Source organism: Georgenia alba (assembly GCF_042665525.1).
Taxonomy (GTDB): domain Bacteria; phylum Actinomycetota; class Actinomycetes; order Actinomycetales; family Actinomycetaceae; genus Allobogoriella; species Allobogoriella alba.
On record NZ_JBHTCQ010000001.1, the window covers coordinates 1,180,128 to 1,295,470 of the forward strand.

Genomic DNA, 115,343 nt, shown 5'->3' on the forward strand with positions numbered 1-115,343 from the left:
CTTTCCCTCGGGGAGACCGGCGTGGAGCGGGTCGTCGTGCCGCTCGCCGGCTCGTTCGCCGTCACCGCCACCGTCGACGGAACCACCACGACGACGCGGCTGGCCGGCAGGCCGTCGGTCTTCGCCGGGCCGACCGACGTGCTCTACCTGCCCACCGGTGCCACCGGCGTCGTCACCGGGCAGGGCCGGGTCGCGGTGGCGACGTCGCCGACCGGCGACGTGCGCCCGGTCCGGCACGTCGCTGCCGAGGAGACGCCGGTCGAGCTGCGGGGCGCCGGCGCCTGCAGCCGTCAGGTGCACAACTTCGGCACCCCGCAGGCGCTCGACGCCGCACGGCTCATCGTGTGCGAGGTCATCACACCGGCCGGGAACTGGTCCTCCTACCCCGAGCACAAGCACGACGAGCACGTGCCCGGCCACGAGACCCGGCTCGAGGAGATCTACTACTTCGAGGCCGCGCCGGAGGCCGGCTCCGGTGCCGCCGGCGGTGACCCGGACGGCGCCTTCGGCCTGTTCAGCACCTACTCCTCGCCCGCGGGCGAGATCGACATCAACGCGATCGTGCGCACCGGAGACGTCGCGCTGGTCCCGTACGGCTACCACGGCCCGGCGGTCGCCGCCCCGGGCTATGACCTCTACTACCTCAACGTCATGGCCGGGCCCGACCCGGAACGGGCCTGGCTGATCAGCGACGACCCGGCCCACACCTGGGTCCGGACCACCTGGGAGACCCAGCAGGTCGATGCCCGGCTTCCCTACGGCAAGGAGCGGCAGCAGTGACGACCACACGACGCATGACGGTCAGCCAGGCACTCATCGAGTTCCTGGCCCACCAGTGGACCGTCGACGGCGAGATCCGCGAACGCACCATCCCTGGCGTGCTCGGCATCTTCGGCCACGGCAACGTCGCCGGGGTCGGGCAGGCGCTGCAGCAGCTCAACGTCGAACGGCCGGACCTGATGCCGTACCACCAGGCCCGCAACGAGCAGGCGATGGTGCACCAGGCCGTCGGCTACGCCCGCATGCGGCGCCGTCGGGCGACGTTCGCCGCCGCGGCGTCGGTCGGCCCCGGCGCGACGAACATGCTCACCGGCGCGGCGCTCGCGACGACCAACCGGCTGCCCGCCCTGCTGCTGCCCAGCGACACCTTCGCCACCCGGGTCGCCGACCCGGTGCTCCAGCAGCTCGAGCAGCCGTGGGACATCGGCCTGACGGTCAACGACGCGTTCCGGCCGCTGTCGAGGTTCTTCGACCGGGTGCAGCGCCCGGAGCAGCTGTACTCGATCGCGCTCGCCGCGATGCGCGTCCTCACCGACCCCGCCGAGACCGGCGCGGTCACCATCGCCCTGCCGGAGGACGTCCAGACCCAGCTCCTCGACGTGCCGGCCGAGTTCCTCGCCGACCGCGAGTGGCACCTGCGCCGGCCGGTGCCCGAGCATGGCCCGCTGAAGCGGGCGGTCGCCGCGATCCGCGGCGCGCGCCGGCCCGTCGTCGTCGCGGGCGGCGGCGTGCTGTACTCCGGCGCCGAGGACGCCCTGCGAGAGTTCGTCGAGGCCACCGGGGTCCCCGTGGGCACGACGCAGGCCGGTGGCGGGGTGCTCGCGTGGGACCACCCGCAGAACCTCGGGGGCGTCGGCGCCACGGGCTCGCTCGCCGCGAACCGGATCGCCGCGGAGGCGGACGTCGTCATCGGTATCGGCACCCGCTACAGCGACTTCACGACGGCGTCGCGGACCGCGTTCCAGAACCCCGACGTCACCTTCGTCAACGTCAACGTGGCCCCCTTCGACGCCTACAAGCACGGCACCCAGCTGCCCGTCGTCGCCGACGCCCGGGAGGCGATCCGCGCCCTGACCGCCGAGCTGGCCGGCCATCGCGTCGACGCCGCCTACGGTGCCCAGGTCGCCCGGGAGCGGGCGGCCTGGGACGGGATGGTGGACAAGGCGTTCGCGCCGTCCGGCCGGGAGCTGCCGGGACAGCCCGAGATCATCGGCGCGGTCCAGCGGGCGAGCGACCCGCGCGACGTCCTCGTCCAGGCGGCCGGCTCGCTGCCGGGGGACCTGCAGAAGCTGTGGCGGGTGCGCGACCCGCTCGGCTACCACGTCGAGTACGCCTACTCCTGCATGGGCTACGAGATCGCGGGTGGGCTCGGTGTCCGGCGCGCCGTCGTCGCCGCGGGCGAGGACCGCGACGTCATCGTCATGGTCGGCGACGGGTCCTACCTCATGCTGCACAGCGAGCTGGTCACCGCGGTCGCGGAGGGCATCAAGATCATCGTCGTGCTCATCCAGAACCACGGGTTCGCCTCCATCGGGCACCTCTCGGAGAGCGTCGGGACGCAGCGGTTCGGCACCAAGTACCGCCGCTACGACCACACGACGCGCAACTTCCAGGGTGAGGAGATCCTCCCGGTCGACCTCGCCGCGAACGCGCGCAGCTACGGCATCGACGTCATCGAGGTCGAGCCCACGACGGACGCCATCCGTGACCTGGGCGAGGCGATCGCCACCGCGAAGGCCTCCACGACCTCGACCCTCATCCACATCAACTCCGACCCACTCCTCTACGCGCCCGACGGGGCCGGCTGGTGGGACGTCCCGGTCGCGGAGACCTCGAGCGCCGAGACGACCCGCACCGCCCGCGAGGAGTACCTCGGGCAGCAGGCGCGCCAGCGCCCGCTGCTCGGCTGAGACCCCTGAGAAGGAGATGGCATGACTGACGCGACCGCCCCCGCCGCCCGCGTCGCGGGAGAGAACCCCGGCCTGCGGATCGGCACGGCCCCCGACTCGTGGGGAGTGTGGTTCCCCGACGACCCGAACCAGGTTCCGTGGCAGCGGTTCCTCGACGAGGTCGTCCAGGCGGGCTACACCTGGATCGAGCTCGGACCGTACGGCTACCTGCCCACCGACCCCCACCAGCTCGAGGACGAGCTCGGCAGCCGCGGACTGAAGCTTGCCGGCGGCACCGTGTTCACCGGCTTCCACAAGAGCGACGACGAGTGGCAGCGGGCGTGGGACCAGGCGGTGAAGGTCGCCGGGCTCGCCTCCCGGCTCGGCGCGGAGCACATCGTGGTCATCCCCGACCTGTGGCGCAGCGACGCCACCAGCGAGGTGCTGGAGTCGCGCACCCTCACCGACGAGCAGTGGGCCAAGCTTGCCGCCGGTCACGACCGGCTGGGCAAGGCGCTCCTGGAGGAGTACGGCGTTCGGCAGCAGTTCCACTCGCACGCCGACAGCCACGTCGGGACAACCCGTGAGGTGCTGCGCTTCCTCGACGAGACCGACCCGCAGTACACGAACCTGTGCCTCGACACCGGCCACTTCGCCTACTACGGCGGCGACAACCTGCGCCTCATCGAGCAGCGACCCGAGCGCATCGGCTACCTCCACCTCAAGCAGGTCGACACCTCGCTGCTGTTCGACGTCCTCAAGAACGACGTGCCGTTCGCCGACGCCGTGAGTCAGGGGATCATGGTCGAGCCGCCCCACGGTGTGCCGGACCTCGCGCCCGTCATCGAGGCCGTCGCGCGGATCGACCCGGACATCTTCGCCATCGTGGAGCAGGACATGTACGGCTGCGACGTCGACCGTCCGTTCCCGATCGCGCGGCGTACCCGTGAGCACATCTTCGGGTGCACCCACCTGGCCCGCATCACATGACCGGCGAGGCCTACCGAACTAGGTCAGGATGTCGCGACAAACGGTTGACGGCCCTGAACCGGCTACGCCAGACTGACGACGCAGTGCGTCTGTTCCCCGGGGCCGGCCCCCGACTCGTCGACGCCGACGGGATGGACCAAGGAGGCGGCGGATGACCGTGACCACCGACCGGATCGGCGCCCCGCCGCCGGACGCGCCGGGGCGCGGTGCGCAGGGCCGCAGCCGCGGGCTGTTCGCCGCCCTGACGGTGGTCCGGCTCGGACCGGTGCTCCTGCTCCTGCTCATCGTCGCGGTCATGGCGCTGATCAGCCCGGTCTTCCTCAGTCCGTTCAACCTCGGCAACGTCGGCCTGGAGGCGTCGGTCGTCGCGATCCTCGCGCTCGGCCAGCTGCTGGTCATCATCACCGCCGGCATCGACCTCTCGGTCGGCTCCGTCATCGCGATGTCGAGCATCATCGCCGCGCTGTGGATCCGGGACCTCGACCTGGTCAGCGGATGGCTGGTGATCCCGTCGATGGTCTTGGTGGGCGGCCTCGCCGGCGCGATCAACGGCACGCTGTACGTCAAGGGCAAGCTGCCGCACCCGTTCCTGCCCACGCTCGCCATGCTCATGGTGGCGCGCGGCGTCGCCCTGCTGGTCAGCGGCGGCCAGCCGATCACCGGGATGCCTGAGTCGGTCAACGCCATCGGCTCGGCACGCATCGGGCAGATGCCGCTCGCCGTGCTCCTCGTCGCCGGCCTGGCCGTCGTCGTCGGCGTGGTGCTGAGACGGATCACCTGGGGGCAGTGGATCTACGCGATCGGTGGCAACCGGGAGGGCGCGCGGCGTGTGGGGGTCCCGGTCAACCGGGTGACCATCTCCGTGTACGTCTTCAGCGGCATGTGCGCCGGCACCGCCGCCATCGTCGTCTCCGGCCAGACGAACTCCGCCTACCCGACCGCCGGGAACCTCATGGAGCTGTCCGCCATCGCGGCCGTCATCATCGGCGGCGCGAGCTTCTTCGGCGGCCGGGGCACGGTCATCGGCACGCTCGTCGGGGCACTGATCCTCGGCGTCATCCAGAACGGGCTGAACCTCATGAACGTCCCGAGCAGCTGGCAGTACGTGGCGCTCGGCACCGCCGTCGTCATCGCCGTCGAGCTCGACGTGCTCCGCTCCCGGCTGGAGACACGGCTCCGCACGGTCCGGACCGAGGAGTCGGAGTCGTGACGGCGCCGATCGAGCCGGCCGGCGCCGCCGGCGGGGCGCCCGTGCTGGAGATCCGGGGCGCGGTCAAGCGCTTCGGCGCGGTCACGGCGCTGGCCGGCGTGGACCTCACCGTGGGACACCGGCAGGTGGTCGGGCTGCTGGGGGACAACGGTGCCGGCAAGTCGACCCTCATCAAGGCCATCACCGGGGTGCACCAGCTGGACGAGGGGAAGATCCTGCTGGACGGGCGAGAGGTCACGGTCGACGCGCCGACCACGGCGCGGGCCCACGGCATCGAGGCCGTCTACCAGGACCTCGCGCTCTTCGACAACCTCGACGTCGTCACCAACCTCTACCTCGGGCACGAGCTCACCCGCCCGCGCGGGCTGCGCGGACTGGGCTGGCTCGACCGGCGCGCGATGCAGCGGGACGCGCAGGAGCGCCTCGAGAAGCTGCAGGTCCACCTCCCGGACCTGCGCGGGCACGTCGGCCTCATGTCCGGCGGGCAGCGCCAGGCCATCGCGGTGGCGCGCGCGTGCGCCTTCGCGAGCCGCATCCTCATCCTCGACGAGCCCACCGCGGCGCTCGGCGTCCGGGAGACCCGCAACGTGCTCGACACCGTCCGCCGCCTCCCGGAGGACCACGACATCTCGGTGATCCTCATCTCCCACAACATGGATCACGTGGTCCAGGTGTGCGACGACGCCGTCGTCATGCGCCAGGGCCGCGTGGTGGGGACCGCCGTGCCGTCACCGGAGACGGTCGAGGACATCGTCGGGATGATCGTCGGTGCCAAGGAAGGCGCTGGACAGAAGGGAAGGTCAGCATGAGACCGTCACGCGCACGTGCCGCTCTCGGGGCCGCGCTCGGCGCCTCGCTCGCGCTCGCCGCCTGCAGCAGCGGCCAGGGGGAGGACGGCGGAGGGGGCGACGGCCAGCACGACGTCGCCGTCATCCTCAAGACCGTCTCCTCGCCGTTCTGGCTCCAGGTGGCCGGCGGCGTCGAACGGGCCGGGCAGGAGACCGGCGCGAACGTCACCATCCAGGGCGCGACCGCCGAGACCGAGGTGCAGGAGCAGATCGACCTCGTCCGCTCGGCGATCACCCAGCAGGTCGACGCCCTCGTCGTCGCGCCGACCCAGGCGGACCAGCTCCAGCCCATCCTCGACCAGGCCGTCGGTCAGGACATCCCCGTCCTGCTCGTCGACACCGACATCGAAGGATGGGACGGCAAGGTGTCGTTCGTCGGGACGGACAACCACGGGGTCGGCGTCACGGCGGGAGAGTTCATCCTCGAGCAGGCCGACCCCGGTCAGGTCGCCGTCATCCGGGGCGTGCCCGGCAACCCGTCGACGGACGACCGGGTCGACGGCGTGCTGGAGACGCTCGAGGGGAGCGACTTCGAGGTGGTCGCCGACCTCGCGGCCAACTCCGACCGTGCCGAGGGCCGGGCCGTGATGGCCGACATCCTCACCGCCAACCCCGACGTCTCGGTGGTCTTCGCCGCCAACGACGACATGGCGCTGGGGGCACTCGAGGCGATCAAGTCCGCCGGCCTCGCCATGGAGGACATCATGGTGATCGGCGTGGACGGCACCAGCGACGCCGTCAGCTCGATGACGGCCGGTGAGCTCGACGCCAGCATCGCGCAGAACTCCTTCGACATGGGCCGCACGGTCGTGGAGATGACCGTCCAGCACCTCGACGGCGAGCAGATCGAGGCACAGGTCGACACCGGGGTGACGGTGGTGACCCCGGAGAACGCGGAGGAGTACGGCTCGCAGCTCGAGGACCAGGAGGCCGACCTCTCGTGACCCGGGTCGCGACACCGGTCGCCGTGACCGGGGCAGGAGCCCGATGAGGATCGGCGTCGTCGGCCTCGGTGCCATGGGGACGAGCCACATCGAGACCCTGCGGCAGCACCTCCCCGAGGTGGTGGTGAGCGCGGTGCACGACGCCGACCGGCGCCGCAGCGCCGCGGTCGCCGCCGAGCTGGGGGCGGCGCAGGCCACGGACCCGCAGGACCTGGTCGGCGCCGTCGACGCGGTCGTGGTGTGCTCCCCGGACGAGACGCACACCGAGATCGTCCTGGCGTGCCTCGCGGCGGGGCGGCCCGTGCTGTGCGAGAAGCCGCTGGGTGTCACCGCCGAGGAGTCACGCGCCGTCGTCGCGGCCGAGGTCGCCGCCGGCGGCCGACTCGTCACCGTCGGGTTCATGCGCCGCTTCGACCCCGGTTACGCCGAGCTGCGGCGGGCGGTCGCGGACGGGACGGTCGGCAGACCCGTCCTGGTCCACAACGTCCACCGCAACCTCGCCCCGCACCCGTCCGCGACCAGCGAGGGCCTCGTGGTGAACTCGATGGTCCACGAGCTCGACCTGCTGCCGTGGCTCGTCGGTGGTGCGGTGACGAGCCTGGCGGTGCGCAGCCCGCGCACCGACGGACTCCGGGACCCGCAGGTCGCGCTGGTCGAGATCGACGGCGGACGGGTGCTCGCGACCGTCGAGGTCTTCCTCGCGGCCCGCTACGGCTACGACATCCGGTGCGAGGTGGTGGGCACCGACGGGACGGTCGAGCTGCGGCCGCCCGGCCACCTGCGGCACCGTGTCGGCGGCACGGCGGGCACCGCGGTCCCCACGGACTTCCGGGAGCGGTTCGCCGAGGCGTACCGGCGTGAGCTGATCGCCTGGGTCCACGCCGCCGAGCACGGGGGAGCCACCGGCGCCTCGGCGTGGGACGGACACGTGGCCAACCTCGTCTCGGCGGCCGGGGTGCGGTCGCTGCGCACCGGGGAGCCGGTGGACGTGACCGCCGAGGCCGTCCCGGACCTGTACGCCTGACCATCCGGGTGCCTTGTTCGAGAGAGGAGAGTCACGTGCGTGACCGGCTCCGTATCGGCGTCGTCGGCCTCGGCCGCATCGGCGCCGAGCACGCCGTCGTGGTGGCGGGCCACCCACGGGTCGGCGAGGTCGTGCTCGCCGACGCCGCACCGGGGCGGGCCGCGGAGGTCGCCGCCCGGCTCGGCGGGCACGGGACCGAGGCCCGTGCCGCCGAGGTCGACGCGCTCGCGGACGCGGGCCTCGACGGCCTCGTCGTCGCCTCCTCGACACCGACCCACGCCGAGCTCGTCCGGCGTTTCGTCCCGCTCGGCGTCGCCGTGCTCTGCGAGAAGCCGCTCGCGCTGGATCTCGAGACCACCGCCGCCGTCGTCGCGGAGGCCGAGAACCACGGCGCCCTGCTCGCCGTCGGGTTCCAGCGCCGGTTCGACGCGGGCTACCGAAGCGCACGGGAGGCGCTGCGGACGGGCAAGCTGGGCGAGCTGCGCCGGGCACACGTGGTCACCTGCGACGCCGCACCTCCCCCGGAGGAGTTCATCAGCGCCTCCGGCGGGATCTTCAAGGACTGCCTGGTGCACGACTTCGACGTGCTCCGCTGGCTCACCGGACGGGAGGTCGTCACCGTGCACGCCACGGGCGTCAACCGCGGCGCGGCCTACTTCGGTGCCGCCGGCGACGTCGACGAGGCCGCCGCCGTCCTCACGCTCGACGACGGCACGCTCGTCACCGCGCAGGCGTCCCGGTACAACGGCGCCGGGTACGACGTCCGGGCCGAGCTGGCCGGCACGCGCGGCACCGTCGTCGTCGGGCTCGAGGACCGTGCACCGGTGACCTCTGCCGAGCCCGGTGTCGACTACCCGCCGCCGGGGCCGCGGTGGCCCAACTTCTGGGAACGGTTCCTGCCCGCGTACCGGGCCGAGGTCTCCGCCTTCGTCGACCTCGTGGACGGACGCCCCGCCGATCTGGCCGGCCCGCAGGACGCGCTCGCCGCCACCCGAGTGGCTGAGGCGGCCGGGCGGTCCCTGGCCGAGGGGCGCCCGGTGGACCTCCTGGAGGTCCGGGGATGAGGAGCCCCTCGACCGGTCCGGCTTCTCCCGGGCGGAAGGGGCACTGACGCGCCGATCGGCGTGCCCCTAGCGTGACCGCCCGGCGGCAGCGACGCCGCCGCACCGGGACGGAGGAGTACGAAGGCCGTGACCGAGAAGCTGTGGGACCCCGAGCTCGACACCGCGCCCTGGGAGGAGGTCCTGGCCTGGCAGCGTTCGCTCATGCCGGACTTCCTCATCGGCCTGCGGGACCGGTCCCCGTTCTACGTCGACCACCTGCGGGCGGCGCCGGTCGAGGAGGCCGATCGCGACGACGCCTGGCGCGAGATCCCGTTCGTCACCAAGGACGACGTGCGCCGCAACCAGCGCGAGCGCCCGCCCGAGCTGCTGCTCGGCACGATGCAGTCGGTGCCGTCGGACCGCATCGTCCAGGTCCTCGGATCCTCCGGCACCACCGGCAACCCCACCTTCTACGGGCTCACCGCCGATGACCTGGAACGGTGGACGGAGTCCCTCGCGAACTGGATGACGACCGCCGGCGTCGGGCCGGGGAACGTCGTCGCGCTCACCACCGGCATGCCGATCGTGGCAGGCGGCATGCCGTACGCCGACGCGGTCCGACGCGCCGGGGCGACGCTGGCGTGGATCGGCGGCCAGACCACCGAGCGGATGGTCCGGCTGCTGGAGCTGTTGCGGGTGGACGTGCTCATGGGCACGGCCTCCTTCGTCTCCTTCTTCGCCGAGCGCTGCGAGGAGGTCCTCGGCTACCCCGCCCGCGAGCTGCCGATCCGGACGATCCTCGCGGGCGGCGAGCCGGGCATGGGGCACCGCGAGGTCCGCCGCCGGGTCACGGAGGCGTGGGGCGTCGAGCGGATCAGCGAGGTCATGGGCCTGTGCGACGTCCTCGCCGGCATCTGGTCGCAGTGCGGCTCCGGCGAGGGCATGCACCTCACCGCCGCACGCAACGTGCACGTCGAGCTCGTCGACCCCGAGACCGGCGAGCCGATCGAGTGGACGGGCGGCGCCACCGGCGAGGCCGTCTACACGACCTTCACCCGGATCGCGACACCCATGGTGCGGTACCGCTCCCGCGACCACATGCGGGTGGTCGGCACCACCTGCGCGTGCGGGCGCACCGCCCCCCGGGTGGAGTGCATCGGACGCACCGACGACATGCTCATCTACAAGGCGATGAACGTCTTCCCCGCCGACATCCGCGACCTCGTCGTGGAGATGTTCCCGGAGCGGGTCGCCGGGCCCATGCGACTGCGCAAGGACACCGCGGACCAGGTGCGGTTCGACGACCCCATCCCGCTGGAGATCGAGCTCACCGGCGGTGGCGACACCGCCGCGCTGGCTCGCGAGATCGAGGAGTCGGTGCGCGTCGCGCTCCGGGTCCGGGTCGCCGTCGAGCCGCTCGAACCCGGCACGATCCCCCTCGGCGTGCACAAGAACGCGCTCACCTACGTCCGGGAGACCGCGGACTGACCGCACGCGAGGTCGCACGCCCGGTCCGGGTGGTGCGGTGCGCCACGCCCTGTCGCCGAACGCGCGACCGCGGGGCTCACCTAGACTGGAGGGCGTGCCTGCAGCCATCACCTCCGCCCGCGTGACCACCGGCCCCGGCAAGGAGACCGTCCTCGCCGGCGCCGTGGACCTGGCGCGGCGGGCCGCCCAGGAGACCGCGCGGGAGGGCCAGGTCGGCGAGCACCTCGGCTTCGTCGTCGAGGGGGAGCGGCTCCTGACGCACCTCTTCGACTCACTGGTGCCGGGCTACAAGGGCTGGCGCTGGGCGGTGAGCGTCGCCCGGCCCCCGCGCGGCCGCACCGCGACCGTCTGCGAGGTCAACCTCGTCCCCGGCGACGCCGCGATCCTCGCGCCCGACTGGGTGCCGTGGGCCGAGCGGCTCAGCCCAGGCGACGTCGGACCCGGGGACGTCCTGCCCTACGTCGAGGAGGACGAGCGCCTCGAGCCCGGGTACGAGGCCACGGGCGAGGACGCCGACGAGCTGGCGATCTTCGAGCTCGGCCTCGGCCGCGAGCGCGTGCTCTCCCCGGCGGGCCGGGACCAGGCCATGACGCGCTGGTACGAGGGTGACCACGGCCCCTTCGCGGCGGCCGCGAAGGCGGCTCGGGCACAGTGCTCCACCTGCGGCTTCTTCCTCAAGCTCGCCGGTGCTCCGCGTGCGGTGTTCGGCGTCTGCGCGAACGAGTGGTCGCCGTCGGACGGCCAGGTGGTCTCGATGGACCACGGCTGCGGCGCGCACTCCGAGACCCGCGGCCCGGAGCCGGCCTCGATGTGGCAGACCTCCGACCCGGTCGTGAACGAGCGCGACCTCGAGGTGCTCTCGACCGAGCCGATGCGCCGCGAGGCACCCGACGAGCCGACTCCCGACCAGGCTGCCGCCGACCAGGCCACCGCCGACCAGAACTGACCCCGCCGGCACGCCCCTGGACGACCACGTCCGAATCGGGCGACCGACGCCCGGACGGAACGGGCCCGCGCCTCTAGCCTTCCTGCATGAGCAACGGCACGGTCGAACGTCCTTTGGCGGACGAGCGACCGTCCAGCGAGGTCAGCATCTTCGTGCGGCACCTCCCGTTCGCCGCAGTCATGCTCGCGCTGATCTTCCGCACCGCCGCCGTGGACCCGGAGACCCTCGGGCACCAGTACTTCTTCGTGGCGATGGTCCTCGGCATCGTCGCGACCGCGGCGTCGCTGATCGTCCCGTGGCGCCGGCTGCCGGCCTGGAGCGCCGCGCTCGTCGCCCTCGCGGACATGGCGGTCGTGGCATTCGTCGAGGCGTCCGGCGTCCAGTGCTCGATCCTGCTCGTCCTGCCCGTGCTGTGGCTGGCGTCTGCCTACGGCACCGCCGGCGTCGTGGTGTCGGTCATCGCCGGCCTCGGGGCGGTCTGGCTGCCCGAGGCGATCGCCTGGCCCGAGCCCCCGGACATCACCGCGGAGCGCCACACCCTGGTACCGATGGTCCTGGCCGCGACGGCGATCTACGTCGCCCTCGCGGAACGTCGCTCCGCGGCCCGGCGTGCCCTGCTGTCCCGGCAGAGCGCCCTGGTCGAGGAGGCCCTGGATGCGGCCAACGCGCACGACGTGCTGCTGCGCGGCATCCTCAACACGATCGACGTCGGCGTCGTCGCCCTGGACGCCGACGGCCGGATCACCCACATCAACCGCCGTGCCGCCGGCCTGCTGAGAGACATCTACAAGGTCGGCGACTACGCCGTCCGTTCGTCGCGGGCGCTCGCCGCCGACGGCGTCACCCCGCTCGGCGTCGACGGCTCACCCACGGTGCGGGCCGCCCGCGGGGAGACCATCGACCGGGAGCTCATCTATCTGGTGCGCGGCGGAACCCGGATGGCCATGCGCGTGTCCGCGGAGTCCCTGCAGGACGACGGCGGAGCTCGCACCGGTGCCGTCGTCGTCTACCAGGACGTCACCGCGGAGACCGAGGCGCTCGCCCAGCGGGAGGAGTTCGTCTCGGCCGTCTCGCACGAGCTGCGCACCCCGCTGACCTCGATCCTGGGTTACCTCGAGCTGGCCGACGACGCACGGGACGTCCCGGAGGAGGTGCGGGCACATCTGCGGGTGGTCGCCCGCAACACCGAGCGGCTGCTGCGGCTCATCTCCGACCTGCTCACCGCCGCCCAGACCCGCGACGGCCAGATCGCCCTCTTCGCCACGCCCGTGGACCTGCGCGAGGTGATCTCCGACGCGGTCCTCACCCACCGACCGCGTGCGCAGGATCGCGGTGTGCAGGTGGTCAATCGCGCCACGCGGCCGTGTGTGGTCAACGGCGACCGGACGCGACTCGGACAGGTCGTGGACAACATCGTCTCGAACGCGATCAAGTACTCCGACGAGGGCAGCACGGTGGTCCTCGACCTCGCCGTGGAGGGCAAGACCGCTCACCTGTCGGTACGCGACCAGGGCATCGGCATCGCCCAGGAGGAGCAGCAGCGCGTGTTCTCCCGCTTCTACCGGGGCCGTGACGTGCGGTCCGGTCCACTGCCCGGCACCGGGCTCGGGCTGCACATCACCCGTCAGCTCGTCGAGGCGCACGGCGGGGAGATCGGCCTCGTCTCCGCGCCCGGCGAGGGCACGACGGTGGACATCTACCTACCGGTCGAGGAGCGGCGATGACACTCGATGTGACCACCCTGCTGGTGTTCTCGGCGCTCGTGACCGTGGCCACCTCCAGCCTGTTCCTGGCCGAGACATGGTCGCGTGAGGCCGACACCGTGGACCGGCTCTGGTCCCTCGGCTTCGCCAGCGCCCTGCTGACGTCGCTGTGCTACGTGACCAGCGAGGTCGTCCCGGAGCTGTGGTTCGCGCTCGCACTCGGTAACGGACTGCTGGCGTTGACCCCGCTGGCGCTCTGGAACGGCATCCGGGTGTACGCCGGGCGGCGCCGTTCGCTGATCGAGGTGTCCGTGGCGGTGGCGCTCCTCGCGGTCCTGGCCACCCTCATCCGGTTCCCGGAGGGTGGCTCGTGGTCCGGCGCGGAGGTGTACCTGCTGGGCAACGCCGCGGGCAGCCTGCTGTCCGCCGGGGAGATCCTGCGGTCGCCGGCGAAGGGCGAGCGCGCGGCGCGGTACCTCGTGGTCATCATGTCCGTCGCCGGGGTCTTCTTCGTGCTCCGCTGGGTCCTGTTCCTCGTCCTGGGTGCGGAGTCCGACCTCTTCCACGCCTATGCCGGCACCGCCGTCGCGTCCCTCGTCGTCCCGCTGTGCATCATGGGCGCGGCGTTCTCGATGACCGTGCTGCGGCACAACCAGGCGCACACCCGGCGCGAGGCGTCCCGCAACTTCGACCCGATGACCGGCGCGCGGACCCAGTCATCGTTCAACCCGCGCGCCGTCGAGCTGCTGCGTGCGGCCGAGGAGGACGGTGCGCCGGTCTGCGTGGTCGCCATCCACCCGGAGAACTACGAGGAGATCGCCCTCGCCTTCGACGGCGACGTCGCCGACCAGGCCCTCGTGCGGGTCGGCGAGGTCACCATCAACATGCTGCCGGCCAGGGCCATCATGGGGCGGGACGCGGTGGACGTCCACTCGTTCCAGGTGGTCCTCCCCGGCACCACCGAGGAGGCGGTGCAGTGGGCGCAGGGGGTGCGGACGGAGCTCATCGCGACCCCCTTCGATGCCGACGGCACCCGCATGCGCCTGTCCGTGCGGCTCGGCATCGCGAGCAGCATCCGGCACGGCTACGAGCTGTGCTCGCTCTGCAACATCTCCCGCGAGGCCGCCGGTGAGGGCACCGACGCCGTCGCGGTCGCCCGTTGACGAGAGCTGGCGAGGGAGATCTTGCGGATCTCTTTGGGATGCCCTGAGGGTGCCCGAAGACCGGGTTGAGGTGCCTCGACGACAGTTCTGACTGCCAGCTGCAGGGGACCGGCGGCGGGGCCGACCTTCGGCCTCGGTGACGAGGGGAGACGTCGATGCTCAGTGAGCTCCTGCAGGAACGTACGACCGTGGCACGCATCGTGCACGAGGTGGAGACCTCGGCCGGGCGGGCCCAGGTGTCCGAGGTGCTGCTGGACCCGGCCCCGCTCCGGGCGCTCGTGGACGACCTGGGGCTGGAGGTCGCACAGGTCTTCGTCCAGCGGTTCGTCCACCAGCTGCCGTTCCGGGTCGACCAGCTTCGGCTGGCGGTGCGGGCCGGTGACGCCGAGCGCGAGTACGACGCCGCGCACAGCCTCGCGTCGGCGTCCTCGATGGTCGGTGCCCGCGCCCTGAGCTGGATCGCCCTGGACTGGGCGACCGCGGCCGTCACGGGACGGCGCACGCCCGGGCTGGCCGGTCTCGTCCGTCTCCGGAGGGTCGCCAGCGAGACCCTTGCCATCCTCGGAGGCGACCCGTCCTAAGCAGGACCTCAGCGGCGCAGCCGGTAACCGACGCCGCGCACGGTCTCGATGAAGCGCGGTGATATCGGCCCGTCGCCGAGCTTCCGGCGCAGGTTGGCGATGTGCACCTCGATCGTGCGGCGGTCGGAGTCGGAGATGACGGCACCGTTCTCGTAGGTGTCCGCCCACGCCCGCACCACGAGCTCGTCCTTGCGCAGCACGCGGGTGGGCGCCTCGAGCACGGCGACGAGCAGGTCGAACTCGGTCCGGGTGAGGCTCAGCGGACGGCCGTCCAGCTCGGCGGTCCGGGCGTCGACGTCGACGACCAGGCCCTGGTGCCGCAGCACCCGGTTCGACGCCGGGGGCGGCGATGACGGCACCGCTGGCGTAGCCGGCTCCGCGGGCGGCTGGACCTGGGTCCCGATGCGGCGGGGGCGACGCAGCATCGCCTCGATGCGGGCCCGCAGCTCGCGCGGTCGGAACGGCTTGGTCACGTAGTCGTCGGCGCCCGAGTCCAGGCCGAGGAGGGTGTCGATCTCCTCGGCACGGCCGGTGAGCATGACCAGATAGGTCGACGAGAACTGCCGGATGCGCCGAGCGACCTCGAAGCCGTCGATGTCGGGCAGGGCGATGTCGAGCGTGGTGACGACCGGGTCGTGCTGGAGCACGAGCTGCACGCCGTCGAGGCCGTTCGCGGCGACGTGCACCGCGAATCCGGCCTGCGAGAGCGTCGTCTCGAGCAGGAAGCGGATGTCCGAGTCGTCCTCGATCACGACGGCGGACCGCAACTCCTGGTGATTCACCCCACGAACGTTAGTGTCAACCGGCGACGTTCGCGGCTCGTCCGCGGCCGCTCGACCAACGAGATCTCGATGATCCGTGCAGGTCGCAGCCCTGCACGTGGGGTCTCAGTGCGACTCCCGGCCCACGACGGCGCCGCTGCGGCCCACCAGGAAGTCCAGGTCCGCACCTCGGTCGGCCTGGAGCACGTGGTCCACGTAGAGCCTCTCCCAGCCCCTCGCGGGGTCCGCGTAGCCCTCGAGAGTCGTCGCGGACACCTGTCGGGCGGCGAGCTCCGCGTCGTCCACGAGCAGCTCCAGCCGCCGCGCGGGGACGTCCAGGAGGATCTCGTCCCCGTCCTGCACCAGGGCCAGCAGCCCGCCCGCCGCGGCCTCCGGCGCCACGTGCAGGACCACGGTGCCGTACGCCGTCCCGCTCATCCGCCCGTCGCAGATGCGGACCATGTCCCGGACCCCGGCCTCGAGCAGCTTCTGCGGCAGCGGCATGTTCGCCACCTCGGGCATTCCCGGGTAGCCCTTCGGGCCGCAGCCGCGCAGCACCAGCACCGAGGAGGCGTCGACGTCGAGGTCGGGGTCGTCGATGCGGGCGCGGAAGTCCTCGATGGAGTCGAACACGACCGCCCGTCCCCGGTGGACGAGGAGCTCGGGGCTGGCCGCGGCGGGCTTGATGATGGCGCCGTCGGGCGCGAGGTTGCCGCGCAGCGTGGCGATGCCGGCGTCGGCGATGAGCGGGCTCTCCCGGGAGGAGATGACCTCGGGGTCCCAGACCTCGTGAACGTCGAGCTCGTCCACCAGCGGACGGCCGGTGACCGTGACGGCCTGCGGGTCCAGCAGGTCACGGACCTGGGCAAGGACGGCGAGCGGCCCGCCCGCCCGGAACAGGTCCTCCATGAGGTAGGTGCCTGCGGGCTGCAGGTTGACCAGCAGAGGGACGTCCTTCCCGATGCGGTCGAAGTCCTCCAGGCCGAGCTCCAGGCCGAGCCGGCCCGCGACCGCAAGCAGGTGGACGACGGCGTTGGTGGAGCCGCCGCATGCGGCGAGCGCCACGATCGCGTTGTGGAACGACCCGGCCGTCAGCACCCGGCTGACCGTGCGGTCCTCCTGAACCAGCTCGACGGCGAGGCGTCCGGCGGTATGGGCGCCCTCCAGCAGCCGGGCGTCGGCCGCCGGGGTGCCGGCGATCCCGGGGATGGTCATGCCGAGCGCCTCGGCCATGATCGCCATGGTGGACGCGGTGCCCATGGTGTTGCAGTGGCCCCGGGAGCGGATCATGGAGGACTCGGAGCGGAGGAAGGTGTCCCGCGGCAGACGGCCGGCGCGCACCTCCTCGCTGAGCTTCCACACGTCCGTGCCGCAGCCGAGCGTCGCGCCGCGGAAGGTGCCGTTGAGCATCGGCCCGCCTGGCACGACCACGGCCGGCAGGTCCACGGACGCGGCCGCCATGAGCAGCGCGGGGATGGTCTTGTCGCACCCGCCGAGGAGGACCAGCCCGTCGATCGGGTTGGCGCGGAACATCTCCTCCATCGCCATCGCGGCCATGTTCCGCCAGAGCATCGCGGTGGGCCTGACGTTCGTCTCGCCGAGGGACACCACGGGAAGGTTGTGCGGGATGCCGCCGGCCTCGTACACGCCCTGCTTGACCGACTGCGCCACCTCGTTCAGGTGCGCGTTGCACGGTGTGAGGTCGGAGGCGGTGTTCGCGATCGCGATCTGCGGCCGGCCCTCGAACGCGGAGGACGGCAGCCCGCGCCGCATCCAGGCGCGGTGGATGTAGGAGTTGCGGTCATCCCCGCCGTACCACTCGTCGCTGCGCAGGTTCACGGTGCTCCATCGGTGCGGTGACCGGGCCAGCGTAGCCACGCTCTGAGGTTCCGCCGTCGAGCCGTCCACGACCCGGCGCTGACCTCCGCACCACCTTCTCCGCAGATCGCCACCGGATCCGGTGGCGATCTGCGGAGAAGGTGGTGCCTCGCCGAGACGCGAGCGCGTCGTGCCGGCCCGCGGGCGATGATGGGGGCTGTGCCACCTGCGACACCTGCTCAGCGACCCGGTGACGAGGCGTACCGCGCCCCGATGTTCCCGTTCCGGTCGGTGGTGCTGGGCGCGTTCGTCCCGACCTTCGTCTTCGAGGTCGGGCTCGGGGCGATGCTGCCGATCATCGCGCCGTCGGCGGTCTCCCGCGGGGCGGACCTGGCGCTGGCGGGCGTGCTCGCGGCGCTGGTCCCGGTCGGGCAGATCCTCGCGGACCTCCCCGCCGGGGCCCTGGCCGCACGGGTGGGGGACCGGCGGGCGATGCTCGCGGCGGGCGGCGTCGCGGCGGTCGCCTTCGGCTGCGCCGCCCTCGCGCCCGGCCTGGTGACGCTCGCCCTGGCGGTGCTGGCCGTCGGGGCCGCTGCCGCCGTCTTCAACCTGGCCCGGCACTCCTACCTCACCGAGATCACGCCGCCGCTGCGGCGCGCTCGGGTGATGTCCACGCTCGGCGGCGTCCACCGGATCGGGCAGTTCGTGGGCCCGTTCGTCGGTGCGCTGGTCATCCACGGCGGCGCCGTCGACCATGCCTACCTGCTCGGGGTCGGCACGGCGCTGGCGGCGACCGTCACGCTGTTCCTGGTCCGCGACGACGCTCGCACCACCGGCGCCCGGGGCCGAACCACCGCGCGGGGACCCGGACTACGGGAGTCGTTGCGCCGGCACCGCCCCGTGCTGACGTCGCTCGGAGTCGCGGTGCTCCTGGTGGGGGCGGTGCGTGGCGCCCGGCAGCAGGTGGTCCCGCTGTGGGGCGAGCACCTCGGCCTCGACCCGGCCGTCACGTCGCTGATCTTCGGGATCGCCGGGGGCGTCGACATGCTGCTCTTCTACCCGGCCGGCAAGGTCATGGACCGCATGGGGCGGCTGTGGGTCGGGATCCCGGCCATGGCGGTCATGGGGGCCGCCATGGTCGTGCTGCCGCTCAGCAGCGGTGCGGTGGGCCTGGCGGTGGCCGCGGGCCTGCTGGGGCTGGGGAACGGCATGAGCTCGGGCATCCTCATGACGCTGGGCTCCGACGTCGCGCCGACCGAGGGCCGCGCCCAGTTCCTCGGGATGTGGCGGGTGCTGCAGGATGGGGGTGTCGCGCTCGGGCCCCTCATCGTCTCGGCCGGCGCCGCCCTCGGCTCGCTCGCCGGCGGCATCTGGGCGGCGGGAGCGCTCGGCCCGGCAGCCGCGGCGGCCCTGGCACGCTGGGTGCCACGGTGGACGGTGCATGCCAACCGCACCACGCGCCGTCGCGCCGGTCTCTTCGACGAGCCGCGGGCCTGATGCGCGCGCCAGACGTGTCCGGACACCTCACCGGGGGCGCCGGGACGCCGGTCCGGCGGTCAGGCCCAGCCGTTCCCACTGCGGCTCGGTGGCGGCGAGCACGAAGGCGCGCGCTGCCGGGCTGAGGCCGTCTGGATGGTGGAGCACCGCGACCTCCAGGCGCACGTCGCACTCCAGGTCGTGGACGATCAGCCCGGACTCGCGCGCCACGGATCGCCACGCCTCGCTGATGACCGCCGTCCCCAGGCCCGAGAGCACCATGGGCAGGATCGCCTCCCGGTGCTCGCTCTCCACGACGGCGACCGCGGACCGGGTCCGCGCCAGCACCTCATCGGCCACCTGGCGCATCCCTGTGCCGGGCTGGCCCACGATGAGGCGCTGACCCTCCAGCTGCTCGTAGGTCAGCGGGCCCCGGGTCGGCAGCTGGGCCTCGTGCGACGAGACGACGATGAAACGTTGCTCGGCGACGGGATGGACCGCCAGGCCGTCGGCGTCGATCGCGTCGGTGGCGGCCGCGATCCCGACCTCCACACCGCCCGAGCGCACCAGGTTGACGACCTCCGGCGGCGTCCCCGCCGCACGGATGGACACCTGAACCATCGGGTGCCGGTCGATGAACCGGTTGATCATCGCCGGCAGCGGGTCGACCGCCTGCGACGGCATCGTCGCGATCACCAGGCGTCCCGCGCGCAGCCCCTGCACCGCATCGACATGGGCGCGCGCCAGTCCGAGCCAGCGCAGCACCTGGCGGGCGGGCACGATCAGTGACTCGCCCGCCACTGTCAGGCTCAGGCGACGACCGGTGCGGTGGAAGAGGTCGGCACGCAGCTCACGCTCCAGCCGCCGGATGGACTGCGAGACCGACGGCTGGGCGACGTACAGCCGCTCGGCCGCCGCGCTGACGCTGCCCTCGTCGACGACGGCGAGGAAGTACTGCAACTGGCGAACATCCATGTCCGAGCGGGGTCCTTCCGGTCCTCGGTGATCCGGATCGAGAGACCGTGCCTATCAGACCGGCACGACCCGCGTGCGCCGTCTCGATCGAACAGTTGCGGCACAACGCTGCGGATCTGCCTGCGGCGGCGCGCCCCAGAGCCATCGATAGGCAGAGGCTATCGATGGCAGTGCGGATAGGTCTTGGACGGGGCGGACGCCCGCCCGGTTCACTCGTGGACGAGCCGCGGTCCAAGGACGGACCGCCGGCGATCGAACTGCCCGACGGAGGACAGCATGAGCATCCGCCGAACTGCCGGAATCGTTGCGTCACTGGCTGCCGCCACCGGTTTGCTGGCCGCGTGTGGCGACGACGTCGAGAGCTACCCGGACGGCCGTGTCGACTACGTCCTGCCGTTCGACGCCGGCGGCGAGTCCGACATCACCGCGCGTCTTCAGCAGCAGCCGCTCCAAGAGGTCCTCGGCGCCGAGGTCTCCATCAGCTACCAGCCCGGTGGCGGCGGGGCGCTGGGGTGGTCTGAGCTCACCCGGACGAACCCGGACGGCTACACGATCATGGGCCACAACCTGCCGCACATCATCCTCCAGCCGATGCTGCGCGACGACGCCGGATACCAGACCGAGGACCTCAAGCAGGTCTACATCTTCCAGTCCACCCCGAACATGCTGGCGGTCCCTGCGGACAGCGACATCGAGAACCTCGACGACTTCGTCCAGGCCGCCGAGGCGGGCGACGTGAGCATCGGAGGCAGCGGCGACTACACCGCCAACCACCTCGGCACGCTCATGCTCGCCGACATGGCGGGCGTCGACCTGACCTACACCCCCTTCACCGGTACCGGTGACGCGGTGCCGGCGCTCCTCGGCGGGCACGTGGATGCCCTCATGACGTACACGCCCATGGCGCACCAGCTCGGCGAGGACATCCGTCCGCTCGCGGTCGCCACCGAGGAACGCATGCCCGGCCTGGAGGACGTGCCGACCTTCGCCGAGCAGGGGTACGACATCGTCGACGGCGCCTACCGCGGCGTCGCGGTGCCGCAGGAGACGCCGGACGAGATCGTCCAGACCCTCGCGGACGCCTTCGCGGAGGTGAACGAGGATCCGGAGCTCGTCTCGCAGTTCGAGGAGCAAGGTTTCGTCCTGGAGAACTACGGGCCGCGGGAGGCCACCGAGTTCACGGCGCAGCGCAGCCAGGAGTACGAGGACCTCCTGAGCCGTCTGGGCATGCTCTGACGTGGGACAGGTCCGAGGGGAGTCCTGATGCTCGAGTCACTCGGTGCCGGCATCCTGCAGAACCTTGCCCCCCCAATGCTCCTGCTCGTGCTGGGCGGGACGGTCGTCGGCATGCTCTTCGGAGCCATGCCCGGGCTGAGCGCGACCATGGGTCTGGCGCTGCTCGTGCCGTTCACGTTCGCGATGGAGCCGACGTCCGGCCTGGTGCTGCTGGGTGCCTTCTACATGGGCTGCATCTACGGCGGCTCGTTCACCGCCATCCTCGTCAACGCCCCCGGTACGCCGTCCTCCATCGCGACGGCGATCGAGGGGTACGCGATGACGAAGAAGGGGCGCAGCGAAGAGGCGGTGGTGGGCGCGACGATCGGTTCGTTCGTCGGGGGTGTGTTCGGCGTCGTCGTCTTCGTGCTCCTGGCGCCGCCCCTCGCCCAGTTCTCGCTGCGGTTCGGTCCCCAGGAGTACTTCTGGGTGGCGATCTTCGGCCTCACCATCGTCGTCAGCCTCGCCAGCGGGTCCGTGCTGAAGGGACTGATCGGTGCCGCCTTCGGCCTGCTCCTCGCCACCATGGGCATCGCACCGGTCGGCGGCGACGTGCGCTTCACCTTCGGCGAGCCCATGCTCCAGGGCGGCATCCCGCTGGTGCCCGCGCTCGTCGGTCTGTTCACCATCCCCGAGGTCATCCGGCTGATCGCCCGGCGCGGCCGACCGGCCGAGATGGCCGACGGCGGCGCACGGCGCTCGCAGCTGCGGGAGGCGGTCACGAAGGTCGTCACAGGTCCCGTCAACCTGGTGCGCTCCGCGGTCCTCGGCGCCGTGGTCGGCATCCTGCCGGGGGCAGGTGGGAACGTCTCGAACCTGGTGGCGTACAACGAGGCGCGCCGGGCGTCGAAGCACCCGGAGAACTATGGCAAGGGCGAGCTCGAGGGAGTCGTCGCCGCCGAGACCGCGAACAACTCGACCGTGAGCGCGAGCATGATCCCGACGCTCACGATCGGTGTCCCCGGCACCCCGCCGGACGCGATCATCATCGGCGTCCTGCTGCTGCACGGGCTGCGGCCCGGTGCCGAGCTGTTCACCTCCTCGGGGAACCTCGTCTACACCTTCGTCGTCGCCCTGGCGGTCGCGGCGGTCCTGATGGTTCCGGTGGGCCTGATCGGCGGCCGCACCCTGCAGCGTGGCGTGATGGCGCTGCCGGCCCGATACCTCGCTCCCGGCATCATGATCCTGGCGATCGTCGGTGCCTACGCGGTGCGGAGCTCGGTCGTCGACGTCGTGATCATGCTCGTGCTGGGCGTGCTGGCCTACGTGCTGGGCACGGCCGGGATCACCGCCGCACCGATCGTCCTCGGGCTCGTGCTCGGAACCATCGCCGAGACCGGGCTCGTCCAGGGACTGCTGACCTCGACCGGGTCCGACGCGCCGTGGACGACGTTCTTCACCCGCCCGTTGTCGATCGTGCTGATCGTGATGTCCGTGGTGTCCCTCGCCTGGCCGTTGGTGCGGGCGCGGCTCAGACGACGCAACGACGAACGCTCCCAGGTGCCGGCCGTCGAGGAGGGGAGCTGACATGGCCACCGAGCGCCCCCGCCGCCCCCGCCGCGCCGGACGGGTCGACGTCGCCGTCGGCGCCGCGGCAGTCGTGCTCGCTGCGGTCTTCTGGACGCAGCGGAGCTACACGAGTCCGAACGGCGGGACGTGGCCGGACGCCATCATCGTGGTCCTGGCGGTGCTCGGTCTCGCCCTGGTCGGCCTCGCCGTCGCGGGCAGGAGCACGGGGAGTGCGCAGGAGCCCGAGCGACTCCCGCTGCCGGCGCTCGTGCGAGCGGTGCTGCTCCTTGCCGCCTGGGTACTGACGCTGCCCCTCCTGGGCTATGCGGTCGGCGGTGTCGTCTTCTTCTTGCTCACGGCCTTGATCATGCGCAAGGGTCGTCCAGGCTGGCGGGGGTTGCTGCTGGACGCCGTCGTCGCCCTCGGTGTAGCGCTGGCCTTCTACCTCCTCTTCACCGAGGTGCTCTACGTCCGCCTGCCCGAGCTGATGTTCTGACCCTTCGACACTCCGCACCCGACCCCACGGCCGCCCGGCCACCGACCCACCCCCGATGGAGGTCCTGCCATGCCGTCCCACCGCATCGCCGTCATCCCCGGAGACGGCATCGGTACCGAAGTGGTCCCGCCCGCCCAGCGTCTGTTGGACGCGGCGGGTGAGCGCTACGGCTTCTCCTTCGAGTGGACCGAGCTCGACTGGTCGTGCGAGTACTACGCCCGCACCGGCCGGATGATGCCGGCCGACGGACTGGAGACGCTTCGGGAGTTCGACCAGATCTTCCTCGGCGCCGTCGGCTACCCGGGCGTTCCGGACCACGTGTCCCTGTGGGGCCTGCTGATCCCGATCCGACGCACCTTCCGCCAGTACGTCAACCTTCGGCCCGTCACCCTGCTGCCCGGTATCGACAGCCCGCTGCGTGATGTCCCCGCCGGCGGCATCGACTTCCTCGTGGTGCGGGAGAACAACGAGGGCGAGTACAGCGAGGTCGGCGGCCGGCTGTACCGAGGGACGGACCAGGAGCTCGCCGTCCAGGAGACGCTCTTCACCCGGGCCGGGGTGGAGCGCGTCATGCGCTACTCGTTCGGCCTCGCGGCCTCGCGCGGTGGACGCCTGGCCTCGGCGACCAAGTCCAACGGGATCATCCACACCATGCCGTTCTGGGACGAGATCTTCCGGGAGCTGGCTCCGGAGTACGCCGAGGTCGAGACGAGCGAGTACCACATCGATGCCCTGGCCGGGCTCTTCGTGCTCGACCCCGGCCGGTTCGACGTCGTCGTGGCCTCGAACCTCTTCGGGGACATCCTCACCGACCTCGGCGCGGCCATCATCGGCAGCATCGGCATCGCACCGTCGGCGAACCTCAACCCGGAGAGAGACCACCCGTCGATGTTCGAGCCCGTCCACGGCTCTGCACCGGACATCGCCGGGACAGGCCGGGCGAACCCGCTCGGCCAGGTGTGGGCGGGCGCCATGATGCTCGAGCACCTCGGCCACACCGACGCCGCACGGGCCGTGCTGACGACCATGGGGAAGGTCCTGGGCGAGACCGGCGTGCGCACGCCTGACCTCGGCGGGACCGCGTCCACCGCCGAGGTGGAGCAGGAGCTGCTGCGCGTCTTCGCGACGCTCGAGGACCAGGAGGAGCGCGCGTGAGGATCGTCGACGTACGGGAGAAGACGTACCCGATCAGCTCCTCCATCCGGAACGCCTACATCGACTTCAGTCGGATGACGTTGAGCCTCGTCGCCGTCGTCACCGACGTCGTACGGGACGGCCGGCCGGTGGTCGGCTACGGCTTCAACTCCAACGGCCGGTACGGCCAGGGCGCCATGCTGCGGGAGCGCTTCGTGCCGCGACTGCTCGAGGCGGACCCGGACGGACTCCTCGACGACGCAGGCACCTTGGACCCGCACCGCGTCTGGGACGCGATGATGGTCAACGAGAAGCCCGGCGGGCACGGTGAGCGTTCCGTGGCGGTCGGCACCGTCGACATGGCGGTCTGGGACGCCGTGGCGAAGATCGAGGAGAAGCCGCTCTACCGGCTGCTCGCGGAGCGCTATGGCGACGGCGAGGGCGACCCGCGCGTCTTCGTCTACGCGGCCGGCGGGTACTACCACCCCGGACAGGACCTCAGGGCCCTCCAGGAGGAGATGCGCGGCTACACCGCCCGCGGGTACTCGGTGGTGAAGAAGAAGATCGGTGGGGCGAGCCTGGAGGAGGACCGCCGACGCATCGAGGCCGTGCTCGAGGCGCTGGAGCCGGGGCAACGGCTCGCCGTCGACGCGAACGGACGGTTCGGCCGCGAGACCGCGCTCGCGTACGCCGAGGCCCTGGAGGAGTACGACCCGTTCTGGTACGAGGAGCCCGGGGATCCGCTCGACTTCGAGCTCCAGGCCGAGATCGGCCGCCGCTACTCCGGGGCGCTGGCGACGGGCGAGAACCTGTTCTCCGTCCAGGACGCCCGCAACCTTGTCCGCTACGGCGGTATGAGACCCGAGAAGGACTGGCTCCAGTTCGACTGCGCGCTCAGCTATGGCCTGGTCGAGTACCTGCGCATCCTGGACATGCTGCGCGACCACGGCTGGTCCCCACGGCGGTGCATCCCGCACGGCGGTCACCAGATGTCGCTCGCGATCGCCGCGGGCCTGGGCCTGGGGGGCAACGAGTCCTATCCCGACCTGTTCCAGCCCTTCGGTGGCTTCCCGGACGGCACGGCCGTCGAGGACGGGTACGTCACGATCCCGGACCTGCCGGGAATCGGCTTCGAAGGCAAGGCCGACCTCTACGCCGTGATGCGCGAGCTGGGGGAGAGGTAGCCGGCTGGGCCGTGCACGGCGGTGCGGCCGGCGTCCGCGACGACGGCGTGCGCACCCGCCTCCGCCAGCCGTGCCCGGTTGTGCTCGTCGGTGTTGACGCACAGCAGGGCACCGCCGCGCTCCTCGAGGCGCGCCGCGGCGCCGTCGATCGCCGCTGCGGCCCCGGGACCCGCCAGCCGGGCGGCGTCCAGATCGAGGACGACGACGGACGCGACCGTCGACAGCGGATCCAGGACGTGGTGCAGCCGCTCCGCGTCCCGACGGCGCAGCACCCCGGTGGGTCGGATCACTGCCGTGAGCCACGGGGCGTCCTCGTCCAGCTCGTGCACCGGGTCGAGCACGACCTCACCGGGCGCGTCGGTCGTCTGCGTCATGCCAGCCTCCTCAGGTCCGCCGACGGGATGTCGACGGGCACCACACTGACGTCCGGTACTGACAGTTGGGTGAACATCCGCCAAGGACAGGCTGGGGAGCCGGACCACGGCTCGTCGTGAACGCCACCGGAGCGGTGCGTAACACCCATGACATGCTGCGGGCCTACGGTCGGACCACGCAGGCTCCGAATTCTGAGGTGAGGCCCCATGTCAGACACCAGCGTGCAGAGCACCGAGGCCGAGACCTCGCCGGTCCGGATGTTCGGCGGCCTCGCCGGCGCGGCCGTGCCACCGCTGATCTTCATCGGCGTACTGTGCTGGCTCTCGATCGCGGAGCGCGCCTCGACCACCAGCTTCTGGGTGGGAGCCGCCGCGGCTCTCATCGTCGGACTGCTGCTCGCCCGGACCAAGCGGGCCTACGCCGAGTCGGTGATCGCCGGGCTCGCCGACCGCACCGGTGCGGTCATCATCGTCGCGTTCATCTTCGCCGGGATCTTCGGCGCCTTCATGAAGGAGGGCGGTCTCGTCGAGGGCCTCCTCTGGCTCGGGCTGGAGACCGGCATCCAGGGTGCGGCCTTCACGGCCTTCGCGTTCCTCCTGGCGGCCGTCTTCGGCACCGGCGTCGGCACGAGCGTCGGCACGGTGACCGCCCTCGTCCCGATCCTCTTCCCGGCCGGCGTCCTGCTCGGCTCGGACCCGACCATGGTGGCAGTCGCGGTCCTCGCCGGCGGCGCCCTCGGCGACAACCTCTCGCCCATCTCCGACACGACGATCGCCTCGTCCTACACGCAGGACGCGACCATGGGCGCGGTCGTGCGGCGACGGCTTCCCCTCGCCCTGACCGCCGGCGCGGTCAGCCTCGTGACCTTCTACGCCGCCGGTGGTGGCGGCGAGGTGGCGGCGGGTGGCAGCGTGACGGCCGAGTCCTCGCCGGTGGGCCTGATCATGCTCCTGCCGTTCGCGCTCGTCATCGTGCTCGCCCTGATGGGCCGGCACATCTTCGAGTCCTTGACCTGGGGGACGCTGTCGGCGCTCGTGCTCGCGCTGCTCACCGGCGCGCTGAGCGGGCCGGACATCTTCCACGTCCCGGCAGAGCGTGACGAGTCCACCGGTCTCGTCGAGGACGCGATCCTGGACGTGACCGGCCCGGTGCTCCTCGTGCTCTTCGTCCTCGGGCTCACCAGGGTGCTCGCGGACTCCGGCGTCATGAGCTGGCTCCTGGCCAAGCTGCAGCGGGCCGCTGCGCGAGGCGTCCGCTCCGCCGAGCTCGTCATCGTCGGGGTGAGCATCCTCTTCACCATCCCGCTGGGCGCCAACGCGCCGGCCATCCTCATGCTCGGCCCGACCATCGCCCGGCCCCTCGGGCAGAAGTACGACCTCGCCCCGGAACGGCGGGCGAACCTGCTCGACTGCGCCGTCTGCACCGTCTTCTACATGCTGCCGTGGCACAACGCCGTCATCGTCTGGTTCGGCGTGGTCGTGGCGGCCGCCGCCGAGTACGACCTGGACGTTCCCTCGATCTGGTCGGCCGGTCTCAACCCCTACGCCTGGGCGCTGCTCGTCGTCGTGGTCGTCTCCGCCCTGACCGGGTGGAACCGTACGTACGAGCGGACGGCGTAGCCGACCCCGCGACCTCGCCACTGCAGCACGACCGAGAGGATCGAGACACCCGATGGATCTGGCCCGCTTTCCCCGTCGCCGGTACACCGAGGCCCCGACGCCGATCGAGCACCTCCCGCGCCTGAGTGCGGCGCTCGGCGGCCCGGACGTCTACGTCAAACGTGACGACCTGCTCGGTCTGGCCTCGGGCGGGAACAAGACCCGCAAGCTGGAGTTCCTCGTCGCGGACGCGCTCGCCCAGGGTGCCGACGCCCTCATCACGACCGGTGCCGTGCAGTCCAACCACTGCCGCCTGACGCTGGCCGCCGCCGTCAAGGAAGGGGTGGCGTGCCACCTGGTGCTCGAGGAGCGCGTGCCCGGTTCCTACAGCGAGGACGCCTCCGGCAACAACCTGCTGTACCGGCTGCTGGGTGCCGACTCCATGACGGTGGTCCCTGCGGGCACCGACCTCGCGGGAGCCATGGAAGAGGTGGCCGAGCGGGTCCGGTCCGCGGGCGGGACGCCGTACGTCATTCCCGGGGGAGGATCGAACGCCCGCGGGGCACTGGGCTATGCCGCCTGTGCCGCGGAGATCCTCGGCCAGACCTTCGACTCCGGCCTGGCACTGGACCACGTGGTGTGCGCCAGCGGCTCGGGCGGGACGCACGCGGGCCTCGTGGCCGGGTTCCACGCCGGCTCCGCCCAGATCCCCTTGACGGGCATCAGCGTCCGCGCCGAGAGGACCGCACAGGAGGAGAAGCTGCACGCGCTCGCCGGCGGCGTCCTCGAGCTGGCCGGCCTGCCGGGCGACCTACCGCGGGAAAAGGTCGTCGTCCGCGACGAGTACGTCGGGCCCGGCTACTCGCTGCCCACTGACGAGATGACCGAGGCGATCCAGCTGTTCGCCCGGACCGAGGGCATCCTCCTGGACCCCGTGTACACGGGGAAGGCGGCGGCGGGGCTCGTCGGCATGATCCGGCAGGGTGAGCTGGCCGCGGGGGAGAAGGTCCTCTTCGTGCACACCGGTGGGGCACCGGCGCTCTACGCCTACCCCGACGCCGCCCTCAAGGTCGTGTCGTGACGGAGGCACCGCTCGTCGGCATCCTCGGTGGGATGGGGCCCGCCGCCACGGCCGCCTTCTACGTCCGGCTCGTCGAGGTCACACCGGCCTCGCGGGATCAGGACCATCCCAAGGTCGTCATGTGGGCCGACCCGTCCGTCCCGGACCGTACTGCCGCCTTGCTCCACGGTGGTGAGAGCATCGTGCCGTGGCTCGAGCGGGGGCTCCTCAGGCTCAGTGATGCCGGTGCGACCTTCGTGGTCTCGCCGTGCAACACCGCGCACGTCTGGCTTCCCGACGTGGCACGGGACGTCGGGGTCGAGCTGCTCAGCATCGTCGACACCGCCGTGGACGCGGCGCTCGAGGAGGTGGGGAGCGGCGGCACCGTCGGTGTGCTGGGTACGCACGCCACGATCGCCAGCGCGATCTACCAGGACGGTCTCGCCGCTCGCGGCCTCACTCCTGTGGTGCCGGACGCGGACCACCAGGCCGGGCTCGTGCGTGCGATCTACGCGGTCAAGGCGGGTGGCGACCAGCTGGGTGAGGCGGGCGCCATCGTGCGCGAGGTGTGCCGGTCGCTGGTCGCCCGCGGCGTCGGCCTCGTGCTCAACGCCTGCACGGAGATCTCGCTCGTGCTCGACGGCGTCGAGCAGATCGTCCCCGTCGTGGACTCCTCCGACGCGCTCGCCCGGGCCACCGTGGACCGGGTCCAGGGCCGCGCATGAGCCTGGTCGGCTCGATCGGAGGCCGCCCGGTGACGCACGCGCACGAGTTAGTCGGGCACCGGCGCGCCGGGTAGCCTTCCGGACGGACCGGACCGAGGAGCTGGAGGCATGCCGACGATGACGACGCAGTGGCTGGGACAGCCTGCTCACACCCGCTGGCTCGAGCAGGAGACCGACGCGCTGCTGCGCTTCGGCCGCGCGTCCCGCACGGCGCAGGGGTTCGGCTATCTCGACGCCGAGGGTGTGGTCGACCCGGCGGCGACGACGGAGCTGTGGATCACCTGCCGGATGACGCACTGCTTCTCCCTCGCGACGCTGCTCGGGCGGCCCGGGTTCGCCCCGCTCGTCGACCACGGCCTCAAGGCCCTGGCCGAGGTGTTCGAGGACACCGAGCACGGCGGGTGGTTCTCCGCCGTCGGACCGGAGGGGCCGGTCGAGACGCGCAAGGAGGCGTACCCGCACGCCTTCGTGCTGCTGGCGACCTCCTCGGCGACGGCGGCCGGCCGGCCTGGCGCGGCCGAGCTGTTCGCGCGTGCCCAGGCCGTGCAGACGCAGCGGTTCTGGCGCGATGCGGAGGGCATGGTCGTCGAGAGCTGGGACCGGACCTTCACGGAGCTGGAGGAGTACCGCGGCGTCAACGCGAACATGCACACGGTCGAGGCATACCTGGCCGCCGCAGACGTCACCGGCGACGAGTCCTGGCTCGACCGGGCGCTGAGCATCGCCCGTCGTGTGGTCGACGACTTCGCCCGAGGCTCCGACTGGCGGATCCCGGAGCACTTCGACCCGGCGTGGACACCGCTGCCGGAGTACAACCGCGACGACCCGGGCCACAAGTTCCGGCCGTTCGGCGCCACCATCGGGCACTGGTTCGAGTGGTCCCGCCTGGTGCTCCAGGCCCGCGACTCGGTGGTCGCCCGGGGCCGGGACCCGGAGCCCTGGATGCTCGAGGGCGCCACCGCCCTGTTCTCGCGCGGGGTGGAGGCCTGGGCGGCCGACGGCGTGAACGGGTTCGTCTACACCGTGGACTTCGACGGCGTGCCGGTCGTGCGTGAGCGGATGCACTGGGTGATCACCGAGGCGATCGGTGCGGCCGCAGTCCTCCATCGTGTGACCGGCGAGGAGAAGTACGACGACTGGTACCGCACCTGCTGGGACCACGCCGCCGAGTACTTCGTCGAGCGGCCCGGCGCCTGGGTCCACGAGCTCGGCCCCGACCTGGCGCCAAGCGCCAAGACGTGGTCCGGCAAGCCGGACATCTACCACTCGCTCCAGGCGACGCTCCTCCCGCGTCTCCCGGTGAGTCCCGCCATCGCGCCGTCGCTCGCCGCCGGGCTGCTCGACAGCTGACGCCGAGGCGGCCGGCGCACCGCTGCGATCAGCCGTTTCACCCTCCTCCCGCCCCCCGGGTGAGGGGCTCGTTCACCCGGCGTTCACCCACCGAACGGCTAGTGACGCCGCCTGCCGGAGAGTTCCCTGGGCATCGCACTGCACACATGTCCGGAGGAACCGAATGTCGAGACGCCTGGGTGTCCGCCCCGCTGGGGCCGCCGCCGTCGCCTCGGAGCCCTTCGGACCCATGGACCGCGTCCTGGCGGCGGTGGGACTGTCGAGCCTATCCCCCCTGCAGCACGACAGAACCGCCGCCAGGACGCAACCCTCGCCCGGGGCGGTCACGCGCGGCTCACGCCGGTCACGTCACGTGTGGCTCTGGATGTGGCCCGCGCTGGCTCCGGACCTCGGTCCGCGCTGGGATCGTCGCTACCGCGCTGCCCTGATCGTGACCGACCTGGTCGTCCTCGCGCTCGCGGTCGTGATCGCGGACCTCGTCCGCTTCGGCACCGAGCCGGGCACGCTGACCCTGCGGACCGGGGCGACGCTGGACTACGAGGTGGTCGGCGCCCTCGTGGTTCTCGTCTGGTTCTGTGCCCTGACCGCGTGGGACACCCGCGTCCGCAGGGTCATCGGTGCCGGCATGGAGGAGTACCGCCGGGTGCTCAGCGCCACCTTCGGCGCGTTCGGAGGCATTGCCCTCCTGTCCTACCTGGGCCCGGTCGAGCTGTCACGCTCCTACGTCATCGTCGCGCTGCCCGTAGGGGTCTTGCTCCTGCTCGGCGGCCGTCTGGCGTGGCGGCTTGGCCTCGCCCGGGTCCGCAACGACGGGCGTGCCCTCACGGGCACGGTCGTGGTCGGCGACGCGGATCACGTCGAGACCGCGGTCGCCGAGATGAGGCGCCACCCCGAGACCGGGTACACCCCGGTTGCCGTCGCCCTCACATCCTCGGAGGACTCAGGCAGCAGCGGGCAGCCTCCGGTGCCCGAGCTGCCGCGGATCTCCCTCGAGGAGCTGAAGGTTGCGGCGCAGGACCCGCGTCTCGGGGCGGTCCTCGTCGCCGGTGGGATGCCGGCGAAGCAGATCAAGCAGATCGCGTGGGACCTGGAGGCCGGGGAGTCGGAGCTGATGATGGTCTCCCAGCTCACCGATGTCGCAGGGCCGCGGATCCACCAGAGCCCGGTGGACAACCTGCCGGTGGTCCACGTGGACCTGCCACGGTTCTCGGGCGGCGCGCACCTGCTCAAGCGCACCATGGACGTCGCCTTCTCGGCGGGGGTCCTCGTGCTGCTGGCGCCCTTCTATGCGGCGGTCGCGCTCGCGATCAAGCTCGACGACGGAGGACCGGTCTTCTTCCGGCAGGAGCGTGTGGGGCAGGACGGCACCACCTTCCACATGCACAAGTTCCGGTCGATGAGTGTCGACGCCGAGCAGCGTCTCGCGTCGCTGAAGGCGGATGAGCACCAGGAGGGCCCGCTCTTCAAGCGTCGCGACGATCCGCGGGTGACGCGGGTCGGGCGGTTCCTACGGCGCCATTCGATCGACGAGTTCCCGCAGTTCTGGGACGTGCTGCGCGGGAAGATGAGCGTGGTCGGCCCGCGGCCCCCGCTGCCCGTCGAGGTGGCCGAGTACGAGCCGCACGTGCACCGCCGGCTGCTCACCAAGCCCGGTGTCACCGGGCTGTGGCAGGTCTCGGGACGGTCCGACCTGCCGTGGGACGAGGCTGTCCGGCTGGACCTGAGCTACGTGGAGAACTGGTCGGTCAGCGGTGACGTGGTGCTGGTGCTGAAGACGCTGCGTGCCGTCGTCACCGGGTCGGGCGCGTACTGACGGCACTCCGCACGCTCCTCGGTCCGCCGCAGCGTTCGGGCCCGCAGAATGGTGTGATGCCGTCCTACCGCGTGCACGTCCCGGTGGGGCTGTTGCGTCCCGGCGTGGTGCCGGAGGACGTGCTGCCACGAGCGGCGACCGCGGCGGCCGAGATGACCACCGTGGAAGCGAAGGACGTCGGCGTCGTGCGTGGCCGCGCACGGATCACCGTGCGGTTCACTTCGGATGACGATGCGTTCGCGCAGTCGGTCGCGGCTCGCGTGCATGCAGCGGTGGCCGAGCTGGCTGACGTAGGAGGGTCCGAGGTCACGCGAAGGTCGCGCGGACGCTGGGAACCGGTGTGAGGCAGGGCCCACCCGGCAGCGGTGTGAACCGCTATCGGGTGGGACCTGGCCTGCGGGCGCCCGCCCCGCTCCCCCTGCACAGAGGTCGGGCCGCCCGCAGGGACGTGGGTCACGCGGTGACCCGGCTCCTGGTGCGGAGCGCCAGCCCACCAAGGACCAGGAGCGCCGTGAGCCACGCGAGCTCGGTGACGTCCGCACCGGTCGCCGCGAGCTCACCGTCGCCCTGGGCAGCCTCGGAGGGGAGAGTGCCGTTTCCGACACCCATCTCGGGCATACCGGAACCAATGCCGATGCCGGTACCCGGCCGGACAATCGGCCCGGTGGGCGGGCTGAACCCGCCACCGATGCCTCCGATGGTCCCGTCGGACCCGTCGGAGCCGTCTGATCCGTCGGTCCCGTCGGAGCCGTCGTTCCCGTCGTTCCCGTCGGTCCCGTCGTTGCCGTCGTTGCCGTCGTTCCCGTCGGAGCCGTCGTTGCCGTCGGTCCCGTCGTTGCCGTCGTTCCCGTCGGTCCCGTCGGAGCCGTCGGTCCCGTCGGAGCCGTCGTTCCCGTCGGAGCCGTCGTTGCCGTCGGTCCCGTCGTTGCCGTCGGTCCCGTCGGACCCGTCGGAGCCGTCTGATCCGTCGGAGCCGTCTGATCCGTCGGACCCGTCGGACCCGTCGGACCCGTCGGAGCCGTCCGAGCCGTCCGAGCCGTTGGACCCGTCGGACCCGTTGGACCCGTCGTCCGGCGCGGCGACAGCCCGCGACTCGATGACGGTGTCAACGAGGCCGTCGGGACCGATGACGTCGTCCGCGACGCCTTCGACGTTGCCGTTCACGGCGTTCGCGACGAGGTTGTCCTCCCCGACCACGCCGTCAACGACAGCGGCCGCAAGACCGTCGGTGACGCCGTCCTCCGGTGCGTCCGGACCGAGCACGTCATCCAGCGCGCCGTCCTCGGCGGTGACGCTCTCACCGATCTCCGAGACGGCGGAGTCGTCGGGCAGGACGGCGTCAACCGCACCGTCTCCACCCACGACACCCTCGACACCACCGGTGACTGCGTCAGGGACGTTGCCGTCCGTGACACCTTCGGTGATGCCGTCGTCGCCAATTGCAGCCTCGATCAGCTCGCCGAGAGCGCCCGTTGCACTGTCGGCGTCACCGATGACACTGCCAATCGCTTCATCGATGCCTCCCACCGGGTTGCCCTCGTTGAGGCCGTCGGTGATGTTGTCGAGCGCCTCGGAGACAGACCCCTCAGCTCCGACTGTCTCATCGACGAGACCGGGCAGGTTGCCAACCATGCTGTCGCCAGTGTCGCTCACGGCGCCACCAATGATGGACGGGACGTCGACCAGGTCGTCGAGACCTCCATCGGGAGTGCCGGGCTGGGTGTCGCCGTCACCCGGCTGACCGGGCTGCTCGTTGCCGCCTCCGGGGTTGCTCGGCTGGAATCCGAGAAGCCGGAAGAGAGAGCGAGAGGCGTTTCCAATGGTGCCGGTGGTGTCGTCAACGATCCCGCCGATGGTGCTGTCGAGGTCGGGCAGGCCCGGGAGACCGGGCAGCTCGCCGTCGCCGTCACCGGGCAGGCCGGGGAGTCCGGGCAGGCCCGGGTTCTCTCCGTCCCCGTCACCGGGCAGGCCGGGGACGGGGAGGGTGCCGACGACGCCGCCGATGGTGCCGGTGGTGTCGTCGACGATCCCGCCGATGGTGCCGTCGAGGTCGGGCAGGCCCGGGAGACCGGGCAGCTCGCCGTCGCCGTCACCGGGCAGGCCGGGGAGTCCGGGCAGGCCCGGGTTCTCTCCGTCCCCGTCACCCGGGAGGCCGGGGACGGGGAGGGTGCCGACGACGCCGCCGATGGTGCCGGTGGTGTCGTCGACGATCCCGCCGATGGTGCCGTCGAGGTCGGGCAGCCCCGGGAGACCGGGCAGCTCGCCGTCACCGTCACCGGGCAGGCCCGGCAGGCCGGGGAGTCCGGGCAGGCCCGGGCTCTCTCCGTCCCCGTCACCGGGCAGGCCGGGGACGGGGAGGGTGTCGACGATCCCGCCGATGGTGCCGTCGAGGTCGGGCAGGCCCGGGAGACCGGGCAGCTCGCCGTCGCCGTCACCGGGGAGGCCCGGCAGGCCGGGGAGTCCGGGCAGGCCCGGGTTCTCTCCGTCCCCGTCACCCGGGAGGCCGGGGACGGGGAGGGTGTCGATGACGCCGCCGATGGTGCCGGTGGTGTCGTCGACGATCCCGCCGATGGTGCCGTCGAGGTCGGGCAGCCCCGGGAGACCGGGCAGCTCGCCGTCACCGTCACCGGGCAGGCCCGGCAGGCCGGGGAGTCCGGGCAGGCCCGGGGTCTCTCCGTCCCCGTCACCGGGCAGGCCGGGGACGGGGAGGGTGTCGATGACGCCGCCGATGGTGCCGGTGGTGTCGTCAACTGCCCACTCGATGGTTCCGGTCGTGTCGTCAACGACCCCGCTGATGCTGCCAGTGGCGCCGTCCACGACTACTTCGATCGTGCCGGTGGTGTCCTCGACAACCCAGCCGATCGTGCCGGTGCTGTCGCCAACGAGGCCGTTCAGCGTGCGCACCGTGAAACTGGTGATGCCGTTGACGGTTCCGGTGGTGTAGCCGACGACTCCGTTCATCGTGCCGGTGGTTTCGTCGATCACGCCGCCGAGGTCGGGCAGGCCCGGGAGACCGGGCAGCTCGCCGTCGCCGTTACCGGGCAGGCCCGGCAGGCCGGGGAGTCCGGGCAGGCCCGGGTTCTCTCCGTCCCCGTCACCGGGCAGGCCGGGGACGGGGAGGGTGCCGACGACGCCGCCGATGGTGCCGGTGGTGTCGTCGACGATCCCGCCGATGGTGCCGTCGAGGTCGGGCAGGCCCGGGAGACCGGGCAGCTCGCCGTCGCCGTTACCGGGGAGGCCCGGCAGGCCGGGGAGTCCGGGCAGGCCCGGGTTCTCTCCGTCTCCGTCACCGGGCAGGCCGGGGACGGGGAGGGTGTCGACGACGCCGCCGATGGTGCCGGTGGTGTCGTCGACGATCCCGCCGATGGTGCCGTCGAGGTCGGGCAGGCCCGGGAGACCGGGCAGCTCGCCGTCGCCGTCACCGGGGAGGCCCGGGGTCTCTCCGTCCCCGTCACCGGGCAGGCCCGGCAGCCCGGGGAGACCCGGGAGGTCGGGCAGCCCGGGCAGTCCGGGTTCCGGCCATCCGGGCAGGTCGCCCTCGAAGTTGCCGTCACCAGCGCCATCGTTGACGACGGTGTCGTCGTCAGTGACGTGGTTGCTGGTGTCCGTGGGCGAGTTGTTGTCGGAGTTGTTCTCCGTGTTGCCGATAACGGATCCGGCGGTGCCGTCGCCGGTGATCGGCAGGGTGATCGGCGCGGTGGCACCCGCGTCGTCGCCGTTTCCGTTCCCGACTCCGTAGTTGTGCTCACCGTTACCGGAGATCACGCCGTTGACCAGTCCGTCACCCGAACCGTTGCCACCACCGGCGTTGACGGTGGTGTCGTCGTCGGAGACGGCGTTGTCGCTCGTCGTGGGCGAGGTGTTCTCGGAGTTGTTCTCGGTGTTGCCCAGGCCGGTTGCGGTGGTGCCGTCGACGGTCCACGGCAGGGTGATCGGCGCGGTGGCACCCGCGTCGTCGCCGTTGCCGTTCCCGACTCCGTAGTTGTGCTCACCGTTACCGGACACCGGGCCGTTGGCGATGCCTTCACCGGTCCCGTTCCCGCCGAGGTCCTCACCGTCGGTTTCGGCGCCGGCCCCGTTGACGGTGGTGTCGTCGTCGGAGACCGAGTTGCCGGTCTGCGTCGGTGCGGTGTTGGCGGAGTTGTTCTCGGTGTCACCGACAACGGACCCGGTCGAGCCGGAGACGTTCCACGGCAGGGTGATCGGCGCGGTGACACCCGCGTCATCGCCGTTGCCGTTCCCGACTCCGTAGTTGTGCTCGCCGTTACCCGAGACGGCCCCGTTGAGGATGCCTTCACCGGTCCCGTTCCCGGGGCCCCCGTCGACGTCGGCGTCGGTGCCGCCGGCTGAGCCGTTGGCGATGACGTCGTCGTCGGAGACCTGGTTGGTCGCGACGGTCCCGGCGGTGTTGGCCGAGTTGTTCTCGGTGCTGCCGATGACCGATCCGGTGGTTCCGGAGATGCTCCACGGAGCGGTGATCGGGAGCGTGGCGTCAGTGTCATCACCGTTGCCACCGCCGACTCCGAAGTTGTCCTCACCGTTCCCCGATGCGGCGCCGTTGAGGATGCCTTCACCGGTCCCGTTCCCGGAACCGTCGGCAGGCTGCCCGTCGGCGACACCGCCGTTGGTGGTGGTGTCGTCGTCGGAGACCGCGTTGTCGGTCTCCGTGGGACCCCTGTTGACCGAGTGGTTCTCGGCGCTGCCGAGCCCGGTCGCCGTGGTTCCGGAGACGTTCACCGGAAGCGTGACAGGCGCGACGCCGTCGACGTCGTCCCCGTTCCCGCTGCCGACTCCGTAGTTGTGCTCGCCGTTCCCGGAGGCCGCACCGTTGGCGATGCCCTCACCGGTCCCGTTTCCGAGTCCACCGTCGACATCGACACCGTTGCCCGCGGCGGAGCCGTTGGTGGTGGTGTCGTCGTCCTCGACCTGATTGGTCGCGGTGGTCGGAGCACGGCTCACCGACCGATTCTCGGCAGTGCCGACAACCGACCCGGTGGTGCCGGAGAGGTTCACCGGAGCGGTGACCGGGAGCGTGGCGTCGGTGTCATCACCGTTGCCGAGCCCGACTCCGTAGTTGTGCTCGCCGTCGCCGGAGGCAGCCCCGTTGAGGATGCCCTCGCCGATGCCGTTCCCGGTGCTCCCGTCGACGTCGGCTTCAGCGCCCTCGGCGGAGCCGTTGGCGATGCCGTCATCGTCAGAGACCGTGTTCGACGTGGTGGTTCCGCTGGTGTTCACCGAGGTGTTCTCGGTGTTGCCGACTCCGGAGATGGCGCTGCCGGTGGCGTTGATCGGCAGGGTGATCGGCGTGGTGGCACCCACGTCGTCCCCGTTGCCGCCCCCGACTCCGTAGTTGTGCTCGCCGTTCCCGGAGGCCGCGCCGTTGGCGAGGCCCTCCCCGATGCCGTTACCGCCTCCGAGACCAGCGATGCTCGCGGCGTCGCCACCACCGTTGGCGGTGGTGTCGTCGTCCGAGACGTCGTTGGTCGCCGTGGTGGGCGCGGTGTTCACCGAGCGGTTCTCGCTGTTCCCGACAACCGACCCGGCGTTCCCGGAGACGTTGACCGGCAGGGTGATCGGCGCGGTGGCACCCGCGTCGTCCCCGTTGCCGCCGCCGACTCCGTAGTTGTGCTCGCCGTTGCCGGATGCCGATCCGTTGAGGAGACCGTCGCCGATCCCGTTCCCCGAAGCGCCGTCGACACCGGTGCCGTCGGCGGAGCCGTTGGCGGTGGTGTCGTCGTCCGAGAACTCATTGGTGGCGGTCGTCGGTGCGGTGTTCACGGAGGTGTTCTCCGAGTTCCCGACCCCGGAGATGGCGTTGCCCGAGACGTTCACCGGAAGGGTGACCGGTGCCGTCGCGTCCACGTCCTCGGCGTTGCCGCTGCCGACCCCGTAGTTGTGCTCACCGTCGCCGGAGGCAGGGCCGTTGGCGATGCCCTCGCCGCTCCCGTTGCCGAGGCTGCCGTCGACGGCGACATCGGTGCCGTCGGCGGAGCCGTTGGCGGTGGTGTCGTCGTCCTGGACCTCGTTGGTTGCGGTCGTCGCGGCGTTCGTCTCCGAGTCGGCCTCCGAGTCGCCGATCAGGCTGATCGCGTTCCCGGAGACGTTCACCGGGATGGTGATCGGCGCGGTGGCACCGGCGTCGTCGGCGTTGCCGCTGCCGACTCCGTAGTTGTGCTCACCGTTGCCCGAGGCGACGCCGTTGGCGATGCCCTCGCCGGTCCCGTTCCCGGACTCGTCGGCTCCGGCACCGCGCTCGGTGGTGTCGTCGTCGAGGACCGTGTTGGACGTGGCGGTCGAGGCGTCGGTCTGTGCGTCCGACTCCGAGCCGCCGACCAGCCCCACGGAGTTGCCGGAGGTGTTCACCGACACGGCGACTGGTAGGTCGACGCTGGCGTCGTCGGCGTTACCCCCGCCCACTCCGTAGTTGTGCTCGCCGTCGCCGGAGGCAGGGCCGTTGGCGATACCTTCGCCGGCGCCATTCCCAGAGCTCCCGTCGGCACCGTCGTCGACATCCGAACCGCCGGCGGACCCGTTCGCGGTGGTGTCGTCGTCGGAGACGGAGTTCTCCGCCGTCCTCGACGCATCGGTCTGCGACGACGAGGAAGAGTCTCCGACGACACCGACGGAGTTGCCCGAGACGTTGATCGGGACGTTGATCGGTGCGGTGACGTCGGCGTCGTCGGCGTTGCCGCTGCCGACTCCGTAGTTGTGCTCACCGTTGCCCGAGGCGGCGCCGTTGGCGACACCGTCCCCGGAACCGTTGTCGCCGCCGTTCCCCTGGCTGGGAGCGTCGTCGGAGCTGGTCAGCCCGACCGCGTCCGTCGTGGTGTCGATGGCACCGGTGACGGTGGACGCGGCGCGTGCGACCGTTGATGGTTCGTTCTGCTGCTGAGCAGCTGGTGGGTCGTTACCAGCGGGCTCGTTGGCCTCGTCAGAGTCAGCGTCTTGGCCGGTGGGCGCCTGAACGGTTTCCACGACGGCCGAGGTGGTGCTGGCACTGATCTGGTCAACCACGCTGTCGTCGGTTGCGGCGTGCGCCGCCGCTGCTCCGACAACCATGAGCCCACCGGTGAGCAGTGACGTCTGTACTGCCCTCCGAAGGAAGAGATGCATGGCTTGACTCCTGACTGGATGGATGGACCGGCACACCGAACGGGTGCCGAGAGACATGCCGGCAGAATCCGGCCGTCCATCCGTCAGTCGGGAGCGACTGCGACCTCGAGGATGACCTCGAGGAGTGCCGACGGCGAGGCCGCGGCCGCGAGGGTGATCATGGCGTCCGCGGTCGCCAGAAGTCCGCGAACGAGGTCTGTGTCGGCGCTACCGAGCGGGTGCCCGGTGGAGCTCACGCTGGCGCTCGGGCCAGAGGTCGAGGTCATGGCCGGCGTCGGCACACCCTGAGGTGTGCCTGCCGTCCCGCTGACGCTCTCCACGGGCGTGCCCGCAGGGGGTGCGTCGGGGGTGGCCTCGGCCGCCGCGCCCGCTGTCCAGAGAGCGGGGGTGGTGAGGTCGCCGACGTGATACGAGAGGTCGGGATAGGTGAGCTGGTCGAGCTCGAGAGACTCCGGCTGCGAGCTCTCGTCCGCGCCGCGCTCCGCGCTCTCGGCCGGCTGCCGCACCTGCTCGGCGTCGTCGGCGGCGGGTGGCACGGGTGAGGTGGGCGTTGCCGGGTCGGTGGGACCCTCAGGTGAGGGGCGCGTGCCGGGCCCGGGAATCGGGTCGGGACCATCCACGCCAGGGTTGGCAGGCGTGGCGTCGCCGATCGGATCGAGTGGGGAGACCGCGTCGAGGATGGGGTCCGTCACAGGCGGCACCGTCTCGACAACGGGTGTGACCACGGGCGGGACGGCTTCGACGATGGGGGTGGTGACCGAGTCGACGACGTCGACGACAGGTGTGGTCACCGGCGCGACCGGGTCGAGGATCGGTGTCACGACCCGGTCGACGACCGGTTCGAGGACAGCGTCCGTGACCGGGGCCACGACACCGTCGCCGAGGTGCTCGGTCACCCGGCCGACCGATGGGTCCACCACGTCCTCGAGGACTGGGGTCACCGTGCTCTCGAGCACCGGGGCGGTGACCTCGCCGACCGGTCCGACGGCGTCACCAACGCCGGTCGTCACATCGCCGATGCTGTCGGCGACGTTCGTGACCGGCGGCTCGACGACGTCCTCGACGATCGGTTCGACGGCGCGGTCGCTGGCCTGCCGGATGGTCTCTGTGACCGGTGCTGCGTGCTCGGCGACCCGGTCCGTCACGGTCCGGAGCGTCTCGTCGACCGTCGGCGTCACGACGTCCTCGACCGTGGGCTCGACCGTTTCACGGACTCGGTCCGTGGTGTCCCGGACGGTCGGAGCGACGTGTTCGCGGACCGTCTCCTCGACCGGACCGCTCAGCCTCTCCAGGGCGGATGGGCCTGACGTCGGCTCGGAAGATTCGGAAGACTCGGAAGACCTGGAAGGTTCGGCAGGCTCGGCCGGTTCGGCAGGCTCGCGGGTCGGCGCTGCCTCGGCGGGCTGCTGGTCAGTGGTCACGGGATCGTGGCTCGTGGACGCCGTCTCGTGGCTCGTCGGTGCCGGCTGTGGCGCCGACTGTGACTGCGAAGACTGTGACCGGGAGGGCTGCGACGCCGCTCGGCTGGATGCCGAGGCGGCGGAGCTCTCGTCCCGGGTGTCGCTGTTCGGCCCCGACGAGGCCGCACCGACCGCCTGGGTGACGTTGCGCGTGGTCTCGTTCGTCGTGTCCGCGACCGCGCTCGTGGCCTCCTCGGCCACGTCATCGACCGTCTCGGTCGCACCGCCCACGACATCGCTGAGGACGGAGCCGTCGGAGGCGGAGGCGGAGGGCCCGAGCAGGGCGGAGCCGAGTACGACGGCGCCGCCACCGGCTGCCGTCAGGAGGCCGCGCACGACCCAACGCGAGATGCGGGTGATTCCGCCCTCGCCGTTGTCGGCGGGGTCACTCATAGAAGCCGCCCCCCTGCGGATTAGCACTTCGTCCTTCTCAACCGTGGAGATCGGGTGCCACCGGATCCCCGAGTTGAAGGCGGGTGCCACCACCTTCGGTTCTGCATCCGTCGGAGGGCTGACGGGCGGAACGAGATCAATGTAGCGCGTATCACATCGATCGCGCTAGGGCCTTAATCGAATGTTCACCGAGGTCAGCCGCGTGTCGGCCGCATCGCTCGATGCGTTTGCAGGTTTGTTCCGGTCCGCGCGGGCTGTCCGTCTGCGTGCAACGGGCGCCTTGTGCACGCCGCGGCGATGCCGTAGGAGAGGGGCATGACCTCCACCGCGCCCCGCCACCTCGACCACGTCGTCGTCACGACGCCAGACCTTCCCGGCGCCCTGCGCGCGATCGAGGATGCCACCGGCGTCGCGCTAGAGCCGGGTGGTGTCCACCCCACCTTCGGCACTCGGAACTACCTCGCCACGTTCGGTGGCGATGCGTACCTGGAGCTTCTCGGCGCGGACCCGGACAACACCTCCTTCACGGGCGCGCGCCCGTTCCGCGTCGACGACGCCACGACCACATCGGCCGCCACCTGGGCCGCGCACCCGCCGTCGGTGGCGCGGGCGCTCGCCGCCGCCCGCGACGCCGGCCTCGACCTCGGCGAGCCCTACGACGGGGCACGTCGTACGGATGACGGCACGCTTCTGCAGTGGCGCCTCACACCGAACTTCGTGGAGCCTTCCGGCGTCGTGCCGTTCCTCATCGACTGGGGCGAGACGGTCACACCTGCGCGCACGATCGGGCCGCGGCTGACGCTCGCGAGCCTGTCGGCGACCCATCCGGACCCAGAACGGATCGGCGCCGTGCTCGCCGCGATCGGGGTAGACCTCGAGGTGCGCGAGGGCCCCGGACGCCTCTCGCTCACGATCGAGGGGCCGGCCGGACAGATGTCGCTCTGAGCGGCGGTCTGTTCCGCGCTGCGGGACCGCAACTGGCTCGATCGCGGACGTTGCTCTAACGTCTGGCGGGCAATGTGGCCCAAGCAGGGGGGCCTTTCGCACACACCGAAAGGAATGCATTCGCATGGACCTCACACAGAGTCTCCAGGACACCCTGGGCTCACTCGTCGCGTTCGTGCCGAGGCTTCTGGCGGCGCTGGTCATCCTCTTCATCGGATGGATCGTCGCCAAGGTCATCGAGAAGGCTGTCGTCACCGTCATGCGCAAGGTGCGGTTCGGCAACCTGTTGCAGCGCGCCGGTATCGCGGCGCCGATGGAGCGGATGGGTTTCGGTGACGGATCCCGCCTGCTCGCGAAGATCCTCTACTTCGCGATCGTCCTCATCGCGCTGCAGCTGGCGATCGCAAGCCTCGGCATCGTCGCACTCGAGGAGCTGCTCAACAGCCTCGTCGCGCTGCTGCCGCAGATCTTCGTCGCACTGGTCATCGTCGTCATCACCGGCGCCGTGGCCAACGCCATCAAGTCGCTGTTCGGTCCGGCCATCGTCCGGATGCCCGCGGGGAATCTCCTCCTGAGCATCATCGTCGGCGCCATCTGGGTCATCGGGGTCTTCGCCGCCATCGACCAGGTCGGCATCGCGGCGGGCATCGTCGACACGCTGTTCAACGTCATCGTCGGCTCGCTGGGCCTGATCCTCGTGATCAAGTTCGGTGTCGGTGGTGTCTGGGCGGCCAAGGATCGGTTCTGGCCGGCCGTCTACGACCGCGTCACCTCGGCCTCGCAGCCGAACGGTCGCCGTGTGGCGGACACCCCGCCCTCGGCGCCGGAGGCGCCGCCGGCCACGCCGCAGGCGTGACCGTGACGACGGCGGGCTGAGGCCGGCCGTCGCCGCACCCGAGACGTGGGCCGCCACCGCGAGGTGGCGGCCCACGTGCGTGCGCCTCAGAACACCACCGGGAACCAGGTCAGCAGGACCACCGTGACGACGACGGCGCTGACCAGGTTCAGCGCGAAGCCGACCCGGACCATCTCGCCGATGGTGATCTTCCCGGTGCCGTAGATGATCGCGTTGGGCGGGGTGGCCACCGGGAGCATGAACGCGAAGTTCGCGCCCAGCGCCGCGGCCATCATCAACGTGACCGGGTCGATCCCGATCGAGTTCCCGACGACCCCGAAGACGGGAACGATCAGCGTGGCGGTCGCCGTGTTCGAAGTGATCTCGGTGAGGAGCAGCACGAGGCTGGCGCCGGCGAAGACCACCACGGCGGTCGGCACGCCCTCGAGGACGCCGAGCTGCTCGCCGACCCACTCCGAGAGCCCCGACACCTCGAAGCCGCTCGCGATCGCGAGACCGCCGCCGAAGAGGATCAGGACGTCCCACGGAACCTTGCGCGTGTCCTGCCAGGTCAGGATGCGTGATCGCGTGGCCGCGCGGCTCTCGTCGTCGTCCCGGGCCGCCGGCAGGAGGAACAGGGCCACCAGGCCGGCGATGGAGATCATCCCGTCGGAGATCTCGGGCAGCAGCTCGACGAGGAAGAACGAGCGGGTGATCCACAGCAGCGCCACGCACGTGATGACGGCCAGGACGAGCCGCTCGTCGCGCGCCATCGGCCCGAGCCCGGCGAGCTCTCGGCGCACCACCTCCTTGGCGCCCGGGATCTCGCGCCGGTCGAGGCGGAAGGCGACACGGGTGAGAAAGAGCCAGATGATCAGCGCGAACAGGAAGGCGACCGGGGTGCCGAACAGCATGAACTGCCCGAAGCCGATCTCGGTGTCGAACATCTCGCGAGACTGCGCGGCGAAGATCGGGTTCGGGGTGCCGGAGATGAGCGTGCCCATCCCGCCCGCCGTCGCGCCGTACGCCGTGGCGAACAGGAGCGCACGTTCGAGGTTGCGCCGCTTGCGGTCGTCCACGGCGTCGAAGGTGAACTGACTCAGGATCGACATCGCGATCGGCACCATCATCATCGCGGTCGCCGTGTTGGAGATCCACAGCGAGACGAAGGTCGTCGAGAGGATGAAACCGAGGACCAGCCGGCTCGGGTTGGTGCCCAGCACGTTGATGATCGACAGCGCGATGCGCCGGTGGAGGTTGACCTTCTCGAGCGCGGCCGCGATCACGAACCCGCCGAGGAACAGCAGGATGATGTCGTCCGCGTACCTGGTGACGACGTCGTCGTAGCTCGTCACGCCCAGCAGCGGCAGCAGGATGACCGGCAGCAGCGCGGTCGCGGCCAGCGGGATCGCCTCGGTCACCCACCAGGTGGCGATCCAGAGCGTTGCGGCGAGGACGTGCTGGGCATCGCCACCCATCGAGCCCAGCTCCGGTCCCAGCTCCACGACGAGGAAGAGGACCGGGCCCAGGACGAGGCCGATCCGGCGGCCGGAGATGCCGCGGCGGCGGCCGCCGGTGGTGGTCGTCCTCCCGGGGGCGGTTGTCCGTTCTGACGTCATCGTCGGTGTCCTTCCTCCCGGTCGCAGGGCAGCGCCGGGTCGCGGCTCTTGAGGGGGGTGGTGGCGAGGTGCGCCGGGCGGTCGCGGTGCAGATCGCCGGCGCGGGGTCAGTCGATGAGTCCGATGTGCTCCGCGAACGGCCCGTCGAGCCGACGCAGCTCGTCGAGCTCGGCCGGGTCGTGCCCGGTGATGACCCGGACACCGTCCTCGCGGTAGTCACGCGCCAGGTCCAGGCCCTTGTACAGCCCCGGCAGGTCGGTGACCGCCGCGAACGGCATGTCCTCGTCCATCTCACGGCGGAAGTGCACGGCGTCCGAGGCCAGCAGCACTCGACCGGCCGGCGTCTCGACCAGCACCACGCTCTGCCCGGGTGTGTGCCCGCCGACCTCGAGCAGGTCGATCCCCGGTGCCACCTCGGCGTGCCCGACGAACGCCCGCATACGCCCCTCGTCCTCGGCCCGGCGCAGAGCGGCGAGCTCATCCTCCTCGGCGAAGTAGCCGATGAGCAGCTTCTGGGCCATGGGGGAGAACCAGAAGTCCCGCTCCGTCCGGGAGATGACGATCTGCGCCGACGGCAGCAGGTCGACGTTGCCGATGTGGTCGTAGTGGCAGTGCGTGACGATCAGCTGGTGCGGCGCCGCCAGATCCACACCGAGCGCCTCGTACGCCGCGGCGGGCGGGACGAGGACCTGCTTGCCCCGCCGTGCCGCGGCGGCCGCCGAGAAGCCGGTGTCGACCAGCACGGTCCGGGCCTCGTTGCGGATGACCCACAGGTAGTAGTCGGTCGGGTTCGGCCCGTCGTCCTCGCCGTAGAGGTGGTGGTTGAGGTAGACCTCCCGCCGGGTGGTCGGTGCCGTGCCGTGCCGGACGACGGCGATCTCGTACGTCCCGTCAGCCATGTGACCGCACCAGCCGCTCGAGGATCTCGCCCGCCGGTCCGGGCCGGGCGTCGCGGTAGCGCTCGCCGGCCCACATGGACATCGCCTCCGGGTCGCCGGCGCGCCTAGCGGCCGCCCGGACCGGGCCTGTGAGCTGGTTGAGGAACGGGTACCCCGCCGGGGCGTCGGCGTGCGTGGTCATGAACTCGTTGAGCAGCCCACGCGCCCAGCGTCCGCTGAAGGCGCGGGTCAGCGTTGTCTCCCGCTGTCCGGCGAGCAGCTCGCGGCGGTGGGTGGGGTCGGTGCCGGCCTCGTCCGCGACCAGCAACGCCGTCCCCACCTGCACGACGGCGGCCCCCGCCTCGCGTGCCGCGGCCACCGCGGCGGGGGTGGTCAGGCCGCCCGCGGCCACGATCGGTGCGGCGCCGCGCAGGGACCTCAGCAGGTCCTCGAGCGGCTCGGCCGGCGGCTCCACCGTCTGGTCGAACGTGCCGCGGTGCCCGCCGGCGGCCGGCCCCTGGACGCACAGCACGTCCGCGCCGCGCTCCAGCGCGGACCGGGCCTCCGCCGCCGTCGTCACGGTGGCGATCACCGTGGCTCCGGCCCGGTGCAGCGTGTGGACGGCGTCCGCCGGCGGGAAGCCGAAGGTGAAGGACACCAGCGGTACGCCTGCCTCGCGGACCACCTCGAGCTTCTCCTGCCACCCGTCATCGTCCGGGTGCGGGTCCGGCACGGCCAGGGCCGGGTGCGCGGCAGCGAGCCGGTCGCGGTACGCGCGCACCTCCGGTCGGATCTCGTCGGCCTCGGGCACGAAGAGGTTCGCACCGAAGATCTCCGCGTCGCGGCCCACCTCGGTCACCTGCTCGGCAAGCCGCTCGGCGCTGAGGTAGCCGGCCGCGAGGAACCCCGATCCGCCCGCCTCGACGGCGGCGCGCACCAGCGCTGGCGTGGAGGGTCCGCCGGCCATCGGGGCGGCGAGGACGGGGCGGCGCAGGGCCTCGAGCGGGGACGTCATCAGCGCGCTGTGTCCCGGTCGGGTGCGCTCTGGTGCGGCGGGTCCTGGAACGTGACGGCCTGCTTGGGACGCCGGTCGACCCGCAGCTCGAACACATCCGGCCGGGCATAGTGCCCGACCACGTCGAAGTCGAGGTGCCAGCGGGCCCGCATCCGGGGGTCGAGGTCGGCGTACAGGATCGTCTCCTCCTCGTAGACCGGCCCCGCGAGGACGGTCCCGGACGGGTCCACGATGAGGCTGCCGCCGCGCATGAGCACCGAGCCGGGCTCGGCCCCGAAGGCGGTCTCGTAGTCCGCGGGGTAGTCGTCGCGGGTGACGTACTGGCACGCGGAGAGCACGAAGCAGCGGCCCTCCAGGGCGATGTGCCGCATGGAGGCGGGCCAGGTGTCCCGGTCGTCCGCCGTCGGGGCGCAGTAGACGTCGAGATGCTGGCCGTACATCGCCTGCCGCAGCGCCGGCATGTAGTTCTCCCAGCAGATCACCGCGCCGAGGCGTCCGGCGGGGGAGTCGACCACCGGCAGCGTGGAACCGTCGCCGAAACCCCAGACCAGCCGCTCGGCGCCGGTCGGCATGAGCTTGCGGTGGTGGCCGACCCGGCCGCGTGCCGGATCGATCATCACGGCGGTGCAGTACAGCGTGCTGCCGTACCGCTCGATGATCCCGAGGACCACGAACACCCCGTGCTCGGCGGACGCCTCCGCGATCGTGGTCAGCTCGGGCCCGTCGAGCGTGACGGCGCCTGCGGCGTACCGGGCGTACTCCTCGCGGCCCTGCTCGGTGCGCCGGCCCACCGGGCTGCCGAACGTCAGGCCCTTCGGGTAGGTGCCGAGGAACGCCTCCGGGAAGAGCGCCGTCGTCGCGCCGTTCCGCCCTGCCTCGGCGATCAGCCCGACGGCCTTCTCGGTCGTCGCCGCCGGGTCGAACGGCACCGACCCGGCCTGCACCACCGCGACCTTCACCATGCGTGCGTCCTCTCGTCCGACGGGCTCACGTCTGCCGACCTCACGTCTCGGGCCCTCACCTGGTCGCGGCCGCGCTCGGTCGGCGGCTCGGCGTCACGCCGTAGAGGCCCTTCGCCAGCGAGTCGTGGTACTCGTGCTGCACCGGCCGCACCTGCGAGGGTGTGGCCAGAGAGACGATCACGAACACCGGCAGGCCCACGAGCAGACCCGTCATCGCCGGGCCGTACGGCAGCGGCGAGAGACCGAGGACGACGGCGAGCACCACGAGCTCTCCGACGATCACCGAGGCGAGGGCCCCGGACCGGGTGGCGCGGCGCCACACCAACGGGCCGAGGGCGGCCGGGACCAGCTGGCTGCCGATCGCGAAGCCCCGGTCGGCGAGCGGCACCAGGAAGTCCTGGGCCGCGGGCGTGAACCCGAGGATGCACACCAGCGCCGTGAGGCTCAGGACGCATGCGCGGCCCACGACCGTGCGCAGTCGCGGCGTCGCGTCCCGCTTGGCGAACCGCACGTACAGGTCGGAGGTGAGCAGGCTGCCCGAGGAGAGCAGCTGGCTGTTCACGGTCGAGATCCCCGCGGCCACGATCGCCACGACCACCACGGCCCCGAACACCGGCGCGTGCTGGGCGAAGTACAGCGGGATGATCTGGTCGCTGTTCTCCGCCGAGAGCCCGTCGATGAGGCCGGGCGTCCAGGCGAGCATCCCGATGACGCAGGCGCCCATCGCCATGATCCAGGTGTTCCACAGCGGCGTGATGGCGGCAGCCTTCGCGAGGTTCATCGCCGAGCGGGCCGAGTAGTACTTCTGCCACATGTGGGGCATGACCCAGAAACCGAGCGCCAGGCCGATGGTCGTGTCCACGATGGTCCACGGCTCGCCCTTGTTGGTGAGAATCTCGGGGGCGACCTCCTGCAGGTTCCGGAACCCGTCGAACCAGCCGGCGGAGCTGAGGAACGTCATCATGATGATGGTCAGCACGACGCCGAAGAAGAAGCCCATGAAGGTGTCCGTCCACGCGGCGCCTCGGCCGCCCGCGAGGGTGACGAGGACGCCGACGAGCAGGCCGAGGACGACGATGCCCACCCAGTAGGGGATGGCCCCGCCGGTGAGGGTGGACATGGCCCCGGCACCGCCGATGATCTGGATCATCATGTACGGCACCAGCCCGACGATCCCGCAGACGGCGAAGAGGACCCGCAGCGTCGGGCTGCCGTAGTAGTGCTCGACCATGTCGCCCGGCGTGACGAAGCCGAACTTCCGGCCGAGCTGCCAGATCCGGGAGCCGAAGACCCAGATGAACATGGCGTGCACGACGGTCCAGGCGGGGAACGCCCAGAACCAGACGCCGTCCCGGTAGAAGGATCCGACGGCGCCGAGCAGCGTCCACGTGGAGAAGAAGCTCGCGCCCGTGGTCATCATGAGCACGACCGTGCCCAGGCCGCGGTCGGCGAGGAAGAAGTCGTCGGGTGTCTGCTTGTTGAGGCGGGATGCGCCCAGGCTGATGCCGACGAGGATGAGGAGGAAGGTGATCAGGGTGATGACCGTCGCGACGGTGATGCTCATCAGAACCCGTCCTCCTTCGTCCCCTCGCGCTCCTCGGCCTCCTGCTCGTGGTAGTGCCGCATGCGCCGGGCGTAGGGCCGGAAGAACGCGAAGTACACGACCACCACGAGGGCCGTGTTGACGACGTTGATCGCCAGGCCGAACGCCATGGGCTGCGGGAACGGGCCGATGAACGACGGGGCGTTGACCACCCCGAAGTACGGCAGCCACGTGGCCAGGTAGAGCACGAAGAAGGTCGTCAGGACGATGTAGTTCGCCGTGCGTCTCTTCATGGGAAACCTCGACTTCCTTGTCGGCGACGCCCCCGCGGCGTCAGCGGGTGGGTCAGGCCTCCGAGCCGGAGCCGCCCTCGTGGACGGTGACGGTCGGCTCGATGCCGTCGGCTCCGGTGACCTCGCGCCAGGCCTCGACGCCGGCCTGGAAGGCGACGATGCCGGCCTCGGGCAGAGAGATCTCGATGGCCTCGAGGATCTCCCGCGGGCTCAGGCCCAGGTCGAGCGCGACGCGGATGTGGCTCTGGATGTGTCCCTTGGAGGCACGCATCACGGTGAGGGTCACGATGAAGATGAGCTCCTTGGTCTTCCGGTCCAAGGTCCGCTGTTCGAGGTACGCGGCCTTCACGACGCCGTTGGCGGCCTGCAGGACGTCGAAGTCGTGCTTGGCCATGACCTTGTGGTAGTCGAGGACGTAGCCCCGCGAGGTGGCCATGTCGTCGATGTACTGCTGGGCGGCGTCGCTCATGCGTCCTCCGTGTCGGTGTCGGTTCGGCGCTCGCTGCGCGAGCGCAGGTCGGTCCCGGCGCGTGCGGCGACGTACCGGGCCAGCTCGGTGTGGTCCTCCGGGTGATGCGCCGCCGCCTCGCGTGCCGTGTGGGCCGCGGCGCCGGTGACCTCGAGGGGGACCTCGTGGGTCTGGGCCAGGGCGGTGGCGATGCCGATGTCCTTGACCATGAGGTCGAAGGCGAACCCGGAGTCGTAGGTGCCGGTGAGGATGTGGCGGGGGTACTTGACCTCGCTGGCCTGTGACCGGCCGGTGGAGGCGTTGACGACGTCGATCATGACGGCCGGGTCGATGCCGAACCGGCCGGCGACGGCGAGCACCTCGGCGGCCGCGGCGATGTTGGTGGCGGACAGCAGGTTGTTCAGCGCCTTCGCCGCGTGGCCTGCACCGGAGGGACCGACCCGGGTGATGGCGCCCGCCATGGGCTGCAGATGCGTCATGGCCCGGTCGACGTCGGCGCCGGCACCGCCGACCATGATCGACAGCTCGCCGCTGACGGCCTTGGCGACGCCGCCGGAGACGGGGGCGTCGACGTACCCGACGCCGCGCTCGGCCGCCGCGGCCGCGAGTCGTTGCGTGCTGTCCGGCTCGGAGGAGCTCATGTCGATGACCAGGCCGCCGGGTTCCAGCCGACCGAGCAGCCCCGTCCCGCCGGGTGAGCCCGCGCCCTCGAGGATCGCCTCGACCACGCGGGACGAGGGAACCATGAGGATGACGACGTCGATCTGCGCCAGGTCCGTCAGATCCTTGAGCGCGGTCGCTCCCAGCTCGACCGCGGCCCGCCGGAGTGCGGCGGCGTCGGCGTCGTGCAGGGTGACGTCGTGGACGGCCGCGTAGCGGCGCGCCATGGGCAGGCCCATGCGCCCCAGCCCGACGAACAGGGTGGTCATGCCGTGGCCTCCGGTGGGGTCGTCGTGTGCGGGGCGGCGCCGGCGGCCGGCGGCGCCTCGGCGAAGTGGGTCAGCGCGATGGCCTGGGCGGCGCGGACGTGCTCGCGGGTGCGCGACTCGGCCAGGTCCGGATGGCGCGCCTCGATCGCGTCGATGACTGCCGAGAGCTCCGCGTGACTCTGCGTGGCCCGCCCCGGAACCTCGAGGGTGTAGGCCCGCAGCAGCGAGATTCGCGCCTGCACGTTGCCGAGCATCTCTTCGATGACCGGGTTGCCGGCCGCGGCCACCAGGGCCGCGTAGAACTCGTCCTTGGTGGTCACCAGCCGCTCCGGCTCGCCACTCTCGCCCGCAACCCGGAACCTCTCGATGAGCGCCCGGAGGGACGAGACGTCCTCCGCGGTGGCGTGCTCGGCCGCGAGTCGCGCTGCCGTCCCTTCCAGCGCCGCCCGCACCTGATACAGGTGCGTGGCGTTCTCCGCGGTCAGCACGGTGACGATCGGCCCGACGTTCGGCTTCAGCGTGATGAGCTGCTGGCTCTCCAGCTGCCGCAGCGCCTCCCGGATGACGGTCCGGGAGACTCCGAGGTCCTGCTCGAGTCGCTTCTCGACCAGCCGTTCGCCCGGCCGGTAGGCGCCGGAGACGATCTGCTGGCGCAGCACCGCGACGGCCTGGGCGCGCAGCGGCGCGGCCTCGCGGCGCAACGGGATCGTCACGGTGGTCCTCCTTCGAGCAGGTCCTGGCGGAGGATCGTGACACGGTATTACGGTCATACGCAACGCCGCCGACTCGCACAGGGAGATCTGATGCCCACCAGCGCATGGCAGCCGTGGCTCGAGACGTGGCTCCACGCCGTGGGCTCCGATGCGGAGAACGCGCACGTCGGACGGTTCTCACGCTTCGTCGTCGACGCGTGGACCACGGAGGGCGAGCGGTACGTCCTCGGCTACGACGGCGGAGTCGTGCGTCTCGAGCACGACGACGGACCTCCCGGCTCGGCGACGCACCACAGGGAAGGGGTGTCCGACGTCGGGTCGCAGGAGGACCGTCTGGTCCTTCGGGCACCCCGCGACGTGTGGCGCGAGCTTGCCGACCCCTCTGCCGCGCCGCGTCGGCACGACCTGCTGTCGTTGACGAAGGCCGACGACGGGATCGAGATCGTTACGGGCCGCGAGGTGATGATCCGCCACCTGCGGGTGCTGACCCGCCTCGTCGAGCTCGCCAAGGGCGTCGGCAGCGAACCATCGGTGCGGGACGCCCGGGCGAAGGCAGGCCAGGGCGCGGCGCCTCGGTTCGAGGACGTCGTCGGCCGGTACCTGCGGCTCCGCTCCGGCGGTGCCGAACACCGCATCTACGTCGAGATGGCCGGGCCGGACGATCCGGACGTCCCGGTGCTGCTCGCCCTGCACACCGCCGGCGCGGACTCCCGCCAGTACCGCCACCTGCTCGCCGACCCCGCGGTGACCGACCGCTGGCGCGTGATCGCCTTCGATCTCCCGGCGCACGGGCGCTCGCTCCCGCCGCCGGGCTGGTGGCGCCGGGAGTACCTGCTCACCACAGAGACCTACGCGACCCTCGTCGAGGACGTCGCCAGCGCGCTCGGCCTGGACCGGCCCGTGGTGCTCGGCTGCTCCATGGGCGGATCCCTGGTGCTCGAGCTGGCCCGGCGGGACCCGGACCGCTGGGGCGGCGTCATCGGGCTCTCCGGTGCCCTGAGCCTGACGGGCCGCTTCCAGGACTGGCCGCTGCATCCGGACGTGAACGCGCAGCACGTGGTGCCCTCCTGGACCGCCAGCCTCATGGCGCCGAACGCCCCGGAGGAATCCCGCCGCGAGGTCTGGTGGATCTACAGCCAGGGAGGACCGGGGATCTACCGCGGCGACACGTATTTCTACTCGGAGGACCTCGACCTGCGCGAGACGGCGGCCACCATCGACACCGCCCGCTGCCCGGTGTACCTGCTCACCGGCGAGTACGACCACGCCTGCACGCCTGCGGACACCGATGCCGCGCGGGCCGCGATCCCCGGGGCGCGCGGTGGCACCATGCGCGGCATCGGGCACTTCCCGATGGCGGAGAACTATCCGCTGTTCCGGACCTATCTACTGCCCGTCCTGGCGGAGCTGGCCGCGACCGTGACCCACCGAGACGCGCAGGCACGGAGCGCGCAAGAAGAGTAGAAACGAACCAGGGACTCCAGCCGCGACGAAAGGTGCACCCGTGACCACCGTGACCGACCCGACCGCCGTCCTGTCCACCGTCCCGACCGGCCTGCTGATCGGCGGCCAGTGGCGCGACGCCTCCGGTGGCGGGACCTTCGAGGTGCTCGACCCGGCCACCGGCGAGGTGCTGACGTCCGTCGCCGACGCCACGCCGGAGGACGGCATGGCCGCCCTCGACGCCGCCGCGGCCGCGCAGGCCGAGTGGGCCGCGACCGCACCCCGGACCCGCGCCGAGCTGCTCCGCGCCGCGTGGGAGCTGACCATCGAGCGCGCGGACGACCTCGCCACGCTCATGACCCTCGAGATGGGCAAGCCGCTGGCGGACGCCCGCGGCGAGGTCACCTACGGTGCGGAGTTCCTGCGCTGGTTCTCCGAGGAGGCGCCCCGCATCAACGGGCGTTACCAGACCGCCCCGGAGGGAACGCTCCGGATCCTGACCACCAAGCGGCCGGTGGGTCCCTGCCTGTTCATCACGCCGTGGAACTTCCCGCTCGCCATGGCCACCCGGAAGATCGCGCCCGCGCTCGCGGCCGGGTGCACCACCATCCTCAAGCCCGCCAACGCGACGCCGCTGACCGCACTCGCCTTCGGGCAGATCCTCCGCGAGGTCGGCGTCCCGGACGGCGTCGTCAACATCATCCCGACCAACACCGCCCAGCCGGTCACCGGCCCGATCATCCAGGACCGGCGGCTGCGCAAGCTGTCCTTCACCGGCTCCACCGCGGTCGGGTCCGCGCTGCTGAAGGAGGCCGCGGACAACGTGCTGCGCACCTCGATGGAGCTCGGCGGCTGCGCACCGTTCCTCGTCTTCGAGGACGCCGACCTCGACGCCGCGGTCGCCGGGGCCCGGCTGGCCAAGCTGCGGAACATGGGCGAGGCGTGCACGGCCGCCAACCGGCTCTACGTGCACCGCTCCATCGCCGATGACTTCGCGAACGCGCTCACCGAGAACTTCCGCGGCCTGCGCGTCGGTCCCGGGATCGAGGAGGGCACCGACGTCGGCCCGCTCATCTCCGAGGACCAGCGCAGCAAGGTCGTCGAGCTGGTCAGCGCGGCGCGCGACGGGGGAGCCCGCGTCCTGCTGGGCGGGGACCCGGTGGACGGCCCGGGCTACTTCTACCCGCCCACCGTCCTGACCGACGTGCCCACGGACTCGCCCGTCATGACGGAGGAGATCTTCGGCCCCGTCGCCCCGATCGCGACGTTCGAGTCCGAGGAGGAGGTCATCGCGCTCGCGAACGGCCTCGACGTCGGACTGGCCGGCTACATCTTCACCAACGACATGCAGCGGGTGCTGCGACTGAGCGAACGGCTCGAGGTGGGCCTGGTGGGCGTGAACACGGGTCTGATCTCCAACGCGGCCGCGCCGTTCGGTGGCGTCAAGCACTCCGGTCTCGGTCGCGAGGGCGGCGTCGAGGGGATCGAGGAGTTCCTCGAGACGATCTACGTGGGCATTCCGGCCACGTAGGGCGAGACCACGAACGGCTCACCTTGCCGGATCACCCGGCGATCACCCTGGACGGGCGGCCGTTCGGCCGTGATCTTGGGTCGCGGCCGCCAGGCTCCGTCACGTGTTCGAGTGGGAGAGTGCGGTGGAGCCCGCACGACGGCGAAGGACCGGCCTGGCCCTGGGCATCGCCCTGGCCGCGTTCGTGCTCATGCTCGCCGGCGCCCTGGCCGGCGTGCCGGTCCTGCGCGACTCGCCGTCGCCGACCTTCGAGCGCCTCGGTGACCCGTTCGGGACACTGACCGACCGTCCGGGGTCCCACGAGCCGGCGGACGCGAGCGATCCCGTCAACCTGCTGCTCCTGGGCTCCGACTCCCGCAGCACGGCAGACGATCCGGGGGACTGGGTCTACGGAGGCCAGCGGGCCGACGCCATCATGCTCGTCCAGGTGGCCGGAGACCGCCGGAGCGTCACGGCCATGTCCGTCCCGCGCGACTCGTGGGTGGAGATCCCTGGGCACGGGCCGGGCAAGATCAACGCGGCGTTCTCCTTCGGGGGACCGGCACTCATGGTCGAGACGCTGGAGGCACTGACGGGCATCCGGATCGACCACGTGGCGGTCGCCGACTTCTCCTCCTTCGTGGGGCTCACGGACGACCTCGGCGGGGTCGAGCTCACCCTCTCCCAGCCGCTCACCACGGGCGGGACCACCCTCGAGGCCGGGAGCCGCGTGCTCGACGGCGCACAGGCACTGGCGTACACGCGGGAGCGGTACGACGTGCCAGGAGGCGACCTCGGCAGGGTGCAGCGCCAGCAGGCTTGGCTGCGGGCGGTGATGGAGGCCGCCGAGGAACGTGGCGTGCTCGACGACCCGTCCCAGGCCCTCCGCATCGCCTGGACCCTCATGCGGTCGGTCGCCGTGGACGAAGGGCTCGGCGTCCCCCGTCTGCTCGGGCTCGCCATCGGCCTGCGGGACCTGGACCGTGCCGGCATCCGCTTCCTCACCGCCCCCACGGTCGGGACGGGCTGGAGCCCGGACGGCACGCAGTCGATCGTGCTGCTCGACGAGCTGCTGCTGGAGGAGGTGTCCGCGGCGTTCCGGGACGACCGGATCGCCGAGCTCCTCGACGCGGACACCGGCAGGGTGACCCAGCTGGGCGCGCAGGCGCCGTAACGGGCCGACGGTCGCTCGGACGGACGCCGGTGAACCCGGCGGTCAGGCCACCCGCAGCATCGACCACGACCCCGGAGGCAGCTCGACCGCCTCACCGTCGAGCGGCGTCCGTCCCGCGACGACCGGCGCGATCTCCGGCCTGCCCGGACCGTTGGTGGCATCGAGGTCGGGACCGGTCAGGCACGTGTGCTCGACCGTGCGACCGTCCGCGGCGACGCCGCGCAGGTCGAGGTGAGCGGTCACCGGCCGGTCGGTGGACCTGTTCACCACGAACAGCACGTGCTCGCCGTCCTCCCGGCGAACCGCGGCGACGTCCAGGAGGGGCACGTCGTCGTGCGCGCTGGTCGAGGTGCGCTCGCACGTCACCTGGGCCTGCAGGGCCGTCCCGCGCCCGTACCGCGCCGTGAGCGCGAACGGGAAGAAGGTGGTCTGGCGCCACACCTCCCCGGCACCCGGCTCCGTCCTGATCGGCGCGATGACGTTGACGAGCTGCGCCAGGCAGGCCATCCGGACGCGGTCGCTGCCGCGGAGGAGCGAGTTGAGGAAGCTGCCGACCACCAGCGCGTGGGCGAGGGAGTACGTGTCCTCGATGAGGCGCGGCGCGTGCGGCCAGTGGCCCACGTCTCGCGACCGGGAGTTGTACCAGACGTTCCACTCGTCGAAGGACAGCGACAGGTGGCGGCTGTGACGACCTGCGGCGCGCGCGTAGTCGACGCTGGCGACCACGGAGCGGATGTACTCGTCGACGTCGAGCCCGGCGGCGAGGAAGTCCGCGGTGTCCTGGTACTTCTCCGGATCGGCGTACATGTGCATCGAGACATGGTCGACGTGCCGGTAGGTGTGCTCCAGGACGGTGGCCTCCCACCGCGCGAAGGTCGGCATGGACGGCTTGGACGACCCGCACGCGACCAGCTCGATCGAAGGGTCCACCACCTTCATCGCCGCAGCGGTCTGCGCGGCGAGCTTGCCGTAGTCCTCCGCCGTCTTGTGGCCGAGCTGCCACGGCCCGTCCATCTCGTTGCCCAGGCACCACACCTTGACGCCGTAGGGCTCGGCGGTGCCGTGGCGCCGCCGCAGGTCGGAGGCGGGCGTCCCACCCGGGACGTTGCAGTATTCCAGCAGCGCGAGCGCCTCACGCATCCCACGCGTGCCGAGGTTCACCGCCAGCATCGGGTCCGCCTGCACCGTCCGGCAGTAGCGGAGGAACTCGTCCGTGCCCACCTGGTTCGACTCGACGCTGCGCCAGGCGAGGTCGAGCCGCTCGGGGCGTTCCGACTTCGGTCCGACGCCGTCCTCCCAGTCGTACCCGGAGACGAAGTTGCCGCCTGGATAGCGCAGGATCGTCGGCCCGAGCTCGCGCACCACGGCGGCCACGTCACCGCGGAAGCCGTCCTCGTCGGCCGTCTCGTGCTCGGGTGCGTAGATGCCGTCGTAGACGCCCCGGCCCATGTGCTCCACGAAGGACCCGTAGATGCGGGGGTCGATCTCGGCGATCTCGTAGGCGTCGTCGACGACGATCCGTGCTGTGCTCATTCCGCTCCTCGAGGTTGGGGTGTGCGTCTCGGTGTGCCGGTCACTGGCCGCCCAGGCCCGTCGTCGCCACGCTCTGCACGATCTGCCGCTGGAAGAGCATGAAGACGACGATGAGGGGCAGCCCCGCGAGCGTGGCGGCCGCCATCTCCTGGGAGTAGATCTGGCCGTAGGCGCTCAGCACGTTGGGCAGCCCCACGGGCAGCGTCATCAGCTCGGGCTCGCTGGTGACGATGAAGGGCCACAGGAAGTTGTTCCAGGCGTTGATGAACACGAAGATCGCCACCGCCGCCAGGATGGGGCGGGAGAGCGGGAGGACCACCGACCAGAAGACGCGCAGGCGGGATGCGCCGTCGATCCGGGCGGCCTCTTCGAGCTCGAGCGGGATCCCGTCGAAGAACTTCTTCAGGATGAAGACCATCACGGGCGCGATCACCTGGGGCAGGGCGATGCCCCAGTAGGTGTCGACGAGGCGCCAGCTCACCATCTGCTGGAAGAGCGGGACCACGAGGATCTGTGGCGGCACCATGATCGCGCCGATGGTGAGTGCGAAGAGCAGGTTCTTGCCGCGGAAGGTGGTGCGCGAGAACCCGTACGCGGCGAGCGAGGACACCACCATCGTCAGGACGGTGACGATCACGGCCACGACGACGCTGTTGACGAACCAGGTCTGGATGTTCCCGGCGGCGAGGACCTCCCGGTAGGAGCCGAGGGTGAAGCCGCTCTCCGGGATCCAGGAGAGCGGCAGGGCGCTCGCGTCCGCCTCGGTCTTGAACGAGGTGTCGACGGCCCAGGCGAGGGGGACCAGCCACAGCACGGTCATGACCAGGAGACCGCCCCAGGTCAGCAGGCGTGGACCCCACGACGTGCCCAGCAGCAACCGTTCCTGCTGGGTCTGGAAGGTGAACGACCGGGACGGCCTGGGTCGGCGACGGGTGCCGAGCGAGGCTGCTGACGTGCTGGTCATGCGGTGGTCTCCCTCCGGCGGGCGAGCAGCACCTGGACGATCGAGACGATCACGACGAGGGCGAGGAAGAGGTACGACAGGGCGGCCGCGTAACCCAGGCGGTAGCCCGTGAACCCGGCGTCGTAGACGTAGAGCAGGAAGGACTGGGTGGCCCCGTTCGGACCGCCCTTGGTCATCAGGTAGATCTGGTCGAAGACCTTCAGGGAGGACAGGATCTGCAGGATCAGCACGACGCCGGTGATGCGTCCCAGCTGCGGCAGCGTGATGCTCCAGAGCCGGCGGAACGGTCCGGCGCCGTCGATCGACGCCGCCTCGTAGAGGTGGTTGGGGATCGCCTGCATGGCGGAGAGGTAGAGCAGGAAGTTGAACCCGACCGTCCACCAGACCGTCGCGATCGTCACCGACCACATAGCCGCGTTCTCGTCCGAGAGCCAGCCCACGCCGCCGAGCCCCAGCGAGACGAGGGTCTGGTTCACCAGTCCGAGGTTCTCCTCCAGCAGCCAGCTCCAGACCATGGCGACCGTCGCCACCGGCAGCAGGTACGGCGCGAAGAACGCCAGCCGCCAGAGCCACTGACCGCGTACGCCCGTGTAGACGAGGGTCGCCATGACCAGGGCGACCAGCACCAGCGGCACGGTGCTGATGAGGGTGAAGTACGCCGTGTGCCCGAGCGCCCGCCAGGCCTCGGGGTCGGCCAGCGCCTCGGTGTAGTTGGCCAGCCCGACGAACTCCGGCTCGCCTCCCACGAGCGACTGGTCCGTGAGGCTGAGCCAGACGCCGTAGATGATCGGCCAGATCATGAACAGCACGAAGAAGACGAGGAAGGGGACCACGAACCAGCCGGCGGACCAGGACCGGCCCTCGCGGCGTCGGGTCCGCCCGGCCGTCGCGGCCGGCGCGCTCGGTGCCCGGGCGCTCATCGCGCACCCCCTCGGGTCGGGTTCGGCTGAGCCGCTCTGGACTCGCAGTACGCGACGAGGTCGGCGGCGGCCTGGGCCGGGTCGCCGCCCAGCATCGCGCTCTGCGTCGGGAAGCCCGCCTCGCGCTGGAACTCCGATCCGGAGCCGGTGAACCACGCCTGCGGGTCGAGCGCTGCGCTGTCTGCCGCCTGGACGTAGCTGCTCTGCGGCTCGAGCTCTGCGTACTCGGGAGACGCGGTGATCGGGCTGTAGGCGGGGATGTGGCCGGCCTCCGCCCAGGTGATGCTCGCCTTGAGGAACTCCGCGACGAACTGGTGCGCCTGGCGGCGCTTCGCCGGGTCCGCGGCGAGCTGCGCCGGCAGGACGAAGGAGTGCGAGTCGGCCGCGCCGGCGGGCTCGCCCAGCACGGCGGGGAAGGGTGACGCCGCCAGGTCGGGCACACCGGCGTCGCGGAACGTCGTCAGCTCCCACTCCCCGTTGAAGTGCATCGCGGACCGGCCGTTGCTGAACGAGGCCTCGGCGGCCGCCGGCTGGAGGTTGCCCAGCGCGCGTTCGCCGTCGAAGAGCTGACCGAGGAACGTCATGACGCTCTCCACGCCGTCGACGTCGATGTCGGCGACGCCCTCGCCGAGCTCGAATCGGGTGCCCTGCTGGTTCATCAGGGACCAGAAGAGCCGCCAGGCCATCGCGTCGTCGTTGATGTGCCCGAAGCTCAGCGGGGTCTCGCCGGTGCTACCGCGCAGCTCGTCGAGCGAGGCGAGGAAGTCCTCCGGGCCGTCGAAGGGACGCAGCACGCCGTCCGTCGTCAGCATGCCGACCGCGTCTAGCGGCTCGCGCCGGTAGAAGCAGATGAAGGGGTGGGTGTCCATCGGGATCGCGCGCTGCTCCCCGTCGAAGACGCCCCGGGACCACAGCTCCTGGTCGAAGTCCTCCGGGTGGACACCGAACTCGGCGAGCAGGTCCAGGTCGAAGGGCTCCAGGAGCCCGCCGGGCGCGTACCCGGGCACGCGGGAGAGGTGCAGGATCGCCAGGTCCGGGCCGCGTCCGCCCGTGGAGGCCATCGCCAGCTTGGTGTAGTAGGGCGGGCCCCATTCCAGGACGGTCGAGTGCACGGCGCCCACGGTCGGGCCGATCGTGTCGAGGATGTCCACCAGGAGGACGCCGTCTCCTCCCGAGAAGAGGCTCCAGAACCGGAGGCTCTCGGCGGAGGAGTAGTTGCCGGTGAAGCGGGCGCAGGAGCCCAGGGCGGGCACCGTCAGACCGAGGAGGCCCGCAGCGAGGACTCCTCGCCTGCTGGGCGTCGCGGGTGTCGGTGCGTCCGACCGTGACATCGTGGCTCCCTCGGCGTCGTCGTCGCGGACCAGGTCATCCCGTGTGAACCGTCGCGGGGAACGTAGCCCGATCGTCACACCACAGTCAACGTAGGTATCGCAGTGTCACATGGGCTCGTGCATTCGCGTGAGGTGCGCCGGCTCTGGAGGTGCCTGGCGGCCCGGAAATGCTGTGACATCAACGCCTGTGCTCATCCGTGATGATTGGTTACAGTGCGCGTGACAGTTCGGCGGCGAGGCGAGGGGGCGCGACGTCGTGGACCAGCGGATGATTCCCGAGCAGCGGCGCGAGTGGATCGTCTCGCTGCTGGCGTCCGAGACCGTGGTCTCGGTCCGTGACCTGACCAGGCGCCTGGGCGTATCCCACATGACGGTGCGCCGTGACATCGCGGCTCTCGAGGACGAGGGGCGCGCCAGGTCGGTGAAAGGTGGCGTGCGGGTCGCGCAGCACCTGCGGTCGGAACCGAGCTACGAGGCGAAGGCGGTCACCCATCTCGACCTGAAGAAGAAGATCGCCACCGAGGCCGCTCGTCGGGTGAGCTCCGGCGCGGCCGTCTACCTCGACGCCGGGACGACCGTCGCGGCGCTCGTGCCGTCCCTGCGTGAGCTCTCCGGCCTGACGGTCGTCACGAACGACTTCAGCACCCTCGGGATGCTGATGGACACCGACATCGAGCTGGTCCACATCGGCGGGCACGTCGAGAACCGGAACCGTTCGAGCACCGGTCGCCTGGCCGCCACGACCATGCGGCAGATCAACGTCGACGTCGCGTTCCTCAGCGCCAGCTCCTGGGACGGCGCGCGCGGCCTGACCACGCCCGCGGAGGCCAAGGTCGACGTGAAGCAGGCGGCGCTCGAGGTCGCCTCCACGGCGATCCTGCTCGCCGACTCGACGAAGTACGGCACGTTCGCGATGCACCGGGTCGCCGACCTCGTCGAGTTCGACGAGGTGATCACCGACGACCAGCTGGCCAGCTCGTCCGCGCAGCGCCTTCGCACCATGGGCGTGACCCTGACCCTCGCGACGGGCTGACGGCCGGGCTGTGGCGAGAGCGACTCATTTGTGAGGTAGATCAATCGATCGTCGACAGATATCGGTCGGCTATTGCATCCCGTCCCCGGTGCCAGCATGATCCTCCGTCATGGATACGGACGTGGCAGTGGTCGGGCTGGGCAGCGTCGGGGCGATGGTGAGCTGGCACCTGGCACGCCGGGGGGTGCGCGTCGTCGGTCTCGAGCAGTTCGGGCTGGGGCACGACCATGGTGCGTTCACCGGTGAGTCCCGGCTCTTCCGCACCGGCTACCACGAGAGCCCCGCCTACGTCCCGATGCTGCTCGCCGCACGTGAGCAGTGGCTCGACCTCGAGCAGAGGTCGTCACGCACCCTGTTCCACCCGACGGGCGTCCTGTCGATCGGCCTGCCCGGCACCCCGCAGATGCGCAACGTCCTGGAGTCGCTCGAGCAGAACGACCTGCCGCACGAGGTCCTCGACGCCCCGGCCCTGCGGGAGCGCTATCCCCAGCACGGGTGCCTCACGGAGGAGGTCGGGGTGCTGGACCGGCTCGGCGGTGTGCTGCGGCCGGAGAGCGCCGTGACCGAGACGCTGCGACAGGCCGGGGACGCCGGCGCCGTCCTGCTCGACCGGGAGGAGGTGGTCGAGATCGAGCCGACCGAGCGGGGCGTGCGCCTGAGGACCACCCGGACGACGGTCAGTGCCCGTCACGCCGTGGTCGCCTCGGGTGTGTGGTCCGGCCGTCTCGTTCCCCGGCTCGGCACGGCGCTCACGATCAAGCCGCTCGTGCTCACCTGGTTCGCCCCGGCGGCGCCCCGAGACTTCGCGCCGGAACGGTTCCCCGGGTTCATCCGCGACCTCGACGGCGTCCACCTCTTCGGCGTCCCCTCCCTGGACGGTGCGCTCGTGAAGTCCGGGTGGGCGGACAACTGGGGGAGCGTCGACGCCCCGGAGCAGCTCGGCCGGTTCCTCTCGCCGCAGGAGCTCGAGGCGGTCGGCTCCGACGTCCACCGGCTGCTGCCCGACCTGCCGCCGCAACCGAGCCGCCACTCCGTGCACATGGACGTCTTCACGCCGGACCGGCGCGGCGTCGTCGGACGGGTGGGGCCCGGCGTGACGGTCGCGACCGGATTCTCCGGCCACGGTTTCAAGCTTGCGCCCGTGTTCGGGGAGATCGCGGCCGACCTCGCCACCGGGCAGAGGCCCCGGTACGACGTCGAGATGTTCGACCCGCGACGGTTCGATGCCTGATCTGGAGCTGCGGCTGCTGAGGAACTTCACCGCGGTCTACGAGGCGCGCAGCTTCACCGCGGCGGCCCGACGGCTCCGCACCAGCCAGCCGCCGGTGAGCCAGGCGATCGCCGCGCTCGAGCGGGAGCTGGGGGTGCGCCTCTTCGAGCGGACCACCCGCGCGGTCACCCCCACGAGCGCGGCGGAGACGCTCTACCCGGAGGCCCAGTTCCTGCTGCGCCGGGCTGCGGAGACCGTGACCCTCATCGAGCGAGGTGCACAAGGCCGGCCGGTCCGGCTGGCCGCCGTGACCTCGACGTTCCCGGCACTCCTGCCCGCCATACTGCCGCTCCTGGCGGAGTACGAGCCGGTCGTGACCGAGATGGGCAGCGAGGAGCAGAAGCACGCGCTGGCCGCCGGCCACCTGGACCTGGCCATCCTGCGGGACTGGGGAGATGCGACCGACGACCAGATCGTGCTGGCGGACGAGCGGTTCGTGCTCGCGGTCCCGGCCGACCATCCGCTCGCCGGCACGGGCAGCGCCGCCCTCACCGCCGTCGCCGAGGAGCGGATCGTGCTCTTCGAACGGTCCCGCGCACCGGTGGCGTTCGACGCGATCGCCGGGGCCTGCACCGCCGCGGGATTCAGCCCGAGCCCGATCTGCCACGTGCAGAGCGAGCAGGCGATGCTCGGCCTGGTCTCCGCCGGCGCCGGCGTCGCGATCGTCTCGGAGCTCCTCACGCTGACCCCGTGGCCCGGCGTGAGCTACGTGGCGGTCGACGACGCCACGCACCGCACCCCGCTGCGCGCCAGAGTGGCGCGCGGCGATCCTCTCGGACTCCTGGAGGTCATCGAACGAGCGTTCCGTTCCGCACAGAGCCGACTGGGCTTCGCGACCGCCGAGGCACCGCACGACGGCTCCCAACCCTAAGGAGCTCACATGGAGTTCTCACCGTGGTCCCTGCTTGTCGACGCGGGCCTGATCGGCGTCCTGCTCGTGGTCGGGACGCTCGTCCGCGCCACCGTGCGGCCGATCCAGGCCCTCATGATCCCCGCGAGCGTGATCGCCGGCGTGCTCGGCCTCGCGCTCGGGCCGAACGGGCTGGGCTGGTTGCCCTTCTCCGACCAGGTCGGCACGTACTCCTCGGTGCTGATCGTGGTGGTCTTCGCCTGCCTGGCGTTGACCGACGACTTCGACCTGCGCAAGATCGGCCGGTCGATCGCCGGCTTCGCCGGGTACGGGGTGCTCATGTACGCCGCGCAGGTGGCCGTGGGAACACTGCTGGGGCTTCTGCTGCTCGGTCCTCTGTTCGGCACGCCCGACGGGTTCGGGCTGCTGCTCTTCGCGGGATGGGCCGGCGGCTTCGGCTCCGCCGCCGCCATGGGCACGGTCTTCGCCGACGCCGGATGGGCCGAGGCGCAGTCCCTCGCCTTCACCTCGGCGACGGTCGGTCTGCTGATCGGCATCGTCGGCGGCATCGTCCAGTCGAAGATCGGTGCCGCGCGTGGGTTCGCGCAGGAGTTCGCCGGCGTCACCTCGATCCCGCGGGACATGCGCACCGGCGTGCTCGCCGCCGACTCCGGTCGCCCGGCCATCGGCACGCACACGTTCTCGGCAGGGAGCATCGAGTCGCTGAGCTTCCAGGGTGCGGTGGTCCTCGCGATCTCCGCCGGCGCCTACGGCGTCAACGAGCTGCTCGTCCAGGTCCTCCCGGACGTCGCGTTCCCGCTGTTCTCGATCGCGTTCCTCATCGGTCTGGCCCTGCGGGCGCTGCTGTCCGTCACGAACACGCGACGCCTGGTGGACGGGGAGTCGCTGCGCTCGATCTCCGGCACCGCCACCGACGTCCTCGTGGTGTGCGGCATCGCCTCGATCGTGCCGAGCCTGGTGGCCGGGCACTGGCTCGCCCTGGTGATCCTGTTCGCCGTCGGGCTGGCGCTGTGCCTCGCGCTGGGCATCGGCCTCGCGCCTCGCATGGTGGGCGAGAACTGGTTCGAGAAGCAGATCTTCACGTGGGGCTGGGCAACCGGCTCCGTCTCGACCGGCATCGCGTTGCTCCGGATCGTCGACCCCCGGATGCGTTCGCGCACGCTCGAGGACTTCGCCATCGCCTACCTGCCCGTGCTCCCGGTGGAGGTCACGGCGGTCACGTTCACGCCGGTGCTGGTCATCGCGGGCGGCGCGTGGGCCGTGGCGGGCATCTGGGGAGCGATCGCGGTGGTCGCGCTGGCCGTGCCGCTGCTGCTGCTCCGCGGCTCCCGGACGCGGACGTTCGCGGGCTAGCGGTTCCGGGCGAGAACAGACGACCGCCCCTGCGGATCACTCCGCAGGGGCGGTCGTACCTGTCAGGCCTGGCTGACGGTCAGGGGATCAGAACCAACCGGAGAACCAGTGGCCGCCCCAGCCCGAGAACCAGAAGCTGGCGAGGCTCCACCACTTGTGCCACCAGCCCGGGCCGCCGTCACCGTGGTCCGGCGGACCGTGGTGGTCGCCGTCGTCGCCGCCGTGACCGTCACCGATCACGGTGAAGCTGGCGGCGCCGATGAAGCTGCCGTCCTCGCTCGAGGTGGCCTCGACCGAGTAGCGGCTCGGCTCGTCGATGGTCACGTCGAAGGTTGCGACGCCGTCCTCGACGGGAGCCGTCGCGGACGCCGCGCCCGCGATCTCGATGGACTCATCGGGGATCGTGGGGTTGTGCGACGCGATCTCGATGGTGACCTCGTCGGCGACGGAGGTCTCGACGTAGACCTGGAAGGTCTCGCCGGCCCGCGGGTGGAACTCCGAGAGCGACACCTGGCCCGGGTCGGCGTAGCCGCCGTCGCCGTCGTCGTCGTCGCAGTCGTCCCCGTGGCCGTGGCCCGGGCCATGCCCGTGCCCGTACCCACGTGCATCGAAGTCGTGGCAGTGCCCGTCTCCGTGACCAGGGCCGTGACCGTGCCCCCCGTCGGCGACAGCGCTTGATGGAAGCAGCACCAGCACCGCGGCGGCCGCGGCGGATACTGCATGTCGGCCCGTTCTGCTCATTCTCTTCCCCCAGGAAGTGGTCGGGAACAGGAACTTGCCCGGTCAACGTACCGACCCGTCCGATATTAGGCAAAGGCTTACGGACGGAGTTCGCCCAAACTTCACGATCCGGACCCTTGCGCGAAACACGATGACGTGGCGGTGGCATCACCGCAGGTCCCGGCGGTGTGGCCAGGAAAACGGATGGCGCCTCGGAGGCTTGTGGCCAGCCGGGCGCAGGAGTCAGGGAAGTGGCTCAGTGCGCCTGCCAGGCGTCCTTGTCCGCGCTGAGCTGCGTGACCGGGGCCGGGAGCTCGGCGGCTGCGAGGTGGGCCAGCGTCGTGGATTCGAGGACCCCACGCAGGGCGCCGCGCGCCGCGATCCACACCGTCTGCAGCACCCGGGCGTCGGGGAGGTAGGTGACGGACTCGGGACGTACGCCGTGGACGCTGACGAGCGGCCCGTCGACCGCCCGCATGACGTCCGCGACGGAGATGGCGTCACGATCCCTCGCGAGCAGCCATCCGCCGCCTTGTCCCCGCTGGCTCCGTACGATGCCAGCCCGCCGCAGGTCGGCGAGGATGGACTGCAGGTACTGGTGCGGGATGTCCTGCTCGTTGCCGATGGCCTCCGCGCTCAGGGGCGAAGCGCCCTCGTCCTGGGCGATCTCGATGAGGGCGCGCAACGCGTAGTCCGACTTGGCCGAGACATGCATGCGCCCATGGTGGCAGAGGGCGTACCACCGCGAGGCCAGCTTCCTCGCCGGACCAGGGCTTCCAGCAGCGCGATCACCCGGACGGACGTGGTCCCCGCGTGGCCACGCCGACGAGAACCCGGCCGAGGACCGGGTTCCGGTGTGAGATGTGTCGACGGCCGGTTCAGCCCCCGCCCGGGCCCAGGTAGACCTGCGAGCACAGGAGCTCTTCGCCGTCCCGCACGCAGGCGACGCCGAGTGATTCGGCCTCCGTGGTGAGAAGGTTCATACGGTGTCCGGACGAGTTCGACCACGCCGTGACGACTTCGGCCGGCTCTGCTGCGCTACGAACGAGGTTCTCGCCGCTCCAGGATGCGTCGCAGGCATCCAGCACGTCGTTCATGGGTGCGTGCTCCAGTGCGTCCCCGCCGGTCAACGCCTCCGCCCTGTCCCGGGCATGCCGTATCGCACAGTCCGACCGCTCCAGGGGTGGGCGGTCCTCCGTCTCCCGGAAGGCGTTCGTCTCCGCGAACAGCTCGTCCGCGTAGGCGTCGAGGTCCACGGTCGTCACGTCGATCGTCGGAGGCGAGTCGGAGGTCGTCGCACCACCGGTGGGCGATCCGTCACTGTCGCAGGACCCGAGCGTGGCGGTGGCGAGAGCGACCGCCGCTGCCAGGCCTGCGCGCGCTCGCCTTGCATGCATGTCCAAACTCCTGGTCGAACAGACAGGACGGCCCCCGCATGGTGCGGGGGCCGTCCTCAGTCAGTCAGCTAGGCCGAAGCTCAGGCCTGGGTCTGACGGGTGCGGGCGAAGACCATCGCGCCGGCACCGGCAGCGAGCAGAAGCGCTGCGCCGACCACGAGCGGGGTGCTGTTCGGAGCACCGGTCTCGGGCAGACCGCCGCCGAGACCGCCGTCGTCGTCACCCTCGCCCTCGGAGTAGACCTCGACGACCGCGGAGGCGATGAACTCGCCGTCCGAGTCGGTGGCGACGATCTCGTAGGTGCCCTCCTCGCTGATGGCGACGTCGAAGGCGGCGCTGCCACCCTCGAGGACGCCACTCTGCGACGCGGTGCCCGCGATCTCGATGGCGGAGTCCGGAACGCTCTCGTCCTCGGAGGTGACGGTCAGGGTGACCTCTTCACCGTCCTCGTACTCGTCGGCGCCGAACACGGTCGCCGTGAACGTGAAGGCCTCGCCGCCCTGCTCGTTGGAGATCTCGAGGTAGGCCTCTTCGCCGGCGTAGCCGCCGTCGTCGGTGTCCGCCAGGGCAGCGGTCGGCGCGAGGACGAGGCCCGCGGTGGCAGCGGCCGTAGCCAGTGCGCGTCGGTTCATGCTTTTCCCCCAGGGTTCTGGAAACGCGTGCGGTTAGAACACGGGCACGTTAGCAGTCATCCGCCGCACGGGGAAGTCTGGGTCGAGAACTGTCCAACTGCCGGACCAGGCGTGATCCGCGGCAGCGGTTCGCCGGAGAGGTCCGCCGGAACGTCCATCGTGAAGGTGAACGTCTGCGACTGGCCGGGCGAGAGCACTACTCGTGCGGCGGCCGCGTACAGGTCGTCGTGCATGGACGGTGACACGCCCGTCGAGCCGTCGCTGGACTGGAAATCGGTGATGCGGCCGCCGGTCGGGGCGTAGGCAAAGAGCCGGGTGCGTATATCGCCGACGTCCACCAATCGTCCGTCTCCGACGAGATATGGCGGCAGGTTTTCGAAGTCGGCGGGGACCTCGTTACTGATCGTCACGGCCACCTCGAGCTCACGCGATCCGTCCGGGCGGCACTCGACCTGCCGTATGTCGGCGCTGACGTGCTCGTAGTAGCCGATCTTTGCCGCGGTCAGGTCGTGCACGAAGATCCCGACGACGGGTCGGTCGCCCACGTGCCCGCGCAGCTCTCCCGCAAGGTTGGTCCCGCTGATGAGCGACTGCTCCTGCTCGTGGGCGCTCCAGAGCATGAGGCGCCCCTGCGAGGACACCTCGTCGAGGACCGGGACGACGCCGGCCGCGTTGCCGGCCCCGCCGATCACCTGTTCGAAGATCGCCGCGGCGGCCGCCTCGAAGAACTGGTCCTGGGCCTGCGGGCTCTCGATGTCGAGGTAGATCTGGTTCATGAGGAGCTGCGGCGTGTTCCGCGGTGTGAGCGACTGACCCGACGGCAGCTCCACCGAGCCGGTGGGTCGCAGCAGGGCACCGAGCGCGACCGGGTCGATGGACGCCACGCCGTCGATCTCCTCGCCCATGTCCCGCTGCCACATCTCGGTCGTGAGCTGTGCGGTGCGCGGGAAGTGGGGCGTGAAGGTGACGTTCTGCATGTACCGGCCGAGGTGCTCGCCGTACAGGGAGAGCTCGCCCGTGTCGAGCTCGAGCACCGGCTCGGAGTACGGGCCGAAGAGCCCTGCTTGCTGCTGCTCGACGATCTCGAGCGCGCCGTCGTCGGTGCGCAGGTGGATGATGGCGCCCGGGATGCCCCCGGTCGCGCGGGGCTCGGCGTTGTTCTGGACCAGGACCAGGTAGTCGCGCGGCCCGTCGATCCCCATCATCGGCGGGATCAGCTGCACGGCCCGAGAGGCTGTGCCGGTCAAGGCCCCGATCTCGTTGACCTGCCCCCGGACCTCCCCGACCGCCAGGGAGACCGGGAGCAGCAGCTCGTCGGTGTCGATCTCGGCGAGCGCGTCGACCGCCTCCTGGACGGTGTCGTTCGCGGACACCACCTGCGGGGCCACCTCGGCGATGGGCTCGATGTTGATCCGCCCGTCCTGGATGGCGAGGTTGGAGGGGTCGACGACCGACACGGCGTCGACCAGGTCCTCAAGCGCGCCGGTGGCGAGGTCGTCCGTCGCGAAGCTGACCGTCTGGACCGCACGGACGTTGGGCCCGACCCATGGCACCCATCCCATGATCGTCCAGTGCGGACCGGTGAGGGACTCGCGAGCCGCGCCGGTGTGCTCGCGGAGCTCGGTCGCCAGCTGCTCGACCCGCTCGCGGTCGCCGGTGAGTGCCTGCTCGCGCAGTGCGCTGACCCGCTGCTGCGCGTCGCGGAGCTCGGCGTACGCCGTGCGCGCATCCAGGGCGCAGAACACGCCTGAGACGATCACCACGAGCAGGAGCAGCCCGAGGGCGCCGAAGCCGAGCTTGAGCCAGCGTGGGGCTCCCTGCCGGCGGCGCCGACTTCTTCCGTGGGCGGCGCGGCGGGTACTCAACGGGGGGTGCCCCCGTCCATGTCGCCGCGCAGGCCGGACAGGGGCTCCTCACGTGATGAGCACTGCATGCGGCCGAGTCTAAGCACGCGGCCTGCGAGCCCTGGTTACCGTAGAGCGCCGCAGGGAAAGGAGCGCACGCAGGCATGAGCTATCGATCGGGTGAGAAGTTCACGATCCTCACGGTGTGCACCGGCAACATCTGCCGGTCGCCGGCCGCCGAACGCCTCTTCCGGTCCGCCTTCGGAGACGAGGTCTCCGTCACCAGCGCCGGGACGGGCGCCCTCGTCGGGGAACCGATCCACGGGCCCATGGCCGATCTCCTGCGTGACATCGACGTCGACGTCGAGGACTTCGCGGCGAAGATCCTCACCGAGGAGATCATCGGGCAGGCCGACCTCGTGCTGCCGATGACCCGGGAGCACCGTGGCGCGGTCGTGGAGCTGGTGCCGGGTGCGGTCAAGCGGACCTTCACCCTGCGGGAGTTCGCCCGGTTGGTGAGCAAGGTGGATCGAGCCGAGCTGGAGCAGGCCACCGGCCCCGAGCCGACGCCGGCCTCGCGGCTCGCCGCCCTGGTGACGCTCGCCGGTCGGCACCGGACCCCGGTCGAACCCGAGCTGGACGACGTCGTGGACCCGTTCCGGCGGGAGCTGTCCGTCTACCAGGAGTCGTTCGACCAGATCCTCCCGGCGGCGCGGACCATCGCGCGGGCCTCCCTGAACCTCTGAGGGGCGGGCGGCCGGGCCGGCGAAGACGCCGTGGCCGGCCTCAGACGCCGAGCGCGGCCTGGATCGGTCCGAGGCTGAAGTAGACGACGAACAGCGCCGCGACGACCCACATGAGCCAGTGGACCTGGCGCGCCCCGCCCTTGCGGACGGCCGACAGCAGCACGTACGTGATGAAGCCCACGCCGATGCCGGCGGCGATCGAGTACGTGAAGGGCATGAAGATGATCGTCAGGAATGCGGGGATCGCGATGGCGGCGTCCTTCCATGGGATGTCCGTCACCTGCGTCATCATGAGGAAGCCGACGACCACCAGCGCCGGGGTCGCCGCCTCGTACGGGACGAACGCCGTCAACGGCGCGAGGAACGTCGCGACCAGGAACGCGCAGCCCGTCACGATCGACGCGAGCCCGGTGCGTGCGCCGTCGCCGACGCCGGCGGCCGACTCGATGTAGCTCGTGTTCGACGAGACCCCGGCCGCACCGCCCGCCGCGGCCGCGACCGAGTCGACGAGGAGGATGCGGCGGGTGCGCGGGGGGTTGCCCTGCTCGTCGAGGAGGTCCGCCTCAGCACCGATCGCGACCATCGTGCCCATCGTGTCGAAGAAGTCGGCCAGCATCAGCGAGAACACCAGGAGCAGTGCCGCCACCACGCCGGCCTTCGCCTCCGAGAAGGCGCCGAACAGCGAGAACTGCCCGAGCGTCGAGAAGTCGGGCACCTGGAACGGTGAGCCATCCAGCGCGGGGACCGTCAGTGACCATCCGGTGGCGTTCTCCTCGCTGCGCGCACCGATGTCGAAGGCCGCCTCCAGCACGGCGGCCAGCAGGCCGGCGACGACGATCCCGATGAGGATCGCGCCGCGGATCCTGCGGACCATGAGTACGACGATGAGGAAGAGCCCGACGACGAAGACCAGCGCGGGCCAGCCCATCAGCGAGCCCTCGATGCCCAGCTGCAGCGGCGTGCCGCCGGGACGCACGATCCCCGCGTCGACCAGGCCGATGAGCGCGATGAACAGGCCGATCCCGACCGTGATGGCGACCTTGAGCGCGTGCGGGACGGCGCGGAAGACCGCCTCCCGCAGGCCGGTGAGGACCAGGACGAAGATGACGATGCCCTCCAGGACCACAAGGCCCATGGCGTCGGCCCACGTCATGCCGTCGAGCTGGGCGATCCCGTACGCGACGAGTGCGTTGATGCCGAGCCCGGCCGCGAGCGCCAGCGGGTAGTTCGCCACCGCGCCCATGAGGATCGTCATCAGGCCGGCGATGAGGGCGGTGGCAGCGGCGATCGCGGGTCGGTTCGGCTCCGTGCCGCCGCCGAGGAAGCCCCCCTGGGAGTCCGGCCCGGAGAGGATCAGGGGGTTGAGCACGAGGATGTAGGCCATCGCGAAGAAGGTCACAAGACCGCCACGGACCTCACGCGCGACGCTCGAACCCCGCTCCGTGATCCGGAAGGTGCGATCCAGCCAGCTGGTGGAGAGGGTGTTCGGCGCGCTCATGCCGCGCATTGTCCCAGAAACCCCTTGCCTCGACGTCGCGGTCGATAGGCTCGGAGCGTGCCCGACGTCGAGCTCTTCGAGCGCAGTCCCGACCCCCCTCCCGCGAAGGTGAACGCCGTGACGCTCACGGTCACGGGGACGATGGTGTGGATCGTCGCCACCGTCGTCGTCGGCGCGCTCGACCTCCTCGGCCACGTGCCGGAGCGGTGGCTCGACGTCTGCTTCGCAGGGCTGGGGCTCGGTGTGGTCGCGGTCGCGTGGGGCTACGTGCACGAGTACCGGCAGCGTCGTCGATCTTCCGCGTGAGAATCGGGAAAAGTCGTGGTCCGTCTCACGGAACACCGGCGTGTCGACGCCCGTTGGACATGGTGAGCCCCCGAAGACCCGGCCCCACTTTCCCCCAGGTTCCCGGGCCGGGCCTTCGAGGGTCCGACTCCGTCCCATCCTGAGCGCCTCGTCGACGCGGCGTGCCGACCCGCCGACGGGCCGCCATCCGACTGGACGTGCATCCACATCACCGGCAGTATGGAGTGATAGTCAAGCAAGTTGGTCGGATTTCCCGTGTATGGTGCGTGGTCGGCCGCGAACGAGTGAGGTCGGGGGACGGTGTGGCGGAGCTGCGGGGCTACTTCTGGGATGCGGCGGCGCCGGGGACGTTCGGCCTGCGCCACCGACGCATCCGGCCCAGGATCGGGAACGCTGGGGACCTCTTCAACCGGGACCTCGTCGCCTTCCTGTACGGCGCGACGATGCGCAACACCACCGACGAGGGACGGCGTCTGCTGCTGGTGGGGTCCCTGGCCCGCCTGGTGCGTGACGGGGACGTCGTGTGCGGCATCGGGACACGCGGCACCCCGATCCCTCCACCCAGTGCCGGGGTTCGTCTGACCATCCGCGGAGTCCGCGGCCCGCTCAGCCTGGAGGCGTTCGCCCACGCAGGTCACGACGTGCGCGACGTCCGTTTCCAGCTCGATCCCGGGCTCCTTGCCGACACCGTCTTCGCCGACCTGGTGGACTCGGTCCGGGCCGAGCCCGGACGCACCCTCTTCGTCCCGCACTACCGCGAGCGTCGCAAGTTCCGATCGACCCGGTCCGTGCAGGTGTTCGACGTCGACAGCCTGCCTGTCGATCTCGCACGCGAGATCCTGCGCGCAGAGCACGTGTACGCCTCCTCGCTCCATGGCGTCGTCTTCGCCCATGCGCTCGGCCGGCCCTGCACGCTCGTGGCGCCCACGACCCAGGAGCCCGAGATCAAGTACCGGGACTACTACGCGTCGCTGGGACTCCCGTGGCCGGAGCCGGTGGACCTGCACGCCTCGCTGACACGCCGGAAGCCGCCGAGTCCCGCGGACGTCCGGAAGACGCTCGAGGACTTCGACTTCCCGACGGCGGAGGAGCTGCACCAACGGGGAATCCTCGACGGCGCCCCCGCCCTGGTGCGGGACGGGCAGTGCTGAGCATCGCCGAGCAGGTGTGGCGCGCACGGCCGGGCGCGAGCGGGCCGCGGCGCTTGCGAGTGCTCCAGACCGCCGGGGATCGCACGGGCTCGAACACCCGGTACGTCGACCAGATCGACGAGGGCGCCCCGGCGGATCTCGAGGTCCTGACGTTCTCGTGGTGGCGGGCGCTGTTCGGCTCCTACGACGTCCTCCATGTCCACTGGCCCGAGTCCCTGCTGCGGCACGGTCTGCCCGTGGCCCAGCGGATCAAGAGGCTGCTGACTCGTCTTGTGCTCGCCCGTCTCGCCCTGCACCGGGTTCCCCTCGTGCGGACGGTTCACAACGAGGGCCCGCACGAGCCGGGTGACCGCGCCGAGCACGCGCTCCTGGAGGACATCGACCGACGGACAGGTCTGTGGATCGTCCTCAACGGCTCCACCCGCACGCCGCGCGGTGCCTGGCGCGTCGAGATCCCGCACGGGCACTTCCGAGGCAGGTTCGATGTCGACCCGACATGGCAGGCGGTGCGCGGCCGCCTCCTGCAGTTCGGGCGCATCCGGCCGTACAAGGGCATCGACCGCCTCCTGGAGGTGTTCCGTGCGATCCCCGACGGCGAGGTGAGCCTTCGTGTCGTCGGGAAGCCGCTGGACCAGGGCATCGCGGACACGGTCCGTTCCGCCGCGGCGCGGGACGCCCGAATCACGCACCGGCTCGAGTTCGTCGACGACGACGACCTCGTCCGCGAGGTGAGCGAGTCGGAGCTGGTGGTGCTGGCGTACACCGTCTTCCACAATTCGGGAGCCGCGCTCCTGGCCCTGTCCCTCGACCGGCCGGTCCTCCTTCCACGCAGCGGCTCCTCCGAGGCGCTGGCCGCCGAGGCGGGACCGGGGTGGGTCCACCTCTTCGACCCTCCGCTGACGGTGAACGACGTCCGGCGCGCCCTCGAGAGCTCCCGAGCCCCAGGCCGTTCGGAACGTCCGGACCTGCGCTCGCGCGACTGGGATCATGTCGGTCGTCTGCACCGGGACGCCTACCGCGCGGTCCTGCGACGCTATCCGTGAGCGTGCGCCGTCACATGAGCGCACGCCCCGACGGGCAGGGGAGCGGCATGAGCGTCGACGGCGTCGATGCACGGACGCCTGGCCTCGGGCGCACAGCGGCGCGGGGCGGCGCCGCAACGCTCGTCGCGCAGGTCGCCCGGATCGCCATCCAGATGGCCTCGATCGTCGTGCTCGCGCGACTCTTGGGTCCCACCGAGTACGGGCTGGTCGCCATGGTCACGGCGATCGTCGGGTTCGCGAGCATCCTGCAGGACTTCGGGCTCTCCCGCGCAGCCATCCAGGCGAGGGTGATCACCCGTGGCCAGCGCGACAACCTCTTCTGGCTCAACCTCGCCTGCGGCGTCCTCGCCGGCGGAGCCGTGTTCCTCGCCGCCCCGGCCGTGGCGCGCCTCTACGACGAGCCGCTGCTCGTCGACATCACCCGCTGGCTGGCGCTGTCGTTCGTGATGGGCGGGCTCGCAGCTCAGGCGCGGGCGAGCCTGCTGCGGAACCTCCGGTTCGCCGTCTCGGCCTCCACCGAGGTGATCGGGCCGTTGCTGGGCCTCGTGGTCGCCGTCGTCGTCGCGTCGAGCGGCGGGTCCTACTGGGCGTTGGTGGGCCAGCAGCTGGTCTCCGCCGGCGTCGTCGCCGGCGTCTCGATGATCGCGGCCGGGTGGCTCCCGGGCCTGCCGAAACGGCACGAGAGCGTCCGCTCGTTCGTCTCGTACGGGGTGCATCTCCTGGGCGCACAGGTGTTGACGTATGCCTCGTCCAACGCCGACTCCGTCGTCGTCGGCGCACGATTCGGCGCCGCCCCGGCGGGTCTGTACGACCGGGCGTTCCAGATGATGATGATGCCGATCCGTCAGCTGACCTGGCCGACCTCGCGCGTGGCGATGCCCGTGCTCGCTCGGCTGCAGGACGACGCGGACAGGTTCTCGCGCTTCCTGGTACGCGGTCAGACGATCGTCCTGAATGCCACCATGCCCGTCCTCGGCCTCGCCGCCGCGCTGGGGGCGCCGGTGGTGGAGATCCTGCTCGGCCGGTCGTGGCTAGAGCTCGCACCACTCTTCACGGTTCTGGCGGTGGGCGGCGCCTTCCAGATCGCCGGCTTCGCCGCGACGTGGGTCCTCGTATCGACCGGCAACACCAAGGCCCAGTTCCGCTTCGCGCTCGTCTCCCGCCCGCTCGTCGTCGTGGCGGTGGTGGTCGGGAGCTTCTGGGGCGTCACCGGGGTTGCCGCCGCGTACGCGCTCGCCGTCGGGCTGTCCTGGCCGGCGTCCGTCTGGTGGGCCGGGCGGGCCGCGGGAATGGCCGCCCGGGAGTGGTTCCTCAACGGAGCACGCGCGATCGTCGCGCACGGGACTGCGGCGGTCTGCGCCGGTCTGCTCAGCGACGTCCTCGCGCTGCCTGGTCCGTGGGCGCAGGTCGGGACCGGAGCCGGCGCGATGCTGCTGGTGCTCGGGGTCGAGGCGCTGGTCTGGCCGGCCTTCCGGAGGGACCTCGCGCAGTTCTGGCGGACGAAAGAGCTGTTGTCCGCTCGCCCTCGGGCCGGTGATCAGGCGGGCGCGTCGTCGAGGCCGGAGGCGTGAGCGGCCCGGGAGGACGGCGCCACCGGATGAACGAGCACCGGTCGCGGGTGGGCCGGTTCGCCTCCGGCCGGTGTCCGGTCCGGTGCGGCGAGGCCCGCCACGTTCCGCCGGGAGAGGCCTGTGACGGTCGGTAGTCGGCGGCGGACGGCCTCCTTCGCCGACTCGACGTCGTCGAGGATCGCGTCCAGCCGCTCGATGACCTGGGTGCTCATCCCGGGACGTGGCTCGACGAGATTCTGCTCGAGCGAGAACAGGGCGAGCAGGCCGGAGACCTTGCCCTGGGTCGACATCACGATCGGCGGCACACCCTGCGAGAGCGCGATGATGCTGGGGTGCATGCGACCCGTGACCAGGAGGTCGCTCCTGCGGATGAGCGCTCGGACCTGCGCCGGTGACCATAGCTCGTCGATGACGGCGACGGTCTGCGGCGTCGCGTTCCCGATCTCGTCGACGACGGCGCGGGCGGCCTCCGAGTCGTCGAAGGTTCGACGCTTGCCGGAGGGGACGAACACGACGTTCCGGCCCCGGCGGAGAAGATGCTCGGTGAGCGCGACGTAGTCGGGAACCTGGTCGAACCATGATCCGACGAGGGCCGAGGCGTTGAGCACGGCGAGCGGGGCCCGTCTCATCGGGGACAGCAACGCATCCGCTGCGGAGTCGTCGAGGGTGTCGTCCGCGAAGACCAGGTCTGCCGTCTGCACCACGTCCACCATGCCGTCGGAGCGGAGCCGCTCGGCGGAGTGCGGGTCCCGCGCGAACAGCTGGACCCCCGCGGCGGCCGCGCGTGCGACGGCCCGTCTCGCGCGCGGTTCCGACTTGCCGTTCCAGCTGAACCCCAGGATGCGGGCATCCACCCCGTGCCGTGCCGTGTGCTCGACGAGCGCCGCGCGGCGGATCGCGGCGCGTAACGCGTACCGGCCGTCCATCATGTCCGCCCCGAGGATCGAGACCGAACGCGCGCTGCGCGTCAGGCGGGCGAACGTCCAGACCTCCACGAGATGGCGGACACCGAAGCCGTACAGCAGCTCGGATAGGTGCACGATCCGGACCCGCTCGGGCGGCAGGGGGTGGATCGCCGGTACGCGGTCGATCACCACGACCGGCCCCTCGACCTGATGGACGAAGCTCTCGACCATCGCCTGGTCGCCGACGTTGCCCTCACGGGGTGGCGTGACGATCACATGGTGCGTCCGGCTGCGGCGCGGGGACGTCAGCCACGCGAGCTCGAACACGGCGCGGTCGAGCGCACGTGAGAGCGGGTATCGCGCACCGTCGAGTGCAGTTCTCAGGATCGACTCGTGCGTCACGCAGAACCTCTCGTCTCGGTTGGGGCGTGGCTCCGGGCAGGATAGCGCACTAAGTCGATCAGGCAGGTCCAGATTTGACCCAGGTGGGTGATGGCGTCCCGGGCCGTCCGGCGGCGCTGGACGGCTCGGCATATTCTTGGCATAGTCGAGCAAGTAACACGACTTCTTGAGGTGCCATGTGACGACGAACCTGTCGGTGATCATCCCCGCCTACAACGCCGGCGACACCCTCCTGGAGACCATCGAGAGCGCGAGGACCTCGGGCGCGAACGAGGTCATCGTGATCGACGACGGCTCGAGCGACGACACCGCACTCGTCGCCCGCCGCGCCGGCGCGGACACCGTCCGCCAGACGAACCAAGGAGCGCACGCCGCGCGGCAGGTCGGCCTGGCGCGTGCGCGCGGTGACTACGTCGTCTTCCTCGACGCCGACGACCTGCTGATCCCCGCCGGGGTCGCGGAGTCCGTCCGCGTCCTGGAGTCGGTGCCCGAGGCCGTCGCGGCGGGCGGTGAGACGCTGGGTCTGTGGCCCGACGGGTCGGAGCGGATCTGGCCACGGAAGTACGAGCGCATCACCGTCGAGAACATGCTCCGAACGGGCTTCGGGCCGTGGCCCCCGGGTGCGGCCGTCATCCGCCGGTCCGCCCTGGCCGACGAGGACCCGGAGCTTCCGGCACGCCTCGGCACGCGGTTCGCCGAGGACTACGAGCTCTTCCTCCGACTCGCGATCCGGGGCGTCGTGGCGCGGCACGACGTCGCCTCCGTGCGCTACCGGCTCTACATGGGCAAGTCGACCCGGTTCCCCCTCGCGGTGCTGGAGAGCAAGGAGCGCATCCGGCGCTACTACGCCGCCTGGCTCGGGGTCAGCCTGCGCACGCACTCACCACGCGCCCTGCGCAGCCAGGCACTGATGCACGGCGCCCGGTACGAGAGCGTCACGGGACGTCGCGCGGCGTCGGTCCGGCGGCTGCTCGAGGCCGCCGTCGAGCACCCGGTGCGGTTCGGAGAGTGCGTCTGGCAGTTCGTCGGCCCGCGCGTGCGCGCACGCCGCCACGCGGCGCCCGAGCGCACCACCACCGTCGGTGCGCCGGTGCCCGCCGGCGAGCCAACCGCCGAGCTGGCCGGGAGCCGAGTTGGCGTCTGAGACCGCCGAGGCAGCCCCCACGATCCTCGACGTCGTCGCCCGGCGCATGTGCGTTGGCTGCGGCGCGTGCGCGGTCCGGACGGGCGGCGCCGTCCCGGTGACCATCGGGCGCCGGGGGTACTACGAGGCGGACCCGCAGGGCGCCGACCGCGCCACCCTCGCCGCCGCGTGCCGGGTGTGCCCGTTCGCGAACGAGTCACCCGACGAGGACGAGGTCGCGAGCGAGGTCTTCGCGTCCACGCTTCCGGTCGACGGGCGCGTCGGCAGGTACCTCGGCACGTATGCCGGGCGCTTGGCCGACGACGACGCCGTCTACCGGTCCAGCTCGGGAGGTCTGACGAGCTGGTTCCTCGCGGAGCTGCTCTCCCGCGGCGAGGTCGACCGGGTGATCCACGTCGGCCCGACGTCGAGCGGGCCCCGACTCTTCGAGTACCGCGTCGCGAGCACCGCGGAGGAGCTCCTGGCCAGCCGCAAGTCGGCCTACTACTCCACGACGTTCGCCGACGTCGTGCGCGGGCTGCGGGGTGACGGCCGGCGCTACGCCATGGTCGGGGTGCCCTGCTTCGTCCAGGCGATGCGGCTGCTGACCCGTGAGGACGAGACGCTCCGGGACCAGGTGCGGTTCCTTGTCGGGATCGTGTGCGGCCACATGAAGGCCTCAGGGTTCGCGGAGTCGCTCGCCTGGCAGCAGGGGGTGGCGCCCGAGGACCTCGCGAAGGTCGACTTCCGCATCAAGAGTCCCCACGACGCGAGCGCGAAGCGCTACCGCTTCGGCGCCTGGGGAACGGGTGCCGACTCGCCCGTGGCGCAGATGCCCGGGAGGCTCGTCGGCGGGCAGTGGGGGCACGCCGCGTTCCAGCTCAACGCGTGCAACTTCTGCGACGACGTCTACGCCGAGACGGCCGACGTGGTCTTCGGCGACGCGTGGCTGCCGCGACACGAGGCCGACCCGCGCGGGATGAACGTGGTCATCACCCGGACCGACGCGGCCGACCGGATCCTCCGGGCAGGGGCGACGGCTGGCCGGGTCCGCCTCGAGGACGTGACCGTCGACGAGCTCGCGCAGGCACAGGCGGGGAACTACCGCCACCGCCGCGAGGGCCTCGCGGTCCGGCTCGCGGACGACATCGCCGAGGGCGCATGGGTCCCGCGGAAGCGGGTCGAACCGGGCTACCGCGTCTCACGGCGCCGCCTCCGGCTCGTCCGCGAGCGCCGCCGGCTCGCGGAGCTGAGCTTCACCCTCTTCGAGGAGGCCAAGGTGGCCGGCGATCTGCGCGTCTACGTCGACCGCATGCGACCGCTCGTGCGCCGGCACGACCGGATCTCCCGCCCGCTCTCCCGGCGGCTGCGCTCGCGGGCGACGGCGGAGGCGTGGCGTCTGGTGCGCAGCATCCGGGGGGTGGGCCGGTGACCGGGGAGCCTTGGACCGACCCGCGCCGCGCGGACGTGTTCGCGATGATGACGGGCGACTACCCGAACATCGGGGACGCGCTCATCCGCGAACGCGTCTTCGCGTGGGTGCGTGACCTCACCGACGACGCCGACGTCTACGTCGGCAGCGCCCCGAGCCAGTGGATGGAGCGGCTCGGGGTGCGCCCGTTCGACCGCGTGTACGGCACACGGCAGATCGGCCGGTGGTTCGCGGCGCTGCTCCGGGCGCGCCGCCCCGTGCTCGTGGTCGAGCCGGGCGAGCTCGACCTCGGCCCGGGGGTGCTGCTGCGGCAGATCGCCTACCTGGCGTTCGCGGTGGTGACCCGCGCCAAGGGCGGGGTCGTGGTGCTGCCGCCCCGGGCCGTGGCTCGCGGGGCGTCCGGCGCCTCCGCCGCCGTGCACCGGCTCATGTGCACCGTCGCGCAGCTGGTCTGGTGGCGGAACGCGAGCAGCGTCCGGGCCATCGGGTCCGGTGAGCTCGCGCCGGACGTGGCGTTCAGCGAGCCGGTCTACTGGGGCGGCGTGGACGAGCCCCGCACGGCGCTCGTGGTCAGCATGCGCGGTCCTCGCGCGTGGCCGGGGGAGCAGTGGGTCGAGGCCGTCCGCACGTTCGCCCACGGCGCCGGGCTGGAGGTGGTCTGCGTCGCGCAGGTGCGCCAGGACGAGGAGCGGGCGGCCGAGCTCGCCCGGGCCCTGCGCGGCACTCACCTCGCCTGGGGTGAGACGAGCGACGTCGAGCACGAGCAGATCTTGCGTGACCTGTACCGGAGGGCGGCGCTCACGGTGAGCGACCGGCTGCACGTCCTCATCCTGGCGGCGCTCGGCGGTGCCGTGCCGGTGGAGATGGCCCCGGACCCGGCCCCCAAGGTCGCCGAGCACTTCGCGACCATCGGCTACCGGGACCTCACCTGCGACGCACGGTCCGCGACCGCGGACAGGATGCGGGCGCACCTGGCCGTGTCCCTCGCGCGCACCGGGGAGATCCGCCAGGCCGTCCTGGCCGCGCAACGCGCCCTCGGTGAGGTCGAGCGGGCCGTCCTCGCGGCGGCGGCCGTCCCCGGTGTGGCGGCCCGGCCGGCCCCGAGGCCGCCGGCGATTCGCTGATCCCGGACCGGCCGGTATAACGTTCGCGTGCAGCGCGGCGGGCGCGACGTGTGACCCGCCGGGTGACGTCGAGCATGAGGATGGAATCCTGGCGTGGGCATCTACATCCTGGGGATGCACCGGAGCGGCACCTCCGCATACGCGCGCACGGTCGGCAGGATGGTCGGGTTCGAGGAGTCCGAGGCCGAGGTCAAGCGGACCAACGCACGAGGCCAGTGGGAGAACGTCCCGCTCCGGCATGCCAACGACCGGCTGCTCAAGATGGCCGGGAGTGACTGGTCCACGCCGGCGGACGACCTCGAAGAGGTGCTGGCCGCCGCCACAGGGGACCGGGAGCGGGCCGAGCGGCTCCGGCAGGTGCATCGCCGTCTCGGCCCCGAGCCCTGGGTCTGGAAGGACCCGCGGAACTGCCTGACCCTCCCGGCCTGGCTCGCGATCGACCCGCAGCCCGCGCACTTCACGGTGACCGTCCGCCATCCGCTGGAGGTCGCCCGGTCGCTGCAGTCGCGCAACGGCTTCCCGCTCCTGTTCGGGGCGGCGCTCTGGGAGCGGTACAACCGGTCGCTCATCCGGTCGCTCGACGGGCGACGGGCACTCTTCATCTCCTTCAACACGCTGCTGAGCCATCCTGCGCGGACGATCGCGAAGACGAGGGACTGGCTCGACCGTGCCGGTTACCGCATCGTCGAGGAAGATCCCTCCGACCAGGTCGACGGCCAGCTGCGGCACTCCGCCGAGAGCGACGATCCCGACGAGCTCGCCGCCGCGGGACTGACGACCGCCCAGATCGACCTCTACCGCGCGCTGCTGACGCTGGACGGGAACGAGCACGCCGTCGACGCCGGCGAGGTCCTCTCCTACGACGAGAGCCAGACAACGTCGGCCCTCCTCGGCACGCGCCGCCAGATGCTGAGCATCTCCATGGTCATCGCCAGCTACAAGCGGAGGCTCCGCTGGGCCCGGTATCCGGGTGCCAGTGCGAGACGGGCGCTGCGCAGGATCGGAGCCCGGCCCTGAGACGCCTGCGGGTGCGCACGGCTCTGCTCGCCGACCCCGGCAGACGTCGTGAGTGCCATCGACAGCCGAGACGACTGCATACGGGAGCGTGCGCGTGCTGATCTCAACCATGATGGTGCGGGACGAGGTGGACATCGTCGCCGCGAACGTCGAGCATCACCTCGCTCAGGGCATCGACCACCTCATCGTCACCGACAACGGTTCGGTCGACGGCACCGTCGATGTCCTGGAGTCGTACGCCGGCAGCGGCCGGCTCACCCTGCTCCACGAGCCGATCCAGAAGAAGCAGCAGGCCAAGGTCGTGACACGGATGGCGCGCCAGGCCCACCGCATGGGGGCGGACTGGGTCATCCACCTGGATGCGGACGAGTTCTGGGTCGCGAGCGACCGGTCCACGCCGATCCCTGATGTTCTCCGCGAGACCCCGGAGAGTGACGGCGTCCTGGTCGCGGACCGGCACAACCTGGTGGGTCAGGGCTCCATGGCGGGCAAGGGTGAGGAGCCGTGGTCTCCGCGGATGATCTGGAAGGACACCGAGTCCCTCGCGGCGAACGGGAACAAGATCCTCGGCAAGGTCGCCCATCGCAGCAGCAGGTTCGTCCGTGTCGCGCAGGGGCTGCACGACGCGAAGGGGGTCCGGCCGAGGCGCAAGGTGATGACCGACAGGCTCGAGGTGCTGCACGTCCCGTGGCGCTCGTACGGGCAGTTCTACGCCAAGACCGAGAACTCCGGTACCGCGTACGCCGCGAACAAGAACCCGCTCAATCTCCGCATGGGCAAGCACCTGCGAGCCGACTACAAGCTGCTCCGGAGCGGTCAGCTGGAGGAGACGTACCGTCGCCGGACCTTCTCCGACGGCGAGATCGCCGAGCACGTCCAGACCGGTCGCCTGGTCCGGGACACCTGGCTCCGTGATCACCTGGAGCGGCTGGCCGCCGAGGCGCTTCGCCCGGACCTGCTGCGCGCCGCCTCCTGATCGTCTGGCCCGGCGGGGAACGGACGGTCAGTACCCGGTCTCCTCCGCCCGCGGGTTGATCCGTCTCTTGAGCAGCTCCCAGGCTGCCGGGCCGAGGATGAGGAAGGCGGCTCCCAGGATCCCGACGGCGACCGGCGGCACGTCGAGCAGGCTGAGGCCCGTGAGCGTCAGCACCAGGACGATGCCGCGCCGGATCACCATCTGAGGCACGACGACCGCGAGCCGCGCGCCCAGGAACGTGCCGACGGGGCCGCCCACCAGCAGCGGGATCAGGACGCCCCAGTCCACCCCGGTGACGATGACGTGGCTGACCGACGCCGCGATGACGAGCGGAATGGCCTGGACCAGGTCCGTGCCGACGATCCGGACCGGCGAGAGCAGCGGGTAGAGCAGCAGGAGGGCCACCATGATGATGGAGCCCGACCCGACCGACGTGAGCCCCACCAGGAGCCCACCGATGGCCCCCACGACGACGGTGGGGACCGGACGGACGGGCGGATCGGCGTCCAGGGCGGGTCCACCCTGCCGCCGCAACGAGATGACGAGGCGCAGCACATAGGTCGATGCCGCGAGAAGGAGGGCGACGCCGATCGCGACGGTGACGAAGCTGTCGCCGTGGTCCTCGCCGCCGACGCTCTCGATGATGAAGGCGCCGGCGAAGGCCGTGGGCACGGAGCCCACGATCAGCCAGAGGACGAGCCGGAGGTTCGGAGAACCGGACTTCCAGTGCACGGCCGCCCCGACGCTCTTGTTGACCGCCGCGGCCACGAGATCGTTCGCGACGGCCGCCGTGGCAGGGATGCCGAGGAAGATCAGCGCCGGCGTCATGAGGGCGCCACCGCCCATGCCGGTGAGGCCGACGACGATACCGACGCCGAAGCTCACCACCGCCAGGGCGAGCGCGCTGAGGGTGAAGAGCTCAGCCACGCCGGTTCCCCGCACCCCGGGCGAGGTCCGTCAGGACGTCCCGCTCACGGAGCGCGTCCAGCACGGGCGCGAGCGCGGTCGCGACGTCCTTGCCGGTGGTGTCGACCACCACCTCCGCGTCCTGCGGAACCTCGTACGGCGAGGAGATGCCGGTGAAGTTCGGTATCTGGCCCGCGCGCGCCTTCGCGTACAGCCCCTTCCGGTCGCGCCGCTCGCACTCCTCGAGCGGGGTCGCGACATGGACGAGGACGAATGTGGCGTTCGCGTCCTCGACCATGCGGCGCACCTCCCGCCGCGTGGCGTCGAACGGTGCGATCGGGCTGCACACCACCATGCCCCCGTGCCGGGCGATCTCGGCGGCGACCCAGCCGATCCTGCGGATGTTGGTCTCGCGGTCCTCGGCGGAGAACGTCAGACCCTTGGAGAGGTTGTGCCGCACCACATCGCCGTCGAGCGACGTCGTGCGCCGCTCGCCGGTCTCGGCGACGAGGTTGAGCAGCGCGGTTGCCAGGGTGGACTTGCCACTCCCGGACAGCCCCGTGAAGAAGACGACCGCACCCCGTTCGACACCGCGGGGGTTCTCGCGCTCGACGACGGCCGCGACGCCCGCGGGGCGCGGTCCGGCTTCCTGGGGGCGTACGACGCTGGCGCCCGGGGCGTAGGCCTCGAGGACGCGGTCCAGCAGCGCCGCGTCCAGGTCCGCCCCGTCGTGCCGGGCGAGCGGCACGGCCACGACCGTGGCGTCGTCGAGGAGCTCGGCGGCGGCGAGGGTGGCGCGGATCAACCCGGCGGCAGACAGTCCTCGCGGGGTCCCCGTGCCGACGAGAGCGAGCAGGAGCACGGGGCCGCCGCGCGATTCTGCGTCGATCGCGGAGATGTCGGCATCCGACAGCGCGCCGGAGACAGGAACCACGACCGCGGGTCGCTCGACGTGCTCCGGCGCCTCGATTGCCGGCACGTAAAGATCGCGGAACGGCCGCATGTCCGGGGCCGTGACATCAACCACATCGCCGACGACGCCGACGCCGGACTCGGCGGGGTACGTGGCCTCGACGTCGACCGTCCCGACGCGTGCGCCCTCCAGGTCGAGCAGGTCGATACGGCCAGGGTGCTCGATCGTGGCCCCGGGCGGCACGACCAGCGTGACGCCGCCGGATCCCGGCGGCTCGAACCGTGGCGAGCTGCCCAGTGCACCGAGGCGCATCAGCTCGAGGTCGTCGAGCTCGCGAAGGGTCGGGGTGAACTGCGGGACGGCCTGTTCGAGGTCTGGCACGGCGGTCATTGTGCCAGCACGGTTCGGGTCGGCCTTATGCCGTGCGAGCATGTCGGACTAAGGTGCCGCTGGCCGCTACGGTGGCGCCGCAACGGATGAGAGGCGACGTACTTGATGCGCACCCATGCTGACTACCGGCTGAGCCAGCTGGATGAACTGGAGTCGGAATCGATCCACATCTTCCGAGAGGTCGCGGCGGAGTTCGAGAAGCCGGTGCTGATGTTCTCCGGCGGCAAGGACTCCATCGTCATGCTCCGGCTCGCGGAGAAGGCGTTCTACCCGGCCAAGATCCCGTTCCCTGTCCTCCAGGTCGACACGGGCTACGACTTCCCTGAGGTGCTCGCCACCCGCGACAACTGGGTGAATCGGCTCGGCCTGCGCCTGATCGTCGCGTCGGTGGAGGAGGCCATCAAGACCGGAGTGGTGGTCGACGACGGCAAGACCAGCCGCAACCGGCTCCAGATCGGCACGCTGCTGAACGCCATCGAGGAGAACGGCTTCACCGCCGCGTTCGGTGGCGGCCGCCGGGACGAGGAGAAGGCCCGCGCCAAGGAGCGCGTGTACTCCCACCGCGACGAGTTCGGCCAGTGGGACCCGAAGAACCAGCGGCCCGAGCTGTGGAACCTGTACAACGGCAAGCTCCACGAGGGCGAGCACATGCGGGTCTTCCCGCTGTCCAACTGGACCGAGCTCGACGTCTGGCACTACATCGGCCGCGAGGGCATCGAGATCCCGTCCATCTACTTCGCGCACAACCGCCGCGTGTTCCAGCGGGACGGCATGCTGCTCTCGGAGAGTGAGTACAACCCGTTGCGCAACGGCGAGGTCGTCGAGGAGAGGCAGGTCCGTTTCCGTACGGTCGGTGACCTGACCCTGACCGGCTGCGTGGAGTCCCCGGCGTCGACGATCGAGGAGATCATCGAGGAGATCGCCATCGCCCGCGTCACCGAGCGCGGGGCCACCCGGGGCGACGACCGGTTCTCCGAGGCCGCGATGGAAGACCGCAAGCGAGAGGGCTACTTCTAAATGGATCTGCTCAGGTTCGCCACCGCCGGATCGGTGGACGACGGCAAGTCGACCCTGATCGGGCGGCTGCTCCTGGACTCGAAGGTGATCTTCGAGGACCAGATGGAGGCGGTCGAGGCCACGTCGAAGTCCCGCGGCTACGACTACACCGATCTGGCCCTGCTGACCGACGGTCTGCGCTCCGAGCGCGAGCAGGGCATCACCATCGACGTCGCGTACCGCTACTTCGCGACGCCGAAGCGCAAGTTCATCATCGCGGACACGCCGGGGCACGTGCAGTACACCCGGAACATGGTCACCGGTGCCTCCACCGCCGACCTCGGCCTCGTCCTGGTCGACGCCCGGGCCGGCCTCACCGAGCAGTCCCGGCGGCACGCCGTGCTCCTGTCGCTGCTGCGCGTGCCGCACCTGGTCCTCGCGGTGAACAAGATGGACCTGGTCGACTACAGCCAGGACGTCTACCAGCAGATCTACGACGAGTTCACCGCGTTCTCGACCAAGCTGAGCATCCCGGACCTCGAGGTCATCCCGATCTCGGCACTCAACGGCGACAACGTCGTGAACCGGTCCGAGAACATGCCCTGGTACGAGGGGCCCTCCCTCATGCACCACCTCGAGCACGTCCACGTGGCCTCGGACCGGGACCTCATCGACGCGCGCCTGCCGGTGCAGTACGTGATCCGCCCCAAGTCGGAGGAGCACCACGACTACCGCGGGTACGCCGGGCAGCTGGCCGGTGGCGTGCTCAAGCCGGGTGACGAGGTCATGGCGCTGCCCAGCGGGCTGACGAGCAAGGTCGCCGCGATCGACCTGTTCGACCGCGAGCTCGACGAGGCCTTCCCGCCGATGTCGATCACCGTCCGTCTCGAGGACGACCTCGACATCTCCCGGGGCGACATGATCTGCCGCCCGAAGAACGCGCCGACGCCGGCACAGAACATCGACGCGATGGTGTGCTGGATGACGACGGCGCCGCTGAAGCAGCGCCAGAAGCTCGCCATCAAGCACACCACCCGCAACGCGCGGGCCCTGGTCAAGGACATCCAGTACCGCCTGGACATCAACTCCCTGCACCGGGACCAGGACGCCCAGGAGCTGGCGCTCAACGAGATCGGGCGCGTCCAGCTGCGCACCACGGTGCCGCTGCTGTGCGACACGTATGAGGAGAACCGGGCCACCGGGTCCTTCATCCTCATCGACGAGGCGACCGGGAACACCGTCGGCGCCGGCACGATCCTCGAGGCGAGCTAGTGGGCGACGACCAGTCGTTCGCGAAGGACCTGGCGACCTCGGCCGGTGAGCTGCTGCTGCAGATCCGACGCGAGCACCTCGCCGCCGGCACCGCCGAGGGCAAGGCGCTGGCGAAGGCCGGCGACCGCGGCGCGCAGACCCACATCGCCGCACGCCTGGCGGCCGAGCGGCCGGAGGACGCGGTGCTCTCCGAGGAGGCCGTCGACGACAAGGCGCGCCTCGGCCGGGAGCGGGTCTGGATCATCGACCCGCTCGACGGCACCCGGGAGTACTCCGAGGACCGGCACGACTGGGCCGTCCACGTGGCGCTCTGGGAGCGGGGGGAGCTGACGGCGGGTGCCGTGGCGCTCCCGGGACTCGGGATGACGCTGAGCACGGCGGGCGAGTTTCCGGAGCTCGGCGAGCCGGCCCAGCCCGTGCGGCTCGCGGTCTCGCGGAGCCGTGCCTCAGAACTCGTGCTGTCCGTCGCCGAGCAGATCGGCGCCGAGCTGGTGCCGATGGGCTCGGCGGGTTACAAGGTCAGCGCCGTGGTCCGCGGAGAGGTCGACGCGTATGTGCACTCCGGCGGCCAGTACGAGTGGGACTCGGCGGCCCCGGTGGCCGTCGCGGCCGCGGCCGGCCTGCACACCAGCCGGATCGACGGCACGCCGCTGGAGTACAACCGGGAGGACCCCTACCTGCCGGACCTTCTCGTGTGCCGGCCCCGTCTTCACGACGCGCTGCTGGCCGCGGTGGCCGGCTGAGGACAGAGCCTTCAGCGCGTGTCGAACAGGTGGTTCCGTGGTTTCGTGGCACGTGTGCCGGCGGAGTACGGCGCCTGACTGACCGCAGAATCTGTGTGACAAACTAGGCACGACTGCCTCTCGAGCAACAGCAAGGGATGACCGTTGGAACTCACCGAGTACCTGAGCGTGCTACGGAAGCGCTGGATCACCGTGGTTCTTCTCGCGGTGGCCGGCCTCGCAGCCGGTGCGCTCGCCTCCCTGATGGCGGTCCCGACGTATCACACCGCCACGCGGATGTTCTTCACGGTCAACACCGGTGACTCCATCGGTGAGATGACCCAGGGCACGAACTTCGCCGATCAGCAGCTGAGCTCGTACTCCGAGGTCGCCAAGTCACCGATGGTGCTGGACCCGGTCATCGAGGAGCTCGGACTCGACACGAACGCGAACGCTCTTGCCGGGTCGATCGACGTCTCCAGGCCTGGTAGCGCTCTGATCCTTGACATCACGGCGACCAGCTCTGATCCCGAGCGTGCCGCCGAGCTCGCCGACTCGGTCGCCGACCATCTGGTCGACGTCGTGGCCGAGCTCGCGCCGCAGAACTCCGAGGGCGAGGACGCGGTCGCGGCGACCGTGCTCAGTCCCGCGAGTGTCCCGGGCCGTGCCGCATCGCCGAACATCCCGTTGAACCTGGGTCTCGGGGTCGGTATGGGTGTGCTGCTCGGCATCGGCCTCGCCGTGCTGCGCGAGACGCTGGACACGAAGATTCGTGTCGACAAGGACATCGCCCAGGTCACCGACGCCACGGTCATCGGAAACATCGCCTTCGAGGACACCGGGACCGGGCACCCCGTGTTCATGCACGACGACCCGCGCGGACAGCGCGCCGAGGCGATCAGGCGACTGCGGACGAACCTCCAGTTCGTCAACCTGAACGACCGGCCCAACTCGATCGTCGTGACGTCGTCCGTGCCGGGCGAGGGTAAGAGCACCACCGCGATCAACGTCGCGATCTCCATGGCCGATGCGGGTGCAAAGGTCATCCTCATCGATGCCGACCTCCGTAAGCCGTCGATCGGTGAGTATCTCGGCATCGAGAGCAGGGCGGGTCTCACGACGGTCCTCATCGGGCGTGCTGAGCTGGATGAGGTCGTCCACCAGGGCGAGAGCCCGACGTTGCACGTCCTTCCTTCAGGGCAGATCCCACCGAATCCGAGCGAGCTGCTCGGCTCTCGGGCCATGTCCACCCTGCTGGCGCAGCTGACCGCGGCGTACGACCACGTCATCATCGACAGTCCTCCGTTGCTGCCGGTGACAGACGCGGCCGTGCTGAGCAAGCTCACCGGCGGCGCACTGGTGATCGCGGGTGCCGACCGCATCCACAAGGCGCAGCTTCGGGAATCCATGGACGCTCTCGAACGGGTGGACGCGCACGTCCTCGGTGTGGTGCTGAACAAGGTGGAGCGCCGCGAGCGCGGCAAGTACTACTACACCTACGGCGAGTACAACGAGCCGGAGGACGGGAGCATCAACGGGCGTCCCAACCGTACGGTTGCCGAGACGTCGGCCCGGTCGACCTGGCCCGGTCAGCCGCTCGCCCAACGTCGCTGACCGATGACTGCGCTCGACGTCGCTCAGCAGCCGACGCGAAGCGAGTCCGCGCCCGGTGACACTGAGGATGCGGGACGGGAACCGACCCGCCGCGAGGCCCGTTGGACCGCGATCTCGCTGATCGCCCTGTTCGTGGGGATGTTCCTCAGCCAGAAGATCGCCGGACGCTTCGCCTACTCGAACATCGCCCAGGTGATCTCCTTGGTCGCCCTGCTCGTGGCGTTCCCCCGTGCCGTGCGTCCCAAGGATGTCGCGTGGGTGCTCCTCGCCGTCGGCGGCGTTCTCGTGGCCGCGTTCTCGGTGTACAACACCTATGGCTATCAGTTCCAGCCGCAGCACACGGCGTTCTTTCTCGCGACGTGCACGTATCTGGTGGTCTGGTACCGCGCGACGCAGATGGCGGATCTCGCGGATGTGGCGGAGCGGGCCGTGCGGAAGACGATCGTCCCGGTCTTCGCATATCTCGCCGCGCAGGGCGTCCTGGACGTCGCCGGTGGCTTGGCATGGACCGACCTCGGCTTCGACGACAAGTCGCACGGTGCCGTGGCCTGCGTCGTGCTGGCCTTCTTGTGCCTGCGGCTGCTGCACAGCCCCTTGAAGCTTCCGTTGTCGGGTGGGTTCGTCCTGCTCTCCCTGCTCACGGCGTCACGACTGCCCCTGTTGGCCGCACCGTTCTTTGCCCTTGCGTTCATGTTCGAGTACCGGCGCCAGCGCCGACTCGCGGACACTCCGCTCAAGGTCTATCTGTGCCACACGACCCTCGCCCTCGGTGTCGGTGCGGTGATCGCGATCCTGCGGGCGAACTGGGACTCGTTCCATGTGTTCACGCGAATCGGGCCGGAGGCGTCGGCCAGTGCGCAGTCGTCGACCGAGTCGCACCTGCTGCTGATCTCCTACGGCTTGCAGGTCAAGTTCGAGAACCTCATGAACTTCTTGTTCGGGGTGACACCCGGAGGGTATGCGGGCACGGTTTATCGAAGTGACGTCGACATCTCGGACCTGCGTGGTGGTGGTGGGATCGCGGCGATTGTCGACGGAACGGCCCCGATGCATTCGGCGCACGCCTCGGTCTTCGTCGAGTTCCCCTTTCCTGTCGCGATCCTTTATTTCGCGCTCCTGCTGTGGTTGCTGGTCGGACTTCTACGTCGCAACGAGATCACGCTTGCGCTGCTTCTCGTCGGATTTGTGGCGGTCACGACCCTCTACAGCAGCCACAACGAGATTTTCTTCTTCGCGACTCTCGCAATCCTGATGGTCGAAGCATCGCGGCCGAGGGATGTTCCGGTCGGAGAAGGAGCCGAGTCGGCAGATGGATCTCGGGCAACGATGCGCCTCCGGACCTAGGTGCGTGCCCGGCACCCGAGAGATTCCGGCACCGCGCGATGCTGAGGCTAGCGCTTGCGCCCGGTGGCCGTCCAAGGTCGATGATGAGGGAGCTATGAATCGCAGGCAGCACGCTCGGCGGAAGGGACCAGTCCGTGTTCTGCAGGTCGCCTGGCCGCCTGAGCAAGGGGGGAACCCGTACGCCGCATTGCTGATCGCCCATATGCCCGGCGATGTCGACGCGCGCTACTTCACATGGTCGCGCGCTCTCGCGGGCCGGTTCGACGTGCTGCACGTCCACTGGCCGGAGCGCTTCTTCCGCCACCCGAAGCTGTTGGGACGCATCGCCAAGAGGGCGCTGTTCGGTGCACTCATCGCTCGTACGACGCTCAGTCGGGCGGCGGTCGTCAGGACCGTTCACAACCCGCAACCGCACGAGCCCGGAGACAGGCTGGAAGCCGTCCTCGAGTCTGCACTGGCGCGACGGACAACCGGGTGGATTCGCCTCAACAACGAGACGCCGGTCCCACGCCATCCCAACGTCGCGACGATCGCGCACGGGCACTACCGCGATCTGTACACCGACCGGCTGGTCGAGCCGACACCCGGCCGCGTGCTCTTCTTCGGTCACATCCGTCCGTACAAGGGGGTCGAGGAGCTCATCGACGCATTCCGCGGACTTCCCGACCCGGACCTCTCGCTACAGGTGGCCGGCCGGCCGATGACCGCAGCCTACGGTGAGGAGGTTCGTCGCCGAGCGCACCAGGACGCCAGGATCGCAGTCGACCTCAGGCGCGTACCAGATGACGATCTCGAGGCGGCCATCCGCGAGTCTCAGCTGGTCGTGCTGCCATATCGCGAGATGCACAACTCCGGGGCATTGCTCCTGGCACTTTCGTTGGATCGGCCGGTCCTGGTGCCCGAGAACACGCTGAATCGTGAGCTGGCCTCCGAGGTGGGGCCGCGGTGGGTGCAGACGTACACGGACCGGCTCACGTCCGACGATCTCGTGCGCGCCCTGGCGTCGACCCAATCCGCCGGGGACAAACCGGATCTGTCGGCGCGAGACTGGAGCACCCTCGCGCGTGCGACCGCGAGCGTGTACCGGGACGCCCTCCGCCTTGCGCGTGGAGGGGACAGGCGACAGACCCCGCAGTCCGCGCAGGCTGCTCGGGCCGATGAGGAGATCGCTCGGTCCGCCGGAGACCGGCGATGAGCGGGGCGCTCGAGTGGTCGCTCGTCACCGTGACCTACAACAGCGAGGAAGCACTTCGGCGGTTCCATGGTGGCGTTCGGTTCCCACCCGGTACCGAGTGGGTCGTCGTTGACAACGCGTCGACCGACGACTCCGTGGCCGTCGCCCACGAGCTCGGTGCCCGCGTGATCGAGCTGCCCGACAACCGAGGCTTCTCGGCCGCGAACAATGTCGGGTTGCGCTCGAGCAGGGCGCGATACATCGGGTTCGTGAACCCGGACCTCAGTGTCGTGGTGTCCGATCTCCCGGTCCTGGCCGCGCACCTGGAGCGAGGGCGGGAGCACCTGGTCGTGCCCCAGCTGCTCGAGGCCGACGGGAAGGTGCAGCCGAACGGACGGGGTGTTCCGACCGTGCTGCGGAAGCTGCTCAACCGATCGAGCCGTCCCCGGGACGGCTATCGGATCGTGGCCGGCGCTCGGGAGGACCGCTTGGTCGCTTGGGGGATGGGGGCGGCCGTTTTCGGCAAGCGGTCGACATTCGATGCGCTCGGGGGCTGGGACGAGCGATTCTTCGTCTACTACGAGGACCACGACCTCGGTCTGAGGGCATGGCGGCATGGGGTTCCGGTGGTCCTGCACGGCGGTGTGCGATGGACGCACGGCTGGGCGCGAGAGACCACCAGGTTCCGTTTCCGACCGTGGCTCATGGAGTTCCACGGTGCGGCCCAGTTCTTCTCGCGCTACCCGCAGCTTCTTGCACACGACAAGCTGTACCGGCGCGGTGACGATCTGCACCGCGTCGTGGGGCAGGTCACGAACGAGTTCGTGGACGATGGCACGCCCGACCGTGTGTGAGTTCTCGAACCGTTCGTTGCCGTCTCAGGATCGTGCGCCGTCCGCAGCGGTGCGTAATTGCCGGACCGTATTCAATAAGAGGCCAATTTGTCTCCGCAGGTGGGAGTGTTTACGTGGCGGTAACGAAACACCGTCGTGTGAGATGAATGACGCACGGTCGGGTTGTAGCGAGTGGCATGGCCATCTGGGATGATGACCGCATGGCACGTACCCGAAAGACCCACAGCGAGCGCGTGCGTTTCTGGCGGCGCGTCGAGTACGTCGCGCTCGGCGTCATGATCGTTGCGACGGCGATCCTGCTCTACGCGCTCTTCCGCTGACGTGCCATGAGCAGCGTTGTGGCAACCCGTTCGGCGCGCACCTCTCGCGGGAGGCGGTCGAGGAGGCGTCGTGGGGGACCGGTCGTTCGGGCGATCGGGGCCCTTGGTGAGTTGCTCGTCACCGCGGGGCTGCTGCTCGGGCTGTTCGTGGTGTGGCAGCTCTTCTGGACGGACTTCGAGTCCTCCCGGGGTGACCGGCAGGCGGTCGAGGACTTCCAGGACACCATCGAGGAGCCGACGGACGAGCCGGAGCCCGGTCCGCGGACCGGCCCGCCGCCTGTCATGGAGGCGCCCGGCGTCGGGGAGACCATCGGCACGCTGTACGTGCCGAGGTGGGGTGAGGGCTACGCGCGGACCATCCGTGAGGGCAATCCGGAGAACGAGCTCGCCGTCCTCAACCAGGGGGGAGCTGCGCACTATCCGGACACCGCCATGCCCGGTGACATCGGGAACTTTGCTCTCGCCGGCCATCGGCAGACCTACGGCGCAGCGTTCCACAAGGTCGACCAGCTCGAGAACGGCGACCGCATGATCGTCCAGACTCGCGATGCATGGATGGTCTACGAGGTGTCCGAGAGCTACGTCGTGACGCCCGACCAGGTCGAGGTGGTCGCTCCGGTGCCCGGGGATCCGGATGCCGAGCCTTCGGAGCGGCTCATCACGCTCACCACGTGCCACCCGCTGTGGAGCACCCGCGAGCGGTGGATCATCCACGGCGAGCTCGTGGAGTGGTACGGACCGAGCCGAGACATGCCTGAGGCACTTCAGGAGGGACCCTGATGTACGGGTTGATCTGGCGACTGTTGCCAGGACCGCGATGGTTCAAGGCGATCGAGGCACTCATCCTGGTGGCCGCGGTGGTCGCGGTCCTGTTCACGTGGGTCTACCCGTGGGCTGCCCAAGAGCTCAACCTGCTCGACTCGACGGTCGAGTCCCCGGGCGGCTGACCGTCACCGGCCACCCTGCGACCAGGGTGCGGCCGTGTGAGGCAGGCGACTTGATTACCCCTGGTAATTAGCGAGCCTAACCATCTAGACTGGGGGCAGATGTCTGCCTCCTCCGAACACGGTCCACAGCGCCCCGGCGAACGCCGGCAGGACCTCGCGACGAACCTCCGCATCGCTGTCCTGCGTCTGTCACGACGGCTGCGGAACGAGTCGACGCTGGAGGTCAGCGAGGCCCAGCACTCGGTGCTCTCCGCGCTCTTCCATCTCGGTCCGATGACTCCCGGCAAGCTCGCGGAGCACGACCACGTCCAGCGCCCGTCGATGACACGGACGGTCGCCTCTCTCGAGGAGCGCGGGCTCGTGGTCCGGCGCCAGGACTCTGACGACAAGAGGTCGGTCGTCGTCCACATCACCGATGACGGTCGAGCCCTCGTGAAGGAGATCAAGCGGCGGCGCACCGCCTGGCTCGACAAGCGGCTCGCGAGGCTTACCGCCGCCGAGCGGCAGACCATCGCACAGGCCGCCACCATCCTGCGAAGGATGGTCGAGCAGTGAGCCGGACGTTCTACTCCCTGCGCTACTTCAACTACCGGCTGTGGTTCGTCGGCGCCCTGGTGGCGAACATCGGCACCTGGATGCAGCGAGTCGCCCAGGACTGGCTGGTCCTCACCCAGCTCACCGACGACTCCGGCTTCGCGGTCGGGGTGGTGACGGGCCTGCAGTTCCTCCCGATCCTGCTCCTGAGCCCGTACGCCGGGCTGCTGGCCGACCGGCTGCCGCGGCGAAAGCTCCTCGTGTTCACCCAGGGAGGCATGGGCATCCTCGCCGCCGGGCTGGGAGCCCTCGTCCTCAGTGACCGGGCCGAGCTGTGGCACGTGTACGTGTTCGCGCTGCTGCTCGGGGTCTTCTCGGCGCTCGACGCGCCGGTCCGGCAGACGTTCGTCGCGGAGCTCGTCCCCACCAAGGACATGCCGAACGCCGTCGGGCTGAACTCGACGTCCTTCAACGCGGCGCGACTGGTCGGCCCGGGCCTCGCAGGCCTCCTGATGGCGGCCGTCGGCCCTGGCTGGGTCTTCATCATCAACGCGGTCACGTTCGCCGCGACCATCGCCGCACTGATGCTCATGCGGTCCTCGGAGCTGCAGGCCATGCCCCACACCAGCCGGGGGAGGGGACAGGTCCGGGCCGGAGTGGCCTACGTCCGCCGCCGGAGCGACATCGTCGTCATCCTGGTGGTCGTCGGCGTCGTGGGCGCCTTCGGTCTGAACTTCCAGATGACGAGCGCCGTGATGGCCCGTGAGGCCTTCGGCCTGGGCGCGGGCGAGTACGGGGTGCTGGGTTCCATTCTCGCGGTCGGATCGTTGGCCGGCGCCCTCATGGCGGCCCGCCGTCGGGAGCCACGCGTGCGGATCGTCGTCGCCGCCGCCCTGGCCTTCGGTGCGGCGATGATCCTGCAGTCGGTGATGCCCGTCTACGAGCTCTACGCCCTGCTGTGCATCCCCGTCGGGTTCTTCTCACTGACGATGCTCACCGCCGCGAACACTACGGTGCAGATGTCCACGGAACCGGCGATGCGCGGGCGCGTCATGGCGCTCTACATGATGGTGGTCATGGGCACCACGCCGATCGGGGCGCCGATCATCGGCTGGATCGCCGAGGCCTTCTCGGCCCGCTGGGCGGTCGCGGCGGGCGGGCTCGCGTCGGTGGTGATCGCCGTCATAGCCGCCGTGTGGGTGAAGCGCACGTGGCACATCGAGGTGCGCTACTCGCTGCGACACCGGCCGCACGTGACTGTGACGGGACCCCGGGAGAGATCCGCGCGGGAGGCCGAGCGCACGGCGCGCGAACGAGTCAGGGACGAGCTGGCGGCCGACGACGCGCGACAGGTCAGCGAGACGGCCTGACGAGCTCGACGAAGAGAGTGCCAGAACGCTCACACCCTCACGGCCTATGTGATAACGCAGACGCCCACTACCATCGGTCGAGCCGGAACCAAGCGGGGAGAGTGGGGAGCCGACCGGGTGGCGACTACCGAAAGCCGTCTCGAGCCGGGCGACCTCTTGGCCGAAGTGCCGGAGGGTCGCGTCGTCGCAGCGCCGTGGTTCGACAAGTATCGGTACGCGATCTTCGTGACCGATCTGGTGATGATCGTGGCTGCGCTCCTCATCGCGCAGCACACCAGGTTCGGTTCGGTGTACGGCAACGTCGTCGCCGGGCCGTTCGCGATCGACTACGGCGTCGCCGGCCTCGTCATCGAGCTGATCTGGGTCGTCGCGCTGACCGCGACTGACTCCAGGAGCAAGCGTGTCATCGGCGCCGGACTCGAGGAGTACCGGCGCGTGCTCAGCGCGACCTTCGCGACGTTCGGCCTCGTCGCGGTGACCTCCTACCTGCTCGAGATGGAGTTCTCGCGCTTCTACTTCGTGGTGGCGCTCCCCGTCGGTGTTCTGCTGCTGCTCTGCGGGCGCCTGGGCTGGCGCATGGTGCTGACATCGCTGCGCAAGCAGGGGCGGGCGATGACCGGAGCGGTGGTCATCGGTGACCAGGCAGAGGTCGAGCACACCCTCCACCAGCTCCGCCGGCATCCGGAGTCCGGCTACAAGCCGGTGGCGGTCGCGCTCGTCGGGTCGGAGAGCGAGGAGTACCGGGCCGACCCGATGCTGGAAGTTCTCCCCCGCATCGCCCGCGCGGACATCCCGTCGTTGGCGAACGACCCTCGGATCGCCGCGGTGATGATCGCAGGCAGCATGCCGCGGAGCCAGATCCGCCAGCTCGCATGGGACCTGGAGAACTCGGCCGTCGAGATGATCATGGTGTCTCGCCTGACCGACGTGGCCGGTCCTCGGACGCACATCAGCCCCATCGACGGTCTGCCGATGGTGCACGTCGATCTCCCGCAGTACAGCGGTGTGAACGTCGTGGCGAAGCGCGCGATGGACATCGTGTTCGCGGGGATCGCCCTGCTCCTGCTCCTTCCGCTCTTCGCGGTCGTCGCGATCGCGATCAAGCTCGACGACCGTGGCCCTGTGCTGTTCACGCAGGAACGGATCGGCCAGAACGGGCGGCCGTTCACGATCCACAAGTTCCGCACGATGGCTGTCGACGCGGAAGCGCGTATGGCTGACCTCATCGCCCAGCACGGCGGCCGAGCGCTCCTCTTCAAGCTGGAGAACGACCCACGCGTGACGCGGGTGGGCGCCTTCCTGCGCAAGTACTCGATCGACGAGCTCCCGCAGTTCTGGGACGTGCTCGTGGGCAGCATGAGTGTGGTGGGACCGCGGCCGCAGGTGGCGCGAGAGGTGGAGCAGTACGAGGAGCACGTGCATCGCCGGCTCCTCACCAAGCCGGGTATCACAGGACTCTGGCAGGTGAGCGGGCGGTCCAGCCTGTCCGTCGACGAGAGCGTCCGCCTCGACCTGCGCTACGTCGAGAACTGGTCGATCAGCGGGGACATCATCCTCATCCTCAAGACCATCCGGGCAGTGCTGCGGCCCGACGGCGCCTACTGAGGCCCGGGACGCTCAGACAAGACGCAACGACACGACCGACGTGCGTCCGCGAGCCCCGGCAAGGTCGACGGCGAGCGTGATGCCGGGGGTCAGACGCTCGACGTCAACCCGCGGGTCCCGTGACGACACGCTCGCCCCCTTGTCACCGAGATTGATCCGCAGCGGATCCTCTCTCTTCTGGGTGGGGTCCGAGACGGCAAGCGTCAGCAACTCGTCCTGCCGGACGAGCAGGATCGAGGCAGCGCCGTGACAGGTGATGCCCGCTACCGTGGGTGCCCCGTCTCGCCAGAAGTTCGCCGCGACGACGTCGCCACGACGTACCGACTGCACGTACGTGCTGTTGGTGAGCACCTCGACTGCCGGGTCCTGGGCATAGGCCGCTGCTGCGGCCGCCCGCACACCGGGAAGCACGATGTAGCTGTACGCGGCCTCCGTCGGATCCTGCCCATGGTCGAACCAGAGCGTCGCGTAGTCCCGCGTGTGCGGCGTGTCGTCCCGGTGCTGGGCCGAGTAGTTGATGTGTGACCAGGCGCCCGTCCGGGACTCGCGACGTGCACGGACGTCTGCTCGGCCGGGAAAGACGTACCCGATGTCGGTGCCTTCCCCCGGACCGGAGACGTGTGCCCAGCGGGCACGGGCGAACATGCGCTCCGTGCCGGCCGGGAGGGCCTGCCCGTCGACGCGCAGCTCCTGGACGGAGGGATCCTGCAGCTTGCGGTTCTCGACCGTCGTCTGGATCTGCTGGCCGGTTGCCGAGGCGATGCCTGCGCCGAGTGCGGCAACCTCGTCACCGAGCACGAACCACGACTTCTTGGCGGTGAGGCCACTGTCCGAACCGCCCGAGACGTACGCCTTGAAGTCCATGCCGATGGCTGCGGCGTCCTCGAGAATGGCACCTCCGACCCAGTCGCGGTCGCTGATGTGGCCGTGACCGTAGGACACCGACGGTTCTTCGGCGGCCGCCGTCGTTCCCGGGAGGCGGGTGAGGTCGACGGTCGGCCAGTAGTGGTCGTCGTAGTGCCCGAGATCGTCGTTGTAGACGTATGTGGCGCCACTGCCGGTGTGCCAACCACGGACGTTCTCACCGCCCACGGTCTCGTAGGTCGCGATCCGCGAGGAGGACATGGCAAGCGCGAAGGTGAAGCCCGGTCGCCGGTGCACGAACCGGTCCATCATCGGGAAGAGCCTCGTCATCGGCGTCGTTGCACGTGACCGGACCGCCGGGCCCGAAGCGAGCTCGCCGACCTGGGCGAGGTCGGCGATCGGAGTGGTCTCCAGCAGGTCAGTGAACCGGTCTTCGTCCACGGTGTGTCTGACGAGCCCGGCGAAGTCACGCGCCAGGTCCGGCGGAGCGAGCGAGGCGAGCCGCATGAGGGCACGAACCGCATCGTGGCCAGCAGCATGGTCCTGGTTGCCCTGGCGTGCGATGTAGCGTCCGCGGACAGGGCTGAGCAGCGAGCCCTTGTGGAGCCAGGGTTCCATCCCCTCGCGCGCCCACGTGAAGAGGTTGTCGAGCTCGGAGCCGCGAAACTGCCACGGCGAGCCATCCAGGAGAGTCAGCAGCCACGAGGCCGAGACGAGGATCCCCAGCCCGTATCCGCCGGTGTACGGGTGGTTCTCGTGCTGGATGAAGGAGCCGTCCGCGTAGAAGCCGTCGCCCGAGGTGACCAGGCGAAGTGCCGGGGCGATGCCGTCACGCGCCAGGACGAGCTTCGCGTCGTCATTCGCGAGCGCGGCGCGCTGGGCGACGACCCTGGAGGTCCAGATCCGGTTGGCGCCGGTGAGCGCCGGCTCCGGGCAGAACGCGTCGACGGCGTCCATGTAGCGCTGGATGCGGTCCTCGTCCAAGACCTCGTGCAGCAGCAAAGATGCCGATGTCAGCCGCATCGGCGCACCGATCTGCCAGTTGTACCAGTTGCCGGTCTGCTCGAGACCACCGTGGTAGCGGTGCTCGCACATCCAGTCCAGGCCCCGAACGAGGCGTTCGGCGACAGCAGCGTCTCCCTCGAAGCGGGAACCGCGCGTGGCGAAGGCCAGGGCGATGGCGTCGATCCTCTCGAAGGTGCGCCGTATGTCGATCGAGCGCTCGAGGTCGTCGCCGTCGAACGGCAGGTCGGGCCAGAGGAACCTGCCCGTCGGATCAAGCGTCTCGAGGTGGCTCCGGGCGGCGGAATCGATCCTGTCGAGCGCGGCGACGACTGCCCGCGAGGTCAGGTCGACCTCGTCGCCGCCGGTGAGAAGGCCCAACCAGCGGGACCTGAGAGCGGAGAACTCGTCCGGTGACTCGTCGCACGAGCCCAACAGCATGGGCGTGCCCAGACCGGTGGCCGCCCCGACGAGCGCCAGCCCACCGAGACGCAGCAGGCGGCGTCGCGTGAGCCTTCGTGCCGGGGTGTCGTCCGAGTCGTTTTCCGCCATACGTGGCCCTACCCAGCCTCCTCGAGCATGCAACCTCGATCGTCGAACGAACGTGGTCGGTCACCGTCTTCGCGCGATGCCGGTGCCCGGTGCTTACGTTAGGTGAGCGCGCGGCCGGTCGCCCAAAGGTCCGGCACGGTACGCGTACTCGTGGCCCGGGCGGGAGGGCGGACGTGACGCCGTCGTCGCGGCAAGGCGTCGCGCCCGACGATTTTTGTCGAGGGCGGCGGTCGGTGTGGCATGCTCGGCTCGGCCGGTCACCGACACGAGGAGCAGATCGTGCGAATCTCTGTCATCGGGTGCGGGTACCTCGGTGCTGTGCACGCGGCGTCGATGGCGAAGCTGGGGCACGATGTCGTGGGCGTGGACACCGACCCCGCCAAGGTCGAGTCACTCGCCGCAGCGGAGGCTCCCTTCTTCGAACCCGGCCTGCCGGAGCTTCTCCGTGAGTCTGTCGGGTCGGGGCGGCTGTCCTTCACCACGGACACCGCTGAGGTCGCCGACGCTGCGGTGCACTTCATCTGCGTCGGTACGCCCCAGCGTAAGGACGGGTACGCGGCGGACCTGACATACGTCGACCAGGCCGTCGCGGCGCTCGCCCCGCATCTCGCGCCGGGGAGTCTCGTGGCCGGCAAGTCCACCGTGCCCGTCGGTACGGCGCGACGTCTCGCCGAGCGGCTCGCGGCGGTGCAGCCCAAGGCGAGCCTGGCGTGGAACCCCGAGTTCTTGCGCGAGGGGTTGGCCGTCCAGGACACCCTGCACCCCGACCGGATCGTCTACGGAGTCCCTCGCGACGGCGTCGGCGGTGACGCCGAGCGGGCCGAGGCGCTGCTGGACGAGGTCTACGCCGCCCCACTGGCCGAAGGCGTACCGAAACTCGTCACCGACCACGCGACGGCGGAGCTGGTCAAGGTCGCGGCCAACTCGTTCCTCGCAACGAAGATCTCCTTCATCAACGCCATGGCGGAGCTGTGCGAGGCGACAGGGGCAGATGTCACCGCACTCGCGGACGCGATCGGGATGGATGTCCGCATCGGCCGGAAGTTCCTCAACGCTGGGCTCGGGTTCGGTGGTGGTTGCCTGCCGAAGGACATCCGGGCGTTCATGGCCCGCGCGGGAGAGCTCGGGGCGGACCAGGCGCTGAGCTTCCTGGCGGAGGTGGACTCCATCAACATGCGGCGCCGTGTGCGGATGGTCGACCTGGCCCGCGAGGTCTCCGGCGGATCTGTCGTCGGGCGTCGCATCGCGGTGCTCGGCGCCGCCTTCAAGCCCGACTCCGACGATGTCCGGGACTCGCCGGCACTCAATGTCGCCGCCCAGCTCCAGCTGCAGGGAGCAGACGTCGTCGTGACTGACCCGGAGGCGAACGAGAACGCTGGGAAGGTGTGGCCGACCCTCAAGTTCGCCGATTCGGCTGATGAGGCGGCGCAAGGGGCTGACGTCGTCCTGCTCCTGACCGAGTGGAAGCAGTTCCGTGACCTCGATCCGGTGACGTTCGGCAAGCGCGTCCGAAGCAAGCGGATCCTCGACGGCCGCAATGTGTTGAACCCTCAGGCCTGGCGCGACGCCGGATGGACCTACCGAGCTCTGGGCAGGCCCTGACCGACCCAGGGCGCCCGGCGGGACACGAAGGTCCCTCCACCAGCTGGTACGGGATTGTTGTCCGGAAAGTGGGAAGAACGACAGATGCGGCTTGTCAGAACCGACTCGTGGGTCACCAGCCAGAGTGAAGCCGTCTGTGCTGCCGTCCAGAAGCTCGGTCGATACACGTTCAACCCCAGTGTCAGGTCCTTCCGAGGCGAGACCGTCGCCGCCGTCCGTGCTTCCAGGGAGCGGACCGGAGAGGTGGCCGCCCTCGTGGCGGTGTTCGATCGGGAGAGCCTCGGGCAGACCGACCTCGTCGACTTGAGCGCGGTCGGAGCCGAGCACGGCATCCCGAATGTGGCGGACCCCAAGCTGTTCCAGTTCTCGGGCGGCGTATGGGTGACCTTCAACACCGGCTGGTCCGGGGGGCGCAACGACATCTACATCATGCAGCTCCGCCCTCATCTCGGACGACCGATGAGATGCGTCTACGACGGGCGCCGTGACGTCGAGAAGAACTGGGGCTTCTTCGAAGGGGCCGGTGGTCAGCTGTGTGCCATCTACGAGCTGGAGCCGCTGACCGTTCTGCAGTTCGACCCCCCTGAGCCGGACAAGTCGTCCGTGACCGCGACGGTCACCAGTTCGACCCCGAACGGCTCGGCGACTGCCATGACGATCGGTACGCAGCCTGTCGCGCTGCAGGGCGGTTTGGCGCTGGTGGCCCATCAGCGCGTGGGGCACAGAGCTTTCCGTGGCTACTTCGGACGGCCCGTGTACATCGCTCCGAACAGTGAGGACGGCAGCCGTGCGGTCACAGTCGGTCCGCAGCTCCTCAGCCACAACCTGCGGACCATGCTCGGTTCACGGCCGCGAAGGAACCGCCACCTGTGGTTCGCGACGTACTTCTCCGGGCTCGACGTCCACGACGGCGTGGCGACACTCTCCTACGGCGTCAACGACGCTGCAGCGAAGGTGCGCCAGGTTCCCGCCACCACGTTGTGGGGACACGGCGTCGTGCCCGATCCTGGGCGCCCGGCGGCGGGACCTGGTGCGGGAAGGAGGGGGCCTGCCTGATGAGTCGAGGAACAGCTGAGGCGCTCGAGATCTTCGCCTGGAACCCGCGCCGCCCCGTCGTCCCAGGGCGGTTGGGGAGGCTCGTCCCCGTGCGGCGCCGGGTCAACAACTTCGGAGACCTGCTGGGGCCCGCCATCGTCTCCAAGGTTCGCGAGGTCCTCGGCGTGACCGGCCAGGCCGCGCATGCGGGCCAGCTCCTCTCGGTGGGCTCGGTCCTGCACTTCGCGCGTCCGGGAGCCGTCGTCTGGGGCTCCGGCGTCAATGGCAAGGTCGCGCCGTCGGACCAGCTCGGGGCCACCGACCTGGACGTCCGCGCCGTCCGCGGGCCGAGGACGCGAGAAGTGCTGCTGTCGAAGGGCGTGCCATGTCCGGCGATCTTCGGCGATCCAGGCATCCTCGTCTCCGAGCTGTTCCCGGAGCTGCGCACGCTCGAGCCCGCACATCGCGTCACGGTGGTGCCGAACCTGCACGACTGGCGTCACGTACCGAGGCGTGCAGGCTTCAACTATCTGAACCCGACGCGTCCACTCGGGGAGTGTCTCAGGACCATAGCGGCGAGCGAGGTGGTGGTCGGGTCGTCACTGCACGGCATCGTCGTGGCAGAGTCGTTGGGCAAGCCCGCATCGCTCCTGCGCCCCGGCAAGGAGGACCTGTTCAAGTACGACGACTACTACCGCGGGACCGGGCGTGAGCAGTTCGACGTCTTCGACGACCCGCGTGACGCCGCGAAGCATCCCCAGCCGAGTCCGGTGATCGACAAGGACGAGCTCCTGAGGGCTTTTCCGGTCGATCTGTGGCGCTGAACCGAGGGCAGAAGAGTGCGTGTAGACATCCGTGACGGCCGCACGAGCCTGACATTCAACTCGCGTGACCTCGAGTTCGCGAAAGCCAGGATGCCGACCCAAGACTTCGTCGATCGACAGTTCGACCGAGACGGCGGTCGGCCGGAGAAGCTCCTTGTCGTGCTGAGCACGCAACGGAGCGGCAGCACCTTCCTGTGCGATCAGCTTCGCCTTCGGGGCGGCTTCGTCACCCACGAGTACTTCAACGCGCGGTACTACCTCCCGATCCTGGCTGAACGGTGGGCGTGCCTGAGCCCGGCCGGAGTGCTCGACGTTCCACGCTATGTGGCGCAGCTCCGGTCGCGCAGAGCGGGCGACAACGGAGTGCTCGGCGTCAACGTGCACGGATCGCAGCTCCCGGTGTTCTTGCAGTTCCTCGACCATCTGACCGACCTGGAGGTCCAGGTCGTACGAGTCGAGCGCGAGGACAAGCTCGCCCAGGCGGTCTCGATGGCGATCGCCGAGCAGACTCGCCAATGGAGCCGCCACTTCTCGCCTGTCGCCACACCTCGATACGACCCGGACCACATCACCCGTAAGCTCGAAGACATCGCGCGTCAGACCGCGATGATCGAGGCGTTCTGCGCGGTCACCGGGTTCGACGCCCGGACGACGACGTACGAACGGATGACGGCGGACGGTCAGGACCCGCTCTCGGTCGTCGACGGGATCGAGTTCGGAGCGCCGCAGGGGGAGGGGCTCGTCTCGAAGCAACGTGGCGAGACCAACCGTGAGTGGAAGTCGAGATACGTTCAGGACTGTCTCGCTCTCGCTGCCGGATCGGACCCGCACAGCGCCGGCCTGGTGCGCCGAGCCGGGCGTCGGCTCGCTCGTTCGTTGCGGCTGGTGCCCGGTGGGCGTGGCAAGTAGTGGCCAGGCGGAGGGTGTCAGGTGGCGTGATGGAGTTCGTCGGCAGCCAGCAGGCTGTGGGAGGGGCATGAAGTGGTAGCGAGTAGTTCGAGTGCTGACTCGTTGACGGTCAAGGTCTTCGGTGAACGCAACTGCGGTACGAACCTTGCCGCTCGGATCCTCCAGAACGCCGACGGGGTCAGCGTCCTCCCTGCTGGTGCCCCACCGACGGTGCGCCGGATCGCGTTGAAGACCCGGCCCGCTCGCGAGGTCGTCCTGGATGCCTGGGACGAGATTCGCCGCCCGGCGACACTTGGTTGGAAGCACGCCTACATCGACGACGTCACCGTCTCTCGGATTCGGCGGCGCGGGATCGTGACGCTTGCCCTGACGAAGCATCCGCTGGCCTGGCTCGCCTCGCTCCGGAACAACCCCTACCACTTCGCGGTGCGCGGCAATCTCGTGCACAGGAAGCTGAGGCGCGAGCGACTTCCGTCTCGCCCCGAGCGCCTCGTCGACGTCTGGCGCATGAAGACCGAGCGTTACCTCGAGCTGCAGGACGCCGGTGTGCTGCTCGTGCTGCGGTTCGAGGACCTCGTCGCTGATCCCGCGGAGACCCTGCGCCGTGCGCTGGGCGAGCTCGGGCACGAGGTGGCCGGCCTCGAGGTGCCGGAGCGCAGCGTCAAACCCGATGCACGTTCGACGGCGGACATCCAGGCGTACTACGCCGAAGAGCGGTGGCGGGCGGACCTTGACCCCCGCGACCTCGACGACGGACGTGCCCTGCCGCCCGCACTGCTGGAGCGCCTCGGGTACCGCATCTGATCACCGCGGCTCGCGGGGGGACGCCCTGGTGGGCCCGTCCGGTGCCGGAACGCGACGGGCACAGCTTCAGTCGCGCGGCTTCGGCCCCTTGCGGGTCGAGTTGAGGACGCCCACTGCTTCCCTGAGCAGCGGTCTCGCGAGGATCAGCATGAGCACGGCGAGGCTGGCGGCGAAGACGACCCCGAGCAGAAGCAGGCGTGTCAACGCCGCCATGTCGCCCAGCATCAGCCGCACCGCGAACGTCGCGCCGGCGGCGAGCGCGACCGGAAGGGCAACTCGCGCGAAGGGCTTGACGTACGTCGGCCAGGCGATTCCGGCGTGCTTCTTCAGGGAGTAGAAGCGCATCGGCCAGAACAGCACCTGACGGGCGGACCGTGCCCACGGGACTGCGCCGACCCCGAACGGAACCGCAGCGAACAAGAGCAGTATGCCCATCCCCTGCCGGGTGAACGTCATACGGAAGCCGGGACCCGGCTTGTTCAGTGCGAGGAGGACCCCACGGTCATAGCGCGCGACGATCCCGATCGCCATGCCAGTGGCCAGGATGGTGAGGATCACGCCGCTGTCGGCCCACTTCTCACCCATCACCACGGTGAGGAGGTCGGGAGCCGCGCACGCGAGAAACGCGAACACGGGGAGGCTGGAGAGTGCAGTACCCAGTGTGACCATGCGGAACGCGCGCTCGACCTTCGCCGAGTCATGCTGGAGGCGAGAGAAGGTCGTGAAGCTCACCTTTCCGAACACGCCCGTGACAAGTTCCGCCACGATGTTCACGATCCTCAGCGCCATGAAGTAGTAGCCGAGCGCGGTGGATCCGAAGAACGTCCCGATGACGAAATTGTCCGTCTGGCGGCCGACAGCCAGGATGAGCTCGCCGGCGAGGGCCGTCGCACCGAAGGCCCACATGTCCTTCAGGCTCGCCAGCGAGAAGGCCATTCGTGGTCGCCAGTCCGACCTCACCCACAGGACCGCGGACGCGACCACCGCTGTTCCCAGGAGTTGCGCCACGAGCGCCCAGGCACCTCCGCCGAGGATGGCGACACCGACGGCGAGCGCACCGCCCGCGATGTTGCCGCTGAGCTGTCGAACCGCCAGTGCCCGGAAGGCGAAGGATCGCTCGAGGAGGGCGGCCGGCACTGACGAGCCGGCCATGATGACCACGCTGAGTCCGAGTGCTCGGATCAGCCAGGTCAACTGAGGTTCGTCGTAGGCGCTCGCAATCAGTGGTGCGCCGAAGAACAGCGCTGCGTAGACGACGGCCGCGAAGCCGAGTGCCGTCCAGAACGCCGTGTCGATGTCGACCGGGCTCAGACGGGCACGCTGCACGACCGTTCGCGAGAACCCCTGTTCGATCAACGCCGTCAGCACGGCGACGAAGACGTTGGCCAGCGCGATCACACCGAAGTCCTCCGGCGCGAGCACCCTGCCGAGAATGACGAAGACCACCATCGTGATCGTTCGACCGACCCACTTCTCCAGGACGACCCAACCTGTGGATCGGACCGCTGTGGACTTCACGTCCCGGGGAGTATCCACCGAACCTCGCATCCTGCAGAGTGCGATCGACCGTCGTGTGCAATCGACAGGGCCGACGGCACCTTACCCGAGGAGGCGTTGAGGTCCTGACGCGCGCCCGGCGGGCTCGGCAGCATGTCTTGAAGCCCCGGCTAGCATCCCTGCATGATTGTGTCCCACGAGTACAAGTTCATCTTCCTCAAGACCAGGAAGACCGCTGGTACGAGCGTCGAGATTGCTCTGTCTCGCTACTGCGGTCCGGACGATGTGATCACACCGATCGAACCCGAGGACCAGCTGATCCGAGAGCAAGCCGGTGCTCGTGGCCCGCAGAACTGCACCTTTCCGGTCCGTCGGTACGAGCTGCGTGACTGGGGCCGGTTGCTCCTCAAGCGCAGGCGACGCCGTGACGCCTATCACCACATGACCGCTGCGGAGGTGCGGCAGATGGTCGGGAAGCGTGTCTGGGACACGTACTACAAGTTCTCGATCGAACGGAATCCGTGGGACGCCGTCATCTCCGCCTACTACTGGCGTACCAGCCGTGGTCTGGAGATGACCCTCAGCGAGTTCGTGCGTTCGGAGCAGGTGCGCCACGTCGCCGGCAACTCGTCGGTGTACTCGATCGACGGGATGGTCCAGGCCGACCGCGTCTGTCGCTTCGAGGCGCTCCGTGAGGACCTCGAGGCGGTGCGTCAGGCCATCGGCCTGCCCGAGCAGCTCGATCTTCCCCGTGCGAAGGCCGGAACGCGCTCAGACCGCCGCGACTATCACGACGCTCTCTCCCCGGCCGATGCGGACGTTGTGGCCGAGCTCTTCGCGCCCACCATCGCGTCGATGGGCTATCGGTACTGACAGTGCCTCGGCCGCCCGGAACCTGGAGACCGCGACCTATGCCGGACCGACGTCGCTCTCCGCATACATCCGCAGCCTGACGTCCCGCGCACCCGTCATGTGCGCCTCGGCGATCCGATGCGCCAGGTCCGCGTCACGGGCGTCGATGGCGGCCAGCAGCTCCTCGTGCTCCCGCAACACCTCCGCCCAGCGGTCGCCGTGGGCGAGGGTGGTCGACGGGTAGCGGATCAGGTGCACGTTCAGCCGGTGCAGCAGATCCACGAGGGTGGGGCTGTGGCTGGCCTGCCAGATCGCCTCGTGGAACACCCGGTTGGTGTCCGCCCGCTCGACGGGGGAGTCACCCACGGCCGCCATGGACTCCTGCGCGGCCCGCAGCCGCACGCGGTCGAGGTCGGTGGCGCGCGTGGCGGCGAGCTTGGCGGCCGAGCTCTCCAGGGTGATGCGCACCTCGTAGATGTCGAGGATCTCCTCCGGCGAGGAGACCCGGACCCGCACGCCGCGCGAGGTGCGCTCGACGATCGCCTCGATCTCCAGCCGGTGCAGCGCCTCACGCACCGGCGTGCGGCTGGTGCCGAACCGGCGTGCGAGCGCCACCTCGCCGAGCGCCTCGCCGGGCGCCAGCTCGCCGCGCACGATCGCCTCACGAATGTGCTCGTAGACGCCCGTCGCCATGTGCCCCCTCTGCTTCCTCGTCTCCCGTCCGGCTCGCTCAGGCCACCGAGCCCGCCCGGCGCCCGAACACGATGCCCGCGGCGAGCCCGGAACCGCCAGGGTAGTTGCCGCTGAACAGCCCTCCGAGCGCTTCGCCGCAGGCCAGCAGCCCAGGGATGGGGGAGCCGTCCTCCCGCAGCACCCGGCCGTCGAGGTTTCCCTTGAGGCCACCGAAGGTGAAGGTGATCCCGCACGTGACCGGGTAGGCGTAGAAGGGCGGGGTCTCCAGGGCCGCGGCCCAGTTGGACTTCGGCGGCTCGACGGCGGCACGGCGCCCGTCCTTGATCGTCGGGTCGAACGTCCGGGACCGGTCGATCGCGGCGTTGAACTGCTCGACGGTCTCGGCGAACCGGTCCGCGTCGATGCCCAGTCGCTCACCGAGCTCGCGGGCGGATCCTGCCGTCACCTCACTGATGCCGGGCATCTCGTACTCCTCCGCCCGCAGGCTCGGGCGGAGCTCGGCGTCGAAGATCTGGTAGGCCACGGACCCGGGCTGCGCGAGGATCTCCCGGCCGTACTTGGCGTAGGTGTAGTTGCGGAAGTCGGCGCCCTCGTCGAGGAAGCGCTCGCCGCGGCGGTTGACGATGATCCCCAGCGGGTAGCTCTGCCGGGTGAGCCGGTTCGTCAGCTCGCGGTTGGACTCGTTCTGGGCGGTGAACGCGTCCCACTGGACGCTGTGCGCCGTCGACCAGTCCCCGCCGCGGGCGGCACCAAGCTCGAGCGCCGCCATGATCATGGCGCCGTCGTTGTTCGGCGTGCCGCGCACCTTCGCGTTCGCCCAGCCCGTGCCGAGGTGACGCTCGCGGAGCCCGGGATCGGCCTCGAAGCCGCCCGCCGCGATGACCACCGTCTCGGCGTACAGCTCGTGCTCGCCGTCGTGGTCGGTGTACGCCACGCCCACCACCGTCCCGCCGTCGGTGAGCAGCCGGTGCACCCGGGCGCCGTAGCGGACCTCCTCGCCGAGCCGACCGGCAACCGCGGTGTGGTCGGCGATGAGCCCCTCGCCACCGTCGACGTTGCCGACGTGCAGGCCTCCCCAGAACAGGTACGTCCCGTCCGGCCGGGTGTAGGCCTGCCGTTCGTACATCAGCCGGTAGCGCAGGCCGAGGCCGTGCAGCCAGCGCACGCCCTCGGCCGCCTCGGCCACCAGCGTGTCCGCCATGGCGGGGTCGGTCCGGCCCTCCGTCACCCGCTCGAGATCCGCGCGATACTCCTCGGCGGTGTACGGCGGCACCTCGGTCACGGCGTGCCGGTCGTCCGGCTCCACGAGATCGCGCAGATCCTCCAGGCCGGCGTGCGTCATCCGCGTCGCGCCGGCCGTGAAGTAGGAGTTCCCCCCGGCCACGTCCCGCTCGCCCCGCTCCAGCACGATCACCCGGCGCCCTCGCTCGGTGGCGGCGTGCGCGGCTGAGAAGCCTGCGTTGCCGCCCCCGACGACGATGACGTCAGCGCTGGTACGGGGCATGGGTGACTCCTTCGGTCGGGGTGGTTGCGGTCAGGTCGACGACGAGGCCGTCGGTGCCGGCGACGACCGGGTGACGGCCCGGGACGCCGGGGTCGTGGCCGGGGACGATGACGCCGTCCAGGCCGGCGAGGTCGTGCAGCCGGTCGAAAGCCGTGTACATGTCGGGCAGGTGGCACACCACGCCGTACGGCTTGTCCTGCTCGACGTTCGCGTAGAAGTGGCTCGCGTCGGAGGCGAGCACGACGACGCCTCCGTCCGTCACGACCCGCACCACCTGCATCCCCGGCGTGTGCCCGCCCACGTGATGCAGCGTGATCGCGTCCGTCAGCGTGGCGTCGCCGTCGAGGAGGTGCGCGCGGCCGTCGGCGACCAGCGTGTCCAGCGCCCGCAGGTCGGGCGGGTGGCGCAGGTGGTCGAACGCGCCCCGGTCCGCCATCGGCGAGGACCAGAAGCTCACCTCGGCGCGCTGCACCCACACCTGGGCCTGCGGGTAGGCGGTGAGGAAACCGGTGTGGTCGTAGTGCAGGTGCGTGAGCACCAGGTCGGTCACGTCCGTCGGCCGCCGGCCCACCCGCGCCAGGAGCTCCGGCGGCGACTCGAGGTACGGCCGGTCCCCGCGCGCCGCGGCCGTCTCGGGAGTGAACCCCGCGTCGACCACCACGGTGCGGTCGCCGTCCAGCACCACCCAGGTGAAGTAGTCGATCGGCCAGGGGTCCGTGCAGCAGTCCGGATGACCGTAGAAGTGCTCGCCGCGCACCGACGCCGTGCGGTAGGCGTATCGCAGCGCGAAGACCCCGCGCGCCGTCACGTCTCGTCCATCTCGAACGTCAGGGGCTGCCCGCCCCACTCCTCCCAGAGGCGCGCCACCGCCGCGTAGTCCTCCCGGCCGTGGCCCGCCGCGAGCGCCAGGTCGTAGACGCTCTGCGCCGCCTGGGTCGCGAAGAGCGGGGTGCCGGACAGCTGGGCCATCGCCAGCGCCAGCGTGGAGTCCTTCCGGGCCGCCTCGAGCGGCATGCCGCCGTCGAAGTCGCCGTTCGCGACGCGCTCCATCACCCGGTGGGTGAGGGGACGGATCAGGCCGCCGTCGGGCCGCTCCAGCATGGCGGCGATGTCCGCCAGGTCCAGGCCCTGCGCCCGGGACATCGCGAAGGCCTCGACGAGCACCACCATGACGGCGTGCGCCACACCGTTGTTGACGACCTTGGCCGCCATGCCCGCGCCGAGCTCGCCGAAGCGTGACCAGCCGGCTCCGCCGAGCGCGTCGAGCACGTCCGTCGAGGCCTCGATGTCTGCCTGGTCGCCGCCGACCAGCAGCGTCGCCCGGCCGGTCTCCATCTGCCCGACGCCGGAGAGGATCGCCGCGTCCACCACCCGCGCGCCGACGGGCTCGAGGATCCTCGCCCACTCGCGCACGTCGCTGGGCAGCACGGTCGAGGTCTCGACGACGACGGTGCCCGGCGAGAGTCGCGGCGCCAGCTCCCGCAGCACCGACCGGGACACGGCCGGGTTGGGCAGCGAGAGCACCAGCGTGTCGCAGCCCGCCAGCTCGTCGAGCTCCTCGGTGGTGCGCACGCCCGGCCGTTCACCGCCCATCGCCCGCCGCTCGGCGCTGATGTCGTAGGCCAGGACCTGGTGCGCCGCGCCGAGCCGGCCGGCGACCGGCAGACCCATCTGGCCGAGCCCGCACAGGGCGACCGGGGTGGTGGTCATCAGTTCCTCCGTCATGCCTTGATCGCGAACGGGTCTCGGACCTCGTCGGAGAGGTCGATGAGGACGTTCTTGGTCTGCAGGTACTCGTCGAGGGCCTCGACGCCGCGCTCGCGGCCGTGTCCGGACCTCTTGGTGCCGCCGAACGGCGCCTGCGCGGCGCTGTACCGGTAGGTGTTCACCCACACCGTGCCCGCCACGAGCTCGCGCGCCACGCGGTGGACGCGGGAGACGTCCGAGGTCCAGATGCCGCTCGCGAGGCCGTACGGCGTGCCGTTGGCGAGGGCGACGGCCTCCTCCTCGTCGGCGAAGGGGTGCGTGGCCAGCACTGGCCCGAACACCTCCTGCTGGGCCAGGTCGGACTGCGGGGCGACGCCCGCGAAGACCGTGGGCTGGACGAAGCAGCCCGCGGAGAGGGCAGCGTCGTCGGGCCGGCCGCCGCCGGCCAGGAGGGTGGCGCCATCGGAGCGGGCCTGCTCGATACGGGCGAGGATGCGGTCCCGTTGCGCCTCGCTGGCGACCGGGCCCATCTGGGTCGCCTCCGCCGTCGGGTCGCCGAGGACGATCCCCCGGGCGGTCTCGGCGACCCGCTCGACGAACGCGTCGTGGATGCTCTCGTGCACCAGCAGGCGGCTGCCCGCGATGCACGTCTGGCCGCCGGCGGCGAAGATCCCCGCCACCGCCCCCGGGAGCGCCCGCTCGAGGTCGGCGTCGTCGAAGACGATGTTCGCCGACTTCCCACCGAGCTCGAGCGTGACGGGCACGAGGGTCTCGGTGGCTGCGCGCTGGATCGCCTGCCCGACCTCCACCGAGCCGGTGAAGCTGATCCGCCCCAGCCGCGGGTCGGCGGTCAGTGCCCTGCCGGCCTCGGGGCCGCCGGTGACGATGTTGACCACCCCGGGCGGGAAGCCGGCCTCGGCGACCAGCTCGGCCAGCCGCAGCGTGGTCATCGGGGCGATCTCGCTGGGCTTGACCACCACGGTGCAGCCGGCCGCCAGCGCCGGGGCGAGCTTGTTGGCCAGCAGCTGCATCGGGGAGTTCCACGCGGTGATGAGCGCGGCGACGCCGACCGGTTCGCGGGTGGTGTAGTCGAACGTCTCCCACGAGTCGAGCGGCACGGTCCGGCCGTGGATCTTGTCGGCCAGTCCTGCGAAGAAGCGGTAGTTGCGGGCGGCGAACCGCGCCTGGGTACGAGTCTCGCGCAGGAGCTTGCCGTTGTCGGAGGTCTCCAGCCGGGCCAGGTCCTCGGCGTCGCGCTCGATGAGGTCGGCCAGGGCGTGCATGAGCCGGGCGCGCTCGGCGCCCGAGGTGCGCCGCCAGGTGCGGAAGGCGTCCCGTGCGGCGCCGACGGCGTCACCCACCGCGGCGGGGCTCGCGTCGGCGATGCGGCCGAGCTCGCGGCCGTCGACCGGGCTGGTGACCGTCAGGGCCCGGGCGGGGTCGACCTCCGGCCGGGCTCCACCGATCAGCATCCTGGTGTCCGTGCTGCGGCCGGTGCTGCTGTCGGGGCTCATGCTCCACCTCCGATGTGCTCGAGTGCGCGGGCGAGATGCGGGGCGAACGCCACCGGGTTCTCGCAGATCGGGAAGTGTCCGAGACCGGTCATCGGCCAGAACACCGCGCCGGGGATCCGCGCGGCCGTCCGCTCGGACATTGCGGGCGTGCAGGAGTAGTCGTACTCGCCCGTCATCATGACCACCGGGCAGGTGGATGTGTCGATCCGGGCAACCTTGTCCGTGCCGTCCCAGTCGCCGCTGTAGAAGTCGATGTCCCCGGCGAAGGTGCCGGCGCCACCCTGGGAGTAGGTCCACAGGATGTCCTCGCGGCAGGAGCGCGGGCTCCGCGGCCCGATCAGCCCGGCGATCCACTCCGGGACGAAGGTCGCGGAGTCGACTCGCGGGTCGCGCGCCCACGGCGTGGTCCGGCCGGGTACCCGCTCGCTCGCCTCGCACGCGATGACGCCCGCGAACGTCTCCGGGGCGCGGTACGCCATCTCCAGGCAGATCTCCCCGGCCATCGACGCACCGAGCAGCACCGGGTGGCGTAGGCCCAGGGCCGCGACGACGGCGAGGATGACGTCGCCGTAGCGGCGCGTGGTCAGCGTCCAGGAGCCGAGCGGCCCGGGGAGCCGGCCGGAGCCGCCGTGGCCAGGCAGGTCGAAGGAGATGACCTCGTGGCCGGCGGTCAGTCGCGGGTCGGACATGAGGGCGTGCGCCTGCCGCGCGTCCGCTCCCGCGGTGTGCAGCACCAGCACGGGCGCGCCCGTCCCGGCGCGGGCCACGTGCAGGTCCACCGGCGCGCCCTCGACGGTGACCCGGACATAGTGCTCGCGGATGCCGGACCGGTCGAGCACGGGCTCCGGGTCCAGCGGCGCCGGTCCGTGCAGCAGCTCCCGCCCGAGCTCGAGGAACCGGTGCACGATCCGGGCGTGCTGGGCGTAGGCGCGCTCGTCGCCCACGATCTCGGTCCCGGGCACGCGCATGCGCATGGCCAGGACGTGGTGGTACGTCGGCGGCGGCTCTGCCGTGAAGAACCGGGACCACGCCTCCGGGGTCGCGACGAGCTCGAAGGCCGCCGGCCCGTCGGCCGGTTCACACCCGCCGTCGGCGCAGCGCACGACGGCGCGTGCGGCACCGCACCGGACCGCGAACGTCACGTCGGCGGCGCGGGCGGCGACGGCGAGCTCGGCGTCGCCGGCGCCGTGCGCTGCCCAGGTGGCGACGTCGTCGAACGGGGGGACGGTGGCCGTCACGCGGCGTCCCCGGCGCGGGCCGGCGCCACGACCTTGTCGCCCTCCAAGCGTCGGCCAGGGCTCGTCGCGACCCAGACGGCGGCGAAGGTGAGCACCGAGGCGAGGATGATGTACGGCGGGATGGCGACCGCGGCGCCGGCGCCCGTCGCGAGCAGCGCGGTGAGGATGAGCGGGGCGAAGCCGCCGCCGAAGATCGCGCCGATCTGGTAGCCGAGCGACGCGGCGCTGTACCGGACCTCGGGTGAGAAGAGCTCGGCGAAGAGCGTCGCCATCGGGCCGTACATGAGCGGGTGGATGAGGGAGAGGCCGAGGATCGTGGTCAGCGCGAGCACGACGGGGGAGTGCGACGCCTCGTTGATGAGGAAGAACGGGTAGGCGTACAGCGCGAGCAGCACGGCACCGGTGAGGAACACCTTCCGGCGGCCGAGCTTGTCGGACAGCGCAGCGGCGAGCGGGGTGGTGACCAGCTCGATGGCGCCGGCGATCGCGACGATCGTCAGGGCGACGGGCCGGGCGATCCCCAGGCTGGTGGTGGCGTACGTGAGCAGGAACGTCGCGAACAGGTAGAAGTTCACGAACGGCGCCAGGCAGGTGGCGATCGCCAGCAGGATGTTCAGCGGATGGCGCCGGATGGCGTCGACGAGCGGTAGGGAGGACTTGGTGCCGGCGTCCTCGACAGCCGCGAACGCCGGGCTCTCGACCACCTTGAGCCGGATGAACAGGCCGATGACCACCAGCAGCGCGCTGAAGAGGAACGGCAGACGCCACCCCCAGGCGACGAACTGCTCGTCCGGCATGAGCGAGGCCAGCCCGAAGACGACGGTCGACAGCACCAGCCCGGCGGGTGACCCGGCCTGCGTCCAGCTGCCCGCGAGGCCACGCCGGCCCTCCTCCTCGTGCTCGACGGACATCAGCACGGCTCCGCCCCATTCGCCGCCGACCGAGAATCCCTGGAGCAGGCGGAGCAGGATGAGGAGCACCGGCGCGGCGACGCCGATCACCCCGTACGTGGGCAGCAGTCCGATGAGGAACGTCGCGATGCCCATGCCCATGAGGCTCCAGATGAGCATCCGCTTGCGGCCGATGCGGTCCCCGAAGTGGCCGAAGACGATGCCGCCGATCGGGCGGGCGAGGAAGCCGGCGGCGAAGGTGCCGAAGGAGGCGATCGTGC

Annotated in this window: 99 protein-coding genes (2 of these 99 cut by a window edge); 62 read left to right on the forward strand and 37 right to left on the reverse strand. The window is 70.7% G+C overall.

The window, feature by feature from the left end; all coding sequences use genetic code 11:
• The 13 genes from iolB to ACFQQL_RS05635 all read left to right on the forward strand — a co-directional run.
• Window positions 1-780 carry the 3' portion of a 5-deoxy-glucuronate isomerase gene (iolB, locus tag ACFQQL_RS05575; RefSeq protein WP_382392091.1) on the forward strand. 132 nt of this gene lie to the left of the window's left edge, so only the last 780 of its 912 coding nucleotides appear in the window; the start codon falls outside the window, past its left edge; its stop codon occupies window positions 778-780.
• The gene (gene iolD, locus ACFQQL_RS05580) at window positions 777-2,690 is read left to right on the forward strand and encodes a 3D-(3,5/4)-trihydroxycyclohexane-1,2-dione acylhydrolase (decyclizing) (RefSeq protein WP_465253991.1); all 1,914 of its coding nucleotides are present in this window, start codon (window positions 777-779) and stop codon (window positions 2,688-2,690) included. The genes iolB and iolD overlap by 4 nt, the downstream gene beginning before the upstream one ends.
• Window positions 2,691-2,711: 21 nt before the next feature.
• On the forward strand, window positions 2,712-3,659 hold the full coding sequence (locus ACFQQL_RS05585; protein ID WP_382392093.1) for a sugar phosphate isomerase/epimerase family protein: 948 nt from the start codon (window positions 2,712-2,714) through the stop codon (window positions 3,657-3,659).
• Between the two features lie 151 nt (window positions 3,660-3,810).
• A complete protein-coding gene (locus tag ACFQQL_RS05590) occupies window positions 3,811-4,869 on the forward strand; it encodes an ABC transporter permease (protein WP_382392095.1) in 1,059 nt (352 codons plus the stop codon).
• Window positions 4,866-5,678: an ATP-binding cassette domain-containing protein gene (locus ACFQQL_RS05595; RefSeq protein ID WP_382392097.1), complete on the forward strand. Its 813-nt coding sequence runs from the start codon at window positions 4,866-4,868 to the stop codon at window positions 5,676-5,678. The genes ACFQQL_RS05590 and ACFQQL_RS05595 overlap by 4 nt, the downstream gene beginning before the upstream one ends.
• Entirely contained in the window at window positions 5,675-6,661 is a 987-nt protein-coding gene (locus ACFQQL_RS05600) for a sugar ABC transporter substrate-binding protein (protein WP_382392099.1), read from the forward strand. Before ACFQQL_RS05595 ends, ACFQQL_RS05600 begins: the two co-directional genes overlap by 4 nt.
• 43 nt (window positions 6,662-6,704) lie before the next feature.
• Window positions 6,705-7,685 (forward strand): Gfo/Idh/MocA family oxidoreductase, encoded by a 981-nt coding sequence (locus tag ACFQQL_RS05605; protein ID WP_382392101.1) that lies wholly within the window; start codon window positions 6,705-6,707, stop codon window positions 7,683-7,685.
• A 35-nt stretch (window positions 7,686-7,720) separates the two neighbouring features.
• Window positions 7,721-8,749 (forward strand): Gfo/Idh/MocA family protein, encoded by a 1,029-nt coding sequence (locus tag ACFQQL_RS05610; protein WP_382392103.1) that lies wholly within the window; start codon window positions 7,721-7,723, stop codon window positions 8,747-8,749.
• 126 nt (window positions 8,750-8,875) lie between these two features.
• Window positions 8,876-10,216, forward strand: coding sequence for a phenylacetate--CoA ligase family protein (locus ACFQQL_RS05615; protein ID WP_382392105.1), 1,341 nt, complete (start codon window positions 8,876-8,878; stop codon window positions 10,214-10,216).
• 94 nt (window positions 10,217-10,310) lie between these two features.
• Window positions 10,311-11,162 (forward strand): DUF3027 domain-containing protein, encoded by an 852-nt coding sequence (locus ACFQQL_RS05620; protein WP_382392107.1) that lies wholly within the window; start codon window positions 10,311-10,313, stop codon window positions 11,160-11,162.
• An 86-nt stretch (window positions 11,163-11,248) separates the two neighbouring features.
• Complete coding sequence (locus ACFQQL_RS05625) at window positions 11,249-12,886, forward strand: sensor histidine kinase (RefSeq protein WP_382392109.1); 1,638 nt, start codon at window positions 11,249-11,251, stop codon at window positions 12,884-12,886.
• Window positions 12,883-14,028: a GGDEF domain-containing protein gene (locus ACFQQL_RS05630; protein WP_382392111.1), complete on the forward strand. Its 1,146-nt coding sequence runs from the start codon at window positions 12,883-12,885 to the stop codon at window positions 14,026-14,028. The genes ACFQQL_RS05625 and ACFQQL_RS05630 overlap by 4 nt, the downstream gene beginning before the upstream one ends.
• A 155-nt stretch (window positions 14,029-14,183) precedes the next feature.
• Entirely contained in the window at window positions 14,184-14,609 is a 426-nt protein-coding gene (locus ACFQQL_RS05635; RefSeq protein ID WP_382392113.1) for an Hpt domain-containing protein, read from the forward strand.
• 8 nt (window positions 14,610-14,617) lie between these two features.
• On the opposite strand, the gene ACFQQL_RS05640 is transcribed toward ACFQQL_RS05635, so the two are convergent.
• Together ACFQQL_RS05640 and ACFQQL_RS05645 are read right to left on the reverse strand one after the other, a co-directional pair.
• Entirely contained in the window at window positions 14,618-15,391 is a 774-nt protein-coding gene (locus ACFQQL_RS05640; protein ID WP_382392115.1) for a response regulator transcription factor, read from the reverse strand.
• 105 nt (window positions 15,392-15,496) lie between these two features.
• Window positions 15,497-17,209, reverse strand: coding sequence for an IlvD/Edd family dehydratase (locus ACFQQL_RS05645; RefSeq protein WP_382392117.1), 1,713 nt, complete (start codon window positions 17,207-17,209; stop codon window positions 15,497-15,499).
• A gap of 198 nt (window positions 17,210-17,407) precedes the next feature.
• Here ACFQQL_RS05645 and ACFQQL_RS05650 point away from each other — a divergent pair, with 198 nt between their 5' ends.
• Entirely contained in the window at window positions 17,408-18,685 is a 1,278-nt protein-coding gene (locus ACFQQL_RS05650; RefSeq protein WP_382392119.1) for an MFS transporter, read from the forward strand.
• A 27-nt stretch (window positions 18,686-18,712) separates the two neighbouring features.
• Here ACFQQL_RS05650 and ACFQQL_RS05655 read toward each other — a convergent pair whose 3' ends face one another.
• Window positions 18,713-19,639 (reverse strand): LysR family transcriptional regulator, encoded by a 927-nt coding sequence (locus ACFQQL_RS05655; protein WP_382392121.1) that lies wholly within the window; start codon window positions 19,637-19,639, stop codon window positions 18,713-18,715.
• Window positions 19,640-19,915: 276 nt separating this feature from the next.
• On the opposite strand from ACFQQL_RS05655, the gene ACFQQL_RS05660 reads away from it, so the two are divergent.
• The 5 genes from ACFQQL_RS05660 to ACFQQL_RS05680 all read left to right on the forward strand — a co-directional run bounded on the left by ACFQQL_RS05660 (window position 19,916) and on the right by ACFQQL_RS05680 (window position 25,237).
• Window positions 19,916-20,875, forward strand: coding sequence for a tripartite tricarboxylate transporter substrate binding protein (locus ACFQQL_RS05660; RefSeq protein ID WP_382392123.1), 960 nt, complete (start codon window positions 19,916-19,918; stop codon window positions 20,873-20,875).
• 27 nt (window positions 20,876-20,902) lie between these two features.
• Entirely contained in the window at window positions 20,903-22,441 is a 1,539-nt protein-coding gene (locus tag ACFQQL_RS05665; protein ID WP_382392125.1) for a tripartite tricarboxylate transporter permease, read from the forward strand.
• Window position 22,442: 1 nt separating this feature from the next.
• A complete protein-coding gene (locus ACFQQL_RS05670) occupies window positions 22,443-22,919 on the forward strand; it encodes a tripartite tricarboxylate transporter TctB family protein (protein ID WP_382392127.1) in 477 nt (158 codons plus the stop codon).
• A gap of 69 nt (window positions 22,920-22,988) precedes the next feature.
• Window positions 22,989-24,074 carry a tartrate dehydrogenase gene (locus ACFQQL_RS05675; protein ID WP_382392129.1) on the forward strand — a complete coding sequence of 362 codons (1,086 nt, stop codon included), beginning with the start codon at window positions 22,989-22,991 and terminating at the stop codon, window positions 24,072-24,074.
• Complete coding sequence (locus ACFQQL_RS05680; protein ID WP_382392131.1) at window positions 24,071-25,237, forward strand: mandelate racemase/muconate lactonizing enzyme family protein; 1,167 nt, start codon at window positions 24,071-24,073, stop codon at window positions 25,235-25,237. The genes ACFQQL_RS05675 and ACFQQL_RS05680 overlap by 4 nt, the downstream gene beginning before the upstream one ends.
• On the opposite strand, the gene ACFQQL_RS05685 is transcribed toward ACFQQL_RS05680, so the two are convergent.
• Window positions 25,204-25,611, reverse strand: coding sequence for a hypothetical protein (locus ACFQQL_RS05685; RefSeq protein WP_382392133.1), 408 nt, complete (start codon window positions 25,609-25,611; stop codon window positions 25,204-25,206). The genes ACFQQL_RS05680 and ACFQQL_RS05685 overlap by 34 nt on opposite strands.
• Window positions 25,612-25,818: 207 nt before the next feature.
• Between ACFQQL_RS05685 and ACFQQL_RS05690 the strand changes: the two genes are divergently transcribed.
• From ACFQQL_RS05690 to ACFQQL_RS05715, 6 genes are all read left to right on the forward strand, one after another.
• Window positions 25,819-27,231 (forward strand): Na+/H+ antiporter NhaC family protein, encoded by a 1,413-nt coding sequence (locus ACFQQL_RS05690; RefSeq protein ID WP_382392135.1) that lies wholly within the window; start codon window positions 25,819-25,821, stop codon window positions 27,229-27,231.
• Between the two features lie 52 nt (window positions 27,232-27,283).
• On the forward strand, window positions 27,284-28,291 hold the full coding sequence (cuyA, locus tag ACFQQL_RS05695; protein WP_382392137.1) for a D-cysteate sulfo-lyase: 1,008 nt from the start codon (window positions 27,284-27,286) through the stop codon (window positions 28,289-28,291).
• Window positions 28,288-28,995 (forward strand): cysteate racemase, encoded by a 708-nt coding sequence (gene cuyB, locus ACFQQL_RS05700; protein ID WP_382392139.1) that lies wholly within the window; start codon window positions 28,288-28,290, stop codon window positions 28,993-28,995. Before cuyA ends, cuyB begins: the two co-directional genes overlap by 4 nt.
• A 108-nt stretch (window positions 28,996-29,103) precedes the next feature.
• Window positions 29,104-30,345, forward strand: coding sequence for an AGE family epimerase/isomerase (locus ACFQQL_RS05705; protein ID WP_382392141.1), 1,242 nt, complete (start codon window positions 29,104-29,106; stop codon window positions 30,343-30,345).
• A gap of 430 nt (window positions 30,346-30,775) precedes the next feature.
• Window positions 30,776-32,158: a sugar transferase gene (locus tag ACFQQL_RS05710; RefSeq protein WP_382392143.1), complete on the forward strand. Its 1,383-nt coding sequence runs from the start codon at window positions 30,776-30,778 to the stop codon at window positions 32,156-32,158.
• A 71-nt stretch (window positions 32,159-32,229) separates the two neighbouring features.
• Window positions 32,230-32,502 carry a hypothetical protein gene (locus ACFQQL_RS05715; protein ID WP_382392145.1) on the forward strand — a complete coding sequence of 91 codons (273 nt, stop codon included), beginning with the start codon at window positions 32,230-32,232 and terminating at the stop codon, window positions 32,500-32,502.
• A 109-nt stretch (window positions 32,503-32,611) separates the two neighbouring features.
• On the opposite strand, the gene ACFQQL_RS05720 is transcribed toward ACFQQL_RS05715, so the two are convergent.
• On the reverse strand, window positions 32,612-39,133 hold the full coding sequence (locus ACFQQL_RS05720; RefSeq protein WP_382392147.1) for a beta strand repeat-containing protein: 6,522 nt from the start codon (window positions 39,131-39,133) through the stop codon (window positions 32,612-32,614).
• 221 nt (window positions 39,134-39,354) lie between these two features.
• Window positions 39,355-40,449 (reverse strand): hypothetical protein, encoded by a 1,095-nt coding sequence (locus ACFQQL_RS05725; protein ID WP_382392149.1) that lies wholly within the window; start codon window positions 40,447-40,449, stop codon window positions 39,355-39,357.
• A gap of 990 nt (window positions 40,450-41,439) precedes the next feature.
• Between ACFQQL_RS05725 and ACFQQL_RS05730 the strand changes: the two genes are divergently transcribed.
• The gene (locus tag ACFQQL_RS05730) at window positions 41,440-42,069 is read left to right on the forward strand and encodes a VOC family protein (RefSeq protein ID WP_382392151.1); all 630 of its coding nucleotides are present in this window, start codon (window positions 41,440-41,442) and stop codon (window positions 42,067-42,069) included.
• Between the two features lie 124 nt (window positions 42,070-42,193).
• Window positions 42,194-42,925, forward strand: a complete 732-nt coding sequence (locus ACFQQL_RS05735) for a mechanosensitive ion channel family protein (protein WP_382392153.1) — start codon at window positions 42,194-42,196, stop codon at window positions 42,923-42,925.
• A gap of 86 nt (window positions 42,926-43,011) precedes the next feature.
• Here the strand turns inward: ACFQQL_RS05735 and ACFQQL_RS05740 are convergent, their stop codons facing one another.
• The 9 genes from ACFQQL_RS05740 to ACFQQL_RS05780 all read right to left on the reverse strand — a co-directional run bounded on the left by ACFQQL_RS05740 (window position 43,012) and on the right by ACFQQL_RS05780 (window position 51,325).
• Entirely contained in the window at window positions 43,012-44,523 is a 1,512-nt protein-coding gene (locus ACFQQL_RS05740) for an SLC13 family permease (RefSeq protein ID WP_382392155.1), read from the reverse strand.
• 107 nt (window positions 44,524-44,630) lie between these two features.
• Window positions 44,631-45,422, reverse strand: a complete 792-nt coding sequence (locus ACFQQL_RS05745) for an N-acyl homoserine lactonase family protein (RefSeq protein ID WP_382392157.1) — start codon at window positions 45,420-45,422, stop codon at window positions 44,631-44,633.
• Window positions 45,415-46,416 carry a nitronate monooxygenase gene (locus ACFQQL_RS05750; protein WP_382392159.1) on the reverse strand — a complete coding sequence of 334 codons (1,002 nt, stop codon included), beginning with the start codon at window positions 46,414-46,416 and terminating at the stop codon, window positions 45,415-45,417. The genes ACFQQL_RS05745 and ACFQQL_RS05750 overlap by 8 nt, the downstream gene beginning before the upstream one ends.
• Window positions 46,416-47,378, reverse strand: coding sequence for a carbon-nitrogen hydrolase family protein (locus ACFQQL_RS05755; protein ID WP_382392161.1), 963 nt, complete (start codon window positions 47,376-47,378; stop codon window positions 46,416-46,418). Before ACFQQL_RS05755 ends, ACFQQL_RS05750 begins: the two co-directional genes overlap by 1 nt.
• A 55-nt stretch (window positions 47,379-47,433) precedes the next feature.
• Window positions 47,434-48,942 (reverse strand): sodium:solute symporter family protein, encoded by a 1,509-nt coding sequence (locus ACFQQL_RS05760; protein ID WP_382392163.1) that lies wholly within the window; start codon window positions 48,940-48,942, stop codon window positions 47,434-47,436.
• Entirely contained in the window at window positions 48,942-49,214 is a 273-nt protein-coding gene (locus ACFQQL_RS05765) for a hypothetical protein (RefSeq protein ID WP_382392165.1), read from the reverse strand. Before ACFQQL_RS05765 ends, ACFQQL_RS05760 begins: the two co-directional genes overlap by 1 nt.
• A gap of 52 nt (window positions 49,215-49,266) precedes the next feature.
• Window positions 49,267-49,683 (reverse strand): carboxymuconolactone decarboxylase family protein, encoded by a 417-nt coding sequence (locus ACFQQL_RS05770; protein WP_382392167.1) that lies wholly within the window; start codon window positions 49,681-49,683, stop codon window positions 49,267-49,269.
• Complete coding sequence (locus tag ACFQQL_RS05775; protein WP_382392169.1) at window positions 49,680-50,612, reverse strand: NAD(P)-dependent oxidoreductase; 933 nt, start codon at window positions 50,610-50,612, stop codon at window positions 49,680-49,682. Before ACFQQL_RS05775 ends, ACFQQL_RS05770 begins: the two co-directional genes overlap by 4 nt.
• A complete protein-coding gene (locus ACFQQL_RS05780) occupies window positions 50,609-51,325 on the reverse strand; it encodes a GntR family transcriptional regulator (RefSeq protein WP_382392171.1) in 717 nt (238 codons plus the stop codon). Before ACFQQL_RS05780 ends, ACFQQL_RS05775 begins: the two co-directional genes overlap by 4 nt.
• A 90-nt stretch (window positions 51,326-51,415) precedes the next feature.
• Between ACFQQL_RS05780 and ACFQQL_RS05785 the strand changes: the two genes are divergently transcribed.
• The 3 genes from ACFQQL_RS05785 to ACFQQL_RS05795 all read left to right on the forward strand — a co-directional run bounded on the left by ACFQQL_RS05785 (window position 51,416) and on the right by ACFQQL_RS05795 (window position 55,452).
• Window positions 51,416-52,789, forward strand: coding sequence for an alpha/beta fold hydrolase (locus ACFQQL_RS05785; protein WP_382392173.1), 1,374 nt, complete (start codon window positions 51,416-51,418; stop codon window positions 52,787-52,789).
• A gap of 40 nt (window positions 52,790-52,829) precedes the next feature.
• Complete coding sequence (locus tag ACFQQL_RS05790; protein WP_382392175.1) at window positions 52,830-54,299, forward strand: NAD-dependent succinate-semialdehyde dehydrogenase; 1,470 nt, start codon at window positions 52,830-52,832, stop codon at window positions 54,297-54,299.
• 103 nt (window positions 54,300-54,402) lie between these two features.
• Entirely contained in the window at window positions 54,403-55,452 is a 1,050-nt protein-coding gene (locus ACFQQL_RS05795; protein ID WP_382392177.1) for an LCP family protein, read from the forward strand.
• A gap of 42 nt (window positions 55,453-55,494) precedes the next feature.
• On the opposite strand, the gene arfA is transcribed toward ACFQQL_RS05795, so the two are convergent.
• From arfA to ACFQQL_RS05815, 4 genes are read right to left on the reverse strand one after another with little or no spacing between them, the layout of a single operon-like run.
• Complete coding sequence (arfA, locus tag ACFQQL_RS05800) at window positions 55,495-56,985, reverse strand: arabinosylfuranosidase ArfA (protein WP_382392179.1); 1,491 nt, start codon at window positions 56,983-56,985, stop codon at window positions 55,495-55,497.
• 40 nt (window positions 56,986-57,025) lie between these two features.
• Window positions 57,026-57,949: a carbohydrate ABC transporter permease gene (locus ACFQQL_RS05805; RefSeq protein WP_382392181.1), complete on the reverse strand. Its 924-nt coding sequence runs from the start codon at window positions 57,947-57,949 to the stop codon at window positions 57,026-57,028.
• Window positions 57,946-58,869, reverse strand: a complete 924-nt coding sequence (locus ACFQQL_RS05810) for a carbohydrate ABC transporter permease (RefSeq protein WP_382392183.1) — start codon at window positions 58,867-58,869, stop codon at window positions 57,946-57,948. Before ACFQQL_RS05810 ends, ACFQQL_RS05805 begins: the two co-directional genes overlap by 4 nt.
• Window positions 58,866-60,200, reverse strand: coding sequence for an extracellular solute-binding protein (locus ACFQQL_RS05815; protein ID WP_382392185.1), 1,335 nt, complete (start codon window positions 60,198-60,200; stop codon window positions 58,866-58,868). Before ACFQQL_RS05815 ends, ACFQQL_RS05810 begins: the two co-directional genes overlap by 4 nt.
• Before the next feature lie 268 nt (window positions 60,201-60,468).
• On the opposite strand from ACFQQL_RS05815, the gene ACFQQL_RS05820 reads away from it, so the two are divergent.
• The 4 genes from ACFQQL_RS05820 (at window position 60,469) to ACFQQL_RS05835 (ending at window position 64,727) form a co-directional block, all read left to right on the forward strand.
• Complete coding sequence (locus tag ACFQQL_RS05820; protein WP_382392187.1) at window positions 60,469-61,233, forward strand: DeoR/GlpR family DNA-binding transcription regulator; 765 nt, start codon at window positions 60,469-60,471, stop codon at window positions 61,231-61,233.
• Between the two features lie 109 nt (window positions 61,234-61,342).
• Window positions 61,343-62,464 carry an N-methyl-L-tryptophan oxidase gene (gene solA / locus ACFQQL_RS05825; RefSeq protein WP_382392189.1) on the forward strand — a complete coding sequence of 374 codons (1,122 nt, stop codon included), beginning with the start codon at window positions 61,343-61,345 and terminating at the stop codon, window positions 62,462-62,464.
• Complete coding sequence (locus ACFQQL_RS05830; RefSeq protein WP_382392191.1) at window positions 62,457-63,374, forward strand: LysR substrate-binding domain-containing protein; 918 nt, start codon at window positions 62,457-62,459, stop codon at window positions 63,372-63,374. The genes solA and ACFQQL_RS05830 overlap by 8 nt, the downstream gene beginning before the upstream one ends.
• 9 nt (window positions 63,375-63,383) lie before the next feature.
• Window positions 63,384-64,727 carry a sodium/glutamate symporter gene (locus ACFQQL_RS05835; protein ID WP_382392193.1) on the forward strand — a complete coding sequence of 448 codons (1,344 nt, stop codon included), beginning with the start codon at window positions 63,384-63,386 and terminating at the stop codon, window positions 64,725-64,727.
• Between the two features lie 87 nt (window positions 64,728-64,814).
• Here the strand turns inward: ACFQQL_RS05835 and ACFQQL_RS05840 are convergent, their stop codons facing one another.
• The 5 genes from ACFQQL_RS05840 to ACFQQL_RS05860 form a co-directional block, all read right to left on the reverse strand.
• A complete protein-coding gene (locus tag ACFQQL_RS05840; protein ID WP_382392195.1) occupies window positions 64,815-65,468 on the reverse strand; it encodes a hypothetical protein in 654 nt (217 codons plus the stop codon).
• Between the two features lie 235 nt (window positions 65,469-65,703).
• Window positions 65,704-66,162 carry an RrF2 family transcriptional regulator gene (locus ACFQQL_RS05845; RefSeq protein WP_382392197.1) on the reverse strand — a complete coding sequence of 153 codons (459 nt, stop codon included), beginning with the start codon at window positions 66,160-66,162 and terminating at the stop codon, window positions 65,704-65,706.
• 163 nt (window positions 66,163-66,325) lie between these two features.
• Window positions 66,326-66,712 carry a CAP domain-containing protein gene (locus tag ACFQQL_RS05850; protein WP_382392199.1) on the reverse strand — a complete coding sequence of 129 codons (387 nt, stop codon included), beginning with the start codon at window positions 66,710-66,712 and terminating at the stop codon, window positions 66,326-66,328.
• A 212-nt stretch (window positions 66,713-66,924) separates the two neighbouring features.
• The gene (locus ACFQQL_RS05855) at window positions 66,925-67,476 is read right to left on the reverse strand and encodes an LAETG motif-containing sortase-dependent surface protein (protein WP_382392201.1); all 552 of its coding nucleotides are present in this window, start codon (window positions 67,474-67,476) and stop codon (window positions 66,925-66,927) included.
• Between the two features lie 56 nt (window positions 67,477-67,532).
• Entirely contained in the window at window positions 67,533-69,341 is a 1,809-nt protein-coding gene (locus ACFQQL_RS05860; RefSeq protein ID WP_382392203.1) for a DUF4012 domain-containing protein, read from the reverse strand.
• A gap of 143 nt (window positions 69,342-69,484) precedes the next feature.
• Here ACFQQL_RS05860 and ACFQQL_RS05865 point away from each other — a divergent pair, with 143 nt between their 5' ends.
• Window positions 69,485-70,066: an arsenate reductase/protein-tyrosine-phosphatase family protein gene (locus ACFQQL_RS05865; RefSeq protein ID WP_382392204.1), complete on the forward strand. Its 582-nt coding sequence runs from the start codon at window positions 69,485-69,487 to the stop codon at window positions 70,064-70,066.
• Window positions 70,067-70,106: 40 nt separating this feature from the next.
• Here the strand turns inward: ACFQQL_RS05865 and ACFQQL_RS05870 are convergent, their stop codons facing one another.
• Entirely contained in the window at window positions 70,107-71,564 is a 1,458-nt protein-coding gene (locus tag ACFQQL_RS05870) for an NCS2 family permease (protein WP_465253992.1), read from the reverse strand.
• A 57-nt stretch (window positions 71,565-71,621) separates the two neighbouring features.
• Between ACFQQL_RS05870 and ACFQQL_RS05875 the strand changes: the two genes are divergently transcribed.
• From ACFQQL_RS05875 to ACFQQL_RS05890, 4 genes are all read left to right on the forward strand, one after another.
• Entirely contained in the window at window positions 71,622-71,870 is a 249-nt protein-coding gene (locus ACFQQL_RS05875; protein ID WP_382392208.1) for a DUF2530 domain-containing protein, read from the forward strand.
• 302 nt (window positions 71,871-72,172) lie between these two features.
• Complete coding sequence (locus ACFQQL_RS05880; protein WP_382392210.1) at window positions 72,173-73,021, forward strand: polysaccharide pyruvyl transferase family protein; 849 nt, start codon at window positions 72,173-72,175, stop codon at window positions 73,019-73,021.
• Window positions 73,022-73,080: 59 nt separating this feature from the next.
• The gene (locus ACFQQL_RS05885) at window positions 73,081-74,064 is read left to right on the forward strand and encodes a glycosyltransferase family protein (RefSeq protein ID WP_382392212.1); all 984 of its coding nucleotides are present in this window, start codon (window positions 73,081-73,083) and stop codon (window positions 74,062-74,064) included.
• Between the two features lie 14 nt (window positions 74,065-74,078).
• Window positions 74,079-75,635, forward strand: a complete 1,557-nt coding sequence (locus ACFQQL_RS05890; RefSeq protein ID WP_382392214.1) for a lipopolysaccharide biosynthesis protein — start codon at window positions 74,079-74,081, stop codon at window positions 75,633-75,635.
• Here ACFQQL_RS05890 and ACFQQL_RS05895 read toward each other — a convergent pair.
• On the reverse strand, window positions 75,602-76,942 hold the full coding sequence (locus ACFQQL_RS05895; RefSeq protein ID WP_382392216.1) for a polysaccharide pyruvyl transferase family protein: 1,341 nt from the start codon (window positions 76,940-76,942) through the stop codon (window positions 75,602-75,604). The genes ACFQQL_RS05890 and ACFQQL_RS05895 overlap by 34 nt on opposite strands.
• A gap of 178 nt (window positions 76,943-77,120) precedes the next feature.
• Here ACFQQL_RS05895 and ACFQQL_RS05900 point away from each other — a divergent pair, with 178 nt between their 5' ends.
• From ACFQQL_RS05900 to ACFQQL_RS05920, 5 genes are all read left to right on the forward strand, one after another.
• Window positions 77,121-78,086 carry a glycosyltransferase family 2 protein gene (locus ACFQQL_RS05900; RefSeq protein ID WP_382392218.1) on the forward strand — a complete coding sequence of 322 codons (966 nt, stop codon included), beginning with the start codon at window positions 77,121-77,123 and terminating at the stop codon, window positions 78,084-78,086.
• Window positions 78,076-79,497 carry a Coenzyme F420 hydrogenase/dehydrogenase, beta subunit C-terminal domain gene (locus tag ACFQQL_RS05905; protein WP_382392220.1) on the forward strand — a complete coding sequence of 474 codons (1,422 nt, stop codon included), beginning with the start codon at window positions 78,076-78,078 and terminating at the stop codon, window positions 79,495-79,497. The genes ACFQQL_RS05900 and ACFQQL_RS05905 overlap by 11 nt, the downstream gene beginning before the upstream one ends.
• Complete coding sequence (locus ACFQQL_RS05910; protein ID WP_382392222.1) at window positions 79,494-80,621, forward strand: polysaccharide pyruvyl transferase family protein; 1,128 nt, start codon at window positions 79,494-79,496, stop codon at window positions 80,619-80,621. Before ACFQQL_RS05905 ends, ACFQQL_RS05910 begins: the two co-directional genes overlap by 4 nt.
• Before the next feature lie 93 nt (window positions 80,622-80,714).
• Entirely contained in the window at window positions 80,715-81,638 is a 924-nt protein-coding gene (locus ACFQQL_RS05915; RefSeq protein WP_382392224.1) for a sulfotransferase, read from the forward strand.
• Between the two features lie 94 nt (window positions 81,639-81,732).
• The gene (locus ACFQQL_RS05920; protein ID WP_382392226.1) at window positions 81,733-82,614 is read left to right on the forward strand and encodes a glycosyltransferase family 2 protein; all 882 of its coding nucleotides are present in this window, start codon (window positions 81,733-81,735) and stop codon (window positions 82,612-82,614) included.
• Window positions 82,615-82,641: 27 nt separating this feature from the next.
• On the opposite strand, the gene ACFQQL_RS05925 is transcribed toward ACFQQL_RS05920, so the two are convergent.
• Together ACFQQL_RS05925 and cysC are read right to left on the reverse strand one after the other, a co-directional pair.
• Window positions 82,642-83,541, reverse strand: a complete 900-nt coding sequence (locus ACFQQL_RS05925; RefSeq protein ID WP_382392228.1) for a sulfite exporter TauE/SafE family protein — start codon at window positions 83,539-83,541, stop codon at window positions 82,642-82,644.
• The gene (cysC, locus tag ACFQQL_RS05930; RefSeq protein WP_382392230.1) at window positions 83,534-84,814 is read right to left on the reverse strand and encodes an adenylyl-sulfate kinase; all 1,281 of its coding nucleotides are present in this window, start codon (window positions 84,812-84,814) and stop codon (window positions 83,534-83,536) included. Before cysC ends, ACFQQL_RS05925 begins: the two co-directional genes overlap by 8 nt.
• Window positions 84,815-84,928: 114 nt before the next feature.
• On the opposite strand from cysC, the gene cysD reads away from it, so the two are divergent.
• The 12 genes from cysD (at window position 84,929) to ACFQQL_RS05990 (ending at window position 97,575) form a co-directional block, all read left to right on the forward strand.
• A complete protein-coding gene (cysD, locus tag ACFQQL_RS05935) occupies window positions 84,929-85,840 on the forward strand; it encodes a sulfate adenylyltransferase subunit CysD (RefSeq protein WP_382392232.1) in 912 nt (303 codons plus the stop codon).
• Window positions 85,841-87,091 (forward strand): sulfate adenylyltransferase subunit 1, encoded by a 1,251-nt coding sequence (locus ACFQQL_RS05940; RefSeq protein WP_382392233.1) that lies wholly within the window; start codon window positions 85,841-85,843, stop codon window positions 87,089-87,091.
• Window positions 87,091-87,834: a 3'(2'),5'-bisphosphate nucleotidase CysQ gene (locus ACFQQL_RS05945; protein ID WP_382392235.1), complete on the forward strand. Its 744-nt coding sequence runs from the start codon at window positions 87,091-87,093 to the stop codon at window positions 87,832-87,834. Before ACFQQL_RS05940 ends, ACFQQL_RS05945 begins: the two co-directional genes overlap by 1 nt.
• Before the next feature lie 144 nt (window positions 87,835-87,978).
• Window positions 87,979-89,427, forward strand: coding sequence for a tyrosine-protein kinase domain-containing protein (locus ACFQQL_RS05950; RefSeq protein ID WP_382392237.1), 1,449 nt, complete (start codon window positions 87,979-87,981; stop codon window positions 89,425-89,427).
• A gap of 3 nt (window positions 89,428-89,430) precedes the next feature.
• Window positions 89,431-90,771 carry a hypothetical protein gene (locus tag ACFQQL_RS05955; protein ID WP_382392239.1) on the forward strand — a complete coding sequence of 447 codons (1,341 nt, stop codon included), beginning with the start codon at window positions 89,431-89,433 and terminating at the stop codon, window positions 90,769-90,771.
• 94 nt (window positions 90,772-90,865) lie between these two features.
• Window positions 90,866-91,966, forward strand: a complete 1,101-nt coding sequence (locus ACFQQL_RS05960) for a glycosyltransferase (protein ID WP_382392241.1) — start codon at window positions 90,866-90,868, stop codon at window positions 91,964-91,966.
• On the forward strand, window positions 91,963-92,799 hold the full coding sequence (locus ACFQQL_RS05965; protein ID WP_382392243.1) for a glycosyltransferase: 837 nt from the start codon (window positions 91,963-91,965) through the stop codon (window positions 92,797-92,799). The genes ACFQQL_RS05960 and ACFQQL_RS05965 overlap by 4 nt, the downstream gene beginning before the upstream one ends.
• Window positions 92,800-93,125: 326 nt before the next feature.
• A complete protein-coding gene (locus ACFQQL_RS05970; protein WP_382392245.1) occupies window positions 93,126-93,899 on the forward strand; it encodes a class E sortase in 774 nt (257 codons plus the stop codon).
• On the forward strand, window positions 93,899-94,066 hold the full coding sequence (locus tag ACFQQL_RS05975) for a hypothetical protein (protein ID WP_382392247.1): 168 nt from the start codon (window positions 93,899-93,901) through the stop codon (window positions 94,064-94,066). Before ACFQQL_RS05970 ends, ACFQQL_RS05975 begins: the two co-directional genes overlap by 1 nt.
• 99 nt (window positions 94,067-94,165) lie before the next feature.
• Window positions 94,166-94,621: a MarR family winged helix-turn-helix transcriptional regulator gene (locus ACFQQL_RS05980; RefSeq protein WP_382392249.1), complete on the forward strand. Its 456-nt coding sequence runs from the start codon at window positions 94,166-94,168 to the stop codon at window positions 94,619-94,621.
• A complete protein-coding gene (locus ACFQQL_RS05985; RefSeq protein ID WP_382392251.1) occupies window positions 94,618-95,970 on the forward strand; it encodes an MFS transporter in 1,353 nt (450 codons plus the stop codon). Before ACFQQL_RS05980 ends, ACFQQL_RS05985 begins: the two co-directional genes overlap by 4 nt.
• A gap of 117 nt (window positions 95,971-96,087) precedes the next feature.
• A complete protein-coding gene (locus ACFQQL_RS05990; protein ID WP_382392253.1) occupies window positions 96,088-97,575 on the forward strand; it encodes a sugar transferase in 1,488 nt (495 codons plus the stop codon).
• A gap of 12 nt (window positions 97,576-97,587) precedes the next feature.
• Here the strand turns inward: ACFQQL_RS05990 and ACFQQL_RS05995 are convergent, their stop codons facing one another.
• A complete protein-coding gene (locus tag ACFQQL_RS05995; protein ID WP_382392255.1) occupies window positions 97,588-99,993 on the reverse strand; it encodes a polysaccharide lyase 8 family protein in 2,406 nt (801 codons plus the stop codon).
• Between the two features lie 279 nt (window positions 99,994-100,272).
• Here ACFQQL_RS05995 and ACFQQL_RS06000 point away from each other — a divergent pair, with 279 nt between their 5' ends.
• The 5 genes from ACFQQL_RS06000 (at window position 100,273) to ACFQQL_RS06020 (ending at window position 105,167) form a co-directional block, all read left to right on the forward strand.
• On the forward strand, window positions 100,273-101,595 hold the full coding sequence (locus ACFQQL_RS06000) for a UDP-glucose dehydrogenase family protein (RefSeq protein ID WP_382392257.1): 1,323 nt from the start codon (window positions 100,273-100,275) through the stop codon (window positions 101,593-101,595).
• A gap of 255 nt (window positions 101,596-101,850) precedes the next feature.
• Complete coding sequence (locus ACFQQL_RS06005; protein ID WP_382392259.1) at window positions 101,851-102,651, forward strand: hypothetical protein; 801 nt, start codon at window positions 101,851-101,853, stop codon at window positions 102,649-102,651.
• Window positions 102,651-103,454, forward strand: coding sequence for a polysaccharide pyruvyl transferase family protein (locus ACFQQL_RS06010; RefSeq protein WP_382392261.1), 804 nt, complete (start codon window positions 102,651-102,653; stop codon window positions 103,452-103,454). The genes ACFQQL_RS06005 and ACFQQL_RS06010 overlap by 1 nt, the downstream gene beginning before the upstream one ends.
• 159 nt (window positions 103,455-103,613) lie before the next feature.
• Complete coding sequence (locus tag ACFQQL_RS06015; protein WP_382392263.1) at window positions 103,614-104,363, forward strand: Stf0 family sulfotransferase; 750 nt, start codon at window positions 103,614-103,616, stop codon at window positions 104,361-104,363.
• A gap of 102 nt (window positions 104,364-104,465) precedes the next feature.
• On the forward strand, window positions 104,466-105,167 hold the full coding sequence (locus ACFQQL_RS06020) for a hypothetical protein (protein WP_382392265.1): 702 nt from the start codon (window positions 104,466-104,468) through the stop codon (window positions 105,165-105,167).
• Between the two features lie 66 nt (window positions 105,168-105,233).
• Here the strand turns inward: ACFQQL_RS06020 and ACFQQL_RS06025 are convergent, their stop codons facing one another.
• On the reverse strand, window positions 105,234-106,715 hold the full coding sequence (locus tag ACFQQL_RS06025) for a lipopolysaccharide biosynthesis protein (RefSeq protein ID WP_382392267.1): 1,482 nt from the start codon (window positions 106,713-106,715) through the stop codon (window positions 105,234-105,236).
• 132 nt (window positions 106,716-106,847) lie between these two features.
• On the opposite strand from ACFQQL_RS06025, the gene ACFQQL_RS06030 reads away from it, so the two are divergent.
• Window positions 106,848-107,537 (forward strand): sulfotransferase family 2 domain-containing protein, encoded by a 690-nt coding sequence (locus tag ACFQQL_RS06030; protein ID WP_382392269.1) that lies wholly within the window; start codon window positions 106,848-106,850, stop codon window positions 107,535-107,537.
• Window positions 107,538-107,573: 36 nt separating this feature from the next.
• Here the strand turns inward: ACFQQL_RS06030 and ACFQQL_RS06035 are convergent, their stop codons facing one another.
• The 7 genes in view from ACFQQL_RS06035 to ACFQQL_RS06065 are tightly spaced (at most 37 nt apart) and all read right to left on the reverse strand, a layout consistent with a single transcriptional unit that may run on beyond the window.
• Window positions 107,574-108,209 carry a GntR family transcriptional regulator gene (locus ACFQQL_RS06035; RefSeq protein ID WP_382392271.1) on the reverse strand — a complete coding sequence of 212 codons (636 nt, stop codon included), beginning with the start codon at window positions 108,207-108,209 and terminating at the stop codon, window positions 107,574-107,576.
• A gap of 37 nt (window positions 108,210-108,246) precedes the next feature.
• The gene (tcuA, locus tag ACFQQL_RS06040) at window positions 108,247-109,713 is read right to left on the reverse strand and encodes an FAD-dependent tricarballylate dehydrogenase TcuA (RefSeq protein ID WP_382392273.1); all 1,467 of its coding nucleotides are present in this window, start codon (window positions 109,711-109,713) and stop codon (window positions 108,247-108,249) included.
• On the reverse strand, window positions 109,694-110,521 hold the full coding sequence (locus ACFQQL_RS06045; RefSeq protein ID WP_382392274.1) for an N-acyl homoserine lactonase family protein: 828 nt from the start codon (window positions 110,519-110,521) through the stop codon (window positions 109,694-109,696). The genes tcuA and ACFQQL_RS06045 overlap by 20 nt, the downstream gene beginning before the upstream one ends.
• Entirely contained in the window at window positions 110,518-111,423 is a 906-nt protein-coding gene (locus ACFQQL_RS06050; RefSeq protein WP_382392275.1) for an NAD(P)-dependent oxidoreductase, read from the reverse strand. The genes ACFQQL_RS06045 and ACFQQL_RS06050 overlap by 4 nt, the downstream gene beginning before the upstream one ends.
• Before the next feature lie 11 nt (window positions 111,424-111,434).
• Window positions 111,435-112,934: an aldehyde dehydrogenase gene (locus tag ACFQQL_RS06055; RefSeq protein WP_382392277.1), complete on the reverse strand. Its 1,500-nt coding sequence runs from the start codon at window positions 112,932-112,934 to the stop codon at window positions 111,435-111,437.
• Window positions 112,931-114,172 (reverse strand): alpha/beta fold hydrolase, encoded by a 1,242-nt coding sequence (locus tag ACFQQL_RS06060; protein WP_382392279.1) that lies wholly within the window; start codon window positions 114,170-114,172, stop codon window positions 112,931-112,933. The genes ACFQQL_RS06055 and ACFQQL_RS06060 overlap by 4 nt, the downstream gene beginning before the upstream one ends.
• Window positions 114,169-115,343, reverse strand: partial view of an MFS transporter gene (locus ACFQQL_RS06065; protein WP_382392281.1) — the 3' portion only. The gene runs 178 nt beyond the window's last position; 1,175 of the gene's 1,353 nt are visible here — the last part of the coding sequence; the start codon falls outside the window, past its right edge; it ends in the stop codon at window positions 114,169-114,171. Before ACFQQL_RS06065 ends, ACFQQL_RS06060 begins: the two co-directional genes overlap by 4 nt.

Excerpts from the sequence above, each read along its gene's own strand:
- ACFQQL_RS05585 (WP_382392093.1), top strand. The coding sequence starts at position 2,712 with ATGACTGACGCGACCGCCCCCGCCGCCCGCGTCGCGGGAGAGAACCCC.
- ACFQQL_RS05590 (WP_382392095.1), top strand. The coding sequence starts at position 3,811 with ATGACCGTGACCACCGACCGGATCGGCGCCCCGCCGCCGGACGCGCCG.
- ACFQQL_RS05600 (WP_382392099.1), top strand. The coding sequence starts at position 5,675 with ATGAGACCGTCACGCGCACGTGCCGCTCTCGGGGCCGCGCTCGGCGCC.
- ACFQQL_RS05605 (WP_382392101.1), top strand. The coding sequence starts at position 6,705 with ATGAGGATCGGCGTCGTCGGCCTCGGTGCCATGGGGACGAGCCACATC.
- ACFQQL_RS05625 (WP_382392109.1), top strand. The coding sequence starts at position 11,249 with ATGAGCAACGGCACGGTCGAACGTCCTTTGGCGGACGAGCGACCGTCC.
- ACFQQL_RS05630 (WP_382392111.1), top strand. The coding sequence starts at position 12,883 with ATGACACTCGATGTGACCACCCTGCTGGTGTTCTCGGCGCTCGTGACC.
- ACFQQL_RS05635 (WP_382392113.1), top strand. The coding sequence starts at position 14,184 with ATGCTCAGTGAGCTCCTGCAGGAACGTACGACCGTGGCACGCATCGTG.
- ACFQQL_RS05655 (WP_382392121.1), bottom strand. The coding sequence starts at position 19,639 with ATGGATGTTCGCCAGTTGCAGTACTTCCTCGCCGTCGTCGACGAGGGC.
- ACFQQL_RS05660 (WP_382392123.1), top strand. The coding sequence starts at position 19,916 with ATGAGCATCCGCCGAACTGCCGGAATCGTTGCGTCACTGGCTGCCGCC.
- ACFQQL_RS05665 (WP_382392125.1), top strand. The coding sequence starts at position 20,903 with ATGCTCGAGTCACTCGGTGCCGGCATCCTGCAGAACCTTGCCCCCCCA.
- ACFQQL_RS05670 (WP_382392127.1), top strand. The coding sequence starts at position 22,443 with ATGGCCACCGAGCGCCCCCGCCGCCCCCGCCGCGCCGGACGGGTCGAC.
- ACFQQL_RS05675 (WP_382392129.1), top strand. The coding sequence starts at position 22,989 with ATGCCGTCCCACCGCATCGCCGTCATCCCCGGAGACGGCATCGGTACC.
- ACFQQL_RS05685 (WP_382392133.1), bottom strand. The coding sequence starts at position 25,611 with ATGACGCAGACGACCGACGCGCCCGGTGAGGTCGTGCTCGACCCGGTG.
- ACFQQL_RS05690 (WP_382392135.1), top strand. The coding sequence starts at position 25,819 with ATGTCAGACACCAGCGTGCAGAGCACCGAGGCCGAGACCTCGCCGGTC.
- cuyA (WP_382392137.1), top strand. The coding sequence starts at position 27,284 with ATGGATCTGGCCCGCTTTCCCCGTCGCCGGTACACCGAGGCCCCGACG.
- ACFQQL_RS05705 (WP_382392141.1), top strand. The coding sequence starts at position 29,104 with ATGCCGACGATGACGACGCAGTGGCTGGGACAGCCTGCTCACACCCGC.
- ACFQQL_RS05730 (WP_382392151.1), top strand. The coding sequence starts at position 41,440 with ATGACCTCCACCGCGCCCCGCCACCTCGACCACGTCGTCGTCACGACG.
- ACFQQL_RS05735 (WP_382392153.1), top strand. The coding sequence starts at position 42,194 with ATGGACCTCACACAGAGTCTCCAGGACACCCTGGGCTCACTCGTCGCG.
- ACFQQL_RS05740 (WP_382392155.1), bottom strand. The coding sequence starts at position 44,523 with ATGACGTCAGAACGGACAACCGCCCCCGGGAGGACGACCACCACCGGC.
- ACFQQL_RS05745 (WP_382392157.1), bottom strand. The coding sequence starts at position 45,422 with ATGGCTGACGGGACGTACGAGATCGCCGTCGTCCGGCACGGCACGGCA.
- ACFQQL_RS05750 (WP_382392159.1), bottom strand. The coding sequence starts at position 46,416 with ATGACGTCCCCGCTCGAGGCCCTGCGCCGCCCCGTCCTCGCCGCCCCG.
- ACFQQL_RS05755 (WP_382392161.1), bottom strand. The coding sequence starts at position 47,378 with ATGGTGAAGGTCGCGGTGGTGCAGGCCGGGTCGGTGCCGTTCGACCCG.
- ACFQQL_RS05760 (WP_382392163.1), bottom strand. The coding sequence starts at position 48,942 with ATGAGCATCACCGTCGCGACGGTCATCACCCTGATCACCTTCCTCCTC.
- ACFQQL_RS05765 (WP_382392165.1), bottom strand. The coding sequence starts at position 49,214 with ATGAAGAGACGCACGGCGAACTACATCGTCCTGACGACCTTCTTCGTG.
- ACFQQL_RS05770 (WP_382392167.1), bottom strand. The coding sequence starts at position 49,683 with ATGAGCGACGCCGCCCAGCAGTACATCGACGACATGGCCACCTCGCGG.
- ACFQQL_RS05775 (WP_382392169.1), bottom strand. The coding sequence starts at position 50,612 with ATGACCACCCTGTTCGTCGGGCTGGGGCGCATGGGCCTGCCCATGGCG.
- ACFQQL_RS05785 (WP_382392173.1), top strand. The coding sequence starts at position 51,416 with ATGCCCACCAGCGCATGGCAGCCGTGGCTCGAGACGTGGCTCCACGCC.
- arfA (WP_382392179.1), bottom strand. The coding sequence starts at position 56,985 with ATGAGCACAGCACGGATCGTCGTCGACGACGCCTACGAGATCGCCGAG.
- ACFQQL_RS05805 (WP_382392181.1), bottom strand. The coding sequence starts at position 57,949 with ATGACCAGCACGTCAGCAGCCTCGCTCGGCACCCGTCGCCGACCCAGG.
- ACFQQL_RS05810 (WP_382392183.1), bottom strand. The coding sequence starts at position 58,869 with ATGAGCGCCCGGGCACCGAGCGCGCCGGCCGCGACGGCCGGGCGGACC.
- ACFQQL_RS05815 (WP_382392185.1), bottom strand. The coding sequence starts at position 60,200 with ATGTCACGGTCGGACGCACCGACACCCGCGACGCCCAGCAGGCGAGGA.
- ACFQQL_RS05820 (WP_382392187.1), top strand. The coding sequence starts at position 60,469 with ATGATTCCCGAGCAGCGGCGCGAGTGGATCGTCTCGCTGCTGGCGTCC.
- solA (WP_382392189.1), top strand. The coding sequence starts at position 61,343 with ATGGATACGGACGTGGCAGTGGTCGGGCTGGGCAGCGTCGGGGCGATG.
- ACFQQL_RS05830 (WP_382392191.1), top strand. The coding sequence starts at position 62,457 with ATGCCTGATCTGGAGCTGCGGCTGCTGAGGAACTTCACCGCGGTCTAC.
- ACFQQL_RS05835 (WP_382392193.1), top strand. The coding sequence starts at position 63,384 with ATGGAGTTCTCACCGTGGTCCCTGCTTGTCGACGCGGGCCTGATCGGC.
- ACFQQL_RS05840 (WP_382392195.1), bottom strand. The coding sequence starts at position 65,468 with ATGAGCAGAACGGGCCGACATGCAGTATCCGCCGCGGCCGCCGCGGTG.
- ACFQQL_RS05845 (WP_382392197.1), bottom strand. The coding sequence starts at position 66,162 with ATGCATGTCTCGGCCAAGTCGGACTACGCGTTGCGCGCCCTCATCGAG.
- ACFQQL_RS05855 (WP_382392201.1), bottom strand. The coding sequence starts at position 67,476 with ATGAACCGACGCGCACTGGCTACGGCCGCTGCCACCGCGGGCCTCGTC.
- ACFQQL_RS05865 (WP_382392204.1), top strand. The coding sequence starts at position 69,485 with ATGAGCTATCGATCGGGTGAGAAGTTCACGATCCTCACGGTGTGCACC.
- ACFQQL_RS05870 (WP_465253992.1), bottom strand. The coding sequence starts at position 71,564 with ATGAGCGCGCCGAACACCCTCTCCACCAGCTGGCTGGATCGCACCTTC.
- ACFQQL_RS05890 (WP_382392214.1), top strand. The coding sequence starts at position 74,079 with ATGAGCGCACGCCCCGACGGGCAGGGGAGCGGCATGAGCGTCGACGGC.
- cysD (WP_382392232.1), top strand. The coding sequence starts at position 84,929 with ATGCGCACCCATGCTGACTACCGGCTGAGCCAGCTGGATGAACTGGAG.
- ACFQQL_RS05940 (WP_382392233.1), top strand. The coding sequence starts at position 85,841 with ATGGATCTGCTCAGGTTCGCCACCGCCGGATCGGTGGACGACGGCAAG.
- ACFQQL_RS05955 (WP_382392239.1), top strand. The coding sequence starts at position 89,431 with ATGACTGCGCTCGACGTCGCTCAGCAGCCGACGCGAAGCGAGTCCGCG.
- ACFQQL_RS05960 (WP_382392241.1), top strand. The coding sequence starts at position 90,866 with ATGAATCGCAGGCAGCACGCTCGGCGGAAGGGACCAGTCCGTGTTCTG.
- ACFQQL_RS05965 (WP_382392243.1), top strand. The coding sequence starts at position 91,963 with ATGAGCGGGGCGCTCGAGTGGTCGCTCGTCACCGTGACCTACAACAGC.
- ACFQQL_RS05970 (WP_382392245.1), top strand. The coding sequence starts at position 93,126 with ATGAGCAGCGTTGTGGCAACCCGTTCGGCGCGCACCTCTCGCGGGAGG.
- ACFQQL_RS05975 (WP_382392247.1), top strand. The coding sequence starts at position 93,899 with ATGTACGGGTTGATCTGGCGACTGTTGCCAGGACCGCGATGGTTCAAG.
- ACFQQL_RS05980 (WP_382392249.1), top strand. The coding sequence starts at position 94,166 with ATGTCTGCCTCCTCCGAACACGGTCCACAGCGCCCCGGCGAACGCCGG.
- ACFQQL_RS05995 (WP_382392255.1), bottom strand. The coding sequence starts at position 99,993 with ATGGCGGAAAACGACTCGGACGACACCCCGGCACGAAGGCTCACGCGA.
- ACFQQL_RS06010 (WP_382392261.1), top strand. The coding sequence starts at position 102,651 with ATGAGTCGAGGAACAGCTGAGGCGCTCGAGATCTTCGCCTGGAACCCG.
- ACFQQL_RS06025 (WP_382392267.1), bottom strand. The coding sequence starts at position 106,715 with ATGCGAGGTTCGGTGGATACTCCCCGGGACGTGAAGTCCACAGCGGTC.
- ACFQQL_RS06030 (WP_382392269.1), top strand. The coding sequence starts at position 106,848 with ATGATTGTGTCCCACGAGTACAAGTTCATCTTCCTCAAGACCAGGAAG.
- ACFQQL_RS06035 (WP_382392271.1), bottom strand. The coding sequence starts at position 108,209 with ATGGCGACGGGCGTCTACGAGCACATTCGTGAGGCGATCGTGCGCGGC.
- tcuA (WP_382392273.1), bottom strand. The coding sequence starts at position 109,713 with ATGCCCCGTACCAGCGCTGACGTCATCGTCGTCGGGGGCGGCAACGCA.
- ACFQQL_RS06050 (WP_382392275.1), bottom strand. The coding sequence starts at position 111,423 with ATGACCACCACCCCGGTCGCCCTGTGCGGGCTCGGCCAGATGGGTCTG.
- ACFQQL_RS06055 (WP_382392277.1), bottom strand. The coding sequence starts at position 112,934 with ATGAGCCCCGACAGCAGCACCGGCCGCAGCACGGACACCAGGATGCTG.